70 protein-coding genes, 1 tRNA gene and 1 pseudogene (1 of these 72 only partly in view) are annotated in these 81,775 nt (G+C 62.2%); 33 read left to right on the top strand and 39 right to left on the bottom strand.

What is annotated here, in order from left to right:
* The 7 genes from KUW17_RS19480 to KUW17_RS19510 all read left to right on the top strand — a co-directional run.
* Positions 1-782, top strand: partial view of a zeta toxin family protein gene (locus tag KUW17_RS19480; protein ID WP_222481968.1) — the 3' portion only. Its footprint begins 406 nt before the window's first position; the window shows 782 of its 1,188 coding nt (coding positions 407-1,188); its start codon lies off the left edge, out of view; the stop codon is at positions 780-782.
* A 93-nt stretch (positions 783-875) separates the two neighbouring features.
* On the top strand, positions 876-2,936 hold the full coding sequence (locus KUW17_RS19485; protein WP_222481969.1) for a dynamin family protein: 2,061 nt from the start codon (positions 876-878) through the stop codon (positions 2,934-2,936).
* Positions 2,933-3,901 (top strand): dynamin family protein, encoded by a 969-nt coding sequence (locus KUW17_RS19490; protein ID WP_222481970.1) that lies wholly within the window; start codon positions 2,933-2,935, stop codon positions 3,899-3,901. The genes KUW17_RS19485 and KUW17_RS19490 overlap by 4 nt, the downstream gene beginning before the upstream one ends.
* A gap of 60 nt (positions 3,902-3,961) precedes the next feature.
* The gene (locus KUW17_RS19495) at positions 3,962-4,342 is read left to right on the top strand and encodes a hypothetical protein (RefSeq protein ID WP_222481971.1); all 381 of its coding nucleotides are present in this window, start codon (positions 3,962-3,964) and stop codon (positions 4,340-4,342) included.
* The gene (locus tag KUW17_RS19500) at positions 4,342-5,112 is read left to right on the top strand and encodes a hypothetical protein (RefSeq protein WP_222481972.1); all 771 of its coding nucleotides are present in this window, start codon (positions 4,342-4,344) and stop codon (positions 5,110-5,112) included. The genes KUW17_RS19495 and KUW17_RS19500 overlap by 1 nt, the downstream gene beginning before the upstream one ends.
* Before the next feature lie 152 nt (positions 5,113-5,264).
* Positions 5,265-5,756 carry a GNAT family N-acetyltransferase gene (locus tag KUW17_RS19505; protein WP_222482034.1) on the top strand — a complete coding sequence of 164 codons (492 nt, stop codon included), beginning with the start codon at positions 5,265-5,267 and terminating at the stop codon, positions 5,754-5,756.
* Between the two features lie 35 nt (positions 5,757-5,791).
* Positions 5,792-5,868 (top strand) — tRNA-Arg (locus KUW17_RS19510).
* Between the two features lie 162 nt (positions 5,869-6,030).
* On the opposite strand, the gene KUW17_RS19515 is transcribed toward KUW17_RS19510, so the two are convergent.
* From KUW17_RS19515 to KUW17_RS19570, 12 genes are all read right to left on the bottom strand, one after another.
* Positions 6,031-7,068 carry a hypothetical protein gene (locus KUW17_RS19515; RefSeq protein ID WP_222481973.1) on the bottom strand — a complete coding sequence of 346 codons (1,038 nt, stop codon included), beginning with the start codon at positions 7,066-7,068 and terminating at the stop codon, positions 6,031-6,033.
* The gene (locus KUW17_RS19520; RefSeq protein ID WP_222481974.1) at positions 6,984-7,511 is read right to left on the bottom strand and encodes a hypothetical protein; all 528 of its coding nucleotides are present in this window, start codon (positions 7,509-7,511) and stop codon (positions 6,984-6,986) included. The genes KUW17_RS19515 and KUW17_RS19520 overlap by 85 nt, the downstream gene beginning before the upstream one ends.
* Positions 7,512-7,568: 57 nt before the next feature.
* On the bottom strand, positions 7,569-7,898 hold the full coding sequence (locus tag KUW17_RS19525) for a TniQ family protein (RefSeq protein WP_222481975.1): 330 nt from the start codon (positions 7,896-7,898) through the stop codon (positions 7,569-7,571).
* A gap of 559 nt (positions 7,899-8,457) precedes the next feature.
* Positions 8,458-10,341, bottom strand: a complete 1,884-nt coding sequence (locus tag KUW17_RS19530) for an SLC13 family permease (protein WP_222481976.1) — start codon at positions 10,339-10,341, stop codon at positions 8,458-8,460.
* A gap of 572 nt (positions 10,342-10,913) precedes the next feature.
* Entirely contained in the window at positions 10,914-11,972 is a 1,059-nt protein-coding gene (locus KUW17_RS19535; RefSeq protein ID WP_222481977.1) for an agmatine deiminase family protein, read from the bottom strand.
* A 66-nt stretch (positions 11,973-12,038) separates the two neighbouring features.
* Positions 12,039-13,085 carry an extracellular solute-binding protein gene (locus tag KUW17_RS19540; protein ID WP_222481978.1) on the bottom strand — a complete coding sequence of 349 codons (1,047 nt, stop codon included), beginning with the start codon at positions 13,083-13,085 and terminating at the stop codon, positions 12,039-12,041.
* Positions 13,086-13,113: 28 nt separating this feature from the next.
* The gene (locus KUW17_RS19545; RefSeq protein ID WP_222481979.1) at positions 13,114-14,208 is read right to left on the bottom strand and encodes an ABC transporter ATP-binding protein; all 1,095 of its coding nucleotides are present in this window, start codon (positions 14,206-14,208) and stop codon (positions 13,114-13,116) included.
* An 11-nt stretch (positions 14,209-14,219) separates the two neighbouring features.
* The gene (locus KUW17_RS19550; RefSeq protein ID WP_222481980.1) at positions 14,220-15,038 is read right to left on the bottom strand and encodes an ABC transporter permease; all 819 of its coding nucleotides are present in this window, start codon (positions 15,036-15,038) and stop codon (positions 14,220-14,222) included.
* Positions 15,035-15,889: an ABC transporter permease gene (locus KUW17_RS19555; RefSeq protein WP_222482035.1), complete on the bottom strand. Its 855-nt coding sequence runs from the start codon at positions 15,887-15,889 to the stop codon at positions 15,035-15,037. The genes KUW17_RS19550 and KUW17_RS19555 overlap by 4 nt, the downstream gene beginning before the upstream one ends.
* Positions 15,890-15,916: 27 nt before the next feature.
* The gene (gene aguB, locus KUW17_RS19560) at positions 15,917-16,798 is read right to left on the bottom strand and encodes an N-carbamoylputrescine amidase (RefSeq protein ID WP_222481981.1); all 882 of its coding nucleotides are present in this window, start codon (positions 16,796-16,798) and stop codon (positions 15,917-15,919) included.
* Entirely contained in the window at positions 16,791-17,810 is a 1,020-nt protein-coding gene (locus tag KUW17_RS19565) for an agmatine/peptidylarginine deiminase (RefSeq protein WP_222481982.1), read from the bottom strand. The genes aguB and KUW17_RS19565 overlap by 8 nt, the downstream gene beginning before the upstream one ends.
* Positions 17,807-19,201 carry an aminotransferase gene (locus tag KUW17_RS19570; RefSeq protein WP_222481983.1) on the bottom strand — a complete coding sequence of 465 codons (1,395 nt, stop codon included), beginning with the start codon at positions 19,199-19,201 and terminating at the stop codon, positions 17,807-17,809. Before KUW17_RS19570 ends, KUW17_RS19565 begins: the two co-directional genes overlap by 4 nt.
* Before the next feature lie 145 nt (positions 19,202-19,346).
* On the opposite strand from KUW17_RS19570, the gene KUW17_RS19575 reads away from it, so the two are divergent.
* On the top strand, positions 19,347-19,982 hold the full coding sequence (locus KUW17_RS19575; RefSeq protein WP_222481984.1) for a TetR/AcrR family transcriptional regulator: 636 nt from the start codon (positions 19,347-19,349) through the stop codon (positions 19,980-19,982).
* A 351-nt stretch (positions 19,983-20,333) separates the two neighbouring features.
* Here KUW17_RS19575 and KUW17_RS19580 read toward each other — a convergent pair whose 3' ends face one another.
* Positions 20,334-20,720: a metallopeptidase family protein gene (locus KUW17_RS19580; protein ID WP_222481985.1), complete on the bottom strand. Its 387-nt coding sequence runs from the start codon at positions 20,718-20,720 to the stop codon at positions 20,334-20,336.
* A gap of 233 nt (positions 20,721-20,953) precedes the next feature.
* On the opposite strand from KUW17_RS19580, the pseudogene KUW17_RS19585 reads away from it, so the two are divergent.
* Positions 20,954-21,710 (top strand): annotated as a pseudogene (locus KUW17_RS19585) (IS5 family transposase).
* Between the two features lie 224 nt (positions 21,711-21,934).
* Positions 21,935-23,338, top strand: coding sequence for a pyridoxal phosphate-dependent decarboxylase family protein (locus tag KUW17_RS19590; protein ID WP_222481986.1), 1,404 nt, complete (start codon positions 21,935-21,937; stop codon positions 23,336-23,338).
* Between the two features lie 256 nt (positions 23,339-23,594).
* Here KUW17_RS19590 and KUW17_RS19595 read toward each other — a convergent pair whose 3' ends face one another.
* Both KUW17_RS19595 and KUW17_RS19600 read right to left on the bottom strand, forming a co-directional pair.
* Entirely contained in the window at positions 23,595-24,185 is a 591-nt protein-coding gene (locus tag KUW17_RS19595; protein ID WP_222481987.1) for an isochorismatase family protein, read from the bottom strand.
* A gap of 18 nt (positions 24,186-24,203) precedes the next feature.
* A complete protein-coding gene (locus KUW17_RS19600) occupies positions 24,204-24,932 on the bottom strand; it encodes a pirin family protein (RefSeq protein ID WP_222481988.1) in 729 nt (242 codons plus the stop codon).
* Positions 24,933-25,022: 90 nt separating this feature from the next.
* Here KUW17_RS19600 and KUW17_RS19605 point away from each other — a divergent pair, with 90 nt between their 5' ends.
* Positions 25,023-25,952, top strand: a complete 930-nt coding sequence (locus KUW17_RS19605) for a LysR family transcriptional regulator (protein ID WP_222481989.1) — start codon at positions 25,023-25,025, stop codon at positions 25,950-25,952.
* Positions 25,953-26,633: 681 nt separating this feature from the next.
* On the opposite strand, the gene KUW17_RS19610 is transcribed toward KUW17_RS19605, so the two are convergent.
* The 15 genes from KUW17_RS19610 to KUW17_RS19680 all read right to left on the bottom strand — a co-directional run bounded on the left by KUW17_RS19610 (position 26,634) and on the right by KUW17_RS19680 (position 45,176).
* A complete protein-coding gene (locus KUW17_RS19610; protein ID WP_261397292.1) occupies positions 26,634-28,598 on the bottom strand; it encodes a sigma-54-dependent Fis family transcriptional regulator in 1,965 nt (654 codons plus the stop codon).
* 105 nt (positions 28,599-28,703) lie between these two features.
* Entirely contained in the window at positions 28,704-29,210 is a 507-nt protein-coding gene (locus tag KUW17_RS19615; protein ID WP_261397293.1) for a hypothetical protein, read from the bottom strand.
* A 203-nt stretch (positions 29,211-29,413) separates the two neighbouring features.
* On the bottom strand, positions 29,414-31,630 hold the full coding sequence (gene katG, locus KUW17_RS19620; RefSeq protein ID WP_222481990.1) for a catalase/peroxidase HPI: 2,217 nt from the start codon (positions 31,628-31,630) through the stop codon (positions 29,414-29,416).
* Positions 31,631-31,684: 54 nt separating this feature from the next.
* Entirely contained in the window at positions 31,685-33,256 is a 1,572-nt protein-coding gene (locus KUW17_RS19625; protein WP_222481991.1) for a GMC family oxidoreductase, read from the bottom strand.
* 13 nt (positions 33,257-33,269) lie between these two features.
* The gene (locus tag KUW17_RS19630; protein ID WP_222481992.1) at positions 33,270-33,794 is read right to left on the bottom strand and encodes a Twin-arginine translocation pathway signal; all 525 of its coding nucleotides are present in this window, start codon (positions 33,792-33,794) and stop codon (positions 33,270-33,272) included.
* Between the two features lie 24 nt (positions 33,795-33,818).
* Complete coding sequence (locus KUW17_RS19635) at positions 33,819-34,214, bottom strand: VOC family protein (protein WP_222481993.1); 396 nt, start codon at positions 34,212-34,214, stop codon at positions 33,819-33,821.
* Positions 34,215-34,323: 109 nt separating this feature from the next.
* Positions 34,324-35,367: an NAD(P)-dependent alcohol dehydrogenase gene (locus KUW17_RS19640; protein WP_222481994.1), complete on the bottom strand. Its 1,044-nt coding sequence runs from the start codon at positions 35,365-35,367 to the stop codon at positions 34,324-34,326.
* Positions 35,368-35,428: 61 nt separating this feature from the next.
* Complete coding sequence (groEL, locus tag KUW17_RS19645) at positions 35,429-37,060, bottom strand: chaperonin GroEL (protein ID WP_222481995.1); 1,632 nt, start codon at positions 37,058-37,060, stop codon at positions 35,429-35,431.
* A 65-nt stretch (positions 37,061-37,125) separates the two neighbouring features.
* Positions 37,126-37,929, bottom strand: a complete 804-nt coding sequence (locus tag KUW17_RS19650) for a metal-sulfur cluster assembly factor (RefSeq protein ID WP_222481996.1) — start codon at positions 37,927-37,929, stop codon at positions 37,126-37,128.
* Between the two features lie 4 nt (positions 37,930-37,933).
* Positions 37,934-38,959 carry an amidohydrolase family protein gene (locus KUW17_RS19655; RefSeq protein WP_222481997.1) on the bottom strand — a complete coding sequence of 342 codons (1,026 nt, stop codon included), beginning with the start codon at positions 38,957-38,959 and terminating at the stop codon, positions 37,934-37,936.
* An 82-nt stretch (positions 38,960-39,041) separates the two neighbouring features.
* A complete protein-coding gene (locus KUW17_RS19660; RefSeq protein ID WP_222481998.1) occupies positions 39,042-39,416 on the bottom strand; it encodes an MmoB/DmpM family protein in 375 nt (124 codons plus the stop codon).
* Between the two features lie 23 nt (positions 39,417-39,439).
* Positions 39,440-40,501 (bottom strand): aromatic/alkene monooxygenase hydroxylase subunit beta, encoded by a 1,062-nt coding sequence (locus KUW17_RS19665; RefSeq protein WP_222481999.1) that lies wholly within the window; start codon positions 40,499-40,501, stop codon positions 39,440-39,442.
* 45 nt (positions 40,502-40,546) lie between these two features.
* Complete coding sequence (locus tag KUW17_RS19670; RefSeq protein ID WP_222482000.1) at positions 40,547-41,605, bottom strand: NADH:ubiquinone reductase (Na(+)-transporting) subunit F; 1,059 nt, start codon at positions 41,603-41,605, stop codon at positions 40,547-40,549.
* Between the two features lie 72 nt (positions 41,606-41,677).
* Positions 41,678-43,342 (bottom strand): methane monooxygenase, encoded by a 1,665-nt coding sequence (locus tag KUW17_RS19675; protein ID WP_222482001.1) that lies wholly within the window; start codon positions 43,340-43,342, stop codon positions 41,678-41,680.
* 589 nt (positions 43,343-43,931) lie between these two features.
* A complete protein-coding gene (locus KUW17_RS19680; protein ID WP_222482002.1) occupies positions 43,932-45,176 on the bottom strand; it encodes an RNA polymerase sigma-54 factor in 1,245 nt (414 codons plus the stop codon).
* An 80-nt stretch (positions 45,177-45,256) separates the two neighbouring features.
* Between KUW17_RS19680 and KUW17_RS19685 the strand changes: the two genes are divergently transcribed.
* Entirely contained in the window at positions 45,257-46,225 is a 969-nt protein-coding gene (locus KUW17_RS19685) for a hypothetical protein (protein WP_261397294.1), read from the top strand.
* On the opposite strand, the gene KUW17_RS19690 is transcribed toward KUW17_RS19685, so the two are convergent.
* The 3 genes from KUW17_RS19690 to KUW17_RS19700 are packed head-to-tail and all read right to left on the bottom strand — an operon-like array spanning position 46,222 to position 47,849.
* Positions 46,222-46,401 (bottom strand): hypothetical protein, encoded by a 180-nt coding sequence (locus tag KUW17_RS19690; protein WP_222482003.1) that lies wholly within the window; start codon positions 46,399-46,401, stop codon positions 46,222-46,224. The two genes, KUW17_RS19685 and KUW17_RS19690, sit on opposite strands and share 4 nt — an antisense overlap.
* A 20-nt stretch (positions 46,402-46,421) precedes the next feature.
* Entirely contained in the window at positions 46,422-47,558 is a 1,137-nt protein-coding gene (locus KUW17_RS19695) for a WD40 repeat domain-containing protein (protein ID WP_222482004.1), read from the bottom strand.
* A complete protein-coding gene (locus KUW17_RS19700; protein WP_222482005.1) occupies positions 47,559-47,849 on the bottom strand; it encodes a hypothetical protein in 291 nt (96 codons plus the stop codon). It abuts the gene before it with no gap.
* Between the two features lie 50 nt (positions 47,850-47,899).
* On the opposite strand from KUW17_RS19700, the gene KUW17_RS19705 reads away from it, so the two are divergent.
* The 10 genes from KUW17_RS19705 to KUW17_RS19750 all read left to right on the top strand — a co-directional run bounded on the left by KUW17_RS19705 (position 47,900) and on the right by KUW17_RS19750 (position 57,723).
* Positions 47,900-48,172, top strand: a complete 273-nt coding sequence (locus KUW17_RS19705) for a hypothetical protein (RefSeq protein WP_222482006.1) — start codon at positions 47,900-47,902, stop codon at positions 48,170-48,172.
* A 341-nt stretch (positions 48,173-48,513) separates the two neighbouring features.
* Positions 48,514-49,350: a GNAT family N-acetyltransferase gene (locus KUW17_RS19710; RefSeq protein ID WP_222482007.1), complete on the top strand. Its 837-nt coding sequence runs from the start codon at positions 48,514-48,516 to the stop codon at positions 49,348-49,350.
* Positions 49,351-49,709: 359 nt separating this feature from the next.
* The gene (locus tag KUW17_RS19715) at positions 49,710-50,063 is read left to right on the top strand and encodes a hypothetical protein (protein ID WP_222482008.1); all 354 of its coding nucleotides are present in this window, start codon (positions 49,710-49,712) and stop codon (positions 50,061-50,063) included.
* Positions 50,064-50,780: 717 nt separating this feature from the next.
* Positions 50,781-51,317: a DUF4129 domain-containing protein gene (locus tag KUW17_RS19720; protein WP_261397295.1), complete on the top strand. Its 537-nt coding sequence runs from the start codon at positions 50,781-50,783 to the stop codon at positions 51,315-51,317.
* Complete coding sequence (locus tag KUW17_RS19725) at positions 51,314-52,645, top strand: hypothetical protein (protein ID WP_222482010.1); 1,332 nt, start codon at positions 51,314-51,316, stop codon at positions 52,643-52,645. The genes KUW17_RS19720 and KUW17_RS19725 overlap by 4 nt, the downstream gene beginning before the upstream one ends.
* Positions 52,635-53,591: an AAA family ATPase gene (locus KUW17_RS19730; RefSeq protein WP_222482011.1), complete on the top strand. Its 957-nt coding sequence runs from the start codon at positions 52,635-52,637 to the stop codon at positions 53,589-53,591. Before KUW17_RS19725 ends, KUW17_RS19730 begins: the two co-directional genes overlap by 11 nt.
* Before the next feature lie 53 nt (positions 53,592-53,644).
* The gene (locus tag KUW17_RS19735; RefSeq protein ID WP_222482039.1) at positions 53,645-54,886 is read left to right on the top strand and encodes a DUF58 domain-containing protein; all 1,242 of its coding nucleotides are present in this window, start codon (positions 53,645-53,647) and stop codon (positions 54,884-54,886) included.
* Positions 54,886-55,884, top strand: a complete 999-nt coding sequence (locus tag KUW17_RS19740) for a stage II sporulation protein M (RefSeq protein WP_222482012.1) — start codon at positions 54,886-54,888, stop codon at positions 55,882-55,884. The genes KUW17_RS19735 and KUW17_RS19740 overlap by 1 nt, the downstream gene beginning before the upstream one ends.
* Complete coding sequence (locus tag KUW17_RS19745) at positions 55,881-56,801, top strand: RDD family protein (protein WP_222482013.1); 921 nt, start codon at positions 55,881-55,883, stop codon at positions 56,799-56,801. Before KUW17_RS19740 ends, KUW17_RS19745 begins: the two co-directional genes overlap by 4 nt.
* Positions 56,802-56,949: 148 nt before the next feature.
* On the top strand, positions 56,950-57,723 hold the full coding sequence (locus tag KUW17_RS19750) for a hypothetical protein (protein WP_222482014.1): 774 nt from the start codon (positions 56,950-56,952) through the stop codon (positions 57,721-57,723).
* Positions 57,724-58,593: 870 nt separating this feature from the next.
* Here KUW17_RS19750 and KUW17_RS19755 read toward each other — a convergent pair.
* Positions 58,594-59,235: a TetR/AcrR family transcriptional regulator gene (locus KUW17_RS19755; protein ID WP_222482015.1), complete on the bottom strand. Its 642-nt coding sequence runs from the start codon at positions 59,233-59,235 to the stop codon at positions 58,594-58,596.
* 155 nt (positions 59,236-59,390) lie between these two features.
* Here KUW17_RS19755 and KUW17_RS19760 point away from each other — a divergent pair, with 155 nt between their 5' ends.
* The 7 genes from KUW17_RS19760 (at position 59,391) to KUW17_RS19790 (ending at position 67,803) form a co-directional block, all read left to right on the top strand.
* Positions 59,391-60,803: an aminotransferase gene (locus KUW17_RS19760; RefSeq protein ID WP_222482016.1), complete on the top strand. Its 1,413-nt coding sequence runs from the start codon at positions 59,391-59,393 to the stop codon at positions 60,801-60,803.
* A 51-nt stretch (positions 60,804-60,854) separates the two neighbouring features.
* Positions 60,855-61,946 carry an extracellular solute-binding protein gene (locus tag KUW17_RS19765; RefSeq protein ID WP_222482017.1) on the top strand — a complete coding sequence of 364 codons (1,092 nt, stop codon included), beginning with the start codon at positions 60,855-60,857 and terminating at the stop codon, positions 61,944-61,946.
* A 126-nt stretch (positions 61,947-62,072) separates the two neighbouring features.
* On the top strand, positions 62,073-63,239 hold the full coding sequence (locus tag KUW17_RS19770) for an ABC transporter ATP-binding protein (protein WP_261397296.1): 1,167 nt from the start codon (positions 62,073-62,075) through the stop codon (positions 63,237-63,239).
* Positions 63,240-63,249: 10 nt separating this feature from the next.
* Positions 63,250-64,146 carry an ABC transporter permease subunit gene (locus KUW17_RS19775; protein ID WP_222482018.1) on the top strand — a complete coding sequence of 299 codons (897 nt, stop codon included), beginning with the start codon at positions 63,250-63,252 and terminating at the stop codon, positions 64,144-64,146.
* Complete coding sequence (locus KUW17_RS19780; protein ID WP_222482041.1) at positions 64,146-64,964, top strand: ABC transporter permease; 819 nt, start codon at positions 64,146-64,148, stop codon at positions 64,962-64,964. Before KUW17_RS19775 ends, KUW17_RS19780 begins: the two co-directional genes overlap by 1 nt.
* Entirely contained in the window at positions 64,961-66,421 is a 1,461-nt protein-coding gene (locus KUW17_RS19785; RefSeq protein ID WP_261397298.1) for an aldehyde dehydrogenase family protein, read from the top strand. Before KUW17_RS19780 ends, KUW17_RS19785 begins: the two co-directional genes overlap by 4 nt.
* A gap of 26 nt (positions 66,422-66,447) precedes the next feature.
* On the top strand, positions 66,448-67,803 hold the full coding sequence (locus KUW17_RS19790) for an NAD(P)/FAD-dependent oxidoreductase (protein ID WP_222482019.1): 1,356 nt from the start codon (positions 66,448-66,450) through the stop codon (positions 67,801-67,803).
* Positions 67,804-67,821: 18 nt separating this feature from the next.
* Here KUW17_RS19790 and KUW17_RS19795 read toward each other — a convergent pair whose 3' ends face one another.
* Genes KUW17_RS19795 through KUW17_RS19810 form a run of 4 tightly spaced genes read right to left on the bottom strand, consistent with a single transcriptional unit; the run spans position 67,822 to position 73,401 of the window.
* Complete coding sequence (locus KUW17_RS19795; protein ID WP_222482020.1) at positions 67,822-68,562, bottom strand: Asp/Glu racemase; 741 nt, start codon at positions 68,560-68,562, stop codon at positions 67,822-67,824.
* Positions 68,559-69,626, bottom strand: a complete 1,068-nt coding sequence (locus KUW17_RS19800; RefSeq protein WP_222482021.1) for a pyridoxal phosphate-dependent aminotransferase — start codon at positions 69,624-69,626, stop codon at positions 68,559-68,561. Before KUW17_RS19800 ends, KUW17_RS19795 begins: the two co-directional genes overlap by 4 nt.
* Positions 69,623-71,284 (bottom strand): hydantoinase B/oxoprolinase family protein, encoded by a 1,662-nt coding sequence (locus KUW17_RS19805; protein WP_222482022.1) that lies wholly within the window; start codon positions 71,282-71,284, stop codon positions 69,623-69,625. Before KUW17_RS19805 ends, KUW17_RS19800 begins: the two co-directional genes overlap by 4 nt.
* Entirely contained in the window at positions 71,281-73,401 is a 2,121-nt protein-coding gene (locus KUW17_RS19810; protein ID WP_222482023.1) for a hydantoinase/oxoprolinase family protein, read from the bottom strand. Before KUW17_RS19810 ends, KUW17_RS19805 begins: the two co-directional genes overlap by 4 nt.
* A 321-nt stretch (positions 73,402-73,722) precedes the next feature.
* On the opposite strand from KUW17_RS19810, the gene KUW17_RS19815 reads away from it, so the two are divergent.
* A complete protein-coding gene (locus KUW17_RS19815; protein ID WP_222482024.1) occupies positions 73,723-75,480 on the top strand; it encodes an adenylate/guanylate cyclase domain-containing protein in 1,758 nt (585 codons plus the stop codon).
* A 52-nt stretch (positions 75,481-75,532) separates the two neighbouring features.
* Here KUW17_RS19815 and KUW17_RS19820 read toward each other — a convergent pair whose 3' ends face one another.
* Positions 75,533-76,306: a FadR/GntR family transcriptional regulator gene (locus KUW17_RS19820; RefSeq protein WP_222482025.1), complete on the bottom strand. Its 774-nt coding sequence runs from the start codon at positions 76,304-76,306 to the stop codon at positions 75,533-75,535.
* A gap of 330 nt (positions 76,307-76,636) precedes the next feature.
* Here KUW17_RS19820 and KUW17_RS19825 point away from each other — a divergent pair, with 330 nt between their 5' ends.
* From KUW17_RS19825 to dld, 3 genes are all read left to right on the top strand, one after another.
* The gene (locus KUW17_RS19825) at positions 76,637-77,689 is read left to right on the top strand and encodes a TRAP transporter substrate-binding protein (RefSeq protein ID WP_222482026.1); all 1,053 of its coding nucleotides are present in this window, start codon (positions 76,637-76,639) and stop codon (positions 77,687-77,689) included.
* A 122-nt stretch (positions 77,690-77,811) separates the two neighbouring features.
* Positions 77,812-79,878 (top strand): TRAP transporter large permease subunit, encoded by a 2,067-nt coding sequence (locus KUW17_RS19830; RefSeq protein ID WP_222482027.1) that lies wholly within the window; start codon positions 77,812-77,814, stop codon positions 79,876-79,878.
* 19 nt (positions 79,879-79,897) lie between these two features.
* Positions 79,898-81,580 carry a D-lactate dehydrogenase gene (dld, locus tag KUW17_RS19835; RefSeq protein WP_222482028.1) on the top strand — a complete coding sequence of 561 codons (1,683 nt, stop codon included), beginning with the start codon at positions 79,898-79,900 and terminating at the stop codon, positions 81,578-81,580.
* The last annotated feature ends 195 nt before the right edge of the window (positions 81,581-81,775 follow it).

Consider the following 81,775-nt stretch of genomic DNA (forward strand, 5'->3'; position numbering starts at 1 on the left):
GGCCGCAGGAGCGCCGCCACGACCTGCTGCAGCAGGCGGCGGCTTCGGCGGACATCATCCTGTGGTGCAGCCAGGACTTCCCTGCTGCCGAACAGGCGCTCTGGGCGGCGGTGCCCGACAGCACCAAGGACCACAGCTTTCTAGTGCTCACCATGGCCGACCGCCAAGTGATGCGCGGCACCCTGCCCGGCCTGATCGAAACGCTGGAGCCGATCGCCGCGGAGGAGTTCCTGGGCGTCTACCCGGTGGCCGCGATCCAGGGGCTGACCGCCCGCTCCGCAGAGGCGCCGCAGGACGGGCTCTGGCGCTCCAGCGGCGGCAAACAGCTGAGCGGCGACATGCTGCGGCAGGTGGAGCTGGGCCGCGCCTCGGATGTGGATCAGGCGGAGCTGCTGATCCGGCAGTTCGGAGGCTCGCTTCCGGCGGAAGCCGCGCCGCCGGTACCCGCTGCCGCATCCGCATTCGCGCAGCCCGCCAGCCTGGCGGCCGCGCTTGACCAGCTGCAGCAGGGCGCCGAGCAGATGCTGGCGGAAGCCGAGGCTGCCGGCGGCCCCCAGGCCGGCCCGGTGCTGGCCCAGTGCATGGAGCTGATCCGCGGCCTGTCGCAGTCGCTTGGCGCCCTGCCCCCCGGCGCCGCGGCGGATGCCGCCCGCGAGGCGGTGCAGGACGGCGAGGAGATGCTGATGCTGTGCCAGCTGGAACAGGACGAGGACGCAGCCATCGATGCGGTGACGCTGCTCATACAATTGAAGAAGGAGCTGTCCGGGGATCCGCCCGGATAAGGCCCGCCGCCCCCTGCCCGCCTGCGCTGCCCTCCGGCGCCGGCGGGCAGGGCAACAGAAGAAACGCCAAAGCAGGACACAGCAGGTTCCGCCATGAACATGGAAAACCAGATCGAGAGTGCCACCGACATCCGCGCCTCCGCGCGGCCCACCAACCTGAGCGCCGGGCTGGAGCCGCTGGCGGCCTATGCCCGCAAGGCGCGGCGGCTGGACGGCGCGCTCACCGCCCTGCAGGAGGTTGCAGGCCAGCGGGTCCAGCGCAGCCTCGCCCGTCTGCAAGAGGAACTGGCCGCCTTCGAGCCCAGCGTCACGCTGCTGGGGCAGGTCAAATCCGGCAAGACCTCGCTGGTCAACGCGATGGCGGGCTGGGCCGACCTCCTGCCGTCCGACGTGAATCCCTGGACCTCGGTTGTCACCTCTCTGCATTTGGAGCCAGGCGACAGCCGCATCGAAAACAAGGCCAGCTTTCAATTCATGACCGAGGAGGAATGGGACCGGCTGACCACCAAGGGCGGCCGCATCGGCGAAATGGCGGGCCGCGCCGGCGCCGGCAGCGAGCTGCAGAAGATCCGTGCCCAGATCGAGGAGATGCGCGACCGCTCCCGCCAGCGGCTGGGCCGCAAGTTCGAGCTCCTGATGGGCCAGAAGCACGACTACGGCTATTTCGACAAGAACCTGATCGAACGCTACATCTGCCTCGGCGACGACTTCGACGGCGAGGATCTGGGCGAGGTCGACGAACAGGGCCGCTTTGCCGACATCACCCGCGCCGCCGATCTGTACCTGAACTGCCACAGCGTGCCGCACCGTCTCTGCCTGCGCGACACACCGGGCGTCAACGACACCTTCATGATGCGCGAGCAAATCACCATCCAGGCGATCCGCGACAGCCGCATCTGCGTGGTGGTGCTGTCGGCGGGCCAAGCGTTGACCTCGGTCGACATGGGGCTGATCCGGATGATCTCCAACCTCAAGTCGCGCGAGGTGGTGATTTTCGTCAACCGCATCGACGAGCTGGCCGACCCGGCAAACCAGATCGCCGAGATCGAAGCCAGCATCCGCCAGACCCTGGAGACCCACCATGGGCCGCAGGAGGCCACCATCCTGTTCGGCAGCGCCTACTGGGCCAACAAGGTGTTGACCGGCGGGCTGGAGGATATGGACCCGGCCAGCTCCGCCGCGCTGATCAACTGGGCCGAGGCGTCGGTCAATGCATCCCACGCCAAGGCCACCGCTCAGAATATGGTGTGGGAGCTGTCGGGGATCCCGGCCCTCAACCGCGCCGTTTCCGAACGCATTGCCGCCGACCTTGGCGCGCCGCTGCTGGAGCGCATCGCTGCCTCCGCTACCACCGCCGCCACCGGCCAGCAGGCCGCCAATGCGGTGCTGGTGCAGGGCGAGGGCAGCGGCGGCGGCGCCAACATGCACGACGTCCGCACCGCCTTCGAGGGGATTTGCCAGACCCATATGGAAGCGCTGGAAGCGGAGCTGAAGCTTGTGCTCGACACCTTCCGCGACCGCGCCGACCGGGCCCATGCCACCTTTACCGACCGGGCCACCCATTCGCTGATCGACCATCTGGAGAAATGGGGCGAGGACTGCCATTGGGAATATGACCCGGCCGGGCTGCGGATGCTCCTGCGCTCTGCCTACTCGGTGATGGCCAGCCGCCTGCAGTCCGCCTCCCTGGTCCGCTACGAGGCCGCGGTGCAGGATGTGGCAGAGCTGCTCTATGACGGTTTCGGCCAGGCGGTCGAGGGTATCCAGCTGGCGGTGCCGGAAGTGCCCCAGCCCGCCTCCCCGGTGGCCCTGGCGCAGTCTATTGCGCTTGATTTCAACGACAGCTGGTGGGCCTCCTGGTGGCGCCGCACCCGCGGCTACAAGGCCTTTGCCAAACAGTTTCGCAAATTGATCGCAGGCGAGACAGAGGATTTCATGACCCAGCTCAAGACCGTGCAGACGGCGGACGCACGCGCCGCTATCCTCGCCCGGCTTCAGACCTTCTTCGACGATCAGCGCGACATCCTGCTGGAAATCGCCGACTGCTCCCGCGGCGGCGGCGACATGCAGGCGCTGTTTGCCGGCGATGAGGCCGGCCGCCGCCAGTCACAGACCGCTACTGCCATGGAAACACTCAGGAGTTTCACCGCATGACGTATCAGACTGCCTCGCAGGCCACCGCTCCTGCTGCCGCCCCCTTCGCCCCTGAAGCCGCCCTGCCGCGCAAGCCCCGGCTGGCGCTGATGGGCGAATTCAGCGCCGGCAAGAGCACTCTCACCAACCTGCTGGTCGGCCGCCAGCCGCTGCCGACCCGGGTTACCGCCACCCGCCTGCCGCCGGTGTGGATCTCGCACGGGGCGGAGGGCGCCCGCCTTGTCGGCACCGACGGCAGCGAGGCGCCGGTGCCGCTGGAGGATCTGGCCAGCGTGCCGCTGGAAACCACTGCGCTGATCCGCCTGAGCCTGCCCGCCGAGGCACTGGAGCTGTGCGACCTGATCGACATGCCCGGGATTTCCGATCCCAACATGCCCGCCAGCGTCTGGCAGAACCTGCTGCCGGAGGTCGACAGCGTGATCTGGTGCACCCATGCCACCCAGGCCTGGCGCCAGTCCGAAGCCGCCGCCTGGGAGGAGATCGCGGCCCGCCTCGATGCCCCCAGCACCCTGCTGATCACCCATTTCGACAAGCTCAAGACCCCGCGTGACCGCGACCGGGTGCTGCGCCGGGTGCAGAAGGAAACCGGCGATGCCTTCAACGCCATCTTCCCGCTGTCGCTCAGCCAGGCGCTCTCCGCCGGCGAGGACATGGAGGCCTGGAAGACCAGCGGCGCCGACGGGTTCATCGAATACCTGGTCGACCTGCTGCTGAACTGGTCGCAGCCGGGGCGCGGTAGCACGGCGGCCCGGGATCGGGCTGCGGCGCAGCCGCTGCAGCCCGATCAGGCGCTGCGGGCAGAGGTGCTTGACATCGCCGCCCCCCGCGGCAGCAGCGCCCAGCCGCCGGTGCCCGCCGAGGCCGAAGGCGGCCCGCGGGTGACGCCGCGCCGGGTGTCAGCCGCCTCGCGGCGCAGCCCGCGGCCGGACCGCCTGCCTCCCGAAGCACCGTTTGACAGCGAGTAAGGACGCCATGCCGCCACGACCCGTGCCACAGCCCGTGCAGGCCCGCAGCGGAGGGAGCCGATGACTCTGGCCCGCCAGCTCGACGATCTGCGCCGCCAGGAGCCCGGCTGCCGCCTGGCTGCCTTCGGCGATCTCGGCGCCAGCATTGTCCTGCGCAGCAGCAGCGCGTCCGGCCACCCGCAGGAATACCTTGACGATCTCTGCCAGCAGGCCCGGCGCGGGTTCCTGGCGCTGGATGCCGCCGCCCGGGCGGCGGGCACCGCAGCGGCGGCCCCGGCGGACGACGTGCTGGTGCTGGCCCCGGGCGAGGCACGGCTGTTCCTGCGCGCCGCGGGCGGGACCGGCGATGCGGTGCTCTGCGTTTGCTCCGATGCCGATGCCGCCACCCGGCTGGCCTTCCCGGCGCGCCAGCTGCTGGCAGCCCTGGACGGGGGGGTGTGATGGCGGATCCGGCACATCAGGCCCCGAAGCAGCAGACCGCCGCGGCAAAGCTGCGTCAGGCGCTGGCCCGGCTGACGGAACCGGCAGACGCCGGACCGGCGGCCGGGCAGGAAAGCCTCAGTGCCGCCGTGCTGCGGGAAATCAGCGAAACCGTGCTGCCGCGCCAGTTGACCCTGGTGATCGGGCAGCAGCCTGCCGCAAGCCTCACCCTTGCGCAGCGCAGGCTGGCGGGCCTCAGCCTGGCCGCCGCCGCAGACTCCTCCCCCGCCGCCGAGGATCCGGCCGCAGCGGCGCAGCTGTTTGCCGCCCGCCTGCGCCGCCTGGAGGCGGCGGCTGAGGCGCAGGGCCGGGGCTTCTGCTTCCGCCGCCGCCCCTGCGCTGCACCGCAGGGGGCCGGCAGCTGCTCGGCCCGGATGCTGGAGGCCGCGCTCTCTGCCGTCGGCCACGGGCCGCTGGACCGCTTCCGTGCCCAGGCCGCCGACCAGGCCGCTGCCTGGCTTTACTGCCCCCGCGGCAGCGGCTCCGCCGAATCCGCCGGTCCTGCGCCGCTGCTGGCCCAGCTGGAGGCGGTGCGCAACGCGCTCATCGCCCGCGCCGCCCGCCCCGCCTCTGCCCGGGTGCCGGTGCCGAAACCCGACTGCCTGCTGCTGCCGGTCTCGCCGCAGCAGCATATCCTTGCGGCCTCCGACGGCGGCGCGCTGCTGCTTCTGGCGCTGCCGCCCGCCGCGGCCAAGGCCCAGGCCGCCGCCTGGAGCAGCATCTACGGCTGAGCCCGGGGCGCGCTGCCCAAAAAACAGGCACACACCCCTGCAGCGGGTGTTTGGAAACGTTTCCGGGTTTGCCAGCCGCAATTCGGCCGCTACAACCCGGGGACATGCGGCTGCGGCAGCGCAGCCCGCACACAGCCCAATGGACCCCGACGATGACCGCCACAGCCTCCGCCGCGTTCGACATCACCGCAACCCGCCCCTCGGACCCGGAGGCCGCCGCGCTGATCCGCCGCCACCTGGAGCAGATGGTGGCGCAATCGCCCGAGGAAAGCTGCCATGCACTCGACGGCAGCGGGCTGGAGGGGCCGGAGGTGAAATTCTTTCTGCTGCGCCGGTCCGGCCGGGCACTGGCCATGGGCGCGCTCAAGGACCTCGGCGACGGCGCCCGCGAGCTGAAGTCGATGCACACCTTGGTCGAGGCCCGCGGCAGCGGCGCCGGCCGCGCCATGCTGGAGTTCCTGCTTGACCTTGCCCGCAGCGAACAGGCCGCCGCGGTCTGCCTGGAAACCGGCTCCACCGATGACTTCTTGCCCTCGCGAAGGCTGTATGAGTCCTTCGGCTTTGCGCCCTGCCCGCCGTTTGCGGATTACGCCGAAGACCCCTGGTCCGTGTTTATGCGCCTGGATCTGCGCGCCGCGGCTTGACCCCCGGCCGGAGCCTGTCATAACTGGCGCCAAGCGGTCCCTTAGCTCAACTGGATAGAGCAGCTGACTTCTAATCAGCAGGTTGAGGGTTCGAGTCCTTCAGGGATCGCCATTTTCTCCTTTTGTGCCAATTAGGCATAACCTTGCACACTTTGGGGGTATTGATGCACACCCTGTGTCAAGTGGAAAGTGCCAAGTGAAGTTGAGTGTAGTAAAGGCTCAGATAGAAAACGCTTTCGTTCCTCGACCGGCCCCGGGGGCCAGCAGGCAAATGTCAGCTCATGAGCGTGTTCAGGACGGGTGCAACCTCCTTTTGGAGGTAGATCGGTCCGATAGCCACACCATTCAGCCGGAAAGCTTCAATCCCGTGAGCTGCAAAAGCCGCCAGAATCGTGTTCCGGTGAAGCCCGGTCTCCTTCACTATCACCGTCGGCGTGGTGAACTTGTCATGGAAAGCAGCGATGTCCGCACCGGACATCCGCCACTGGGAGCGCTTTGTCAGCGGGTGCAGAACCTCCATCGCAGGCGTATGGCCACCTTCGATCAACGCTTGGAGCGCCCCCTTCTCCCGCACTCCGATTGAGCGGGCAAAGGCAGTTGCGTTCATCTCCCCTTCCATGGCCGCCATTTTCTGCTCGCGGGAGCGAAGTAACTCCGACTGATCAACTTCGGCAACGTTGACGACGAGTCCGTGATACCCAAACGCCTCAGCGCGCTTGCCGACCCTCAATCTGCCGTCCCTGATCGCAGCGATAACCTGGCCGACAGAAAGACCCACTCGCTTGTGAACATGCTGGATCGTTTCCCATCCTAGCGTACCAGCTTCTAGCAAAATAGCTTTTCGCTCCAACTCCTCGAGCAGGTGCAGCCCATCAGACACCCGCCAGGGAGACTTGATCGTTGCAACTTTCGTCCTGGGCGCCAGCACGCCGTCAGCTTTTAGAGATTTGAGTTCGACTAGCGTCGCGCCCATAGCTTTGCGCATCGCAATCGGCCCGACCAAAGTCGGGATCTCCTCCAGAAGGGGTTTGTATTTCTTTGCGTCGAAGGTCTTGCGAGCATCAGCGCGCGTGTCATCAGGAGGGAACGCTCCAGCCTCAGTCAGGAAGCCGTTGAGGACCGACTTGCCGACCCCGGTTTCCCTGCTTGCCGAGGCAAGAGAATGGAGGCGTCGTTCAGGCACGGTTTGACCGAGAACCTCATCTCCCGCCTCGACCGGCCAGATCCTCAACAAATGCCGACGTACAATATCGCGAAACCCATCAAAGCTATCATCGCTGCGATAGAGGCGACCAAGTGCCTCGAGCAGCATCGGCAATGCCTGTTTTGATCCAAAGTATCCCCCTCCCCCGCCAGCAAAATGCCATCGAGCGCACACGTGATTTCCTCAGGCCCTCTCGATGCGGCATCAAAGCCTTTGGCCTTCTCAGCACGGTCGTCAGCTTCAAGTTCCTGAGCACGAAGGAGTTCCTTGCCAAGCAACGCACAGCAGGTCATGGCGGCAAACAAAGGCTGAGTTGCCAGCCACGTTTTGTCCTCACCTTGCGACAGGCGCCGATCAAGCCAGGCGTCATAGGCGGACGGCTCAATCAGATCGCTGTCAAAATTGCCCGCCAGAAGGTCTGGCAGGATTTCAGCCAATCTGGCACCAGCATCATCACGATTTACAGGCCGCGAGCTTTCCCAAAGTGGCATCAGAGGATGGCAGTGCCGCAAGCACACATCAACACCGCGGCACAGCCAGTCTCCCGCCATGGCCATGTGCCTCAGCGGAGAGGCTTGTTTTTCTGCCGCCTCACGCAGGCAATGAGGTCAGCCGCGGATGATAGGGTTGCGTACGGCGCGGGAGACAAAAACTTCCCCGCGAAATTTCATGCGTACGTCCCCGACTGGCTCACCTGTCCATGACAGCATGGTGGCCAGCTGACCGGGCGCCAAACCGGATCGGGTGGCAAAAATGTCCATCGCCTCCCGCTCCTGGTTCAGGATCCGCTTGAAACTAAAGCCAAGATCAAGGGCAAATCCGGTGGCGTCGGTACCATTGATCGCAGCCATGCGCGAAAAGAAGGAGGGAAGTGTCTCACGCTCCGAAGGTTCGACCGCCAGGGGTAACGTTTCTATCAACGGGGTACTCCGTTTCATTCTTGCATAACTTTAAGGCAAGATCGCTTATGCAAACGCGAGTGTCCAACCCGTGAGGCCCCAGGATAGATTCAGGGTGGTATCAACCCCACCGTTGGTTGTGAGTGTGTTGCAAGGTAAGTTCGAGACCATTGCCCCGGCTGTGTGAAAATTTTGAGAAGTTTGTAACCCCAGGATTGGGAACAGACATTCGTGTCTGCTCCTTCACAGTAGACAGGACAATATCTGTCTTGCCTCAGGTAGGGCCAAGGTCAGGAATGCGCAGAAAGGCGCCGCTTCACAGTTGCGAACCGTCTTCGCCCTTCGGAACCTGACGGCCCAATCCAGGCATTCGCCATCGTGGAACCGCTGCGGTGTAACGTCCCCAGAGCGGCCATCCGCAATCAGGTGCAGCATTTCATAGTAAGCAATGCCCCGCTGCGGGACAATTCTGCCGTTCACTGAATGTCGGCCAACGGCGGTTTCAGCCGCCATTCCCATGGTGTCCGATGGCGCTGCAGGAAACCGGCCACCGTCTTGAAACCCGTCTCAAATCAGCTTGGTCTCGACTGCTTTTGGGTCAAAACATCACGTTAAGCATAACTATTGAAACGGCCAGAAAAAGGACCGTCATGATACCTCCGCTCTTCAAAAAATCTGTAACCTTGTAGCCGGCCGGCCCCATTATCAGCGCGTTGACCTGATGCGTTGGGATGATGAACGAATTCGATGTCGATATAGCTACCGTCAGCGCAAAGAGCGCCGGGCTTGCCCCAGCGGCCACGGCGATCGAGACTGCCAATGGGACGAGGAGCACCGTTGCGCCGACATTTGACATCACCAAGGAGAATACCGTCGAAAGAATGGCCACGCCCACTTGCAGCGACCAGACTGGCCATCCGTCAAGAAGGACAAGGATATGCTGAGCAATCCACTCGGCAGTGCCGGTGTTCTGAACGGCTTGCCCGAGCGGGATGAGGCTGGCCAGCAGAAACACTGTATTCCACCCAACCGCGCGGTAGGCTTCGTCGATGCTCAAAACCCGGCTCAGCAGCATCCCGACCGCGCCGGTCAGGAGACAAAGGGACAGGCGCACATCCGTGAACAGGATGAGCGACAGCGAAATTGCAAAAAACAGCAGCGCCCAACCGACTTTGTGCGGCCTCAGCTCCTCTTGCGGAAAATCGGTGGTCACCACGATGAAGTCCCGGTCGGCCTTGATGCGCATCAGATTGTCCCAGCGGGTATGCGTGACCAGCATGTCGCCGGCCCTGAAAGGCACCAGCCCGATCTGGGTCGGTTCATGTTCTTCCGTTTTTACGTGGCTCAAGGTTTCCTCGCCCCGGTGGATCGCCATGAGGCTCAGGCCATATGTCTTGCGCAGCAGCAGCTGGCGCGGGCTTTTGCCGATCAGCTTGGAATCCGGCGGGATGACCAGCTCGGCGACACCGGCGTTCGTGGCGGCAAATTCCTCGACGAAGACATCCAGTTCAGGGCGGACCGTCAGCCCGTAGCGGTCCGCGAAATTCCGCACCACCTGCCGGTTGCCAATGATGGCCAGCCTGCACGGCGCTGCAATCTCGGCGGTCAAAATCTGAATCATCGACACTTTGCCATGGTAGAAGGTCGAGATGATGTAGAGATTGTTGTCGTTGTTGATGTCGGCCAGAACCTGCCCCACAAGCGCGCTGTCTGCAGGCACATCCACCTCAAAAACATCGGCGTGCAAGCCGTAGACACGCTCAAGGTATTCGGAGGTGCCGCCACCGGAAACCAATTCGGCCGGTTCCCGCGATCCAGGCAGTACCCAGCGGCCAAGAAGCAAAAAATACAGAATGCCCGTGGCCACCAGCGCAACGCCGATGGGGGTGACAGAGAACAGCCCGAAGGTTGGGATTTTGGCCTCTTCCGGCAGCCCCCGGTTCGCGGTCAGGACCAGATCGTTCAGCAGGATCAGCGGGGAGGAGCCGACCATTGTCATCGTGCCGCCTAGGATCGCGCAAAATCCCATTGGCATCAGCAGGCGGTTGGACGCAATGCCCGAGCGCACAGATATCCGGTTGACGACCGGCAGGAACAGCGCCGCCGCGCCAACGTTCTGCAGAAAGCTGGAAATAAAGCCGACCGTTCCCGACACGATCGGAAGCACCCGCGCCTCGGTCGCTCCACCGTGTTTCAGGATGGCCGCTGCAACCTTGTTCATGATCCCGGTCCGGTCCAGCCCGGCCCCGACAATCATCACGGCAATGATCGATATGACAGCGTTGGAGGCGAAGCCATCGAACAGATGGGTTGCATCCGCCAGATTTTCGAGCCCTGGGAGGTAGCTCAGGATACCAACCAGCACGAGAACAAGCAGTGCGGCCAAGTCAATTCGAATGACTTCAGAGACAAATAGGAAAACCGTAAATCCGAGAAGCCCAAGAACAACTGCCATTTCATCTGTGAATTGTAGAGTTTCCATGTCACGCTCCGCAGCCCTCTATCCCCAAAACAACGCCGGATCGTGCGAGGAGAACTCGCACGGGCTCTCTAAGTGCTAACATATTTTTTTCATTTGTCTGATTTATGCGTAGCTTCTGATGTACGAGGTTGAGTAAACTTCAGACCATGCGTCGCGATGGCCGGAACCAAAAGTTTCTACAAGCGAACATGCCGCGGACGCGAATGACACGGGTTCAATTGAAGTAACTGGTGCAATCGCAAAATCTACGAGCTCTGTTTTCAATACTTCACTTCAAGTTGCGTGTACTGCGGCAATCGGAAGGCCGGGCTCTAGGCCGTCTTCACAAGTCCCAGGTCCGCCAAACGCTTGAACAGCGACTGCAGCGGCCTTATCCGGACCTCTGCTATCTTTAGAATACTGCACTGCGGCTTGTCGTAGGAGACAATTGCCAGTGCTCCCTTCACCGCAGTTTGGGTCTCCCAAACGGACATTGCTGCCGCTCGCTGAGTGTCTCAGGCAAGTGTCCAAACCAACAGTTCCACGTAAGGCAGAAAGCAGTTCAAGTTGGTCCTTGACGAGGCCAACTCTTACTAAGCATACCCGTCAACACCTTTTGGAGCAGCCAGAGTTCCGGCGGGCTGCTGTTGCGTGATGCAGCCGATACCCCCGCCATCGCGCGCGATAAAAGTGCTGTCCACGCCCACGATTCTGCGGCCGGGGAACAGCTCTTCCAATTCGGCGCACGCCTGTTCGTCATCTGCCCCTCCCAGCATCGGGGTGATCAGCGCATTATTGACGGCGTAGGCATTCACATAGGGCACCGGCATGGGCTCCCCATGGGACGGATCGGTGTAGGGCAAGCGCGGCATCTCGATCACATCGAGCTTGCGCCCCTTTGCGTCCGTTGCGTCTTTGAGGCGGCGCAGGTTCTCCTGGCACAGCTCAAAATTCGGGTTCGACGGATCTGTCACCGTTTGAGCCAGCACAACACCGGGCGCGAGGTATTCCACCACGTTGTCGGCATGACCGTCGGTGCCGGCGTCCTCGACCAGCCCCAGCCCCAACCAGATGACCTTTTCAATGCCGAGGTAATCCCGCAGCAACCCTTCGAGATCGTCCCGCGACACACCGTTATACCGGTTGGCATTACGCATCACCTGTTCGGTGGTGATCAAGGTGCCTTCGCCGTCGACAGTGATGCCGCCGCCCTCGCAAATGAACGGCGCATGATAAAGCCTGATGCAGAGATGGTCGGCAACATGTTCAGCAACGCGCATGTCCTTGTCGCAGGCGTATTTTCCGCCCCAGCCGTTAAACTGGAACTGAACCAGTGCGACTTCGCCCTCATCGTTCTTGACGAAGATCCAGCCGCTGTCGCGCAGCCAAGCGTCGTTGATCGGGATTTCCAGGATCTTGGCATTGCCGCAGCCGGCAAGCGCGGCCCGCGCGCCGGCCGCGTCGCCGGGGTCGGCGATCACGGTCACCGGCTCAAATTCCGCCACCGCACGGACAACACCGGCATATTCCGCCCGGGACCGCGCCAGGTCACTTCGGTAGTTCAGCTCGGTCGGCCAGCCGATGTAGGTACGGGCGTGGGGTGCAAACCGGGCAGGCATACGGAAACCGTCAGCGTAGGGTGTTTTTACCATGGATCTCTCCTGTGGCGGCGGGGTTGCGGCGGCGCTGGCGCCGCCATTGGGTGATCTGCGGCCGGATCAGAAGCCGGCTTTGATCCGCTCGAATTCCTTCAGCATTTTCGCAGCCATCTCGTTGGGCACGCGGAAACCGAACAGGCTTTCAGCCATGAAGCTTTCGGGATCGGAATAGCCGTAAGCTCTGACAGCCTCCTGATCGGCGATCCCATAGGAACCAGCGTTGGCGTGTGCATAGCCCCAAGCCTCGATCAGGTATTTGCCGCTCTCGGCATCCGACAGCGCGTTCAGGAAGTCATACACGTCCTCATCGCTGCCTTCGCCGTCCTTGAGATGCACATAGCCGCAAGCCCAGCTGGCAACGCCCACCTCAGGGTCACGCACCAGTTTCACCGGAACATTGTCGAAGATCAGCGCCAGTTCGGTCGCATTCCAGGCCCAGGCGGCATGGATCTCTCCTGACTTGATGGCCGCATCCAACTGCCCTTGATCGCTCCAGTAGAAACGCACGTTTTTATGGACAGACCGCAGGAAGTCCGACGCCTCTTGGAATTTCTCATCCGTCATCTCGCTCCAGTCGTTGACGCCAACAGCCAGCGCCGCAAAGCCGTAGGCATCTTCGACCACGTCCGGCAGCGACACCTTGCCGGCCAGCGCCGGGTCCGCCAGCATCTTCAGGTCGATATCGCCTTCGACGAGATCTGTACGGTAGACGAGACCGGTATTTCCCCAATCAAAAGGCACCATCCAGACTTGGCCGTCCGACGACACTTCCGGCAGTTGAGCCAATGTAGGAAGCAGTTCGCCCCAGGCATCCAAGCGCGCGGTGTCAATCGGCTTGATCAGGTCGACAGCGCGCATCTTGCCGATCAGCCCACTGCAGGGATGGGCCAGATCGGCCTTGAAACCGGAACGCAGCTTGTTGAAGCCCTCGTGGTCATCCGCGAAAAACGAAAAATCGGGGGCGCCTCCATGTTCTTCGACATAGGCGTTAAAGAAGCCTGGATCGTCGTAGCCTGACCAGTCAAACACGGTGATCTGGCCCGCACTGGCGCCAAAGGCGGCCAGCGCTCCCAGGGCCAGCCCGGCCGAAAGGGATTTGATCTTCATGGGTACTCCTCCTCTCAGGACATTCGGTTCATTTCTTGGGAAGGGCGACGGCCGCACCGCCGCGAAAGCCTGACCACACGGCATCACCGATCTCAAAATGGTCGGCCCGTTCGAAATTTGTCACCGAGGCGATCAGCGGATCAGTCCGGCCCTCAAGCTCCAGGTAGTAGTGGATTGTTTCGCCATAGAAGGCCCGGTCGATCACGCGCGCCGGAACGGCCACATCGGCCCCTTCAGGGCGTTCGCTGCCGATATGAACGCGCTCGGGCCGCAGGCCGATCGTGACTGCGGCTCCAATGCCATCCGAAACGCCATGCGCATCGACCGAAAGCTGCCCGAACCGAGGCAATTCAACTTCAAGCCGAGTGCCGCCATTGGCCTTGATGCTGCCATCGAAGAAGTTCATCCCGCCGATGAAATCCGCGACCTGTTTGGTGTTGGGCTTCTGATAGAGCTCGTGCGGTGTGGCCACCTGTGCGAGCTTGCCCTCGAACATCACGCCGCAGCGGTCCGAGATCGTCATCGCCTCATGCTGGTCATGGGTTACCATCAGGAAGGTGATCCCAACCGAGCGCTGTAATGCCCGCAGTTCCATCTGCATCTGTTCGCGCAGCTTCTTGTCGAGCGCCGACATCGGCTCGTCCAGCAGCAGGACCTTGGGTTCCAGCACCAGGGCCCGGGCCAGGGCCACCCGCTGGCGCTGGCCGCCGGACAGCTCATGCGCGCTGCGCCGGCCCAACCCCTCCAGGCCTACCTTGGCAAGCATGTCTTCCGCCCTGGCCCGCTTTTCTGACCGGCTCAGGCCGGAGCGCGCCAGGCCGAAGATGATGTTCTCCTCGACGTTCAAATGCGGAAAGATGGCGTAGCTCTGAAACACCATATTCGTTGGCCGGTGGTTGGCATCAATCCCGGCCATTGGCAGGCCGCCGATGGAGATGGTGCCTTCCGACGGTTCCTCGAAGCCTGCGATCATTCTGAGCAGCGTGGACTTGCCGCAGCCCGAGGGGCCGAGCAGAGAGAAGAACTCCCCCTCCTTCAGCTGCAGGTTCACGTTCCTGACAGCCCGGAAGCTTCCGAAGGACTTGCTGACATTGGCGATATTGACGGCGATCTTATGGTCCATGCCGGTAGGTCCTACTCGGGTTGCTGTGTGAAACGTTCGCTGCGGCGGCGGAAGCGTTCGGCCACCAGCAAGAACAGAATGGAAATAAGGATAAGGAGCGAGCCGAGCGCGATCACGTTCGGCAGCTTCGCCGGGAAGCGCACTTGGCTCCAGATATAGACCGGCAGCGTCGGGCTGTTGCCGGACAGGAAGAAGGCCAGGATGAACTCATCGAAGGAGACCGTAAAGCTGATCAGCAGGCTGGAAATGATCCCCGGCGAGACAACCGGCAGCGTCACTCGCCGCAGTGCGCCCCAGGAAGTTTCGCCGAGGTCAACGGCGGCCTCTTCCAGCGCATCATCGAACTGACCGAAGGCTGATGTCATGATCGACACGCAGAATGGAATGGTCAGCAGCGAATGGGCCAGGATCACGGTGAAAAGCGTGGTGCCGATCCCGATGCCGAGGAACACGATCAGCAGCGAAATGGCGATGATGATTTCGGGCATCACCAGCGGTGCCATGACGAGGGTCTGGCTGATCCGGCGCAGCGGGAAGCGGTGCTTGGTGATCGCGCGTGAGATTAGCGTGCCCAGGCTGGTGGCCACCACTGCAGAAACAACGGCCACGATCAGACTGTTTTTCAAAGCGTCAAACAGGGCCGTCTGTTCAGCCAGGCTCCCGTACCATTTTGTCGTGAAGCCTGTCAGCGGGAAACCGAGTATCTTGGAGTCATTGAAGGAAAACAGCGGCAGCAGCAGGATCGGCAGGTAAAGGAACCCGATATAGAGCACCGCATAGGCGGGCAGCAGCCTGCCAATCCGCGACAGAACGGCAACAACGCGGTTCATTTCAGGCTCCTTTCAATCAGTTTCAGGCCAAGCACCAGCAAGCAGGCGGCACCCGTCACGCAGACCACGGCCGACAGCGCCAGCGCCGCCCCCAGCGGCCAGTTGTTGGCCTTGCCGAACTGGACCTGGATCATGTTGGCGACCATTGCGCCGTCCGACCCGCCAACCAGCGCCGGGGTGACGTAATCGCCAACGGTGGGAATGAAGATGATCATGCTGGCACCGATGATGCCGGGGATCGACAGCGGCAGGGTCACCCGCAGGAAGCTGCGCACCGGCCCCTCCCCCAGATCCTTTGCCGCCTCCAAATAGCTGCGGTCGATCTTTTCCAGTGACACAAAGATCGGCAGGATCGCAAAGGGAGCCCAAGCGTGCGCCAGAGTCACCACCACGGCTTCGGAGTTGTAAAGCAGAGTGTCGATGGGGGTGTCGATGACACCGAGCCACAGCAGCGCGGAATTGACCACCCCGTTCTGTGCAAGAATGAGCTTCCAAGAGAACACCCGCAGCAGGTAGCTTGTCCAGAAGGGGATGGTCACCAGGAACAGCCACATCGCCTTGTTTTTCTTAACATTGAACGCGATGTGGTAGGCCACAGGGTAAGCCAGCAGAACGGTCAGCAGCGTCACCATGGCGGCGATCCGTACCGAGCGGAAGATCAGGGTGCGGTACAGCGGGTCTGCAAAGACTTCCCGGTAGTTGGCCCAGGTGAAGTCGCGCGTCACATCCACAAACTCCTGGGTCCAGAAGGAGTAAGCAATCGTCATCCCCACTGGCGCTGCAATCAACAGCAGTACATAGAGCGTCGTCGGCGTCGCCAGCAGCAGCCCCAGCCTGGCGTTTTTGTCCAAAGTCACGGTGCTTCCCCCTTCCGGCTATCAGCCCGTGCGTCCGTCATAGGTGCAAATCGCGCCGTAGAGGTCAGGCCTGCGGTCCCTGAAGACCCCCCAGTAGCGGCGCGTTTCGGCCACCGCATCCAGGTCGAACTCCGCGGTCAGAACCACACCGTCCTCGCGCTCGGCCTCGGCTACTTTCTGGCCAAATTGGTCGGCGATGAAGGAGCCGCCGAAGAAGGCCATGCGCAGTTTATCGTCCTCCGTGGCGACTTCCTCGCCCACCCGGTTGCTGGCAACGACCGGCACCAGGTTGGCACCGGCGTGGCCGCGCATCACGGTCTGCCAATGGGGAATGCAATCGGCATCCGGGCGGGTCGGTTCGGAGCCGATGGCGGTGGGATAAAGTAGCATTTCCGCACCCTGCAACACCATGCAGCGGGCGGCTTCAGGGAACCACTGGTCCCAGCAGATCGCCGCGCCCACGCGCCCGAAGGCTGTGTCCCAGACCTTGAAGCCGGTATCGCCGGGGCTGAAGAACTGTTTCTCCTGGTAAGCGACGTCATTAGGGATATGCGACTTACGGTAAATCCCCATGACCGTTCCGTCGGCGTCAATCATTGCCAACGAATTGAAGTAGCTCTGCCCGGCACGTTCAAAGAAGGATACCGGCAGGACCACCCCCAACTCCCTGGCTACGGAGGAAAAATGCCGGATTGCCGTGTTTTCTTCCACAGTGCTGGCCAGCGCGAAATGTTTGTGCGCCTGTTCGATGCAGAAATAGGGTGTCTCAAACAGTTCCTGGATCAGGATCACATTGGCACCGCGGCCGGCTGCGTCGCGCACCAGCTCCTCAGCCTTGGCAATATTGTCTTCCTTGTCCCAGGAACAGCTCATCTGGGTGGCAGCGAGGGTTACATTACGCATGGACGGGAGCTCCGGCTTTGGGTTGCTGCTGGGTGATGCAATGGATGTTGCCGCCGCCATCGGCGATCGCGTTGGTCAGAACGCCGACGACAATGCGGTCCGGGAACAGGCTGGACAGGACGTCCAGCGCCTCCTGGTCGTGCTCGGGGAAACCGTATTGCGGGACGATCACGCCGCCGTTCACCAGATAGAAGTTGATGTACGACAGGAAGCGGCGGCTGCCGTCCGGTTTGCGGTCTACAGGCGGCGAGGTCACCTGGAAAATCGTCAGCGGCTGGCCTGCCGCATCAGTCTCCGCTTCCAGAATGGCGCGGTTGTCCAGCAGGTTCTGATAGTCGGAATCCTCCGGATCGGCGCTGACCTGGCATAGGACGCCGCCGGGCACAAAAGCCGCAACGACATCGACGTGGCCATTGGTCGAGTCATTCTCCAGCGTGCGGGTCAGCCAAATGACCTTGGACAGGCCCAGTTGCCTGCACAGCTCTGCTTCGAATTCTTCCGGGGTTGGCCCGCCATTGCGGGTGCGGTGTTCATAGCATTGCCGCGTGACAACGCAGGTGCCTTTGCCATCAATATTTAGCGCGCCCCCCTCGTAGACCATGGCGGACGGGTTCCGCTTTGCGCCTGCCAGCTCAATTATACGGGCTGCAACATTGGCATCTTTCTTGTGAGGCCACTCGCCGCCCCAACCATCAAAGGTCCAGTCCACACCAGCAAGCGAGCCATCGTCGCCCAGCACGAAGGTCGGCCCGTTGTCGCGCAGCCAACTGTCATCCAGCGGGCAAGCGACCAGCTCAATATTGGCTTCGTCTTCGAGCTCTCCGAGCCCATCGCAGTTCTCCGGGTCATAGAGCATGGTCAGAGGTTCGAACTGTGCGATGGCCTTGGCGACATCAGCATATTCGCGCCGCACTTGCGGCAGGTTATCGCCAAAGGTGCCTTCAGCGCAGGGCCAGGCCATCCAGGTCCGCTCGTGTGGGACCCATTCGGGCGGCATGCGGTATTGAGTCATGCGAGGTTCACCCCCTGCTTGATGAGATCGTCAGTTGTCTTGCGGATACCGGCTTCAAGGATGTCGAACATTTGGTCGATTTGACCGTCCGTGATCACCAACGGCGGCGAGAACACGCACATGTTGATAATCGGGCGCAGGATGAGGCCGTTTTCCTGGCAATGGGCGTCGATCATCGCACCCACGGTCTTGTCGAGTGCGAGTAGATCGTCAGCTGACGCATCTGCTACGCACTCGACACAGCCGAGCAGCCCCTTGCCGCGCGCATCTCCGACAAGCGGGAGGTCAGCGAGAGCTCCGAGCCGTGCTTCGAAATGGGGAGTGACATTTCGCACATGCTCAAGGATGCCCTCGCGTTCGATGATCTCGATGTTCTTGAGCGCAGCGGCTGCGCTGACCGGATGGCCCGAGTAGGTGAAGCCGTTCGAAAAGGTCGCGTCCCGGGACTTGTCACCGGAAACGTCGGCAATCAGCCGGTCCGAGATGATGCAGGCTCCCATCGGCACATAGCCTGAGGTCATGCCCTTGGCGCAAGTGATGATGTCAGGAACGATGTCGAACACCGCTTCCGAGGCGAACCAATGGCCCATGCGGCCGAAACCGGTGACCACTTCGTCGGAGATGTAAAGCACATCATGCCGGCGGCACACCTCGAGGCAGCGTTTGTGGTAGCCCGCCGGCGGGACAATCACCCCGCCGGAACACAGGATCGGCTCAGCAATGAATGCCGCGACCTTATGAGCGCCGATCTGCAGAATGGCGTTCTCCAGATCCGCTACCTTTTCATCCAGAAACGCCTCGATGCTCTGGCCTTCCGCGCGGACATAAGGGTTCACATTGGGCAGGAAGTGGGTCAGATGCGTTGCCTGGTCCAACCAGCCCTTGTCACGCTCCTTGCCGCTCATCGAAGCCGCCAGATAGGTCGAGCCGTGATAGGCCTTCTGACGCGAGATGACGATTTTCTTTTCCGGCCGTCCCAGAATGTTGTTACGGAACTGAATGAAACGCAGCGCACTGTCCACGGCGGTCGAGCCGCCGGTGGTGAAGAACACGTGGTTCAGATCCCCCGGCGTACGTTTGGCTATTTCATGGGCCAGGCGCGCGGACGTGGAGTTCGCATTGTTGAACGGCGAGAAATAAGCCAGCTCGCGCGCCTGTTCCGCCATCGCCTCGACGATCTCGGTGTTTCCGTAACCGATCTGCACGCACCACATGCCTGCCGGCCCGTCGATAAGGCGCTCGCCCGTTTCCGTTGTGACATAGATGCCTTCACCACCTTCGGTGAAGGTCCTGTCGTTCTGGCCGATATAGGCCATTCCCTCCCACGGATGAACGAAATGCCCGTTGTCCCAATCGCGGACGGTGTCGAAGTCGGTGTTCAGCAGCGTCATGATCTCACCTGAGTTGTAACATTTATCACAAACTGAACATACATACATTCAAAGTCAAGAAAAGCTTTTGCCTTTGAGCCTTGGCTGTGTGAAGTCATTGGAAACTCAAGGTCATTCACTCAATGCAGAGAGGTTCAAAGGAGACGTGAGCGATACCGGCCAGCAAGAGGAAGGGCTGAATGCCAGAGAATTCAGCAAGTCAAAGAATCGGCGCCACCTGCTGGATTCCGCCGCGGAAGCTATTTTCAAACACGGCTTCCGAGGCGCGACCATTGCTGCAATCCAGGAGATTTCAGGCCTGTCGCGGGGCATGATCAACCTGCACTTCAAGACCAAGGAAAACCTTCTGCTGGCGGTCGCCGAAGATTTGTCGAACAATTACTCCGAACGCTGGAACAAGGTGGCCCTGGACCCGGACATCTCCGCTGCAGAGAAACTGAGGGGTATCATCCAACTGGATCTTTCCCCGGATTTCCTGAACCGGCGTGACGTAGCTGTTTGGTTCGCATTCCGCTCCGAGGTTTACTCGAACCCGGAATACCGCCGGTCTATCGATTCCAGGGATGCGAGCCTGCGGAATGTAATGATTGAGCTCTGTCAGACGCTGATCGACGAGGGAAATTACCCAGACGCCGACGCAGAACTCGCAACTGACGGCCTGATAGCACTCCTTGAGGGAACGTGGACTGACTTCCATCTGCATGCAGAAGAATTCGATCGCAGCAAGGCAGAGCGTACCTGTCTGTACATTGCAAAGAGTCTATTCCCAGATCATTTTTGATCTCTTTCACGCGTGATTGCTACGACCGGTTTCCGGTTGCCGAAGTGCTGGGTGCTTAACCACTGCACAAGACGTTGACGGGAATCTGCGTGCTTTAAGCTTCAAGGAAACCCGCCGTCTAAGCGAGAGCGGAAGAGTGAACGTCCGCTGACGGCGGATTACTCAGCTCGTTCGGCAGGCGCAACGAAAGTCGGCTAACCGCCGTCACTTCGGGACGGCTCTAGTGCTGCGTCTGCACAAGTCATGTCCGCTTGGGGCTGGAACCGTCGACTGCGCTTGCGGCACCCCATGGACGCGGCAACGTCAGCTGTAAGCTCGAATGCCAACTTCTCCTGGGCATTGAAGAGCCGTTCAGACCCACCACTGGTCGATGGCTGCGATCTCTTCGTCAGTCCATCCGAAATGATGGGCGAACTCGTGAATAACAACATGCGCGATCAACTGGTTCAGCTCGACATCACCGCGGTCGCGCCATTCTGCCAGGATCGGCTGGCGGAAGAGCCAGACAACATCTGGAGGTGTCGCCATGTCGAGAACCGATTTCTCGGTCATAGGTATTCCCTCGTAGAGCCCCGTCAGTTCATATGGATCTGCAAAACCAAGTTCGTCCAGCATGGCGGGCGCAGGCCATTCGGCAATGCGCAGAATGACGTTATCTGCAGATGGTCTGAAGGCCCTCGGCAGGGAAGCTATAGTGGCGCGAGCGATCTTCTCGAAATGGTCAAGGTCGTGGTGCATGCGTTCTATATGGTTTCTCGGAGTGGTTTAGTGAACCGCCAGGCCGGAGGGAGGCAGTTTATACGCCTGATGCGATCAGCAGCCTACCGCCAACTACTTGCCTCAGAAGAATATATCTGCTTTGACCGAGAAACACTGAAAGCACGGGTGAAATTTGGCAATAGACCTTGGGGTCAGGACCCATTGATTTCAGTCTTTCAGCATGATTCACAAGCCGAAAATCGAGCGGTGACATGTCTAATCTCTTCTGGCCGACCGACGCGCAGATGGCCCGTCTGGAACCCTTTTCCCAAAATCCCACGGCAAGCCGCGCATTGATGGCCGACGCGTCCTGAGTGGAATTATCTTTATCAATCGCAATGGCTTGCGGTTGCGGGATGCGCCCAAAGAGTACGGCCCGCACAAGACCCTGTACAATCGCTGGAAGCGGTGGAGCGATAAAGGGGTCTTTGCGCGGATCATGGCAGGCTTGGCGGCGGAACACGGCGAAGAGAAGACCGAGATGATCGACGCTACCTACCTCAAGGCCCGCCGGACAGCGGCCAGTATGGGCGTCAAAAACGGGGGCGCGGACGCCTGATAGGTCGAACCAAAGGTGGGATGAACACCAACCCGCACGCGGTCTGCGACAGCCAGGGTCGACCGCTCGATCTATTTGTGACTGCCGGTCAGGTCAGCGATTACATCGGCGCACGGGAATTGGTGCGCAGCTTGCCAGACGTTGATTGGCGGCTGGGGGATCGTGGCTACGACGCAGATTGGTTCAGAGAAGCTCTGAAAGACAAAGGGATACGCGCCTGCATCCCTGGCCGAAAGCAAAGAAAGAGAGCTATCAGATACGGCAAGCGCCGATACAAACGGCGCAACCGCATCGAAACCATGTGCGGCAGGCTTAAGGATTGGCGTCGGGTAGCAACCCGGTACGACAGGTGTCCAAAGGTCTTTCTATCTGCCATCGCTCTCGCCGCAACCATCATGTTCTGGCTATGAAATAAGAACGAGTCCTGACCCTAGGGTTCCCGCCGCCGCAGTGCAGCCTCCCCAATGCGGCCGTTCGCAATCAGATACAGGATTTCTAACCAGCCAATGCCTCGGCCGGTACGAAACGCTCTTTGGCCACATGTAACCAAAGGCATTCCGGAGCAATCCATGCTACCTTCCCACGGATAGTATTCTGGTAGCGGGTATTTGAGATGGGACGAGTGCGGCGAGGTTTGAGTGAAGGGCAGGCGCAAGCTTTAGAGGCAGCCTTCAAGGCGGCCAAAACCTACCGCGAGGAACTGCCAAATGGGCCTGCCCGGCCTATCTTGGGACTTGGTGAAGCTGCCAGCCGCTTTTTGGGCCCTCTTCCTGAAACGGGGGTGCCGGAAAGTGAGGTAATCGGGGACATCGTGCAACTTTCCGAAGGTGGTCTGCACAAAATGGCGGGGCCGACCTTCTTCGGCTATGTCCTCGGCGCATCGCATCCCGTCGGTGTAGCTGCCGACATTCTGGTATCAGCCTGGGGTCAGAACGCGGGTTCATCTTTTGAAACGCCTGCAATAACCGGAATGGAGCGCGCTGTTTGCAACTGGGTTATTGAGTTGCTGTCACTGCCATCCAAAAGCGGAGCCGGTCTTGTCACGGGTGGCACAGTGGCAAACATGGTTGGCGTCATGGCCGCACGCAATTCGCTGCTGGCTGCCCAGGGGTGGGATGTTGAAGCTGACGGGCTGTTTTCTGCACCCGAGATCCCCGTTTTGATTGGGCAGGATGCGCATTCCGCCCCATTCGCTGCCCTGCGTTATGCTGGTTTCGGCGCGGGCCGGACAAACATCGTTGCCGCGGACGGCGAGGGGAGGATTAAGCCGGATGCGTTCCGGGCTGCCCTGGACAGCTGCAGCAGCCCGCCGCTTGTTATCCTCCAGGCAGGTCAAATAAACACCGGCGCCTTTGACCCGTTTGCCGAACTCATACCAATGGTGCGCGAGCGGAACGGCTGGGTTCATGTGGATGGCGCCTTTGGGCTCTGGCTCGCTGCCGTGCCCGAACTGGCAAACCGGTTGGAGGGGGTCGGCAAAGCAGACAGTTGGGCGATTGACCTGCATAAATGGCTTAATGCTCCATTCGATGCAGGCATGGTCATCGTGCGCGACCGGGCGCCGCTCGTTGCATCGATGTCTGCCCGGGGCGCCTATCTCCCGGAAACAACAGAGCACTGGGAACCGAGTGATTCAACGCCGGAGCTATCCCGGCGTGCAAGGGGTGTCCCCAGCTATGCGATACTTCAGCACCTCGGCCGGACAGGCGTTTGCGAACTGGTAGCACGCCATTGCCACCTGGCGGAGCGCATTGCCCGAACGGTTTCGAACGAGCCCGGCCTGATGGTTCTGAACCAGATCCACAGCAATCAGGTCGCAATCTGCTGCGGTGAGGGGCCGGATGGCGACGATCTGACCATGCGGGTCCTGCAGCGCGTTCAAGACAATGGAAAGGTATACCCCACCCATGGCGAATGGGCGGGCCGGAAGATCATTCGAGCCTCTGTTATCGGATACGACATGAGGGAAGAGGATGCTGATCTTCTGTCATCCGAAATAATTGATGCTTTTCGTATTTGTAATGCTGGTGGCCCCTGAACTGGCCAGAAGTTCTATTTCTGCAGTCAGGCATTAATAAGCTTCAATGGGCTCGAATAGGCTGTGCGGTGTCACTGCGAGCAATCCCATCGACCCGCCTGTCCCCCTGCGCAGCCGGCCCCTAGCAGCCGTTTTCAAGCTCCTTTTATTGCCAGATCGGGAGTTTTTTCTCGAAGTTAGCAACACCTGCGAAGTTCAATGGCCGCCCCATGAGTGAGGCGGCCGCTCGCGCATTGCTTTCAATAGGTCAGAGAGCCTATCCGCGGCTCAGGATTTCCTCTCCGAGGATCTGCATGATTTTCTGCCCGTTCTCGCTGGCCCAATTGACCGCAAGTTCTGCAAGCAGCGCGCTGGTTGTGGTGAGCTCGACACCGCCTCGCTCCATTTTGCGGAACGCCATCTCATCCGTCAGCGCAGTGGGAGAGCCAGAAGCATCAACCACTGCGGTCACGGCAAAGCCCTCTTCGGCGGCACTAATCGCAGGCGGGGCAAGACACACGTCAGTGGTTATGCCTGCCATGATGAAATGCCTGCGCCCGGTGTTGCGGCAGGCAGCGGCAAAGGCGCTGTCATCCCAGCAGTTCACCACGCCAGGGCGCTTGATCCGCGCGGCGAAGGCATCCGGCGCAATCTCCTCCAGCGCGGGCATCAGCGGCCCCTGCATGTTGTCTTCCATGCTGGAAGTCAGCACCAATGGCATGCCAAGCGCCGCCGCCGTTCGCGCCAGGGCGCGGGAATTGGCTTCGATCAGATCGCGGTCAACGGACTTCGCCCAGTTCATGGTGCCAACCTGATGGTCGATCAGAACAATGGCTGCGTTTTCGGGGGTCACTTTTTTGGAGGTCATGTTGATGTCCTTTCCTGGTTAAGAGATTTCGGATGCGGGCAGTTCGAAGATCAGGAGCTCAGCGCCGGCTGCAGCCTCAACCGCCACGTCCCCGGCATGGAGCAGTCCCAGCCCATCCCCTTTGCCAAGGGGAACACCGGCAGCAGTTGCCTCGCCTTCGATCATAAAGATGTAGAGGCTGCGATCAGGGCTGGACGGGCTGAAATTCAGCACGCTGCGGCGGTCGAAGCTGCCGTAACTCAGGCGCACCTCCTGCTGCACGACAAGTGAGCCCTCGGCGCCGTCTGGCGACAGCACCAGCTGGAACCGGTTGCTGTGGTCCGCGGCTTCCAGCTCCTTGCTGGAATAGGCCGGCGCCAGGTCTCTGGCCCGCGGCTCGAACCAGATTTGCAGCGCCCGCATCGGCTTCGTCCGCGAATTGTTCACCTCGTTGTGGAGGATGCCTGTGCCGGCGGTGATCACCTGAAGGCCTTTCGCCTTCACAGTACCGTTGTGAACGGGCACCACCGGATCGATATGCGACACCTCTCCGCTCACCATGAAGGTGACGACTTCGACATCCCGGTGCGGATGCATGCCAAAACCTTGGGCGCCAGGGGCCAGTGTTCCGTTGTCAATTGTGATCAGCGGTCCGAACCGCCGGCGCCCTTCTGCAAGGTGCGGCTTGAACGACAGATGCGCCTGCATGAAGCCGAAGTCCTTGAACTCACGGGTTGCGGCGGGGTGATAGACCATCTCTGTCTGCATTTCTCATCTCCTGGCCTGTTCGATGAGATAGAATTTAGGGATCTCATTCGTTCTGGAAAATGATCCATTTGTTAACTACTGTTCAGATTTATGAACGATAGATTCTACTCCTGCGCCAAGGCGCTAGTGGCCACCGTGCGCGCCGGATCGATGAGTGCGGCAGCAGCGGAGCTGAACACCACGAAGTCGGCGATCAGCCAGAAGCTTGCGCTGTTTGAAGCTGAACTGGGGCTTGTGTTGCTGGACCGGTCAGGACGGGCAGTGGCCCCGACCGCGGCCGGGCGCCGGATCTTCGAAGTCTGCGCCGAGCCGGTCGATGCAGCGCTGGAGGCCGAGGCGCAGCTTGGCTTTCTCCGAGGCGGGAAGATCGCCGGCCGGGTGTCGGTGTCAGGGCCCAACAGCCTGCTTGGCACCATTTTTGTCCCGCTTCTGGCCGGACTCCAATCGCGCTACCCGGATATCGAACTGGAGCTGCATGCCGATGACTCAAAGTCGGATTTTGCAGCCGAGGACATAGACCTGGCTTTCAGGACCGGTCCCACAGACAAGGGGCGGTTTGTTTCAGCGGCCTTGCCATCCGCGCAGCGCGCGCCTTATGCCAGCCCGGCGCTTGCGGAGCAGACACCCCCCTTTTCCCGGCCTGCTGACTTGGCCCGGCTGCCCTTTGTCCTGCGCATGCAGGAACCCGGCAAATGGGCGTTTCAGAACCACGGAGGGCAGCAAGAGAGTATCGAGCCGCCGATCAGCCTGCGCGTCAATACGATGGAGCTTGCCTATGCAGCCGTGCTGGCGGGGCAAGGCGCGGCCCTGCTCCCGTCCTTGCTGGCACAGGAGGATGTCCAGGCCGGCCGTCTTGTGCGCCTGATCCCGGACTGGTCCGCCGCTCCGGTTCCGATGACATTGCTGTGCCGCCCCGAACGCTTGGCCGCGCCACCGGTTGCCGCGGTACGGCGCCATATCCTGGATGCATGCGGCAACAGCGGTTTCCTAGGGACAGAGCTTCAAGTCGAGGCAGTTTAACAGCTTAGCAAAGCCCGGTTTGGCACCGTGACGATTAGGCCTGCCTCCCTACAAGTCAGCCAATGAGAACTGCCCTAAGCTGCCGTACTTTATGAGTGACGGTGCCGCAGCCCAGCTTCTCAATAGCGGACACTGATCGTCGGCGCAGCACAACGAACGCCTGTATGCCAATGAACGGGCGCAGTGCCCCGGGTAAGGTGGCCGACACTTTTCTTTGGCCACTCAGTGAAACGTTCCCATCTTTTCAGCTATGGCGTTTTCCTGCACTTCCCCCCCATTGGGAAAGCATAATTCATGCTTGGCACTCTGATCACCGAACCATCCGTTCGAGCACACAAAAGTGGTGACCTACCACTGAACTTTCATCCTCCCGCGACAGAAGCCCGGTTGGTGTATTCGCCGATCTGCGCAGATGACGCTGAGCGTCCTCGCCTGTGATATCAAGCCGTTGGCAGCACTATTCGGCATCCGCGGCCAGATAGCAGCAATCCCAAGCCGATCCGGCTGATAAAATTAAACTCTGAATGTCAGCACTGGCCAACCATACAAAACTGCCGCCGAGCCGATCCCAGCGACAAATTTCCACACAGTCTCGGCTCACACTTGCCGTTGATCACGGCCTTCGACCGCTTCGGCTCAAACGTCGGCGCGGCGGCCCAATGGACCCTGTAACCCGCGGTCTCAGACCTTGCGGATGTGATACCGCTTGATCTTGCGGTAAAGCGTTGGCCGCGAGATCCCCAGTACCTGGGCCACTTTCGTCAGGTTGCCGTTTTCCGCGCTGATCGCCCGGCGGATGGCGCTGGCCTCGATGCTTTCCAGGTCGCCGGAATGGCCACCGAGGATATGCTCCAATGAATCCTCGGCGCCATCGTCGAAATCGTCCTGAATCTCCGGCGGCAAATCCCGCTCAGTCACGAAACTGTCCGATTTGATGAGATAGAAGCGCTGAGCGACATTTCGTAGCTCCCGGACATTGCCGGGCCACTGGTACTGCAGCATCAATTCCATCGCCCGGTTGGCAAAGGTCATCGGCATGCGCCCGGTTTCTTCGGCATATTTTTGCGAGAAATGGTCGAGCAACGCGACGATGTCATTGCCGCGTTCGCGCAAGGGGGGCACCTCGATGGTCATCACCCCGATCCGGTAGAACAGGTCGCGGCGGAAATTGCCCTTCTCGATCTCCTGGCGCAGGTCGCGGTTGGTCATTGTCACCAGCCGGACATCGACCGGGCGCCGCTTGTTATCACCCATCCGGTAGATTGCCCGCTGTTCCAGCGCCCTGAGCAGATAGGGCTGCAATTCGATCGGCATGTCGCCGATCTCGTCGAGGCAGAGCACACCGTTGTTGGCCTGTTCGAACTTCCCGGTGCGTCCGCCCCGGACAGCGCCGGTAAAGGCACCCTCCGAATAGCCGAACAGTTCTGCGCCGATCAGGTCGCCGGAAATGGCCGCACAGTTGACCGGCACGTAGGGAGCCTTGTTGTCCGGCATGCGGCTGTGGATCAGGCGCGCGAACAATTCCTTGCCGACCCCGGTTTCCCCGTGGATCAGCACCGGGACATTGGCCAGGGCGGCGCGTTCGGCCAGGCCTATGGCATCGACCATCTTCGGCGACGATCCAATAATATCGATCTCGCCCTCCGCCACGTTGACCCGCGGCTTGATGGTGCAGGTTGCGCCCGTCTGACGCATCTTGCCCTTGTCCTTGAGAAACAGGGCGGCGCCGCGAAAGACGCCTTCCAACTTGAGCCGTTCGATGCCTTCCGCCTCGACGTTGAGCGGCAAGAGCTTGGGAATGTCCTGATCCGACAGGCCTTCGAGTTTCGGCAGCAGCTTGTGACCGAAAGACAATTCCTTGGTCCGGCGCAGCGGGTCGTCGTCCAGCCCGCGGCGGAACAGCACGCGGCCTGACTGATCGACCAGCACCACGCTATCATGCGCTCGGCTGTAATCCGACATCAGGAAGGCTTCCAGCAGTTGCGTACGTTCGATCTGTTTCTGTTCCGCCAGCGCGATCTCGATCTCGCGCGCCGCCGCCAGGACCAACGCCACATTGTGCTGGCGGAATATCTGCGGCGGGCCAGACAGGTCCACAACGCCGATCACGTTCTGGGTGAGGGGATCGAAGATCGGCGCACCGGCGCAAGTCCAGGCCTGTACGCCTTCGGCAAAATGCTCGGAGGCATGCACGTAAGAGGGTTTGCCGGTTTTAAGCGCCGTGCCGATGCCATTGGTGCCGATGGTGCGCTCGCTCCAGTCGCCGCCAAGTTCCAGGTGGATTTCCTGGCCCTCGTCCAGCACGTGTTCGTCACCGATGGCGTCGATGATCACCCCCTGGCTATCCGCCAGGATCAGGATGGTGCGGGCCTCTTTAAGATGCGGCTCCAGCCGCTTGAAGGCCGCCGAGGCCGCTTGGCGGAGCGCAGTATTGCGTTCACGTCGGAGAAACAACTGACTTTCGTCGATCACCTTGCGCGAAGCTTGGCTGCCGGCATCGACCCCCAACTCCCGGCTGCGCCGCCAGGAATCGAGGATCTCGTCCCGCACCTTCGTCGGCATCCCGTCGCCCTCTTTGTTGGAAGAGACAAATCTCTCCCAGGCCTTGCGGGTATCGTCTTCCGAATAGCTGGAGTTATCAGGCAATTGATGCGCCCTCTCGCTTTTCTCTTGTGTCGTTGCGCGCCTATGACACCGGCTCTGCAGGCATTCCTCCCGATCGATAACGAAAAAACTGCGCGCGGGCGGGGATCAGTCGTCCTGCGGTACAAGCAAGGCTTCAATCTCCTCGGCAAGGGCGCGATCATTCAAGGTGTCGGTCATCTCGACCCCGTCCAAATGCGCCAGCGCGGCGGCAATGTCGTCCTGCAGCGGCGAGAAGAAACCGTTCTCTTTCGTCGCCAGCACAAATTTCTTCGACATGAAGTTGCCGCGGATCTCGCCCAGCATCTGCATCTGGCGGCCTGTAGACTTGTCGACCAGCACCACCCGGTTGTTGAGGCTGACCTTGACATAAGGCTCGGGCGCGTCGGATGTGACCCGCGCCTTCATGTCGTGGATGATCAGTCCGTCGGGCTTCGGCTCTTGTTTCCGGCGAGCCTGATCGGCCTGCATCCGGCTGAACCCGCCATTGCTGATCTGATCCGCAAGTTTGCGTATCGTGCCAGCATTTTCCGACAGAAGACGCTTTGCCTTCACGTCTTCGAGACGCGGACCGCCGCGCTTCGAAAAAATGTCCACCACTACTTTTCCTCCCATGCAAAAATGTTAGCAGATTGCGCGGCCTATTGCCAAAAATTTACGGTCTAGCATGGCCGCTACAGCCCTTTTTACTTGCGGTTTTTGGTTGTGTTCCGAGCATGTATCTTGGTCGGCACAACCTGTCGGGGACCCGAGTTTGGCCCCCGACATACTCGCTAACAAACCGAATCCGGTTTTCCTCTGATCCACCGTGTCAGGCTTCAGTTCAGCTCGAACCGGTCAGCGTTCATGACCTTGCTCCAAGCCGCAACGAAATCGGCGACGAAGAGACCTTCATTGCCACGGCTGGCATACACTTCCGCCAGCGCCCGAAGTTGCGAATTCGAGCCGAATACGAGATCTACGCGCGACGCGGTCCATTTCTTGGCACCGCTGACGCGGTCGAGGCCGTCAAAGACACGCTCAGCACCGTTGACCGGTACCCATTCGGTCTCCATGTCCAGAATGTTGACGAAGAAGTCCGTGCTAAGCGTCCCGGGCGTCTTTGTAAGAACACCCGTATCTGTGCCTTGATGGGTTGCGCCGATGCTGCGCAAACCGCCGACCAGGGCCGTCATCTCGGGAGCGCTGAGCCCGAGAAGCTGGGCCTTGTCCACCAGAAGCGCCTCGGCCGGAACCGAATAGGCGGCTTTTTCGTAGTTGCGGAAACCGTCTGCAATGGGTTCCAACGGATCAAAGGACTCGGCATCGGTCTGGGCGGCGCTCGCATCGGTGCGACCCGGGGCGAACGGCAGGTTGACGTCGTGGCCTGCGGCTTTTGCCGCTTCTTCGACGGCCGCAGTGCCCGCGAGAACGATAACGTCTGCCAGAGACACTTTTTTGCCGCCGGACGCGCCGCCGTTGAAAGCGCTGGTGATACCGGTCAGCACATCGAGAATGTGTGCTAAGCGGTCCGGCTCGTTGGCCTCCCAGTCCTTCTGCGGGGCGAGGCGGATGCGCGCCCCATTGGCACCGCCGCGCTTGTCCGATCCTCGGAAACTGGAAGCCGAGGCCCAGGCCACCCAGACCAGATCGGCGACCGATAGGCCGGATTCCAGGATTTCCGCCTTCAGCGACGTGGTATCCTTGTCGTCAATCAGCGGATGATCCACGGCCGGGACCGGATCCTGCCAGATCAGTTCCTCGTCGGGCACCTCCTTACCCAGGTAGCAGGCTTTAGGGCCCATGTCGCGGTGGGTCAGCTTGAACCAGGCGCGGGCGAAGGCGTCGGCGAATTTCCCGGGGTTTTCGTGGAACCGCTTGGAAATCGGGCCATAGATCGGGTCCATCCGCATAGCCATGTCGGCGGTGGTCATCATCAGTGGCACCTTGGTGATCGAGGCACCGACTTCGGGCGCGTGATCCTCGTCCGAAAGTTCCTTGGCGTGCCAAATTTGTGCGCCGGCCGGGCTTTTCGTCAGTTCCCAGTCGTAACCGAAGAGCACGTCGAAATAGCCCATGTCCCACTTTGTTGGGTTCGGTGTCCAGGGGCCTTCGATGCCCGAAGTCGTCGTATCCACGCCCTTGCCGGACTTGTGCGCATTCTTCCAGCCAAAGCCCATGTCGTGCAGCGGGCAGGCCTCGGGTTCCGCGCCGACCAAGGCCGGGTCCCCTGCCCCATGTGCCTTGCCGAAGGTGTGTCCGCCTGCAACCAGGGCCACGGTTTCCTCATCATTCATAGCCATCCGGCCAAAGGTTTCGCGGATGTCGCGGCCCGAGGCGATGGGATCGGGGTTTCCGTCCGGCCCCTCTGGGTTAACGTAGATCAGCCCCATCTGCACGGCGGCAAGCGGGTTTTCCAGTTCGCGCTCGCCGGAATAGCGGCTGTTGGGGTTTTCGGAGGTGGCCAGCCATTCAGCCTCTGCGCCCCAATAAATGTCTTCCTCCGGTGCCCAGACGTCTTCGCGCCCGCCTGCAAAGCCGAATGTCTTGCCGCCCATACTCTCGATGGCAACATTTCCCGCCAGGATCATCAAATCGGCCCAAGACAAGGCGTTGCCGTATTTCTCCTTGACCGGCCATAGCAGCCGGCGGGCCTTGTCAAGGTTGCCGTTGTCAGGCCAAGAGTTCAGCGGCGCGAACCGCTGGGTCCCGGTCGAGGCCCCGCCGCGCCCATCGGCGGTGCGATAAGTGCCCGCGCTATGCCAGGCCATGCGAATAAAGAACGGCCCGTAGTGGCCGTAATCGGCGGGCCACCAGTCCTTACTATCAGTCATCAGCGCGGTCAGGTCGGCTTTGACAGCATCCAGGTCGAGCGATTTGAAGGCCGTTGCATAATCGAAGCCTTTCGGCATCGGGTTGGACACCGGCTGATGCTGGTGCAGCACCGAAAGGTTCAGCTGGTTCGGCCACCAGTCGCGGTTGCTGCGCCCCGCCTTGTTTGTTGCGCCGTGCATGACGGGACATCCGCCCGCCTTCCTCAAGTCATTTCCGTCCATCTTCGTCTCCCTGGTTTGGAAATTCGGGTTTGTTTTAGGTGTTTCGGTACGGTGTCAGAGGTTCTGACGGCCAAGCTCCGCCGCGATGTACTCGGCTTGCCGGATCGCAAGTGCCACAATGGTCAGGGTCGGGTTTTCCGCCGCGCCGGTCGTAAATTGGCTGCCGTCTGAGATAAACAGATTGCCCACGTCGTGACTCTGGCCATAGGCATTGACCACCCCGTCACGGAGGTTGGACGACATCCGGTTGGTTCCGAGATTGTGGGTTGACGGATAAGGCGGCGTCGGGAAGACGCGGGTCGCGCCGACCGCCTCGTAGACAGCCTTGCCTTGGCTGTAGGCATGGTCGCGCATCGCGATGTCGTTGGGGTGATCGTCGAAATGCACGTTGGCCACCGGCAATCCGTGCTGGTCGGTCACGTCGGCGTTGAGCGTGATGCGGTTTGTTTCCTGCGGCATGTCCTCGCCCACGATCCACATGCCCGCCATGTTCTCGTAATGGTCGAGCGCGGTGGTGAGCTCCCGCCCCCAGGCGCCGGGGTCCAGAAAGGCCGCCATGAAGGGCAAGCCCAGTGCCAGCGTCTCCAGCTCGTAACCGCCGACGAAGCCCCGGGATGGGTCGTGTATCGCCTCGTCCTGGATGATCCCGGCCATTGTCGTGCCGCGCCACATACGCACCGGCTGATCAAAGGTCGCATAAACAGAGCCGGTAACATGCCGCATGTAGTTGCGCCCAACCTGGCCGGAACTGTTGGCCAGCCCGTCAGGGAACATCGGCGACGCGGAATTGAGCAAAAGCCGGGGGCTTTCAATGGAGTTCCCTGCAACACAGACGACCCGCGCCTTCTGTTCCTGCTGGTTGCCATCCGCATCGGCATAGATCACGCCGGTGACCTTTCCGGCCTCGTTATGCTCGATCCTCAGAACATGGCAGCGCTCACGCACCTCAAGGTTGCCGGTCGCTTCACCGCGCGGAATGTCGGTATAGGCCGCAGACCACTTGGCCCCCCATTTGCAGCCCTGGAAACAGAACCCGGTCTGCTGGCACGCCGGGCGCTCGTCGTAATCGGCCGAGTTGATCGCCATCCGGCCCGTGTGGACCGCTTTATACCCCAGCGCCCGTGCGCCTTTCTCAAAGACCTTGAAGTTGTTGTTGCCCGGCAGCCCGGCACGGCCGCCCGTGCGCGTCACGCCCAGCTTGTTCTCAGCGCGGGTGTAGTAGTTGTCCATCTCGCGCGGATCGATCGGCCAATCGAGCAGGTTGGCCCCTTCAACATCGCCATAGGTGCTGCGCGCTTTCCATTCGTGGTCCTGGAAACGCAGCGACGCCCCGGCCCAGTGAATAGTCGTACCGCCGACCGCCTTGACGATCCAGGCCGGCAGGCCCGAAAAGTCTTTCGACACACGCCAATCACCGCTGGTGGTGCGCGGGTCAACCCAGGAAAGCTGGCCGAAGCTGTCCCACTCGTCGTTGATATAGTCCTCGGGCAGGTAGCGCCCACCGGCCTCCAACGCGACGACTGAAACGCCTTTCTGGGCCAATTCGTTGGCCAGGACGCCGCCACCGGCGCCGGTTCCGATCACGACAACAACGCTGTCGTCTGTCGAGTCAAATGGTGCGCTCATGACTCAAGCCCCCTCAAAGCCAGTGGATGTCGTCGAAACCGCGGTCGATGTAGCCACCTTCAGAGAAGCTCTCGCCCTCGTATCCGAAGATTGGCCAAACCGCTTTCTGGTTATAGAGACCAGTCACAAGACCGCCTCGGACCTGCTGGAAAAAGGCGGTGTTTTCAAAACCGCGCAACAGATCGGCGCGGTCACGTTCCCAGCCGATGTCGATGTAACGGGCATAGCCCACGCCCTTGGCCGCATCATTTAGCGCTGCGACACCGGCCTCAACTCCTTCGGCCGCCTCTGCGTTGTCATAGCCCTTAACCGCGATTGCATAGAACTGATCCCCAACCTGGTCGTGCGGATAGATATCGCGCGCCATCTGAATAAGCGTCGCCATAGTTTCGGGTTCGAGATGTTCAACCTCGAGCGCCCAATTGGAGGCGCTGGCCTTGCCTGCGACGAAACCGGTGCCGATAACGAAGCCGGCACCGCAGAGCGCGCTCTGCGACAGCAACTGACGGCGGGTCATGCCTTGCTTGCTAAGTGACATTGGGTCCTCCCTGTCTTATTTGGATTACCGGTAGCGTCCGGCCCGTTGCATGACCTCGATCTCGTAGCCATCGGGATCCTGAACGAAGAAGAAATGGGCGAGCGTAGCGCCCTCGTGTTTGAAATCGACGAGCTTGCGGGGCTTCAGCCCCTCGACTTCGAACCTTGTGTGTTCCGCCGCTACATCGGGCACGCAGACCGCCAGGTGGCCATAGCCGTTGCCCAGGACGTAGGGCTCGGTCTGGCCCTTGTTAATCGTCAGTTCGAGCTCGAAGGCGGCCTCGTCATTGGACAGGTAGACCAGCGTGAAGCTTTCGAAATCGAGACGCTCCGCAACGGTCAGCCCAAAGGCCCTGCGGTAAAAATCGACCGAGCGCTTTTCGTCCAGCACGCGGATCATGGAATGGATGGCTTTGGCCATGATGTCCTCGGCATTGCAGGTGGTAAGGGGCCCCGCGGGCAGACGGGAAGGGCGCAGGCCCGCGAGGGGAAGCGCGCGGGCGGCGCACCTCGGGGAGCCAGACTGCGGATCAGGGTACGATCACCCCGCGTCCGGTAAACTTGCGATCCTTGAAGTCAGAAATCGCCTGGTTGATGTTGGCCAGTTTGTATTCGGTCTGGTGCATCGTGACTTTGCCGTCGGCGTTCATCTCCATCAGCTCCACCAATTCGACGAAGTCGCCCACGAGGCTGCCACCGATCTTGATCTCGTTGGCAACCAGCTCCAGCGTCGGCACTTCGACCGTGCCGCCATAGCCCACCATGATCAGCTCACCGCCCTGGCGCAGCAGCTTCCAGCAGATGTTCTCGGTGCCGTGCTCACCGACAAAATCAATTGCCACATGCACCCCGCCGCCGGTCAGGTCCTTGACCTCGTCGATCAGGTTCGGCCCGCCGTCGAGCACAATGTCGGCCCCCAGCTCCTTGGCCAGCACCTGCGCGGCCGGTTCCCGGTCCACCGCGATGACTCGTGCGCCGCAGGTGTGTTTGAGCACCTGGAGCGCGATATGACCCAGCCCGCCAATGCCCAGAAGCAGGACGTAACCACCGGGATTGAGCAGTTTCGCGGCCTTCTTGGCGGCGCGGTAGGCGGTGATCCCGGCATCGGCCATCGGCGCGACGCTCAGCGGCGTGATGCCGGTGTTCAGTTTGATGACCGAGCGTTCGTTGGTCTTGAAATACTCAGCAAAGCCGCCATCCAGTCCGAGACCGGGGAACTTGCCGTGGTCGCAGTACATGTCATGGCCATAGCGGCATTCCAGACAGATACCGCAGGCATTGAACGGGTGGCAGATCACTGCATCTCCCGGTTTGACCGAGGTGACATTGCTGCCCACGTCCTCGACCCAACCAGCGTTTTCATGGCCCATCACGTAAGGCAGGAGGTTGCCCTCGGTGTCCATGATGTCCTTCCAGACGCCTTCGATGATGTGAAGATCGGTGCGGCAGAGGCCCGCGGCGCCGACCTTGACGATCACCTCGTCCGGGGCTGTGATCGTGGGCGCGGCGACGTCCTCGATCTTCAACTCGACGTTCATGTCGGGGTCGTATTCGTAGAGTCTCGCTGCTTTCATGGTCTATATCCTTTGCTCTGGAGAGGCCGGAAAGTCCGGCCCCTCGGGTGTAAAACCGCGCTCAGGCGCGGCCCAGAAGCTCGGCACCGCCACCGCGGGTGGGGCCTTCGGTTGGGTCAGCCTCGCCTTCATCGAGATCGCCAACCAGGGTTTCCGTGGTCAGGATCAGCGTCGCGACCGAGGCCGCGTTGACGAGCGCGCTGGCGGGCACACGGGCGGGATCGACAATGCCGGCCTCGAACATGTTGCCGTAGGTGCCGGTGGCGGCGTTGTAGCCGTGGCCCGACGACCCCTCGGACACGGCCTGCGCCACGGCGGCCACGTCGGCCCCGGCATTGCGGGCAATGCGGCGGACCGGTTCGGTCAGGATCGAACGCACCAGCTGGATGCCCTTGGCCACGTCGCCGAGCGCGTCGAGCGTGTCGAGGCAGTCGGAGATCTGCGCCAGCGCCGTACCGCCGCCTGCGACCACGCCATCTTCGGCTGCCGCCTGGACCGCACAGAGCGCATCCTCAATCAGCTGGATCGTGCGCTTCTGCTCAACCGGGGTGAAGCCGCCGGCATAGATGATCGCGCTGCCACCGGTCAGCTTCGAGAGCCGCTCGCGCAGCTTGTCCTTCTCGATGTTCGGCGGGGCCACGTCATGCTGGCGCTGGACCTGGTTGCGGCGGGCGGTTATCGCCTCAGGATCGCCCTCGCCGCGCAGGACCGAGGTGCCCGAAGCGTGTGACCGGACCATTTCCGCGCCGCCCAGCTGGGCCAGCGTGACGTTCTCGATCTTCTTGCCCAGATCGCGGGCCAGAACCTCGCCGCCTGTCAGGATCGCAAGGTCGTCCATCATGGCACTGCGCCAATGGCCGTACTCAGGCGGATGCACGATCAGGTATTTCCCCGCGCCGCCGTTCTCCAGCAGCTTGACCACCACCTCTGGCGCGATCTCTTCCGCGACGATCAGAAGCGGGCGGTTCTCGGCATCAGCAATCGAGATGGCGGTGTCCAGCATCTCGGGCTTCAGGATCTTCTGGTCAGTCAGCAGGATCAGAGGATTGCGCAGCACCGCTTCCATGTGCTCGCGATCGGTAACCATGTGGTGCGAGATGTAGCCACGCTCAAAAGACATGCCTTCGACCACGTCCATCGTGGTTTCAATGGTGACACCGAAATCGGCCGAGATGACGCCATCGCGTCCTACCCGGCGATATGCTTCGGCCACCAGCTCGCCCAGCTTGGGATCAGTCGACGACACGCGCGCCACCGCCTTAAGGTACTCCGGGTGGTCGTCGCAATCGAGAGAGGAGGCATCAATGGCGTCGACCACCCGCGCTACCGCCAGATCGATCCCCTTGCAAAGATCCACCGGCTTGACACCATTATCGGTCAGATCCACACCCCGCTGGATCAGTGCGTTGGCCAGCACAATGGCGGTTGTGGTGCCGTCGCCCGCCACGTCATTGGTTTGCATCGAAACCTCGCGCACCACCTGGGCGCCCATGTTTTCGAACCGGTCGTTGAGTTCGATCTCCGAGGCAATGCTGACCCCGTCGCGGGTCACCAGCGGGGTGCCCACCGGTCGGTCCACCATTGCATTCAGCCCCTTGGGCCCGAGCGTCGGTTCTACCGCTGCCGCAAGCCGCGCTACTCCGCGGGCGAGACAATTGCGGGCGGTCTTGCCGTGTACCAAGAGTTTAGCCATATCTTCCTCCATCGGCCCAGGCAAAACCTGGGCGACTTCCTAATTTCATTTGATTTTTCGGCGAGTTATCCTCGCGCGGCGAGTTCTTCCCGAGACGGCACGCGGCCTTCGATGAAGTCGATCAGCGTCGGACCATCGGGCCCGATTTCGACCTCCTTGTAGCGCGTCCTGGCGAGCCCCCGGCACAGCGCCCCGTTGAACTCCATATTGATCCGCGTGCCGCGCAGCTTGGCGAGATGTGCCCTGAGCTCATGCGGAGCGATCTCGTCTCCGTCCCATGAGGGAAAGGCGAGGTCATGCGGCTCGGACGCCAGACCCTGAGCCACCAGCAGATCCAGGTAACGCGGCAATTGCCGCAGCTCCTCTTCGCCGCTGAAAACCACACACCGAAGCTGGCCAAGGGACATTGAGACGATATCTTCTGCGTCATGCCCCAGCGCCTGCAATCCAAGCAGCACGGTTTCCTGACGCCGGTCGAAGGCCTTGGCGAGGAAGGTATCGACCACCTCGTCGAGTCGCGCACCGTCGCAGTACTTGGCGAAGATATGGTGGTATGCACGGCCACTATTGACGCCTTCGTTGACCTTTTCACCGAAGCAATGATCGTTCAGCTGCACCTCGGCCTCGACAACCCAAGGGATCGACGTCACCTCCTTCCGGATACCGAAGGCCATAAGGAAGGCGAAGTTTGGCGAGCACCAATAGGTAGGGAGCCGAAACTCTACCCGCACCTTCCTCGCGTCCGTGACCTCGATCCGCTCGACGAAGCCCATGTCGGTGATGGGCTCATCAAGCTCCGGGTCTGTCACTGCGTCGAGACATTCCCAAACTTCGGTTTCCAGCTCTGCTTTGAGATTGGCCACCAGCATCGCCCTACTCCGCCGCGATCTGGACAGGGGAACCGGCCAGTTCGGCCTTCTTGGCGTCCACGTCGATGTTGTAGAGCTTGGCCGCGTTCAGCCCGAGAATCTTCTCTTTCACGTCGTCGGTCAGCTGCACGCCGCCGCGTTCGGCCGAAATATCCTCGGGGATCTGATAATTCCAGAACTTTTCGACCAGCCACTGCGGCGTCCAGATCGCGTAATCCGAGCCAAACAAAAGTTTGTCTTCGCCGATCCACCACAGCAGTTCCGCAATCACCTCACCGAAGTAGCGCGGGCGCGAATGGATGAAGGGCATTGCCACCGCCAGGCCGCCATAGACGTTGGTTTCCTGGGTCGCAATCCAGCAGAAATCGTCGAGCCGCGGCAGGCCGCAATGTTCAATGATCCAGTTGAGGCCCTGGAAATCGGTGGCGGCGTGGTCGACGTCATGAACGTCGAAAGCATCCTTCGACAGAGGGATAATCGTCGGCCCCTTGTGGACGTGGATGTTCTTGATACCCAGCTTCTCGCACAACTCGAAGCACTTATAGGCTGCCGGATCGTCCAGCGCCCAGCCCTTGCTGTTACCGTTCCACTCAGCCGTGTACATCTTCACGCCTTTGATATCGAAGTTTTCCTTCATGTAGTGGATGTATTCCAGCGCCTTTTCGCCATCGCGGGGATCGAAGCTGCCGTTAACGATGAAGCGCTCCGGGTGGCGTTTGGCCATCGACGACGAGCGTTCGATCGAAGAAAACCCGTTCTTGTAGAAGTCGTTCAGATAGGTCGACTGGATGATTGCCATGTCGTCGGGTCCGTCGATGAACAGGTCGCGATATACGTCGTCCTCGGAATACTTCTCGAACCTGGCCTTCTCCCAGAGCTGGTCCTCGGGGCTCAGGTTGGTGTGATAGGCATAGAAGCAGTCGATGAACTGCTTGCCGTGGATATTCGCCTGGTTCTCGGGGCTGCCGTCCCAGAAATGGGTATGCCCGTCGATCACGAAGATCTCTTTTCCGTCCGGTGTTTTGAACATGGTGTCCTCCCTTGCGTTGGCTGAGATGTTGGGGGCTCCAGGGCCTTGCGGGTGCAGCGGCACCGGAGCCTTCAGAGGCCGATCAGATGTATTCCATGACCTCGTTCATGTCGCCGAACAGGATCACGGTATCGTCGTCGACCCGGACCATCCGCCCGTAGTGGGTCGAGGTGTTGACTTCGAAGGTCTCGGCGGTCATCTCGCGGCCCAGGTACTCGGTGATCTCGCTCATCCTGAAGATCAGCTTGCCCTCGCCATCGATCCGGATGGTCGCTGGGTTGTAGGTGATCGTGACCTTGGGGTCGTTTTCCTCCATGAACTCGGCGATGGCGCGGGCCTCGACGCTGTCGTTCATGGTGACGCCGCATTGGTGCGAGACCTCACGTGTGCTCAGGTCGATGTCCTTCATCGATTTGAAGATGTTCTGGTTGGATGCATTGCGCGCTGTGCTAGACATTATTCCGTTTCCTTTTCAGAGAGTTACGACAGGCCCAGCTCGGCGATGATTCTGCCAAGGCGCTCTTGCGAGACGGCTTTGACGTCCTCGAAAGAGATCGGCTTGGAATGCGGCTGTGACCAGATCGGCTGAAGTGCGGCAGCGGCCTTTTCAGCCAGGCCGCCGTGCTTGGCGAGCCAGGCCTTGAAGAGCGCGCGGTTGTGTTCACCATGCTCTTCGTCGTGCGCCAGCAGGTAGATCAGATCGACGGTGTTGGCGAGGTTGCGCTCATAGTCAGCTTCGGCGGCGGAAATCACCGGCGGGGTGATAAAGTCGTTGTTGGCCGCGGCCGCCTGCATGAAGAAGCCCGAGCGGATCAGCTCGCCCACCATCGGCTCAAAGATGATGTTGATAGCGAAATACTGCTCGAGGTAGTCTTCCGAACCCATAATCGTTTCGATCGCCTCGCGGCAGGGCTGCCAGATGGGATCTTCCAGCCACACCTTCTTGCCCAGGGTGTCATCCCAGCCTTCGATGTCCATGCCGATCTCGGCCAGGTAGAGCGTGATGTCCTGGGTCAGGCGCATCTTGTAGGAGGAATTGGTCAGCGTGGCGTTGTTGATCATCTGGGTATAGCCGTAGCGCTGCGCCTGCATGAGCGAGGTGCCGAGGCCGAATTCGGCGTGTTTCCACGCGCCCAGGTGTTTTTGAAGGATGGTCTGCCAGTTCTTGTCGAATACCTTGTGCGCGCCGGCCTTCCGGGCGTTCGAGATCACGTTCTGCACCATGGTCTCGATCTTCGACTGGCGCTGGTAGTGGGTCCGCTCCCATTCCTGGTCAGGCGCACGGAAAGCGTGCCAGTTCGACGACAGCGCCGCTGTGTTGTCCTTCCGGTAGGCACCGCCGCCCTTGCCCCCCTCGAACTCGATGATCCAGTTCTGGATCAGGTAGCGTTCGGGGTCGGGCTGGACGTCGACGGTGACATCCTCGTAGTGGGTCGCCCGCTTACCGCGCGGTTCGAAGTAATTGTACTTGCGGCTCTTGGAACCGACGAATTCCGCGGCACCGGCGGCACCGGATCCGACTGAGCTTGATGTTGCTGGCATGATTGCCTCCCTTAGGTTTCGTTCACGTCACGAGCGTTCGGGCCGTCAGTGGCCCGAAGAACCGGACGTGGGCGTGAACTTGTCGTAGAAGATGCGGTCGGTATCGAAGTCGTGCATGAAGAGCACCGGCGTCAGAGCGTCGATCATCGGCGGCGGGCCGCAGGCATAGACATCACCCTCGCCGTCGATCCCCAGCTCGCGCAGGTGCGTATCCACGTATTCATGCACGAAGCCGCGCGCACCGGCCCATCCGTTGCCCTCCTCCTCATGGCTGAGGACGGGGATGAATTCGACATTGGGATGGGCATCGGTGATGGCGCTTATCTCGTCGAGCTTGAACAGGTCGTCCTGCGTGCGAGCACCATAGTAGAAGTAGATCGGACGATCTTCGCCACTGGCCACCTGGTCATTCAGGATTGACCAGACCGGCGACATGCCCGAGCCGGCACCGACGAGAATCACGGGTCCTTGCCGCTCTTCGCGCCGGAAGCACATGCCGTAGGGGCCTTCGATGCTGACTTTTGCTCCGGCCTTGATGCCGCCGTCGTCGAGTTCGTTGCTGAACCGTCCGTCGGGGTATTTCTTGATGATGAAGCCGAGTTTTTCGGTTTCGCTCGGCGGATTTGCCATGGAGAACGAGCGTGTAATCTCCTCCCCTTCTTCGGTTTTGACCGTGATGTCGACATATTGACCCGCCCAGAATTTCAAAGGCGCATCCAGTTCGATCTGGACTCCGCGAATATCATGGGTGAGCTTCTGGAAATCGGTGATCCGGCCGGTGTACTGCTTGACCGGGATGCTCTTGGACAGAACCTCTTCGTCGTAATTCAGCAGTTCAATCTCGAGATCGCTGAGCGCCAGAGAGCGGCACATCAGAATATGACCGCCGTCCTTTTCCATGTCGTTGAGCGCGAAGGTCGAATAATTCTCCATCTCGGTCTCGCCGTCGAGCTGGACGCACTTGCAAGCCGAGCATTGGCCCTCTTTGCATCCATGCGGCAGCGCGATGCCCTGGCGAAAGGCGGCGTCGAGGATGTATTCACCGTCCTCAACCTCGAACTCCACGCCGACCGGCTCAAGGCGCACGTTGTAGATGTCCGTCATTGTTGTCTCCTCCCTCTCCCGTGCTAGCGGGGGGTGCCGGGGCCGCTCTCGCGGCCCAGGCAATGGTCGTGATCAGTTGCAGGGATTGATAGTGAAGCCTGCACGATACTCGGCGATGTGCGCTTCGCGATCGCTGGGCGACATGGCGCGCAGCGCTTTCAGCGGCGAAGCCAGGGTGTGGCCGCGGACATGCTCCAGCTTCCACATGTCCTTGTTGTCGAACCGCAGGTGCGGCTGTGGCACCAGGGTTTCACCGTCTTCGCGGACAAAATTGAGATCCTTGATGGCATCAGCCAGGTCCCAGCCGTCATAGACGGTTTCCCATTCACGCTTGCCCGAGAACTTGCCCATCGCCGGGGTCGGCCGGCCCTGGTATTCGTCCGAGAAGGCCTCGACCGCGGTCCAGCGATCCAGCTCGTGGGCGAAGGTGTGCAGCTGCCCGTCGATCTCATCGACCACCATGTCTTCGCGGATCAGGCAGGGCACGAGGCAGGACCAGCAGCGATGCGGATAGACGTAGCCGGTTTCCTCATTGAAGGTGACGACCTTCTCGCCCGGCTTTGACAGTTTTGCGTACCACTTCCAGAACTCGCCGAACTCGGCGTACCAGCCCGGGTACTTGTGCTCGAACCACTCGAAGTCCTTCTCGGTCTGGGCTTCGATGCGCCAGAAGTTGACGGGCCAGCCGACGGCAAAGAACTGGGCGACCTTATGGACGTAGTTCTTTTCGGTGATCCTCTTCCAGGCTTCCTGGACGTCGTCGTGGTGAACCTTCACGCCATATTTTTCGAGCGGCAGCATGTAGGTCCGGTAGTAGTCTTCGAAGATCCACCGGTGCCACATCTCCGCATAGGATTCCTTTTCCTTGTCGCGGTTGGTTGTGCCGTATTCGATGAACGTGCCGATGGCGGCGTCAACGATGGCGTGGTTCTGCCAGAAGGCGTAGCGCAGGTCGCGTTCCAGCAGAAGATGGTTCTCCGGCTCCTTCAGCGCGGCCATCAAAAGCGAGTGGCCGTTGCCGATGTGACGGCTTTCATCCGACTGCACCGACAGGAACACGGTGGGCAGCGCATAGTCACCATTCCGCGCTGCCTCGGACGGCATAGCCACGAAGAGCGTGTTGGTGAAAGCGGTTTCCGCGACCACGGTCAGGTACATACAGGCGGCAGTCATGGTGTCGCCGGTGATGAACCCTTCGCCGAACTGGCGGCCGATGGTAGTGGCATAGCACTTGCCGAAGGCTTCCTCGGTAATATCGAAGCCCGCCGGGTCAATGTAGTTCTCCATGTACCACTTTTTCAGGTTCATCTGGATCGTGGAGTGGCGGAATTCATCGACCATCTGCATGGTGAAGCCGGTGCGCAGATCCTCGCCGGGAGAGATCCGTGCGACCATTGCCATCGCGCGGGCGGCCGAGATTTCGGGAAAGGGAATGATTGCCAGGAACAGCTTCATCCACTCGATCCAGCGCGGCTCTACATTGCGGAACATGTCGCCGCGCAGCGCCGCGTCGAGCGCGCCGTAAACACGGTTGTCCTTTTCCTCTTCCATCGGGAAGTAGGAGCGCAGGACCTGTTTCATCGGGTCGCGCGGGGCCTTGGTGATCTTGTAGTCAGTCGGGAAGGTGGCGGCTTCCTGGACGTAGGACGGATTCCATCCGAGATCGGAGATCTTCTTGGTGGCCTCCCCTACCGAGATACCACGTTGGGACGTGATCTTGTTGAGCGTCAAAGTCATGCCATGAGCCTCCTTAAAGCTCTGGCGCCAGTCGCCCGGCGCCCGGTTGGCGGCTTTTGCCGTTTCGGTTTGGCGCCCCTTGAGGCACCGGTTCTCGGCAAAGGTTGAGAAGTTTGACACGCCCGCTGCATCGCGGCGGCGGCTGGTCTCTCTCCCTGTCCTTCGTTCTTTGAGCGTCCTGTCCGGGCGCTGGCGTCTTGTGGTTCTCTTCAGGCAAGGCCGGTTCCAGAATTCGGCAGACGCCCGAAGTTGCGCAGAAAAATTCACTACCCGACTGATTTTGAATATTATTTTTCGATAAGTTCTTCGCGGGACAATTTGCTTGAGGCCGACGCCGGTGGAGGCCTTTGGACAGATTGTCGCAAAACGTTACAATCGCCGTTTCAGGAATTTTACGCTTCGTTACATCTGCTGAAACACCTGCGTTATACCCCCCGGACCGAGCGCCCAGAAAGCACCGCACCTGTCAGGGCAAACCTCTGAAATATTTTGGATCTTCTGCATTGCAGCATGCCGGAAACCTGCGGGTCTGCGACCGCACGCGGATGCCTGCTTCTGTGGAGCAGTACAGCGCCGAGGGGTTGCTGTGTCAGGCCCGCAGCCGACGCTTCGCGGCGGCGTGGATGCCGATGTCCTGCCGGTACTTGGACACGACACGGCGCGACACCGCGATCCCTTCGGACTGCAGAATGGCCGTCAGCCGCCGGTCGGACAGCGGCTTCTTCGGGTCTTCGCCGGCCAGCAGCGCCCGAATGCGCGCCTGGACTTGCGGCTTGGACTGGGTAGCCTGGGCCGACGCCGTGCCGGTGAACAGGTTGCGCGCGAGAACAATGCCGTTCGGACCTTCGATCAGCAAACCGTTCAGCACTCGGCTGACGGTGCTGAGGTGAAATCCGGTTTCCCGCGCAATCTCGGACAGCGTCATCGGTGCCAGCGCGCGATCGCCAAAGCGGAAATAGGTGCCCTGGCGCTCCACGATTTCGCCCACCACCTCTTTCAGCGCCGACACCCGCATATCGAGCGCATGTTTCAGCGCCCGCGCCTTGGCCAGCGCTTCACTAGCCTCGCTTGCGCGACCACCCCGCGGAAGCTTGGCGATTTCGATATCCCCCTGCCAGGACGACAGAAATTCGATCTCCCAGCCCTCGCCTGACGGCGTGATCCGGACATCGGGTTCACGTGTAAGCGTCGGATCCGAGACAAAGGCGCTGCCCGGTTTCGGGTCGAGCCGACGGAGCAGCGCGAGGCAATCCTGCACCCTATCCCGCGACAGTTCGGTCGCCCGGACCAGTGCCGCCGGGCCGCCGCTTTCCAGCGCAGGAAGATGATCCAGCACCATCTCCATGTCCTCGGTCATCACGTCCTGGTCTTCCAGCTGCAACCGCAGGCAGTCTATGAGATCGCGCGCGAACAGCCCCGCCGGGTCGACGCGTTTCTGGACTACTCGCAACGCGGTTTCCACCAACTCCCCACTCAACTCCAAGCTTTCGGCAATCTCCGCCGGTGCGCGCGCCAACCAGCCCGACGGCTCAAGTTCCGCAATGAGCGCGGTGATGAGTTTTTCCATCAACCCGCCCTGACCGATCAGGCCGGCCAATTCGCGGAACACATGATCATAAAGGCTGTTTGCCTGTTCCACCGCGGTCATTTCCAGCACATCCGTGGCGCTCATCCCGGCGGCCCGGCGCTGGCGCAAAACCAGCATCGGGTTCGCCTGCGCCTCTGCGGCCAGATGCTCATCGAGTTCGGCCGCAGACATCTGCAAAAGGGTCACGACCTGACCCAGCCGGAACACTTGGCTGTGTTTCACTCGCAACTGAGTCTTCAAAGGCATGGCACCGCCTCCTGCCCGGACAGCCGACAAAACGCTGGCCCCGAGGCCAGGCGCCGCGCTATCCTGAGAAAAAGAAACCATTGAAAAGCAGCAAGATGAGCCCGCATTCCCCCAACGGTGGCATTATCCCGCTCGACGGTGCCGCGCCGGAACTGTCCTATCCGGGCGTTTCGCCCCAGCTCCTGGCACGGGTGCGGCAACTCTGGTCCGCCGCCGGTCTGGATTTCGACCATGGCTGGCGCGTGGGCCTGCGCAGCCTGCCGGGGTTTCGCGCTCTGCCTCGGGTCGAGGCGGCGCCCGCCAGCACCGATGTCGACCTGGTGTTTCTCTACGATCAGGCGGTGCTCTGGGCCCGGGCGCTGCATGAGGCCGCGGCTATCGGACGTCAGCACCAGACCGACGGGCTGAACGCGGCGCAATGGCACGGGCTGGCGGCGCTCTCTGCCCGGTTGACCGAACAGCTTGCAGCCTTGCGCCTTCTGGCGCTGACTGACCTGCCGATGCCCGCGATGCAAATCGCCCGGTCGCTGTCGGAAGACGTGGACATGGCACTGGTGATCCTGATCCGCCGCAAACTGGCGGAGCGTTTCGCCGCCTGCCGCAGCGCAGAGGAGGCCAGCGATTTCTGGCGCCGCCACATTGCCGGGGGCCGTGCCTTCCGCGCGATTTCCGAAAAGCTCTATGAAGTGGGCATCGACTATTCCGACGACACCGATTACGCCAAGTGGCGAAAATCGGTACTGACCACGCTGGGTGCGGCGGTCCACAGCAACGCGCTCAAAACCGAAGCGCCGCGGCGTCAACAGGGCGCAGTGCTGGTGAATGGGGACAGCCTGCATTTTGCAACCTTTCGCATTCATGAGCTTTGTGCCTTTTCGCAATTGCTTGAACCCGACTTGACCGGCGCACTCGCTAAGGCGGCAAATTCCACTCCCTCGGCCAACCCGCTTGCCGCGCTGGCCGCTCCGATGAGCAAAATCATCATCAATCAGATTCAGAGCCTATCGGCGCCGCCCGCGAACACACCGAAGACAGCCAAACACCACTAGTGTTGCAAGTCTTCGGGTTTGCCGAGCCGGTTTTCCGCCACCCAGCGCGCGGCCAGAACCAGCGCGCCAGCGGCAAAATCCTTGCCGTGTTCCTCAACCATCTCCTCCGCCACCTTGGCGAGTTGCTGAAAAAAACGGTCCTTGCTTTGTTCTTCGGCGGATAGCGCTTGTGTCATTGATCTCCCTCCCTGGGCATTTATTTGAACATGTTCTTGGGGAAGGTGGCGATCGACAGGCTGCCGTCCTCCCCGCCGATAGCCAGATGCGCGCCGTCGTCGGACCAGGCCAGCGCAGAAACCGCCGCTCCTGTGCCTTCGCGCACCAGCATTTCATCCGGGTGTCCGATGCGGCACAGCATGACGAGGCCAGAGCCGTAGCTAACCGCACAGAGATCCCGCTTGGGATGCACCGCCACCCAGTCGACAATCGTCAGCCCCGGCTTTCCGGTCTCGATCGGCGCACCGGCGTAGTCTCCGAACGGCAGGTCCGGCAAGGACCACCCCACAACCCGAAACGCGCCCGAGGCGATGACCGCCTTGGCCTTGCCGCTAAACTGCGCAGACAAAACCGGTGCCGGGAAATCGACGATCCGGTCCGATGCGCCCAAGGTCACATCGACCAGTAGCACTGCCTTGTCTTCGCAGCCCGCCACCAGCCAGCGCTGGCAGGGCGACCATTCGAGGCACAGCACCTTGCCGTCGCAGATGATCTGCGCCTGGCAAGTCATGTCTTCGGTACGGACGATGCTCACCTGACCCGCACCCCAGCAGGCCAACAGGGATTCATCGCCAGAAACTGCAATCCGGGTAGCGCCGTGATCCAGCTTGATACCCGCCACCTCAGCCCCGCCGGTTTCGGCCACCAGGGCCAGGCGTGTCCCATGCGCTACGGCCACCTGGCCAGAGCGGGAAAGGGCTGCCAACGCAGTGACCGCGTCCTGGCGCGCCGCATTCATCGCCAGGGTCTGACCTCGCGCGGTTGCGCGCCACAGGACACCCGTTTCGGCATGGGGAAAGGCAAAGCCCTGATCACCAAGTCGGCACATTTGCACATCAGCGCGCGCCACGGGCGCCTCGCTGAACACCGGCGGCGGCAGCGGCTTGGACCGGGGTCGGATGCTCGACCGCCCGGTATCGGCCTCAACCCGCACCCGGCTGTCCGGGCTCTCGGCGTCCTGGACCGAGACAAAGGCAATTTGACCATCGGCCAGTTGCGCGGCCAGGGACGTCCCCTTTGCATTGAACTGAAGCGCGCGCACCTCGGTCTTCACGTCCCATGTTCGGGCGATCAAGTCGAAAAGCGTCATTGCTTGCGGCGGCTTGTGCTGTGTCATTCAGCTTTGCTCCTTCATCGCTGCTCCCAACTCCTCGTCCAGGGCGGAAAGCATGGCTTCTAGCCGGTTGATCGTTTCAGTGTTTTCCTTGAGCGCCGCGTCGTTCTGCGCCTGCGCTTCCTCGTGGGCGTGGTCTTCGACCCCGTCCCGCACGTCCTTCATGTCGAGTACCATCAGGCCGCTGGCCTTCTGGTTCAGCCGCAGCTGTTCGGTATTGGCCTGGGCGATCGCCTGGATGGTCTTTACCCGGTCCATAAGGATATCGCCGGTTTTGCGTGATTGACCTGTCATGGGCGCCCCCTGTAAACCGGCGCCGGTTTTCGCAGCGAAAGGCAAATCCGATGACAGATCCCGCCGATCTCCGCTTTTTCCGGGCGCTGAAGGATGTTTGCAGCGCCGCCGAAGGTGTCGGCCGGAGCTGCCGCGACGCCATCGACCGCGCGCTGGAAACTGGCGATCCTCTGGACATGCAGGCGGCGCGCAAGGCCGTTGAAAACCTGAACGATCCTCTCAAGAGCGACCTTCTCCGGCAGGTTCATCTGCGCATGGTCAGCGATCTTTCCGCGATCTGGGACTTCCTGCCCGGGGCGCCGGACTCCGGCCGGCCGAACTAAAGCCCCCAGTGATCTGTTGCGCTGCCTGCTTGAGATTTTCTGCATTGGCCACCCTCCCACGGGCCCCGTTTTTCCGGGTGGCACACAGGGTATCCGAGCGGCACGTTGACGCAATCAGAAAGGGCCGGAAGCCGCGTTTTTCTGCTGTTTCCGCGGGCCGTTCCGAAAATGTGTAAAATTGCGTTACGTTTTGCGCGCCTCTGTGTAACAGCCTGTTTCGAAGCCTATTTCGCCGCGCCGCAGAAAATTTTTCCGAACATGATAAGCATCCGAATCACTGGCTTGATTTGGGTGCCTGTTCTGCGCTCATCTGGCAGGGAACCGCAGCCGGACAACACGGGATGATGGATAGTCTTCCTGACATTCTGACCAAGGGCGACCTGCGCCTGCGCCCGTTGATCGCGGCGGACCAGACCGTTGTCAGCCGGCATTTCAACGATATCCGCGTCGCCCGCTGGCTGGCCGCGGTCGCCCAGCCTTTCGGGCCCGAGGCAGCGCGCCAGCTTCTGGCCCATGGCGCGCATCCCGGCGAGAACCTGCGGATCATCGAATACCAGGACAGGGTGGCGGGCGGGCTCTGCATCGGTGCATCACTGTGGTACTGGCTGGCACCGGAATTTTGGCGCCAGGGTCTGATGCGGCGGGCGCTGAAACTGGCAATTACGGCCCGCTTTGCCAACGCTGGTCCGCCCCTGATCGCCACGTGTCATGCAGATAATACCGCGTCGCGCGCACTTCTGACCGGACTTGGATTTTCACTTTGCCCCGCCGCACGGCGCATGTTCTTTCACGGCACGCAAACCTCCGAGCCTTGCCTTGACTACGTCATGGCGCCCGAACAATGGCACCTGCTGCATCCCCCGATATTATTGGCAGGCAACCTGTCGCTCCGCCCGGCCCGGCAACAGGACGCTCCGACGCTGGCGCGCATGCTGCCGACGACCAAGTCCGCCCACTGGCCTGAGAGCGAAGCCCTCCCCGGCTTCATCGAAGAGCATCGCTACCGCGGCCCTGGCCAGGGCCTGTTCGTGATTTCCGACGACAATCGCCGCAGTGTCGGGATGGTTCTTCTCACCATAACAGGCCCGCACCTGTGCTTTCTGTCGGAGGCAGAGGATATCCGTTATCGTGTGCAGGTCATGGATGGCCTGGCCAGCGCCTTTGCTGCGGGGGCTTGAATTGATCCGGGGCTGACCAGTGTATCAACTCCGGCACGTCAGACTGTAACTCCCGGAACGTATCGCAACAGATCAGCGGCAGCTTGGCCCTGAAGTTCTGCTACGCGCCCGCGTAGTTGGAAATTTTTTCTCTAAAAAAACCAATCCGAATCTGACGGTTAAGATTCTCCGAAATCTGTCTCACCGAGTTTTCTTCAATCTGGAACCGTGATTGCACGACGTTTGCCGTAACCACGCGCGTTTCACGGCTCCGCGGCAAGACTTGTTCACGCATTGCAACGCCGGGATATGGGTACCCAGGCCACGCTTTGCCACTTTCGCATCAGGAGACGCCGCGTGCGGCATCGGAGGATCGAAGAATGATGTATCAACCCGATCTAATCACGGAAACCGGTCCATTGCAGACCCGGTGGCGCGGACCGGAAGACAGCAATCGTCTCGATTGTGAAACCGGGGTTTTACTGCGCATGGTTCTGGAACCGGTATTTCGGCAATCCACCAGTTGGGCTGGCCTGCGCCGCCGGCTTGCGGGCAAAGGGTTCGACTTGGGCTTCTACTTAGGTCGGCTGGTTCTGAACGACCGAGAGAGCGGCGCCCGTATCTGTTCCTGCAAGTTCCTGGGTTACCCTTTGCGGGTGCTAACCAAGCGGCTGGGCCGGGCCAAGGTTGCTGCGATACGCAACGGCAACGGCCTCGGCCTGCTGTTGGACTGAGATCCAAACACCATGCGGCCCGCTTATCCGAGCCCGACGGTTTGGCTTCACTTTGCCAAGCTGCGGCGCGGAACAATCGCCAATGTGAGAACCGCCTGAATGTCGGCAATCAGCTTCGGTGCATGCCTGCCGTCATTCACGCCTGGCGCGACGGATGACCGGAACGAGCCCACACCGGAAGTGCTGAAAATTTGCTGCGCACGCACGCAGTGCGCCAATCCGCTGCGCTGCCGAATTTCTACTGTATCCGGTAGGAGGAAATGCGGACATTCCGGCAGCTCTCAGCATTTCTGAGACCAGGAACTCTCACTGACGGGATGGGGTGGATGGCTCCTGTTCGGTCGGTGTCGCAAACCGGCGCTCGTGCTAACCTGGCGAATGCCCGGTTGGAGCAAAAGTAACGGTCGCGGCGGTTTGTCTTAACGTCGGCCGACCGCCTGCCGGCGGTCTGTCATCAAATGCTGTACACTGCGATCTGAATACATGTATCGATTGATCGCGTAAAACGGTTCATCTATCCACATTCACATGATTTCTATTATTAGACTGCTCTTCTTTGCCAGCTTTTTCGCAATGCCTCATTGGAGTTCTGCGCAGCAGTTTTCCGAGACGCCGCCGGAGATTGGGGAGAGCGGGAGGGCGTATCTGCAGGCAATCAGGTTCCGCGGCATAGATGCGGATGTCGCATATTTCGACCCTTCCAACCCGCCGCCTCCGATGGAGACCGGGCAGGAACCAAAGGCGCCGGCTGAGCAGCCTGACCGGAAAACCGAATGGTCACTGGGCAGCATAGACATTGCGGCCTTTGTGATTTCTGCCGCGGTGCTGCTGGCAATTGCCTATGTCTTTACCCGTTTCGGCGGAAGCATCTCAGTCTCGCTGGGCCGGGATGCGGGGAACATTGCGCGGGAACGCGGCGGGATAGCACGCGGCAGTGGAACTTTGGCCGCGGCAGCGCCAAGCAACCTGGCCAGCATTCTGAGTCTTCAAGACCGGCGGGAGGCCCTGGTTCAGCTGGCCCAGTCAGCACTGGCGTCAGCGGTTTCAGCAAATGGTGTGCTGCTGCAGCGCAGCTGGACGGCGCGCGAAGCCTTGCGGCACCTGCCGGCGGAGCAAAGTTACATGAGCGCGCTGCACAGCCTTGTTCACGCCAGCGAACGGGTGCATTTCGGCGGCAGGGACGTGAGCGAAGAGGAATTCCAGTCGCATGTCGCAGACATCCGGCTGTTGCTGCAGTCTAAGGTCCGTGCATGAGCCTGCGCGAACCTGGCACACCCCAGAACAGGCTGCGGCTTGAAACACTGGCGATTGCTGCTTTTGGAGCGCTGCTCCTCTTTGTGGTGTTCTACGCCCTCTCGCAGCGCCAGCAGGTACTGAGGGCGTCTCCCTCCGGGTTCGATGGGTTGCAGACCTGGCTCGCATCCGAAGGCGTAAGCGCGCAGAGTTTTCTTGGCGGCTGGCAGGTTGACCAGAACTCGGTTGGGCTGCTGCTGCTGCCGCTTTACGACACTGTACCGGACAGCCCCCGCAGCCATCCTGCGACCAAGACCGAGCTGCTGTTTCAGCAGGACGAATACGATCTGGAAATGGAGGCAGTTCTGGAAAAGACCCGCCGGGTGCAAACGCTTGCGGTGCTACCGAAATGGCGCAGCGGCATGCGTCTGGCAGGCGTTGCCCATCCTGTCCTGCTGAACGACCGCTCTGCGGCGGAAAAGCTGCTGCAGGCCATGACCGGGCAAACCGGCGCAAAGATAGTGGATGCAGGCGTGCCCTTCAGCGACTTCAGCTATACAGCGGAAAGCGGCCAAGCGATGTTTGCCCGGGTTTATGCGGCGCAGATGTTCACGAGCCCTGGCTGCACGCCGTTGATCGGTACGCAGGACGCAATGCTGCTGGCGGACTGTTCCGTGTCCAAGGGCAAAGCGCTCAGCAAGACAAAGGGCATGCGGCTTCTGTTGCTGTCCGATCCCGATCTATTGAACAATCACGGGCTTCGCATGGCTGACAACGCCGCAATTGCACGGGATTTGCTGGCAGCGCGCGCCGGCGGGCGCAATGTAATGATAGACTACAGCCGCGGAATGTGGCTGACCGATCCGGACCGCGGCGTGCGCCGCGAACGCAGCTGGGCCGATCTCAAACGCTTTTTTGAGCCGCCGTTTAACATCCTTTGGCTGGGCGGGTCACTGACACTGGGTCTTTTCGTCTGGCGTTCCTGGCTGCGCTATGGCCCGGTGCGCCACGAGTCCGCAGCCGCCAGCAGCGGCAAGGCGCTGGCGCTTCAGGCACGGGCCCGGCTGATGCGGCTTTGCAACCAGGACGGAGCCTTGGTCAGCGATTATGCACATGCCAGGCTGGCGGCTACGGCAGCGGCGCTGTTTGGCCCTGCGCATTCCCGGCACTACGCCGAGCCTAAGGCGTTTTTGGGATATGTCGCGCGCCGCCATCCCGGGCGCGCGGCCGCTCTGGAGAGCGTCCTGACAGCAATTCAAAGCCTCCAACCGCGGATCTCGCCGGCGGAGGCAATCCAACATGTTGATGAACTTGAAGCGCTATTGGAGCAGATAATCCATGACACTTGAAACTCTGCAAAGCCGGTCCGATGCTCTGAGGTCCGAGATCGGGAAAACCGTTCTCGGACAGAAAGAGGCGGTGGACATGCTCCTGATCGCGCTGTTTGCGCGCGGCCACGTGCTACTGGAAGGCCCGCCGGGCACCGCCAAGACCTTGCTCGCCCGCAGTTTTGCAGCCGCTATGGACCTGGAGTTCGGGCGCATCCAGTTCACGCCCGACCTGATGCCAGGCGACGTCCTGGGCACCTCAATCTTCAACTTCCAGACCAATGAGTTTGTACTAACCCAGGGGCCGGTCTTTACTCAGGTTCTGCTGGCGGATGAAATAAACCGGGCTCCTCCCAAGACCCAAGCGGCCCTGCTGCAGGCGATGAACGAACGCACCGTCAGCATTGATGGCACCGACCATTCGCTGGGCCGCGAATTCATCGTTGTCGCAACCCAGAACCCGATCGAGCAGCAAGGGACCTATCCTCTGCCCGAAGCGCAGTTGGACCGCTTCCTGTTCAAGCTAGAGATCGATTTCCCGCCGGAGAGCGTCGAAATGGCCATTCTACGCCAGCACGCCGGGGCGCCAATGGAATCCGGGATGGAGACCAGCGGCCTGGCAAAAACCCTCGATGCTCAGGCCCTGGCCGACAGCCGGGCGTTGATTGACGGGATCATTCTGGACGACGATATCCTAGCCTATATCCTGCGCTTGGTCCGTGCCACGCGGGAAAGCTCCGAGATTGCCTTTGGCGCATCGACCCGGGCCGCCGATGCACTGGCGGCGGCGACCCGGTCGCTGGCGGGACTGAGCGGGCGCGATTTTGCCATCCCCGACGACGTCAAGCGGCTGTTTGTCCCGGCGCTGCGCCACCGCGTTGTTCTGGGGCCGTCGGCCGAGATCGAAGGCCGCAGTTCCGCTATGGTGCTTGAAAACATCCTCAACCAGATCGAGGCCCCCCGCTGATCCGCCCTTCGCCCCGACTTCTGATTGCCTCCTGCATTGCACTGCTGGTGTCGATGCTGAGTATCGTCTTTGCCAATGGTCAGCGCGAGATCGCGCTAGCACCCTGGGGGCTGCTTGCAATTCTTGCTGCGGCTGATTTGCTGCTGTCCTTCTCGCGCAGGAAACAGCTCAGCTACGGCATGGCAACGGAGATTTTCATCGGTGAGAGCAAGACGCTAAAGCTGAAAATCCCCCGGATGCCTGCCGGCCTGCGGGCGCAACTGGCTTGGCCCGAGGGCTTGAGCGGCGCCGCCGAAATCACCTTTGTGCCGCAAGCAGACGGCACCGGCATCGCTGAAACCGCCTGCCGCGGCGTGCAGCGCGGGGTCTGGGCCTTTGAGTACATCTGGCTGCGCTGGATGTCGCGGCTGAAACTGTTTGAGTTTGTGCCGCGGCTAGAATTCGACCTTGAGGTGCGGGTGGTCCCCAACATCAGGTTGGTGCAGTCGGGGGAGATCGCCACAACGGTGCAATCAGCCCTCTACGGGGTCAAGGAAAACCGGGCGATCGGCGAGGGCTCGGAGTTTCACCAGCTTCGCGATTTCGTTCAGGGCATGGACGTCAAATCCATCGACTGGAAACGGTCGGCCAAACGCCGGTCACTGGTTGCCCGGGAACTGCGCGCTGAGCGCAACCACCACGTGATCGTGGCACTCGACAACGGCTACCTGATGCGCGAGGAGATCGCCGACCTTCCCAAAATTGACCACGCGGTGACCTCGGCGCTTGCAGTGGCCTGGGCGGCGGCCATCGGCGGCGACCAGGTAGGTTATTATGCCTATGACGTCCGGCCGCGTTCCTTTGTGGCGCCGACGCAGGGGCGTCAGGGCTTTGCACGGCTGCGCAGCTGGAGCGCCGGACTGACCTATTCCGGGCAAGAGACCAATCATACCCTTGCACTGACCGAACTGAATGCGCGCACCCCAAAACGCAGCCTGATCATCGTTTTCACTGACTTCATCGACACGACCTCCGCTGAGCTGCTGGTGGAAAACCTGGCCATTCTGTCCAAGCGGCATCTGCTGATCTTTGTCGCCATCCGCGACCCGGCAGCCGGTACCCTGGTGGAGACCCCGCCCGAGGATCTAGATGGCGTTGCCCTCCTGGTGGCAGCGAACCAGGCGATCAGCGAACGCCGACTGGTGCTTGAACGGCTGGCCCGGTTGGGCATCACGGTGCTGGATGCCACGCCAGAAACCGTCACAGGCAGGCTGATCTCTACATATCTGGAAATCAAGGCACGGGAGATGATCTGATGTCCGAAGCCGATCTCATCCGTTCAGCCCGGTTCCGGAAAGAACGCGAAGCCGGTTGGCAGCGGCTCGAAGCGCTGGTCGCCCGGGCTGAGCGCGACGGCCTGCAGCGGATGGAATTTGCCGAAGCGCGCGATCTTGCTGCGCTCTACCGGCAGGCCTCGACTTCGCTGGCGATTGCCCGGGAAATCTCGCTGGACAAGGGGCTGCTGAATTACTTGGAGGCGCTGACCGCCCGGGCCTACCTGTCGGTCTACGCGCCGCAGGAACGGCTGGGCGGGCTGTTCCGCAAGTTCTTTACCCAAGGCGCACCACAAGCGATGCGCAGGTCGTGGCTGTTCATTGCCATCGGCTTTCTGTGTATGGGGATGGGGGTGCTGGCCGGCTATCAGCTGTATCTGGAGAACCCCTCCTGGTACCATGTTTTCTTGCCGCCGGAGCTTGCCGACGGCCGCGGCCCGTCCTCGACCACTGAGGAGCTGCGCCGGGTGATTTATGACGAGGACCCGTCGGCCTCCGGCCTGGGTGCCTTTGCAACAACCCTGTTCTCGCACAACACCCGCATTGCCATTTTTGTCTTCGGGCTGGGGGTGTTCCTTTGCGCCCCGGCAATCCTTCTGACGTTCTACAACGGCCTGGTGTTGGGCGCTTTCTATGCCCTGCATGCAGAGCGCGGACTGGGCGCTGACCTAGGCGGCTGGCTGTCCATCCACGGTGTCACCGAAATTTCCGCGATTTGCATTGCATGCGGCGGCGGGCTGCAATTGGGTGCGGCGGTTTTGTTTCCCGGTGACCGAACCCGTAGACGGGCTCTGTACCACGCCGGGCGGGATGCCGCCAAACTGGCGCTGGTGGCCGCGGTCATGCTGGTCGCCGCCGCTCTTCTGGAGGGGGTCGGCAGACAGCTCGTCCAAGACATGGTCGCACGCTATGCGCTTGGTTGGGGGATAGGCCTGTGCTGGCTTGCTTGGTTTACCCTGGGCGGAAGGACGCGCCCATGAAGTTGCGGTGGCGGAAGAACAGCAGAGCCACCCCCCCGGCAGGAGAGCTGGTGCCGCCCGAGGGCGTGCCCCTCAAGCTGGAAGTGGCCGGGCTGGGAGTGCGGCTGGCCGCGCAGATCACGGATGTCATCCTTACCCTGGTTGCTGCAGTTTGCCTGTTGATCCTTGTTGCATCCCTGGGCTTCAGCGCCCCGGAAACGCTTATGGCCATCGGGAGCCTGATGTTCTTCATCATCCGGGTGCCTTATTACGTCTTGGCCGAGCTTGCCTGGAATGGCCAGACCGTTGGCAAGCGGCTGATGAAAATCAAAGTCATTTCGCACGACGGTAAATCGCTCAGCACCCATGCGCTGGTGCTGCGCAACCTGATGAAGGAAGCCGAAATTTTTCTGCCTGCAACCTTGCTGCTGACGCTTGATGCGGCAACTCCGCTGGCCTCGGGGCTGGCTCTTGGCTGGATCGCCGCAGGGCTGATGGTGCCGCTTTGCAACCGGTACCGGCAACGGCTGGGCGACCTGATGGCAGGCACCCATGTCATCCATCAGCCGGTGCCAGTTTTGCTGCAGGATCTAGCCGGAAATCCCGCTCCCCGCACCAGCCGCAAAGAGGGGTTTGTGTTTCTGGCTCACCAGCTTGACCACTACGGCGCTTTTGAGCTGCAGACCCTGGAAACCCTCTTGCGCGCGCAAGAGGCGAGTGCGGAACGGGGGCGCGACCTGAAGCAGGGCGCCACCATTGAAGCTGTGGTTGAAAAGATTCGGCAAAAAATCGGCTATGCCAACAAGGTGCCCGCGGCCCAGAGGCTGGAGTTTCTGAGGGCATTCTACAACGCGCAACGCGCCCATCTGGAACAGCGTCAGCTGTTTGGCGAGAAGCGCAAGGACAAACATTATACCGCAAAAGACGCTCCGTCCTGAAGCCGGACCGCCGATGCCTTTACTTTGCCACGCAACGGACTTGCGGATTGCCCTTTCCGGCTTCAATGATGACATCATTAAACTGTTGCGTGTGTCGGCCCAGTGGCACGCACTCAGTGAATGACTAAAACAACAATGAAGGATTATTATGTCGAGTACAGCTGATATTGATGGCCGGATGTCGCTTGGCGTCGGCGCCATTGTGGGAGAGAGTTTTTCGATCTTTTTTAAACACCTCGTTCCGGTCACTCTCATGGCCTTGGTGCCGAGCCTGCTGAGCCTGCTCGCCAGCGGTGCGATGATCGGCGTAGATGTGGTGTTCGGTACCGCCCTGCCGGACTTCAGCACGTCATTTGGGGTTGGGCTTTGGGTAATGGCGTTAGTGCTGCAAATAGCATTTTACAGCTTGACGGCCGCACTGCTTGTCCAGCTGGCTTATGATGCAAAACTCGGGCGGACGATCCAGCTTGGCCGCTATGTGGCGCCGGCCATCCGGGCTGCTGTTCCGATTGCCATTCTCTCCCTGATTGCGGGTGTGATGGTGGCGGTTGCGAGTATCGCGCTGATCATTCCCGGTCTTTATGTCTATGCCGTATTTTCTGTGATTACGCCCGCGGTTGTGATTGAGCGTGTCGGTTTCGGTGGCCTTGGGCGCAGCGCGGATCTTACCAAAGACTACCGCTGGCCGATTCTCGGCGTGCTGATCCTGATCGGGATTTGCATCGGTATTTTTAACTATATTGCGGCCTTTGCGGCAGGCCTCACCGTTGAGTCGGGACAGCTCGTAGCGGCGCTTGCCTATCTCATTCCTTCGGCTCTGGGTGCCGGCCTGAGCGGCGTTTCCGTTGCACTGATCTATGCAAGGCTGCGTGAGATCAAGGAAGGCGTGAGTGTCGATCAGATCGCTTCGGTTTTTGATTGACCCACTGGCCAAACGGGCTGCGCCAGTTGAACGCGGGCGCAGTCCAGGCAAGCGCCCTGAAGAGAACGGTATGCTGTTCCCAGAACCTTGGGCACGATTTGATGAAACTCCGGAACCCGCGGCTACCGCAGTCAACTACCGTGGGCAATACGTTCCGCCTTTCTTTGCGATCCAAACAAGGAGTGGGGAAATACGAGGCAAGATTCAAAGCCACTCAAGACGCAGAGTTCGCCAAAGCAACACAATGTGCCTGTGAATTGGAGCTGTCGATACCCCATCCGCGCCATGGGTATTTTCCGGACGAGCAAGATTGATTTAGCCGAAGTCCGCTTCGTAAACGCTGCTTGCCGGTGCAGCCAGACTAAAGTGAAAGACAGTTAGAATTGCTCTCTCCAGCGCAGCGTGGAATGTCCGTTCTCGTGAAATCTGCTGTGTCACTTAAAAGCTGCTGCTGCAGGTGCGAACAGAACTTCGGTCTTCGTACAAAGGCCTATCACCCTTCACAGCGCCGGACTATCGGGATATCTTCGAGAGGGCAAAGCTCCTAGAGAAATTCAGCAAGACACAGCAGATGCGGTGAAATCAAAGGCTGCACCGAGGGCTCGCATTCGCGGGCCCTTTTTCTTGGCCAAGGGTGTGCATGCTTATGTGTTTGCTGTGCATGCTTTTGCCTCAGTGAGCAGAAGAGGAATCCTCAAGCAGATGATTAATAACAGCTTTTTGCGGCGCCACGTCGATACGAATCGAATGGGTGTGCAAACTTATGAGTCATTGGCAAATTCGCAGTGCGATGCACCGCCCGGGCTTGCGGACGCGGATGGCAGGTCCGCGCCAGGGCTGCTCCAGAAGCCGCTTCCGTGCACATGCGGGTCAGAAATAGCCCGGGAAAAAAGCCCGGGCCGTGGTCCGGCAGATTTCCACCGCGCCTTCCCGGCTGAACTCGTCCGGATGGGCGTGAAAATCGGTCCACAGCCCCTCCAGCAGGGACATCATGGCCATGGCCACTTTCTCGGGGTCGCCCAGGGTGCCGCAGGCTTCGCACAGCACCCGGCAGCAGCTGCGCACATGGTCATGCAGGGCGGTTCCGCGGGTTTCGATGTAACCGGGCCCCAGCGCCTGCAGATCCGGTTCGGCGCGGAAGGCAAAGGTCAGCCGGGCGCTGCGCTTGTTGAGCACCGCTTCTGAGAAATCCGTTTCGAACAGCGCCTGCAGGCGGGCGGCGGCATCTTCCGGCGTGCTGACCCCTGCGGCAGCCTGGCTGGTGAAGCTCTGCCAGGCGTCATTGTACTGCCGCGTCATGTGGATGGCGAGTTCGCGAATCAGATTGTCCTTGGACTGGAAATGCAGGTTGATCATGCCGCGCGACAGCCCGGATTCCTCCTGAATACGGCTGATCGTGGCGCCGCTCACGCCGTGCCGGAGGATTACGCTGGCAGTGGCCTCCAGCAGGACCTCCCGGTGCAGATCCTTGTCTACCTTCCGCTTTTTCTTGGCTTCTTCGGCACTTGCCATCTGCCCGCCCCTCTTTTTCTTGCCACCGGTCCGCTGCCTTTCCAGCACCATGCCCGCGTTTGCAACAGATTTCCATCGACAATGAACGATCATTCACTTAAGAATAATGTATGAACGTTCATTCATGATAGCAACACTCCGGACAGAGGGCCGAGATGACCAAACTTGGAAACGACTTCGAAAACTTCAAAACCTGGGACAAGGAGAATTACTTCCATCCGTGGGAAGGGCTGGAAGTCCAGGGCGCCGGAAAAGCCGACAGGACGTTCAGCGAGTACGCCGAAGGCATCTATGTCTACGACGAACACGGCAACAAGGTGATCGACGGCCCCGGCGGCATGTGGTGCATGCAGCTGGGCTACGGCAACACGGAAATCGCCGATGCGATGGCGGCGCAGGCCCGCAAGATGGCCTATTGCTCGCCCTTCAGCGAGGCCACATCCGTCAGCGCGGAATTCGCCCATGCCATCGCCGAGCGCGCACCGGGCGACCTCAACCGGGTCTACTTCACCACCGGCGGCTCCACCGCGGTGGACACCGCCATCCGCTTTGTCCACTTCCGCAACAACCTGCTGGGCAAGCCGTCAAAGAAGCGGATCATCACCCGGGCGCATGCCTATCACGGCGGCACCTATCTGACCGCCTCGCTCAGCGGCAAGCCAAGCGAGCGCCAGTGGTTCGACACTGACCAGTCCATTCCGCATTTCCTGCCGGACGTGAACGCCTTCCGCCGCCCCCAGGGCATGGGCATCGACGCCTTCCTGGATGAAAAGGTGGCGGATCTGGAAAACGCCATTTTGGAATTGGGCGCGGACAATGTCGCCGCCTTTATCGCGGAGCCGGTGCTGGGCTCCGGCGGCGTGATCGTGCCGCCTGCGGGCTATCACAGCCGCTGCCTGGAAATCTGCCGCAAGCATGACGTTCTCTACATCTCGGATGAGGTCGTCACCGGTTTCGGCCGCCTCGGCCACTGGTTCGCCTCCGAGGAATTGTTCGGCATCACCCCCGACATCATCACCTGCGCCAAGGGGCTGACCTCGGGCTATGCGCCGATGGGCGCCGCGATTTTCTCCGACCGGCTGTTCCAGGACATCGAGGGCGATGTCTCCAAGGACGTCTATTTCACCAGCGGCTACACCTATTCCGGCCATCCGGTCTGCGCCGCCGCAGGCCTCAAGAACATCGAGATCTTCGAGCGCGACGGCATCCTGGAACATGTCCGCAAGGTGACGCCGCATTTCCAGAAGCGCCTGCATCAGATGCTGGAGCTGCCGCTGATCGCGGATGTGCGCGGCATGGGGCTGGTGGGCTGCATCGAATGCTCGCTGACCCGCGACGGCCAGGCCAGCGCCGAGATCGACGCCACCATCGGCGCGGTCATCGACGCCCGTTGCCAGGAACTGGGGCTGATGGTCCGCCCCTACGGCAGCATGGCGATCTTCTCGCCGCCGCTGGTGATCACCGAAGCGCAGATCGACACCATGTTCGACATTCTGACCGAAGGCGTTGAGCGCGCCACCCGCGAACTGCTGGGCCAGGGGCTGGAACTGGAAGCGGAGCGGGCCTGAGGCCCGCATCCCAAAAGAGAAGCAAACAGAAACCAAACACGGGAGGGAACCATGAAATCCAAGCTGACAACCAGTCTGCTGGCCGCAACGACTGCCATCTGGGGCGCCGCCGCTGCGGCGGAGGGCGAACTGGTGATCTACAACTGGAGCGACTACCTGGACCCCGCGATCATCGAGGCGTTTGAGGCGGAAACCGGCATCGACGTCACCTATGACACCTATGATTCCAACGCGATGCTGGAAACCAAGGTGCTGGCGGGCAGCTCCGGCTATGACATCATCGTCCCCTCCTCCACCGGCACCGCGCGGCTGATCTCCGCCGGCGTGCTGCAAAAGATCGACAAGTCGAAGATCCCCAACCTGCAGCACGTCTGGCCCAAGATCGCCGGCCTGATCGAGACCTTCGATCCCGGCAATGAATACCTGGTGCCCTACAACTGGTGGACATTCGGCATCGCTTACAACTCCGGCAAGCTGGCCGAGCGGCTGGGCGCGGATCACCCCAAGTCCTGGGACCTGCTGTTTGATCCGGAAATTTCCGGCAAGCTGGCAGATTGCAGCGTGATGATCGTGGACTCGCCCATCGACGTGATCGGCGCCGCGCTGATCGACATGGGCCAGGACCCCAACACCAGCGACAAGGACCAGATCACCGCCGCCGGGGCGCATATTGGCGCCATTCGGGACAATATCGCCCAGATTTCCACCGACGCCATGATCGGCGCCCTGTCCGACGGCGATGCCTGCCTCGGCCTGACCTGGAGCGGCGACGCCTATTGGGCCGCCGATGGCGCCAAGGAGGCCGGCAATGGCGTCAATCTGGAATACATCATCCCGGAGGAAGGCACCCTGCTGGACTTTGACGGCCTGGCCATCCTGGCTGATGCCAAGAACGTGGAAGAGGCGCATGCCTTCCTGAACTACCTGCTGCAGCCTTCGGTGTCGGCGCAGAACGCTAACTTCATCCGCTACGGCAGCGCCAATCTCACCGCCCAGGCCGAAATCGACCCGGAGCTGACCGGCAATCCCGCCGTCTATCCGACCGAGGCGACGATGGAGATGCTGACCACCCCGGTGCTGCAGGACCGCAAGACAGAGCGCCTGTACACCCGCACCTGGTCCAAGGTCCGCACCGGCCAGTAAGCCCCGGCGCGGCTTCCGAGCCGCGCCATTCCAGCCCTGCTGCGGCCTGCGGGCCGCGCATCAATTGCCCTGCCGCAGCGCCCGCTCACACCGCGGCAGGGACTTGCAACTGGGGAGCCTGTACCAATGAACTTCCATGATCCGGCCAGTGCCGCCGCCGCCGGGACCGAACCCGCCAGTCCGCTGGAACCAGCCCGCCCGCCCTTGATCCGCTTCGAGAATGTGACCAAGACCTTTGGCAGTTTCACCGCGATCTCGGATCTTAACCTGGAGATCCGGGAACACGAGTTCTTCTCGCTCCTCGGCCCCTCCGGCTGCGGCAAGACCACGATGATGCGGCTGCTGGCCGGGTTTGAGGAAGTGACCTCGGGACGCATCCTGCTGGACGGCCAGGACCTGACCGGAATCCCGGCGAACCGGCGCCCGATCAATATGATGTTCCAGTCCTACGCGCTGTTTCCGCATATGTCGGTGGCAAAAAACATCGGCTTCGGGCTCAAACAGGATCGTTGGAAGAAACGCGACATCCAGGACCGGGTCGACGAAATGCTGGCGCTGGTGCAGCTCGAAGGCTTCGCCGACCGCAAGCCGCACCAGTTGTCCGGGGGCCAGATGCAGCGGGTGGCGCTGGCGCGCTCGCTGGCCAAGAAACCCAAGGTGCTGCTGCTGGACGAGCCGCTGGGCGCGCTCGACAAGAAGCTGCGCGAGGAGACCCAGTTCCAGCTGATGGACGTGCAGGAACGGCTGGGCCTCACCTTCATCATCGTCACCCATGACCAGGACGAGGCAATGACCGTCTCCTCCCGCATCGCGGTGATGAAGGCGGGAAAGCTGTTGCAAACCGACACCCCCGCGCGAATCTATGAACACCCGGCATCCAGCTATGTCGCTGATTTCATTGGCAACGTGAACCTGATCAACATTGAGCTCGCGGGCATGGACGGCGGCCTGGCGCTGGCCCGCTGGGACGGCGGCACCCGGCTGGCGATCCGCCCCCAGCCCGAGGATGTGCTGACCCCCGGCGCCCGCAAGACGCTGGTGCTGCGTCCCGAGAAGATCCACGTCACCAAAGACCGGCCTGCGGAAGCCCCCAACGTGAACATGGTTGAGGGCACGGTCGAGGAGATTTCCTACACCGGCAGCGCCTCCACCTTCCTGGTGCGGCTAGACGGCGGCATGCTGATCCGCGCGCAGGAGGCCAACCGGCTCCTGACCTCGCGCCGCGAGGTTGACTGGAACGACCGGGTCTGGCTCAGCTGGCGCGCAGGCGCCTGCGTGCTGGTGGACGAGTGAGGGCAGCTCCATGCGCACACCCCGCAAACTTTTGATCCTGACACCCTACCTGTGGCTTGGCCTGTTCTTCTTGGTGCCCTTCCTGATTGTCATCAAGATCGCGCTGTCGGACTCGGTCACTGCCAGCCCGCCGTATGCCCCCGCCTTCAGCCTGGACGACGGCCTTGCAGGACTGCGCGCGTCCTTCGCGGCGCTTGATTTCGAGAACTTTCTCTGGCTGGCCGAGGACGGCATCTACCTCAAGGCCTACCTCAACAGCGTCAAGGTCGCCGCCATCGCAACCCTGCTCACCCTGCTGATCGGCTACCCGGTGGCCTATGCCATGGCCAAGGCGCCGCGGGACTGGCGCAAGACGCTGCTGCTGCTGGTGATCCTGCCGTTCTGGACCAGCTTCCTGATCCGCATCTACGCCTGGATCGGCATCCTCAAGAACGAGGGCTTCCTGAACCTCGCGCTGATGAAGCTCGGCATCATCGACCAGCCGCTGGCAATCATGCACACCGAACTCGCGGTCTATATCGGCATCGTCTATTCCTACCTGCCTTTCATGATCCTGCCGCTTTATGCCTCGCTGGAACGGATCGACGGCAAGCTCCTGGAAGCCGCCGAGGACCTCGGCTGCAGCGCCTTCGCCGCCTTCCGCCAGATCACACTGCCGCTGTCGCTGCCGGGGGTGGTCGCGGGCTGCTTCCTGGTCTTTATCCCGGCGATCGGCGAATTCGTGATCCCCGACCTTCTGGGCGGCTCCGGCACGCTGATGATCGGCAAGACCCTGTGGCTGGAGTTCTTCTCCAACCGCGACTGGGGCGTGGCGGCGGCGGTGGCCATCGTGCTGCTGACCATTCTGATCGTGCCCATCGTGCTGTTCCAGCGCCACCAGCAGAAACATCAGGAGGAACTGGGATGATCCGCCGCTTCAACATGTTCAACCTGACCTCGCTGACCTTCGGCCTGGCCTTCCTCTACCTGCCGCTCCTGCTGGTGGTGATCTACTCCTTCAACGACTCCCGCCTGGTCACCGTCTGGGGCGGCTTCAGCACCAAATGGTACGGCATCGTGCTGAACAACGACGCCTATCTGGAGGCCGCCTGGATCACCCTGCGCATCGCCTTTGTCTCCGCCACGCTGGCCACGGTTCTGGGCACGCTCAGCGCGGTTGCCATGGTGCGCGCGGGATCCTTTCCGGGCCGCACGCTGTTTTCCGGCATGATCTTCGCGCCTTTGGTGATGCCGGAGGTGGTGACCGGCCTGTCGCTCCTGTTGCTGTTTGTCGCCATCGGCCTCGACCGCGGCTTCTGGACCATCACCATCGCCCATGCGACCTTTGCCATGTGCTATGCCTCGGTAGTGATTTCTTCCCGCCTGGCCAGTTTCGACCGGTCGCTGGAGGATGCAGCGCTCGACCTGGGCTGCACCCCATTCTCGGCCTTCCGCCAAGTGACCCTGCCGGTGATCGCGCCCGCGGTGATCTCGGCCTGGCTGCTGTCCTTCACCCTATCGCTCGATGACCTAGTGATCGCCACCTTCACCTCCGGTCCCGGCTCCACCACCCTGCCGATGAAGCTCTATTCTTCCGTCCGGCTGGGCGTCTCGCCCGAAATCAACGCGCTTTCGACCATGCTGATCGGCATCGTCACCGCCGGCGTCATCACCGCCTCGCTGGTCAACCGCCGGCAGGAACGGCGCCGGCAGCAGGACCACCGCGCGGCGGCCGCCGCCGCATGACCCGCCCTCAAACCTCAATGGATACGGCAATGCAGTACAACCTGTCCCAGTTCTACATCGGCGGTAGCTGGACCGCCCCCCACGGCAGCGCCTCCGCGGATGTGATCAACCCTGCCACGGAACAGTCCCTCGGCCGCCTCGCGCTTGGCAGCGAAGCTGACGTTGATGCCGCCGTGGCCGCGGCCAAGGCTGCGCTGCCCGGCTTTGCCGCCACCAGCCGCGAGGACCGCATTGCGCTCCTTGAAAGGGTGCTGGAGGTCTACACCGCCCGCGTGGATGATTTCGCAACGGCCATCTCGCTGGAGATGGGCGCCCCGATCACCATGTCGCGCGAGATGCAGGCGCAAGTCGGCATCGACCACCTGGAGGCCATCATCGCCGATCTAAAGGCGCTCGATTTCGAGGAAACCCTGCCCAACGGCGACACGCTGGTGCGGATGCCGGCTGGCGTCTGCGGGCTGATCACCCCCTGGAACTGGCCGATCAACCAGATCGTGCTGAAGGTCGGGCCTGCACTGGCCGCCGGCTGCACAATGGTGCTGAAACCCTCCGAGCTGACGCCGCTGTCAGCGATCCTCTATGCCGAGGTGCTGCACGAGGCCGGCGTGCCCGCGGGCGTCTTCAACCTGGTCCACGGCGAAGGCCCTGTGGCTGGCGCCGCGCTGTCACGCCACCCGGATGTCGCCCTGATGTCCTTCACCGGCTCCACCCGCGGCGGCGTCGCGGTGACCCGCGATGCCGCCGAAACCATCAAGAAGGTGGCGCTGGAACTGGGCGGCAAGTCCCCGAACCTGGTCTTTGCCGACTGCGATCTGGAAACCGCCATCGCCGAAGGGGTGGAGGCCTGTTTCATCAACACCGGCCAAAGCTGCGATGCCGCCACCCGGATGCTGGTCGAGCGCAGCGTTTACGGCCGCGCGGTGGAACTGGCGCAGGCCAAGGCGGCCGCGATGTCCGTGGGCAACCCGGCAGAACCGGGCAATCACATGGGGCCGCTGTCCAGCGCTCAGCAGTATGCCCGCGTGCAGGAGATGATCGAAGCCGGTATTGCAGAAGGCGCGCGGCTGGTGGCCGGCGGGCCGGGCAAACCGGACGGCTTCGAGACCGGTTACTACGCCCAACCCACCGTTTTCGCTGACGTGAACAACGCAATGCGCATCGCGCAGGAGGAGATTTTCGGCCCGGTGCTGGTGATGATCCCTTTCGGCAACGAGGAAGAGGCCATTGCCATCGCCAATGACACGCCCTACGGCCTGTCGGCCTATGTGCAGACCGGCGACAGCGCCCGCGCAGGCCGCGTTGCCCGTGCGCTGCACTCGGGCATGGTCAATGTGAACGGTGCCTTCCTTGCTGCGGGTTCCCCCTTCGGCGGGGTCAAGATGTCGGGCATCGGGCGCGAGGGCGGCCGCGAAGGCATTCTCGAATTCCTCGAAACCAAGGTGATTGCAGCGCCCTGACGGGGCTGACGGAACGGACCAGCGCCATGAAAACTCTCCGCCGAATCTACAACGCCCACGCCTACGACACGGAAATCCCGGTCGGCAGCTACTGGGACGCCACGCTGACTGCCGCCCCTGCCTATCCGGCGCTCGACGGCGACCGGCGCACGGGCGTGGCCATTATCGGCGCGGGCTACACCGGCCTCAGCGCCGCGCTGCATCTGGCCCGCGATCACGGCGAGGCGCCGCTGGTGATCGACGCTGCCCAGCCCGGCTGGGGTGCGTCGGGGCGCAATGCCGGCTTCTGCGGTTTCGGCGGCGCCAAGCTGGGCGACAGCGCCATCATCCGCCGCTTCGGCGAAGACGATCTGCGCGCCTTCTACAGCGCCCAGAAAGAAGCCATCGCGCTCGTCCGCGATCTCACCACCGCCGGCGGCATCGCGGCGGAGGCGCAAGAGGACGGCGAATACTGCCTGGCCCACAGCGCCCGCGCAGCCCGCGCCCTGCCGGACATAGCCGCGCGCCTCAGCCGCTATGCCGGGGTGGACTGCCCGGTGCTGTCAGCCGCGGAAATGCGGCAGGAGGGCCTGCACGGTGACGGGTTCCACGGCGGGTTTCTGTTGCCCGTGGGCTTTGGCCTGAACCCGGGCAAATACGCCGCCGGACTGGCCCGCCTGGCGCAGCAGGCCGGCGCCACGATCCACGGCGGCACCCCGGCGCTCTCGGTGCAGGAGCAGCCGGACGGCACCTATACCGTCGAAACGCCGTCGGGCCGTATCACAGCGGACCGGCTGGTCGTCGCCAGCAACGGCTACAGCAGCGACAACCTGCCGGACTGGCTGCGCGGGCGCTACCTGCCGGTGGTGTCGCATATCATGGTGACGCGGCCCCTGACCGAAGCCGAGACACAGGCGCAGGGCTGGACCTCCCGGCGGATCGCCTACGACACCCGCAACCTGCTGCATTACTTCCGCCTGCTTCCGGACAACCGGGTGCTGTTCGGGATGCGCGGCACCAGCAACATCACCCCCGGCTCCACGCATCAGATGCGGCGCCGGATCCGCCGCGGTTTCGAAGCGATGTTCCCGGCCCTGGCCCAGGCGGAAACCGCGTATCACTGGAGCGGCCTGGTCTGCCTGACCCGCGGCCTCACCCCCTATGCCGGGCAAATCGGAGGCTGGCGGCGCGCCTGGACCGGGTTCGGCTATCACGGCGGCGGCGTCGCTATGGCAACCTATACCGGCCGGCTGCTGGCAGGAATCGCGGCCGGCAAGCCCTGCAGCTCTCCCTTGCCGCAGCTCATGCAGGCGCAGCCGGCAGCCTTTCCCTTCCCGGGTTTCCGCCGCCGCGGCCTGCCGCTTGCCTACACCTGTTACGGGATCAGGGACCTGCTTGCGTAACGCCCGGCCCGCTGCCCTCTACAGCAGATCAAACAGCCGTCCCGGCAGGCTGCCATGACGCGGCAGGTTCAGCGCCCGCATCAGGCAGAACATCATCGCCTGGTTGGAAGTGACAACCGGCTTGCCCAGATGCGCCTCGATCCGCTCCACCGCCTCGACCGCGCGCATGTCGGTGCAGCTGAGCACGATGGCCTCCGCCTCCGGATGGTCGGCCCGGCAGGCGAGGTCAAAGACCTCGTCCGGAGTCAGCTCCCCCTGGCCATAGTTGCCCAGCTCACGGCCCACATCAGCGCAGCTGACGGTATCAATCCCGTTTTGCGCCAGAAACTCCACTGCCTGCGTGTTGATCTCCCCCAGGTAGGGGGAGGAAAATCCAACCCTGGCGGCTGCAACGGCCTTGATGCCCTCCACCAGCGAACCCGCCGCGGTCAGGGAGACGGCGCCGGACGCCGCCTTGATCTGCGCCGCCAGCTCAGCGTCAAAGCCCGGGCCATGGGTCAGCGTGGCCGAGGTGCAGCCGTACAGCACAACGTCAGGCCGGACGCCGGCAATCATCCTCAGATCGTGGCTGATGTCAGAGGCCCCCAGCCCGGCCATCTGGTCGGAACCGGGGATTTCCTCCACGTCATAACCGCCCAGGCGCTGGAAATGCACGGTGGTGTCCGGGCAGCGCATCAGCATCATGTCGGCCTCAAGATTGGTGTTGGTGAAGGGCACCAGCACGCCGATCTTTGCGCGGGTGCGGGTTTCATGTTTCATGCCAGCACTCCTTTCAGCACGTCCATCGCACGGTCCATCACCGCCTGGCTGCAAATGGTGGCGCGCAGGCAATCACCCAGTCCATACCCGCTCATTCCGCGCATCAGAAGTTTTTCAGCCCGCAGCGCCGCATCCACCGCAACCGCCTGCTGCGCTGAGGCAAAGCGGATCAGCACGAAATTGGTATGGCTTTGCGGCACCTCCACCCCCAGCGCACGGCAATCCGCAGCAAAGCGGTCGCGGATCGCGGCGGTCTTGGCCACCACATCCCGCATATGCGCCTGATCCCGCATGGCGGCGGCGGCCATGGCCTGCGACGGGATGGAGATATTGTTGGGATTGAGCAGCTTGCGCACTTCCCCCGCGATCCCCGGCGGGAAATACCCCCATCCGGCCCGCGCGCCCGCCAGCCCATAAGCCTTGGACAGTGTCCGCAGCACCACCGTATCGCCGCGCTCCACCAGCGCGAAGGTGTCTCCCGGATCGTTCCCGGCATCGGCAAACTCGGCATAGGCCTGATCCACCGCCAGCAGCACATCCGCCGGCAGGCCTGCGCGCAGGCGCAGTATCTCGCTGTTGGGGATCAGCGTACCGGTCGGATTGCCGGGATTGCAGACAAAAACGATCCGGGTTTCTGGCGTCACCGCGGCCAGGATATCGTCCACCGAAACCGTCAGTTCCCGCTCCCGCGCCTTGACGTAACGCACCTGCACCTGGGCCGAGGCAGACGCCACGAAGGCATAGCCGAACTCGGTCCCCAGCACCTGATCGCCCGGCCCGGCAAAGGCGCGGATCAGGCAGCCGATCAGCTCCATCGACCCGGCACCGCACAGCACCCTGTCCGGGTCCAGCCCATGCACTTCCGCCACCGCGGCACGCAAGTCCGGCCACTCCGGGTCCGGATAGAGCGGCATCTGGTTCAGAACCGCCCTGCCCGCGGCAATTGCCGCCGGGCTGGCCGGAAACGCACTTTCATTCTGGGCGAGCGAGACCGTCCCCTCCCCGCCCAGATCCGCCAGCGCATAAGGCGCCATGGCCGCCACATGCGGCACCGCGCGGATCATCTGCCACCCCCATAGGCGCGCGCGCCTTCTTCCGTCACCAGACCGCGCCGCACATCCAGCGCCAGCGCCTCCGGATCGCGTTCTGCCGGGTTGCCGAAACCGCCGCCGCCCGGGGTTTCAAAGATCAGGCAATCCCCTGCCTCCACCCGCAGCTCGCCCTTGCCCGGGATATCCTGCGCGCCGTCACGGAACCGGATGCGCCCCGGGGCGCCGGGCAAACCGCCCATGCGCCCCAAGGCCGGAAACTTCAGCCGCTCCACCGACAGGAACACGATGAAGGGCGCGCCATTGGCGGAGGTCATCTCAATCCGCTGCCCCAGCCCGCCGCGGTATTTGCCTGCACCGCCGCTGTCCGGCCGCAGCTCGCGCCGCCACATTATGACCGGCGCCACCGCCTCGGTGATCTCCACCTGGCTGCCGTAGACGCCCGATGGGTAGGCCGTTGCCGACAGCCCGTCCGCATGGGGCCGCGCGCCGGTGCCGCCGTTGTGGACCGGCTCAATGGCGAACTCCCTTCCGCCGTCGCGGGCCACCTCCGGCGCGTGGCGCATCGGCAGGTCGAACATGCAGGACGAGCCCTCGGCCGGAACCCGGTCCGGCAGCGCCTGATGCAGGCAGCCCAGCACCAGATCCGGCGTCACCTGCCCCAGCGTATGCCGCATCGCCACCGGCACCGGGCGCTGCGCATTCAAAATGCAGCCCTTGGGGCCATCCACGGTGAAGGGCGCCAGCGATCCCGCATTGTTGGGGATATCCGGCCCGACGATGCAGCGCAGGGCAAACACCGTATAGGCCGTGGCATAGTTCAGCGGCACATTGATGCCCTTGCCGGAACAGCCCGAGGTGCCGGTGAAATCCACATGCATGCCGTCCTTGCGGACCGTCAGCGTCGCGTGCAGCTCCAGCTCATTCTCATAGCCGTCCATTTTCAGCACATTGCGATAGACCCCCTCCGGAACCTCCGCGATGGCCTGCAATGTGCCCCGGCGGGAGGTTTCAATGATATAGGTGCCCAGAGCATCCAGATCCCCGATGCCGAACTCCTCCATCATACCCGCAAGCCGCGCAGCGCCGGCTTCACAGCAGGCAATCAGCGCGTAGATGTCGCCCTCATTGGCCACCGGCTCGCGGCTGTTGGCCCGGACAATGTCCAGCAACAGCGCATTCGGCTCGCCTTCCTCCACCAGCTTGCAGGGCGGGATCAGCAGCCCCTCATCATAGATGTCGGACCCCTCCGGCCCCATGCCCAGCCCGCCCAGATCCACCAGATGCGAGGTGCAGGAGGTGTATCCCACCACCCTGCCCCCCTTGAACACCGGCATCATCAGGAGGAAATCGTTCAGATGCCCCGAGGCGAGCCAGGGGTCATTGGTCATGTAGATATCGCCGGGCTTCATGGTCTCCGCCGGGAAGCGCGCGCGCAAATGCATCACCGCTTCGGCCATGGTGTTGATATGGCCCGGCGTGCCGGTCACCGCCTGGGCCAGCATCCGCCCCTGTGCGTCGAAAATCCCGGCAGAGATATCTCCGCATTCGCGCACGATGGGTGAAAACGCCGCGCGGATCAGGGTCTGGCCCTGCTCCTCGACCACTGCCAGAAGCCGGTTCCACATCACTTGCAGGCGGGCTGGCGAGAGCTTCTGTGACAAGGCGGTCATTGCGCTCCTCCTTTCTGGTCCTGGATCAGGACAAGGTTGCCGATGGCATCCGCATGGGCAGAGAAATCCGCCGAGACCAGCGTGGTGGTCTGCGGTTCAGTGATCAGCGCCGGGCCTAAGATACGGTCGCCGGGTCTTAGGCTGGCCCGCGGCACAAATGCCGCCTGTTTTTCGCGGCCATCTACGTCGCAGATGATGGGCCGGCGTGCAGCCGGGGCAATGGTCTGCAGCTCCGGCATCGCCGGCACCGGCGGCGCTTTCGCATCCGGGGTGGCCACCCGTACCGCCCAGTTCAGGATCTCGATCTTCATCCCCGGCACGGGGCGGGAGAACTGCCGGGCGTATTCCGCCTCAAACGCTGCCGTTAGCTGACCCAAGTCCGCGGCTGACAGATCGCGCGCCGGCAAAGCAATCTCGATCTCATGCCCCTGCCCGCTGTAGCGCATGAAGGCGGTGCGCTGGACCTCTGCCGGTGCATCCCCCGCGCCCTGCGCTACCACCGATTGCGCCTCGCCGGTCAGCTGGGCAAACAGCGTGTTGATGCCGTCCAGATCCATATCCTCCAGCAGCGCATATCGAGAGCGCACGATCTCGAAGCTGACCGGCGCAAACAGGAAGCCCACAGCGGACCCCACCCCCGGGTTCGGCGGGATCACGATGCGCGGCACCCCGGCAGAGCGCGCCACCCGTGTCGCATGCAGCGGGCCGTTGCCGCCAAAGGCGATCATCGTGCGCGGGCCCAGATCCTTGCCCGATTCCACCGCATGCATCCGCCCGGCACTGGCCATGCTTTCTCCAACGATGCGGCTTACTCCATCCGCCGCGCCAACCGCGTCCAGCCCCAGCCGGGCGCCGATCACCCGGGCCAAAGCCTCCTTCGAGGCTTCCGGGTTGATCCGGATATGCCCTTCGGCAAAAGTGTCTGGCACGATGTAGCCCAGTGTGATGTCGCTGTCGGTCACCGTCGGCTCGGTGCCGCCGCGGCCAAACGCCACCGGGCCGGGTTCGGATCCTGCCGATTTCGGCCCCACGGTCAGCCGCCCCAGCCGGTCCACCCCGGCAATGGAGCCACCGCCAGCCCCGATCTCGATCATCTCAATCACCGGGATCCGCACCGGCATCCCAGACCCTTTGATGAACCGCGCCGCGCGGGCGATCTCAAACTGGCGCGAGGTCTGCGGCCGGGCGCCGTCAATCAGGCAAAGCTTGGCGGTGGTGCCGCCCACGTCAAAGGACAGCACCTGATCCAGCCCCGCCTGCGCCGCAATCCGCGCCGCCAGGATGGCGCCGCCCGCCGGGCCGCTTTCCACCAGCCGGATCGGAAACCGCGCCGCGGTCTGAATGGTGCACATGCCGCCGCCCGCGGTCATCATCAAGATCGGGCAAGTGACCCCCTCCGCCGCAAAGCGCTCGGCAAACCGCGCCAGATAGGTCTCCATCAGCGGCTGGATATAGGCATTGGCTACAGTGGTACAGAGCCGGTCGAACTCCCGCGCCTCGGGGCTGACCTCCGAGGAAATCGAGACCGTCAACCCGGGCCGCCGTTCCGCCAGAATGTCCCGAAGCCGCCGCTCGTGGTCCGGGTTGGCGTAGGCGTGCATCAGGCAGACCGCCACCGCACCGGCGCCGCTGGCGTCCAGCTCCGCGATCAGCGCCTCAACCGCGCTGTCCTCCATCGGGATCAGCACTGCGCCCTCCGCCGACATCCGCTCCCGGATGGTCAGCGAGCGCTCCCGCGGCACCAGCAGGTCGGGCTTCTCCAGGTTTATGTCATACTGGGAATACCGCCGCTCATAGGCGATCTCCAGAATGTCGCGGAACCCTTCGGTGGTGACCGTTGCCACCGTGGCCCCGCGCCGCTCGATCAGCGCATTGGTGGCCAGCGTGGTGCCATGGATGAAACCGGTGACTTCCCCCAGGCTGCGTCCCGCCTGCGCCATCACCCGCGCCGCGCCTTCCATTGCGCCGTCTGCCGGATTCTGGTGGGTGGTCAGCGTCTTTGTTGAGGCCAGAATAGTGTCTTCACCCGCCACCAGCACGGTGTCGGTGAATGTGCCGCCAATATCAATGGCAAGCCGCAGCGCCTGCCCGGCGCCAGTAGTTGATGATGATGTCATGGGTCATTCCTCAGCCCGCAATCCGAAACCTGCACTGCCCCGCAAGGGGCGCGACATCAGGAGTGCGGCACCAGATCGCAACCGGTTGCGCGCCGGTCAAAGCGTTTGGGAATGAAGCTCTGCGTCATGCCTCCAGCCAGCCCCAGGTTCAGCCGCGCATCTGTTCCAGAAACGACACCGGCACCCGAAAGCGACGCAAAATGCCGGCACCGGCGCCGCCGGCAAAGCGCCTTCACGCAACTCAAACGGTCTCAGCCGCGCGCCAGCGGCATAGACCCGTCAGGCCGTTGCCTGTATCGTCGCTTGGCGGGAGGGCGAAGGGTGGAGCGAAAACTCGCAGCGATACTGGCAGCGGATGTTGTGGGGTTCTCGCGTCTTATGGGACGGGATGAAGAGAACACGCTGCTTCGGCTGAAACAGCTGCTCTCCGAACTGGTCAAACCGCAGATCCGGGCCTTTAAGGGCCGCATCGTCAAGCTGATGGGCGACGGGCTGCTGGCGGAATTCCCAAGCGTCGTCGACGCCACCGAATGCGCCGTGGCCATTCAGCGCGCCATGCTGCAGCGCGAACCCGGCATCTCCGGAAGCCAGCGCATCAAGCTGCGGGCCGGCATCCACCTGGGCGATATCATCATCGACGGCAGCGATATCTTCGGCGACGGCGTCAATGTCGCCGCACGGCTGGAAGCCCTGGCAGAGCCGGGCGCCATTTGCATCTCGGAAGATGTCTACCGCCAGGTGAACGGCAAACTGCCGGTCAGTTTCAGGAGCCTCGGCAAACAGGAGCTGAAGAACATTGAAAGCGGCATCAGCGCCTACAGCATCGATCTCGACCCTGCCCGCCTGTCGCCGGAGCTGTACGAAATCCTGACCGGCGAAGCGCTGGAGCTGCCGGACCAGCCGTCGATCGCGGTGCTGCCGTTCCAGAACATGTCCGGCGATCCCGAGCAGGAGTATTTTTCGGACGGCATAACCGAGGACATCATCACTGCCCTGTCGCATGTCAACGGGCTCATCGTCATGGCGCGCTACTCCACTTTTGCCTACAAGGGGCAGTCCCCGGACGTGCGCCAGGTGGGGCGGGAGCTTGGGGTCCGCTTTGTCCTCGAGGGCAGCGTGCGCAAGGCCGGCCAGCGGGTCCGCATCACCGGCCAGCTCATTGAATGCCAGACCGGAGCGCACCTGTGGGCCGACCGCTATGACCGGCAGCTCGACGACATCTTCGCGCTGCAGGACGAAATCACGCGGGAGATCACCGTCGCTCTGGCGGCCAGCCTGACCCACGGCCAGGAACTGAAACTCTGGGCCGATCAGGCCCCGGACCTCGAAGCCTGGGACCTGATGATGCGCGGACTCAGCGAGCAGTACAGGTTCACCCGGGAAGGCAACCTGGAAGCCGCCCGCCTGTTCCGGCAGGCCATTGCGCTCGATCCCGGTTTTTCCTCGCTCAAGATCGGGCTGGGCTGGGCATTGCAGTCCGGCGCCCGCTTCGGCTTCCTGAGCGACCCCGCGGCAGCCTCCGCCGAGGCGCAGTCGCTCTGCGACGAGCTGCTGGCCGGGGACAATGCAACAGCTGACGCCCATGCGCTGCAGGCCTATGTTTTTACCTGCCGGGGGCGCTTCGAGGATGCCAAGGCCCACGGCCGGCAGGCCATTGCCCTGCAGCCCAGCGTTTCCCTCTCGCACGCCACTCTGGCCGTCACCCACAATTGTTGCGGCGAGTTCGCCGCCGCCCTGAACTGCATGCGCAAGGCGATCCGCCTGTCCCCCTATTGCCCCGACTGGTATTTCACCCATCTCGGCGATGCCTACCGCGGCTTGGGGCGGCTGGAGCAGGCCAGGACGGTGTACCGGCATCTGGAAACCCGCATGTCTGGAAGCATCCTGTGCCAGATCCGGCTGGCAGTGAGCCACGCGGACTTCAATGACCTCGCAAATGCGTCAAAAGCGGCCGAGGCCGTTCTGTCAATAGATCCGCAGTTTTCGGTCCGCGCCTATACCGCTTCAACCGCGTATGGAAATGACGAGCTGCGCAAATCCTGGGCGGACGCGATGCTGAAAGCGGGCCTGCCGGAATAGCCGGAAGGGCGGCAGAGGCCCGGCCCGGCCAAAAGCGCCCTTGCATGCCCGCCTATCTGGTCAGCTGCCGCCGCTTGGCGGCGCGGATCTCGCGGGCCTGCTGCTCCTGCCCGGTGCGGAAGGATTCCTCGACAAAATCCATGTGCCGACGCGCAGCGGCCTCGGCGCGGTCCGGGTCGCCGTCGATGATCGCCTGGGCAATCTCCTTGTGCTGTTTCAGCAGCTCCGCCCCGGTGCCGTCCATGGTGCGCAGGAATTCCCGGTTATAAAACACCCCCTGCCGGGTCAGGTCATAGACCGAGGCCATCATGTGGATCAGGGTGGTGTTCTGGCTGGCGTCGACCACCGCGGTGTGCAGGCGGAAGTCGGCCTCCTGGCTGGCGTCCTGATCATCCTGCTCCCAGGCTTTCTGCATATCGGCGACGATCTCGGCCAGCCGCGCCTTGTCGGACTCAGTGGCCCGCATCGCCGCCAGGCGGCTGGCAAAGGCCTCCTGCTCGCGCCGGTATTCCAGGTAGTCGTAAAAGGCGCCGCCGTGGCGGGTGTAAAGCGACAGGAGCGCCGGCGACATCGCCCGGCCGGTAAGCGGCGCAATGAAGGTGCCCTCGCCATGGCGGACATTGACCAAGCCGCGGCTTTCCAGCGTTTGCAGCGCCTCGCGCAGCTTGGGGCGCGACACCCCCATCGCCTCTGCCAGTTCCCGCTCGGAGGGCAGTTTGCGGCCTTCCTTGAGGATGCCGTCGACGATCATCGTCTCGATCTGCTCCACCACGGCGTCGGCAATTGATTCGTGTCCAACGGGGTCAAACGGGCGGATATCGGTCATGGCGTCCACTTTGATGCAGGGAAACCTCAAGACAGAGGTTATTCGGAAACTTTACCACTGCCCCGCGAAACTGCAAGCCGCTGTACCCAGAAATACGGATGCCGGTATTTTTAACAATCACATGAAAGATAACGAATATTTTAGAAACTCCTCTCTCCGGGCCAAAAAATCATGCGTTTTCTGCTGCCCTGCATGACCAAGCAAAGCCTCATCAGTGGTAAATAAAGTTGTTGACTGAATTGCGTGGTCAACAATATTTACCAGTTATGCCGCACCAGCGGCAGGATCTGCGGCCGGAGGAGCGGCCGGACTGAACCCGGAGGAGACCCCATGAAAAAGACCCTGACCTCGCTTGCCGTTGCCGCATCGCTGCTGGCGGCCCCCGCCGCGCAGGCCGCCGACAAGCTGCTGCTGAAAACCCCGATTGCGTTTTCGACCTCGCTGCCGGGCCTCGGCTCGCCGATCCCGCGGGTGGCCGAGCAGCTGGACCTGATGTCCGGCGGCAGCCTCAAGATGAAGGTCTATGAGCCCGGCAAGCTGGTGCCGCCGTTCGAGATCCTCGACGCGGTGTCCTCGGGCAAGATCAACTCGGGCTACACCACCGCCGGCTACTGGGCGGGCAAGATCCCGGCCGCGCCGCTGTTCTCTGCCGTGCCGTTCGGCCCGGAGGCGGGCGAGTACATGGCCTGGCTCTACTATGGCAACGGCATGACCCTGTATCAGGAGATGTACGACCAGGCGGGCTATAACGTGAAAGTCCTGCCCTGCGCGGTGATCGCGCCGGAAACCTCCGGCTGGTTTGCCAAGGAGATCAACAGCGCCGAGGATCTGAACGGCCTGAAGATGCGTTTCTTTGGCCTCGGCGGCAAGGTGATGCAGAAGCTGGGCGTTGCCACATCGCTGCTGCCCGGCGGCGAGATCTTCCCGGCGCTGGAGAAAGGCGCGATCGACGCCACCGAATTCTCGATGCCCGCGATCGACGCCCGTCTCGGCTTCCACAAGCTGGTGAAATACAACTACTTCCCCGGCTGGCACCAGCAGGCCACTGTGTTTGAACTGCTGGTCAACAAGGACGTCTGGAACGAAGCCAGCGAGCAGCACAAGGCGATCATCGAGAACGCCTGCAAGGCCTCTATGGCCGACAGCTTTGCCGAAGGCGAGGCAATCCAGCACGAGGCGCTGATCGACAACGTCGAAAACAACGGCGTGCAGATAAAGCAGTGGGATGCCGCAATGCTGGAACTGTTCCGCGCCACCTGGGACGAGGTTGCGGCCGAAGAGGCCACCAACGACCAGTTCTTCGGCAAGGTGTTGCTGGACATGCAGACCTTCCGCGAAGGGTATGCAGTCTGGAAGGAAAACGCATTCCTCCCGCGCAAGTAACCCGCTTGCGCACCTCGGGGCGGCCGTATTTCCGCCGCCCCGCCTTTCCCGATTTTCGTCATTTCCCTGACTGATACGGGCGGTTTCACGTCCGCGCACGCCACGTTCCGGAGGAGGAAACCATGGCCGAGAATCTGCACCTGCAGGACGACCCGATCGAACGCTACGAAGAGATCCTGGAGCACGGCGACACGGACCGGCAAAGGCTGGCGGTGTGGATCGACAACGCGGTCAAGGGCACCGGCAACCTGGTGATGTGGGCCAACCTGCTGCTGGTGCTGGCCATCGTCTCGCAGGTCGCGCTGCGCTACCTCCTGAACCAGAACTACCCCAAGCTCGATGAGATCCAGTGGCATTTCTACGGACTGGTGACGATGATCGGCATATCTTACGCGCTGGTCACTGACAGCCATGTGCGGGTCGACGTGCTGCACATGCAGCTGAGCCGCCGCGCCCAGCGGATCATCGAGGTGATCGGCATCCTGACCCTGCTGGTGCCCTTCATCTATCTGATGATCGACCAGGGCTACGACTATTTCTACGAAAGCTGGCGGGTGAACGAACGCTCCGACAGCCCCACCGGCCTGCCCGCCCGCTGGGCGTTGAAGGCGGTGATCCCGCTCAGCTTCGTGCTGCTCGCGGCGGCGGCGCTGGCCCGCCTTATCCATGACGCCCACGCGCTGCTGGCCGGCCCGGCAGAGGAACGCGCAGGGAAAAGCCTGCGGCTGGTGATCTGGGCGCTGATCGGCTTTGCGGTTGTCGCCACGGCCCTGACTTTCCTGGTCGAAACCACCGAGGAAAAGCTGGTCATCGCCATGTTCCTCACCTTCATCGCGCTCTTGTTCACCGGCTTCCCGGTGGCTTGGACGCTGGCCGGTGTCGGGGTGGCCTATTGCGGCCTCGCCTATCTGTTCGACAACGGCATGATGAACTGGACCGGGCTGGAGGAAACCCTGACCGGGCTGGATTACCTGACCCTGGGCGCAGTGGTGAACCGGGTCTATGCCACCATGTCGAACGCGGTTCTGGTGGCGCTGCCGATGTTCATCTTCATGGGTCTGATGCTGGATGAAAGCGGCGTGGCCGAACGGCTGATGACCGCGATGCAGCGCTTGTTCGGCACCGTGCGCGGCGGCCTGGCGATCACCGTCACCATGATCGGCATCATCCTCGCCGCCTCCACCGGCATCATCGGCGCCTCGGTTGTGCTGCTGGGCGTGCTGTCTCTGCCGTCGATGATGGAGCAGAAGTATTCACCTTCGCTGGCGGCCGGCGTGGTCTCGGCCTCCGGCACCCTGGGCATCCTGATCCCGCCCTCGATCATGCTGGTGATCATGGCCGACCAGATGGCGCTGAGCGTCGGCGACCTGTTCATGGCCGCGGTGTTCCCCGGCGTCATCATCGGCGCGCTCTACCTCACCTATATCTTCGTGATCGCCCTGATCAAACGCGACGTGGCCCCGGTGCCTGCCGGTGCAAAACGCCCCGACTGGGCGGCGGTCAAGGACGTGCTGATCGCGGTGCTGCCGACGCTTGGGCTGATCCTGGCGGTGCTCGGCTCGATCTTCGCGGGCCTCACCACCCCGACCGAGGCCTCCGGCGTCGGCGCCCTGGGCGCGACCCTGCTGGCGCTTGGCTACCGCAAGCTGACGCTCGCAAAGCTCGTGAATGTTCTGAAGGCGACCTTCAACACCACCGCCTATATCTTTGCGATCTTCCTGGGCGCCACGGTGTTCTCCTATGTGCTGCGGGAGCTGGGCGGTGATGCGCTGATCGAGGAGATGATCCAGGGAACCGGCTTTGGCCCCGAGGGCACCGTCTTCATGATCCTGTTCATCGTGTTCCTGTTGGGATTTGTGCTGGACTGGATCGAGATCACCCTGATCGTTCTGCCGCTGATGCGCCCGATCGTGAACGGGCTGGGGCTGGATATCCCCGGTTTCGGCGCCATTGATGAGCCGGCGCTGGTGTGGTTCGTAATCCTGGTGGCGGTGACGCTGCAGACCTCGTTCCTGACGCCGCCGGTTGGCTTTGCTCTGTTTTACCTCAAAGGTGTCTGCCCGCCGGAGATCCGCCTGGGCCATATCTACAAGGGCATCATTCCCTTCGTGCTGCTGCAGCTGACCGGCCTGATGTTCGTCTACCTGTGGCCGGCACTGGCGACCTGGCTGCCATCTGTGGCTTACTGAGCAGGGAAAGGCGGCTGTGATGACCGATGCAGAACTGATCCGGACCCTGAAATCCCTCTGCGGGCGCCGCCATGTGCTGACCAGCGCCCGCGCCACACGGCGGTTCCGCAAGGGTTTCCGCTCCGGCGAGGGGGATGCGCTGGCGGTGGTCCAGCCCGCAACCCTGCTGGAGCAGTGGAAGGTGCTGCAGGCCTGCGTCGCAGCTGACAAGATCGTCATCATGCAGGCGGCCAACACCGGGTTGACCGAGGGTTCCACCCCCAAGGGCAGCTATGACCGCGGCGTGGTGCTGATCAACACCCGGCGGATGGACCAGCTGCAGCTGCTCGATGGCGGCAAGCAGGTGGTAAGCTTCCCCGGAAGCACCCTCTTTGCGCTGGAAAAGCTGCTGGAGCCCATGGGCCGCCAGCCGCATTCGGTGATCGGCTCCTCCTGCATCGGCGCTTCCATCGTGGGCGGCGTCTGCAACAACTCCGGCGGTTCGCTGGTGGAGCGGGGGCCGTCCTATACCGAACTGTCGCTGTTTGCCCGCATCACCCCCGAGGGGCAGCTGGAGTTGGTCAACCACCTGGGCATCAATCTGGGCGCCAGCCCGGAGGAGATCCTGACCCGGCTGCAGAACGGCGATTACCGCCCTGAAGATATCGAAACCGGCAACCAGAAGGCCTCTGACACCGGTTATGCCCGCCGGGTCCGCGACATCGACGCGCCGACCCCGGCCCGTTTCAACGCCGACAAGTCCCGGCTTTTTGAGGCGGCGGGCTGCGCGGGCAAGCTGGCGGTCTTTGCGGTGCGCCTGGACACCTACCCGAAAAACGCCGAGGAGCTGACCTTTTACGTGGGCAGCCAGACCACGGCGGCGCTGACCGCCCTGCGCCGCCGCATTCTGGCGGAATTTGCCACCCTGCCGGTCAGCGCCGAATACATGCACCGGGATGTCTTTGACCTGTCGGACCTTTACGGCAAGGACACCATGGTGATGATCGACAAGCTCGGCACCGACCGGCTGCCGATGTTCTTTGCATTGAAGGGCGCGGTGGATGCGCGGCTGGCCGGCATCCCGGGGCTTGGCAATCTGACCGACCGGGTGATGCAGATGCTGTCGCGCCTGTGGCCGGACATCCTGCCGCGGCGGATGCGGGCGTTCCGCCAGTCCCACCCGCACCACCTGATCCTCAAGATGCGCGATGGCGGCATCGCCGAGGCCCGCGCCCTGCTGGCGGAAATGGCGGGCGACGGCGACCTCAGCTATTTCGAATGCACCCCGCGCGAGGCCAAGATGGCCGGGCTGCACCGCTTTGCCGCGGCCGGCGCCGCGGTGCGCTACATGGCCGTGCACCGCTCAGAGGTGGAGGACATCATCGCCCTGGACATCGCCCTGCGCCGCAACGATCAGGACTGGTTCGAGGAGCTGCCGCCGGAAATCGCGGACCAGCTGGTCAGCCGGCTCTACTACGGCCACTTCATGTGCCATGTGCTGCATCAGGATTACATCGTGAAAAAGGGCGCCGATCCGAAGGCGCTGAAGGAAAAGATGCTGGCGCTGCTGGATGCGCGCGGAGCCGAATACCCGGCAGAACACAACGTCGGCCACCTCTACCCGGCCAAGCCCGACCTCGCGGCGTTCTACAAATCGGTGGACCCGACCAACAGCATGAACCCCGGCATCGGCAAGATGTCCCGGAACAAGAACTACGTCTGAACATCGGGGCCAGCAGCCCCTCGGCCCCTGCCGCAGCAGGGCGCGGGACCCGATCGTTCCGCCCCTTACCCGCCGTTTTGCACCGATTGCAGATAGACGATCAGATTGCCCAGGGCCCGCGGGACCATCATCGGCTGGCCGCTTGGCAGCGCCATGGCAACATACTGATCCTCGTCCAGCGACGGGCCGAACACC

Origin of the sequence: Leisingera aquaemixtae (assembly GCF_019801145.1) — a bacterium.
Taxonomy (GTDB): domain Bacteria; phylum Pseudomonadota; class Alphaproteobacteria; order Rhodobacterales; family Rhodobacteraceae; genus Leisingera; species Leisingera aquaemixtae_A.

Bases quoted from the DNA above. Each gene is read 5' to 3' on its own strand.
- KUW17_RS19485 (WP_222481969.1), top strand. From the start codon at position 876: ATGAACATGGAAAACCAGATCGAGAGTGCCACCGACATCCGCGCCTCC.
- KUW17_RS19490 (WP_222481970.1), top strand. From the start codon at position 2,933: ATGACGTATCAGACTGCCTCGCAGGCCACCGCTCCTGCTGCCGCCCCC.
- KUW17_RS19495 (WP_222481971.1), top strand. From the start codon at position 3,962: ATGACTCTGGCCCGCCAGCTCGACGATCTGCGCCGCCAGGAGCCCGGC.
- KUW17_RS19500 (WP_222481972.1), top strand. From the start codon at position 4,342: ATGGCGGATCCGGCACATCAGGCCCCGAAGCAGCAGACCGCCGCGGCA.
- KUW17_RS19505 (WP_222482034.1), top strand. From the start codon at position 5,265: ATGACCGCCACAGCCTCCGCCGCGTTCGACATCACCGCAACCCGCCCC.
- KUW17_RS19515 (WP_222481973.1), bottom strand. From the start codon at position 7,068: ATGCTGCTCGAGGCACTTGGTCGCCTCTATCGCAGCGATGATAGCTTT.
- KUW17_RS19520 (WP_222481974.1), bottom strand. From the start codon at position 7,511: ATGGCGGGAGACTGGCTGTGCCGCGGTGTTGATGTGTGCTTGCGGCAC.
- KUW17_RS19525 (WP_222481975.1), bottom strand. From the start codon at position 7,898: ATGAAACGGAGTACCCCGTTGATAGAAACGTTACCCCTGGCGGTCGAA.
- KUW17_RS19530 (WP_222481976.1), bottom strand. From the start codon at position 10,341: ATGGAAACTCTACAATTCACAGATGAAATGGCAGTTGTTCTTGGGCTT.
- KUW17_RS19535 (WP_222481977.1), bottom strand. From the start codon at position 11,972: ATGGTAAAAACACCCTACGCTGACGGTTTCCGTATGCCTGCCCGGTTT.
- KUW17_RS19540 (WP_222481978.1), bottom strand. From the start codon at position 13,085: ATGAAGATCAAATCCCTTTCGGCCGGGCTGGCCCTGGGAGCGCTGGCC.
- KUW17_RS19545 (WP_222481979.1), bottom strand. From the start codon at position 14,208: ATGGACCATAAGATCGCCGTCAATATCGCCAATGTCAGCAAGTCCTTC.
- KUW17_RS19550 (WP_222481980.1), bottom strand. From the start codon at position 15,038: ATGAACCGCGTTGTTGCCGTTCTGTCGCGGATTGGCAGGCTGCTGCCC.
- aguB (WP_222481981.1), bottom strand. From the start codon at position 16,798: ATGCGTAATGTAACCCTCGCTGCCACCCAGATGAGCTGTTCCTGGGAC.
- KUW17_RS19565 (WP_222481982.1), bottom strand. From the start codon at position 17,810: ATGACTCAATACCGCATGCCGCCCGAATGGGTCCCACACGAGCGGACC.
- KUW17_RS19570 (WP_222481983.1), bottom strand. From the start codon at position 19,201: ATGACGCTGCTGAACACCGACTTCGACACCGTCCGCGATTGGGACAAC.
- KUW17_RS19580 (WP_222481985.1), bottom strand. From the start codon at position 20,720: ATGCACCACGACCTTGACCATTTCGAGAAGATCGCTCGCGCCACTATA.
- KUW17_RS19595 (WP_222481987.1), bottom strand. From the start codon at position 24,185: ATGACCTCCAAAAAAGTGACCCCCGAAAACGCAGCCATTGTTCTGATC.
- KUW17_RS19600 (WP_222481988.1), bottom strand. From the start codon at position 24,932: ATGCAGACAGAGATGGTCTATCACCCCGCCGCAACCCGTGAGTTCAAG.
- KUW17_RS19605 (WP_222481989.1), top strand. From the start codon at position 25,023: ATGAACGATAGATTCTACTCCTGCGCCAAGGCGCTAGTGGCCACCGTG.
- KUW17_RS19615 (WP_261397293.1), bottom strand. From the start codon at position 29,210: ATGGGAGGAAAAGTAGTGGTGGACATTTTTTCGAAGCGCGGCGGTCCG.
- katG (WP_222481990.1), bottom strand. From the start codon at position 31,630: ATGGACGGAAATGACTTGAGGAAGGCGGGCGGATGTCCCGTCATGCAC.
- KUW17_RS19625 (WP_222481991.1), bottom strand. From the start codon at position 33,256: ATGAGCGCACCATTTGACTCGACAGACGACAGCGTTGTTGTCGTGATC.
- KUW17_RS19630 (WP_222481992.1), bottom strand. From the start codon at position 33,794: ATGTCACTTAGCAAGCAAGGCATGACCCGCCGTCAGTTGCTGTCGCAG.
- KUW17_RS19635 (WP_222481993.1), bottom strand. From the start codon at position 34,214: ATGGCCAAAGCCATCCATTCCATGATCCGCGTGCTGGACGAAAAGCGC.
- KUW17_RS19640 (WP_222481994.1), bottom strand. From the start codon at position 35,367: ATGAAAGCAGCGAGACTCTACGAATACGACCCCGACATGAACGTCGAG.
- groEL (WP_222481995.1), bottom strand. From the start codon at position 37,060: ATGGCTAAACTCTTGGTACACGGCAAGACCGCCCGCAATTGTCTCGCC.
- KUW17_RS19650 (WP_222481996.1), bottom strand. From the start codon at position 37,929: ATGCTGGTGGCCAATCTCAAAGCAGAGCTGGAAACCGAAGTTTGGGAA.
- KUW17_RS19655 (WP_222481997.1), bottom strand. From the start codon at position 38,959: ATGTTCAAAACACCGGACGGAAAAGAGATCTTCGTGATCGACGGGCAT.
- KUW17_RS19660 (WP_222481998.1), bottom strand. From the start codon at position 39,416: ATGTCTAGCACAGCGCGCAATGCATCCAACCAGAACATCTTCAAATCG.
- KUW17_RS19665 (WP_222481999.1), bottom strand. From the start codon at position 40,501: ATGCCAGCAACATCAAGCTCAGTCGGATCCGGTGCCGCCGGTGCCGCG.
- KUW17_RS19670 (WP_222482000.1), bottom strand. From the start codon at position 41,605: ATGACGGACATCTACAACGTGCGCCTTGAGCCGGTCGGCGTGGAGTTC.
- KUW17_RS19675 (WP_222482001.1), bottom strand. From the start codon at position 43,342: ATGACTTTGACGCTCAACAAGATCACGTCCCAACGTGGTATCTCGGTA.
- KUW17_RS19680 (WP_222482002.1), bottom strand. From the start codon at position 45,176: ATGCCTTTGAAGACTCAGTTGCGAGTGAAACACAGCCAAGTGTTCCGG.
- KUW17_RS19690 (WP_222482003.1), bottom strand. From the start codon at position 46,401: ATGACACAAGCGCTATCCGCCGAAGAACAAAGCAAGGACCGTTTTTTT.
- KUW17_RS19695 (WP_222482004.1), bottom strand. From the start codon at position 47,558: ATGACACAGCACAAGCCGCCGCAAGCAATGACGCTTTTCGACTTGATC.
- KUW17_RS19700 (WP_222482005.1), bottom strand. From the start codon at position 47,849: ATGACAGGTCAATCACGCAAAACCGGCGATATCCTTATGGACCGGGTA.
- KUW17_RS19705 (WP_222482006.1), top strand. From the start codon at position 47,900: ATGACAGATCCCGCCGATCTCCGCTTTTTCCGGGCGCTGAAGGATGTT.
- KUW17_RS19710 (WP_222482007.1), top strand. From the start codon at position 48,514: ATGATGGATAGTCTTCCTGACATTCTGACCAAGGGCGACCTGCGCCTG.
- KUW17_RS19715 (WP_222482008.1), top strand. From the start codon at position 49,710: ATGATGTATCAACCCGATCTAATCACGGAAACCGGTCCATTGCAGACC.
- KUW17_RS19720 (WP_261397295.1), top strand. From the start codon at position 50,781: ATGGAGACCGGGCAGGAACCAAAGGCGCCGGCTGAGCAGCCTGACCGG.
- KUW17_RS19725 (WP_222482010.1), top strand. From the start codon at position 51,314: ATGAGCCTGCGCGAACCTGGCACACCCCAGAACAGGCTGCGGCTTGAA.
- KUW17_RS19730 (WP_222482011.1), top strand. From the start codon at position 52,635: ATGACACTTGAAACTCTGCAAAGCCGGTCCGATGCTCTGAGGTCCGAG.
- KUW17_RS19735 (WP_222482039.1), top strand. From the start codon at position 53,645: ATGCTGAGTATCGTCTTTGCCAATGGTCAGCGCGAGATCGCGCTAGCA.
- KUW17_RS19740 (WP_222482012.1), top strand. From the start codon at position 54,886: ATGTCCGAAGCCGATCTCATCCGTTCAGCCCGGTTCCGGAAAGAACGC.
- KUW17_RS19745 (WP_222482013.1), top strand. From the start codon at position 55,881: ATGAAGTTGCGGTGGCGGAAGAACAGCAGAGCCACCCCCCCGGCAGGA.
- KUW17_RS19750 (WP_222482014.1), top strand. From the start codon at position 56,950: ATGTCGAGTACAGCTGATATTGATGGCCGGATGTCGCTTGGCGTCGGC.
- KUW17_RS19755 (WP_222482015.1), bottom strand. From the start codon at position 59,235: ATGGCAAGTGCCGAAGAAGCCAAGAAAAAGCGGAAGGTAGACAAGGAT.
- KUW17_RS19760 (WP_222482016.1), top strand. From the start codon at position 59,391: ATGACCAAACTTGGAAACGACTTCGAAAACTTCAAAACCTGGGACAAG.
- KUW17_RS19765 (WP_222482017.1), top strand. From the start codon at position 60,855: ATGAAATCCAAGCTGACAACCAGTCTGCTGGCCGCAACGACTGCCATC.
- KUW17_RS19770 (WP_261397296.1), top strand. From the start codon at position 62,073: ATGAACTTCCATGATCCGGCCAGTGCCGCCGCCGCCGGGACCGAACCC.
- KUW17_RS19775 (WP_222482018.1), top strand. From the start codon at position 63,250: ATGCGCACACCCCGCAAACTTTTGATCCTGACACCCTACCTGTGGCTT.
- KUW17_RS19785 (WP_261397298.1), top strand. From the start codon at position 64,961: ATGACCCGCCCTCAAACCTCAATGGATACGGCAATGCAGTACAACCTG.
- KUW17_RS19790 (WP_222482019.1), top strand. From the start codon at position 66,448: ATGAAAACTCTCCGCCGAATCTACAACGCCCACGCCTACGACACGGAA.
- KUW17_RS19795 (WP_222482020.1), bottom strand. From the start codon at position 68,562: ATGAAACATGAAACCCGCACCCGCGCAAAGATCGGCGTGCTGGTGCCC.
- KUW17_RS19800 (WP_222482021.1), bottom strand. From the start codon at position 69,626: ATGATCCGCGCGGTGCCGCATGTGGCGGCCATGGCGCCTTATGCGCTG.
- KUW17_RS19805 (WP_222482022.1), bottom strand. From the start codon at position 71,284: ATGACCGCCTTGTCACAGAAGCTCTCGCCAGCCCGCCTGCAAGTGATG.
- KUW17_RS19810 (WP_222482023.1), bottom strand. From the start codon at position 73,401: ATGACATCATCATCAACTACTGGCGCCGGGCAGGCGCTGCGGCTTGCC.
- KUW17_RS19820 (WP_222482025.1), bottom strand. From the start codon at position 76,306: ATGACCGATATCCGCCCGTTTGACCCCGTTGGACACGAATCAATTGCC.
- KUW17_RS19825 (WP_222482026.1), top strand. From the start codon at position 76,637: ATGAAAAAGACCCTGACCTCGCTTGCCGTTGCCGCATCGCTGCTGGCG.
- KUW17_RS19830 (WP_222482027.1), top strand. From the start codon at position 77,812: ATGGCCGAGAATCTGCACCTGCAGGACGACCCGATCGAACGCTACGAA.
- dld (WP_222482028.1), top strand. From the start codon at position 79,898: ATGACCGATGCAGAACTGATCCGGACCCTGAAATCCCTCTGCGGGCGC.